At 72.3% G+C, this 113910-nt stretch carries 96 protein-coding genes (1 of these 96 only partly in view); 41 read left to right on the top strand and 55 right to left on the bottom strand.

The window, feature by feature from the left end; genetic code table 11:
• The 3 genes from AB0I22_RS23650 to AB0I22_RS23640 form a co-directional block, all read right to left on the bottom strand.
• A protein-coding gene (locus AB0I22_RS23650; protein ID WP_363132858.1) for an ADP-ribosyltransferase crosses the window boundary here: on the bottom strand, positions 1 to 2887 show its 5' end (the start). 31445 nt of this gene lie to the left of the window's left edge; only the first 2887 of its 34332 coding nucleotides appear in the window; the start codon lies at positions 2885 to 2887; its stop codon lies off the left edge, out of view.
• 89 nt (positions 2888 to 2976) lie between these two features.
• On the bottom strand, positions 2977 to 3480 hold the full coding sequence (locus AB0I22_RS23645) for a hypothetical protein (RefSeq protein ID WP_363132857.1): 504 nt from the start codon (positions 3478 to 3480) through the stop codon (positions 2977 to 2979).
• Positions 3481 to 3558: 78 nt separating this feature from the next.
• Entirely contained in the window at positions 3559 to 3876 is a 318-nt protein-coding gene (locus tag AB0I22_RS23640; RefSeq protein WP_363132856.1) for a WXG100 family type VII secretion target, read from the bottom strand.
• A 151-nt stretch (positions 3877 to 4027) separates the two neighbouring features.
• Between AB0I22_RS23640 and AB0I22_RS23635 the strand changes: the two genes are divergently transcribed.
• Positions 4028 to 4720, top strand: coding sequence for a hypothetical protein (locus AB0I22_RS23635; protein WP_363132855.1), 693 nt, complete (start codon positions 4028 to 4030; stop codon positions 4718 to 4720).
• A 125-nt stretch (positions 4721 to 4845) separates the two neighbouring features.
• Here the strand turns inward: AB0I22_RS23635 and AB0I22_RS23630 are convergent, their stop codons facing one another.
• Together AB0I22_RS23630 and AB0I22_RS23625 are read right to left on the bottom strand one after the other, a co-directional pair.
• On the bottom strand, positions 4846 to 7617 hold the full coding sequence (locus tag AB0I22_RS23630; RefSeq protein WP_363132854.1) for a right-handed parallel beta-helix repeat-containing protein: 2772 nt from the start codon (positions 7615 to 7617) through the stop codon (positions 4846 to 4848).
• Positions 7614 to 8726: a hypothetical protein gene (locus AB0I22_RS23625; protein ID WP_363132853.1), complete on the bottom strand. Its 1113-nt coding sequence runs from the start codon at positions 8724 to 8726 to the stop codon at positions 7614 to 7616. The genes AB0I22_RS23630 and AB0I22_RS23625 overlap by 4 nt, the downstream gene beginning before the upstream one ends.
• Before the next feature lie 418 nt (positions 8727 to 9144).
• On the opposite strand from AB0I22_RS23625, the gene AB0I22_RS23620 reads away from it, so the two are divergent.
• On the top strand, positions 9145 to 9885 hold the full coding sequence (locus tag AB0I22_RS23620) for a response regulator transcription factor (RefSeq protein WP_363132852.1): 741 nt from the start codon (positions 9145 to 9147) through the stop codon (positions 9883 to 9885).
• Between the two features lie 50 nt (positions 9886 to 9935).
• Here AB0I22_RS23620 and eccD read toward each other — a convergent pair whose 3' ends face one another.
• The 4 genes from eccD to AB0I22_RS23600 all read right to left on the bottom strand — a co-directional run bounded on the left by eccD (position 9936) and on the right by AB0I22_RS23600 (position 12848).
• Entirely contained in the window at positions 9936 to 11324 is a 1389-nt protein-coding gene (gene eccD, locus AB0I22_RS23615; RefSeq protein ID WP_363132851.1) for a type VII secretion integral membrane protein EccD, read from the bottom strand.
• A 48-nt stretch (positions 11325 to 11372) separates the two neighbouring features.
• Entirely contained in the window at positions 11373 to 11687 is a 315-nt protein-coding gene (locus AB0I22_RS23610; protein WP_363132850.1) for a WXG100 family type VII secretion target, read from the bottom strand.
• A 27-nt stretch (positions 11688 to 11714) separates the two neighbouring features.
• Entirely contained in the window at positions 11715 to 12041 is a 327-nt protein-coding gene (locus AB0I22_RS23605) for a WXG100 family type VII secretion target (protein ID WP_363132849.1), read from the bottom strand.
• Between the two features lie 288 nt (positions 12042 to 12329).
• The gene (locus tag AB0I22_RS23600; RefSeq protein WP_363132848.1) at positions 12330 to 12848 is read right to left on the bottom strand and encodes a hypothetical protein; all 519 of its coding nucleotides are present in this window, start codon (positions 12846 to 12848) and stop codon (positions 12330 to 12332) included.
• Between the two features lie 428 nt (positions 12849 to 13276).
• On the opposite strand from AB0I22_RS23600, the gene AB0I22_RS23595 reads away from it, so the two are divergent.
• The 3 genes from AB0I22_RS23595 (at position 13277) to AB0I22_RS23585 (ending at position 17203) form a co-directional block, all read left to right on the top strand.
• A complete protein-coding gene (locus tag AB0I22_RS23595) occupies positions 13277 to 14764 on the top strand; it encodes an alkaline phosphatase D family protein (RefSeq protein ID WP_363132847.1) in 1488 nt (495 codons plus the stop codon).
• Positions 14765 to 14858: 94 nt separating this feature from the next.
• Positions 14859 to 16187: a multidrug effflux MFS transporter gene (locus tag AB0I22_RS23590; RefSeq protein WP_363132846.1), complete on the top strand. Its 1329-nt coding sequence runs from the start codon at positions 14859 to 14861 to the stop codon at positions 16185 to 16187.
• On the top strand, positions 16157 to 17203 hold the full coding sequence (locus AB0I22_RS23585; protein ID WP_363132845.1) for a serine hydrolase domain-containing protein: 1047 nt from the start codon (positions 16157 to 16159) through the stop codon (positions 17201 to 17203). Before AB0I22_RS23590 ends, AB0I22_RS23585 begins: the two co-directional genes overlap by 31 nt.
• 130 nt (positions 17204 to 17333) lie before the next feature.
• Here the strand turns inward: AB0I22_RS23585 and AB0I22_RS23580 are convergent, their stop codons facing one another.
• Together AB0I22_RS23580 and htpG are read right to left on the bottom strand one after the other, a co-directional pair.
• A complete protein-coding gene (locus tag AB0I22_RS23580; protein ID WP_363132844.1) occupies positions 17334 to 17786 on the bottom strand; it encodes a DNA-binding protein in 453 nt (150 codons plus the stop codon).
• A 100-nt stretch (positions 17787 to 17886) separates the two neighbouring features.
• On the bottom strand, positions 17887 to 19839 hold the full coding sequence (htpG, locus tag AB0I22_RS23575) for a molecular chaperone HtpG (RefSeq protein WP_363132843.1): 1953 nt from the start codon (positions 19837 to 19839) through the stop codon (positions 17887 to 17889).
• A 301-nt stretch (positions 19840 to 20140) separates the two neighbouring features.
• Between htpG and AB0I22_RS23570 the strand changes: the two genes are divergently transcribed.
• The 3 genes from AB0I22_RS23570 (at position 20141) to AB0I22_RS23560 (ending at position 22186) form a co-directional block, all read left to right on the top strand.
• The gene (locus AB0I22_RS23570) at positions 20141 to 20506 is read left to right on the top strand and encodes a hypothetical protein (RefSeq protein ID WP_363132842.1); all 366 of its coding nucleotides are present in this window, start codon (positions 20141 to 20143) and stop codon (positions 20504 to 20506) included.
• 65 nt (positions 20507 to 20571) lie between these two features.
• On the top strand, positions 20572 to 20937 hold the full coding sequence (locus tag AB0I22_RS23565) for a hypothetical protein (RefSeq protein ID WP_363132841.1): 366 nt from the start codon (positions 20572 to 20574) through the stop codon (positions 20935 to 20937).
• A 211-nt stretch (positions 20938 to 21148) separates the two neighbouring features.
• Entirely contained in the window at positions 21149 to 22186 is a 1038-nt protein-coding gene (locus AB0I22_RS23560; protein WP_363132840.1) for a small ribosomal subunit Rsm22 family protein, read from the top strand.
• Between the two features lie 46 nt (positions 22187 to 22232).
• Here the strand turns inward: AB0I22_RS23560 and ddaH are convergent, their stop codons facing one another.
• Positions 22233 to 23048: a dimethylargininase gene (ddaH, locus tag AB0I22_RS23555; protein WP_363132839.1), complete on the bottom strand. Its 816-nt coding sequence runs from the start codon at positions 23046 to 23048 to the stop codon at positions 22233 to 22235.
• Between the two features lie 298 nt (positions 23049 to 23346).
• On the opposite strand from ddaH, the gene AB0I22_RS23550 reads away from it, so the two are divergent.
• Both AB0I22_RS23550 and AB0I22_RS23545 read left to right on the top strand, forming a co-directional pair.
• A complete protein-coding gene (locus AB0I22_RS23550) occupies positions 23347 to 23943 on the top strand; it encodes a TetR/AcrR family transcriptional regulator (RefSeq protein ID WP_363132838.1) in 597 nt (198 codons plus the stop codon).
• A gap of 221 nt (positions 23944 to 24164) precedes the next feature.
• The gene (locus AB0I22_RS23545) at positions 24165 to 24887 is read left to right on the top strand and encodes a bifunctional DNA primase/polymerase (protein ID WP_363132837.1); all 723 of its coding nucleotides are present in this window, start codon (positions 24165 to 24167) and stop codon (positions 24885 to 24887) included.
• Positions 24888 to 24971: 84 nt separating this feature from the next.
• Here the strand turns inward: AB0I22_RS23545 and AB0I22_RS23540 are convergent, their stop codons facing one another.
• The 4 genes from AB0I22_RS23540 to AB0I22_RS23525 form a co-directional block, all read right to left on the bottom strand.
• On the bottom strand, positions 24972 to 25943 hold the full coding sequence (locus AB0I22_RS23540) for a hypothetical protein (protein ID WP_363132836.1): 972 nt from the start codon (positions 25941 to 25943) through the stop codon (positions 24972 to 24974).
• A 90-nt stretch (positions 25944 to 26033) separates the two neighbouring features.
• On the bottom strand, positions 26034 to 26894 hold the full coding sequence (locus tag AB0I22_RS23535; protein WP_363132876.1) for a heme ABC transporter ATP-binding protein: 861 nt from the start codon (positions 26892 to 26894) through the stop codon (positions 26034 to 26036).
• A gap of 308 nt (positions 26895 to 27202) precedes the next feature.
• Complete coding sequence (locus AB0I22_RS23530) at positions 27203 to 28321, bottom strand: iron ABC transporter permease (RefSeq protein WP_363132835.1); 1119 nt, start codon at positions 28319 to 28321, stop codon at positions 27203 to 27205.
• Position 28322: 1 nt separating this feature from the next.
• Positions 28323 to 29363: an ABC transporter substrate-binding protein gene (locus AB0I22_RS23525; RefSeq protein WP_363132834.1), complete on the bottom strand. Its 1041-nt coding sequence runs from the start codon at positions 29361 to 29363 to the stop codon at positions 28323 to 28325.
• 94 nt (positions 29364 to 29457) lie between these two features.
• Between AB0I22_RS23525 and AB0I22_RS23520 the strand changes: the two genes are divergently transcribed.
• Both AB0I22_RS23520 and AB0I22_RS23515 read left to right on the top strand, forming a co-directional pair.
• Positions 29458 to 30942, top strand: a complete 1485-nt coding sequence (locus tag AB0I22_RS23520) for an HtaA domain-containing protein (protein WP_363132833.1) — start codon at positions 29458 to 29460, stop codon at positions 30940 to 30942.
• 156 nt (positions 30943 to 31098) lie between these two features.
• Positions 31099 to 32730, top strand: coding sequence for an HtaA domain-containing protein (locus AB0I22_RS23515; RefSeq protein WP_363132832.1), 1632 nt, complete (start codon positions 31099 to 31101; stop codon positions 32728 to 32730).
• 129 nt (positions 32731 to 32859) lie between these two features.
• Here the strand turns inward: AB0I22_RS23515 and AB0I22_RS23510 are convergent, their stop codons facing one another.
• Positions 32860 to 33417: a hypothetical protein gene (locus AB0I22_RS23510; RefSeq protein WP_363132831.1), complete on the bottom strand. Its 558-nt coding sequence runs from the start codon at positions 33415 to 33417 to the stop codon at positions 32860 to 32862.
• 85 nt (positions 33418 to 33502) lie between these two features.
• Here AB0I22_RS23510 and AB0I22_RS23505 point away from each other — a divergent pair, with 85 nt between their 5' ends.
• The gene (locus AB0I22_RS23505) at positions 33503 to 34177 is read left to right on the top strand and encodes a PhzF family phenazine biosynthesis protein (RefSeq protein WP_363132830.1); all 675 of its coding nucleotides are present in this window, start codon (positions 33503 to 33505) and stop codon (positions 34175 to 34177) included.
• Here AB0I22_RS23505 and AB0I22_RS23500 read toward each other — a convergent pair.
• Both AB0I22_RS23500 and map read right to left on the bottom strand, forming a co-directional pair.
• Entirely contained in the window at positions 34167 to 34856 is a 690-nt protein-coding gene (locus tag AB0I22_RS23500) for a biliverdin-producing heme oxygenase (protein ID WP_363132829.1), read from the bottom strand. The two genes, AB0I22_RS23505 and AB0I22_RS23500, sit on opposite strands and share 11 nt — an antisense overlap.
• A 125-nt stretch (positions 34857 to 34981) precedes the next feature.
• Positions 34982 to 35839, bottom strand: coding sequence for a type I methionyl aminopeptidase (gene map, locus AB0I22_RS23495; protein WP_363132828.1), 858 nt, complete (start codon positions 35837 to 35839; stop codon positions 34982 to 34984).
• Positions 35840 to 35918: 79 nt separating this feature from the next.
• On the opposite strand from map, the gene AB0I22_RS23490 reads away from it, so the two are divergent.
• Complete coding sequence (locus AB0I22_RS23490) at positions 35919 to 36167, top strand: hypothetical protein (protein ID WP_363132827.1); 249 nt, start codon at positions 35919 to 35921, stop codon at positions 36165 to 36167.
• 73 nt (positions 36168 to 36240) lie between these two features.
• Here the strand turns inward: AB0I22_RS23490 and AB0I22_RS23485 are convergent, their stop codons facing one another.
• Complete coding sequence (locus AB0I22_RS23485; protein WP_363132826.1) at positions 36241 to 37428, bottom strand: MBL fold metallo-hydrolase; 1188 nt, start codon at positions 37426 to 37428, stop codon at positions 36241 to 36243.
• 364 nt (positions 37429 to 37792) lie between these two features.
• Positions 37793 to 38404 carry a hypothetical protein gene (locus AB0I22_RS23480; RefSeq protein ID WP_363132825.1) on the bottom strand — a complete coding sequence of 204 codons (612 nt, stop codon included), beginning with the start codon at positions 38402 to 38404 and terminating at the stop codon, positions 37793 to 37795.
• Positions 38405 to 38678: 274 nt separating this feature from the next.
• Between AB0I22_RS23480 and AB0I22_RS23475 the strand changes: the two genes are divergently transcribed.
• From AB0I22_RS23475 to npdG, 5 genes are read left to right on the top strand one after another with little or no spacing between them, the layout of a single operon-like run.
• A complete protein-coding gene (locus tag AB0I22_RS23475; protein ID WP_363132824.1) occupies positions 38679 to 39767 on the top strand; it encodes a sialidase family protein in 1089 nt (362 codons plus the stop codon).
• A complete protein-coding gene (locus AB0I22_RS23470; protein ID WP_363132823.1) occupies positions 39764 to 41089 on the top strand; it encodes an extracellular solute-binding protein in 1326 nt (441 codons plus the stop codon). The genes AB0I22_RS23475 and AB0I22_RS23470 overlap by 4 nt, the downstream gene beginning before the upstream one ends.
• Positions 41086 to 41997, top strand: coding sequence for a sugar ABC transporter permease (locus AB0I22_RS23465; RefSeq protein ID WP_363132822.1), 912 nt, complete (start codon positions 41086 to 41088; stop codon positions 41995 to 41997). The genes AB0I22_RS23470 and AB0I22_RS23465 overlap by 4 nt, the downstream gene beginning before the upstream one ends.
• On the top strand, positions 41994 to 42839 hold the full coding sequence (locus tag AB0I22_RS23460) for a carbohydrate ABC transporter permease (protein WP_363132821.1): 846 nt from the start codon (positions 41994 to 41996) through the stop codon (positions 42837 to 42839). Before AB0I22_RS23465 ends, AB0I22_RS23460 begins: the two co-directional genes overlap by 4 nt.
• A gap of 13 nt (positions 42840 to 42852) precedes the next feature.
• A complete protein-coding gene (npdG, locus tag AB0I22_RS23455) occupies positions 42853 to 43557 on the top strand; it encodes an NADPH-dependent F420 reductase (protein ID WP_363132820.1) in 705 nt (234 codons plus the stop codon).
• A 96-nt stretch (positions 43558 to 43653) separates the two neighbouring features.
• Here the strand turns inward: npdG and AB0I22_RS23450 are convergent, their stop codons facing one another.
• Positions 43654 to 44073 (bottom strand): nuclear transport factor 2 family protein, encoded by a 420-nt coding sequence (locus AB0I22_RS23450; RefSeq protein WP_363132819.1) that lies wholly within the window; start codon positions 44071 to 44073, stop codon positions 43654 to 43656.
• A gap of 135 nt (positions 44074 to 44208) precedes the next feature.
• Here AB0I22_RS23450 and AB0I22_RS23445 point away from each other — a divergent pair, with 135 nt between their 5' ends.
• Positions 44209 to 44460 (top strand): hypothetical protein, encoded by a 252-nt coding sequence (locus AB0I22_RS23445; RefSeq protein ID WP_363132818.1) that lies wholly within the window; start codon positions 44209 to 44211, stop codon positions 44458 to 44460.
• Positions 44461 to 44500: 40 nt separating this feature from the next.
• Here AB0I22_RS23445 and AB0I22_RS23440 read toward each other — a convergent pair whose 3' ends face one another.
• Positions 44501 to 45319 carry a site-2 protease family protein gene (locus AB0I22_RS23440; RefSeq protein WP_363132817.1) on the bottom strand — a complete coding sequence of 273 codons (819 nt, stop codon included), beginning with the start codon at positions 45317 to 45319 and terminating at the stop codon, positions 44501 to 44503.
• Positions 45320 to 45451: 132 nt separating this feature from the next.
• On the opposite strand from AB0I22_RS23440, the gene AB0I22_RS23435 reads away from it, so the two are divergent.
• Together AB0I22_RS23435 and AB0I22_RS23430 are read left to right on the top strand one after the other, a co-directional pair.
• Positions 45452 to 45985 (top strand): DUF6578 domain-containing protein, encoded by a 534-nt coding sequence (locus AB0I22_RS23435; RefSeq protein ID WP_363132816.1) that lies wholly within the window; start codon positions 45452 to 45454, stop codon positions 45983 to 45985.
• 595 nt (positions 45986 to 46580) lie between these two features.
• A complete protein-coding gene (locus tag AB0I22_RS23430; RefSeq protein WP_363132815.1) occupies positions 46581 to 49898 on the top strand; it encodes a BTAD domain-containing putative transcriptional regulator in 3318 nt (1105 codons plus the stop codon).
• 15 nt (positions 49899 to 49913) lie between these two features.
• On the opposite strand, the gene AB0I22_RS23425 is transcribed toward AB0I22_RS23430, so the two are convergent.
• From AB0I22_RS23425 to panB, 4 genes are all read right to left on the bottom strand, one after another.
• Positions 49914 to 50744 (bottom strand): ABC transporter permease, encoded by an 831-nt coding sequence (locus AB0I22_RS23425; RefSeq protein ID WP_363132814.1) that lies wholly within the window; start codon positions 50742 to 50744, stop codon positions 49914 to 49916.
• 70 nt (positions 50745 to 50814) lie between these two features.
• Positions 50815 to 51870, bottom strand: coding sequence for an ATP-binding cassette domain-containing protein (locus AB0I22_RS23420; RefSeq protein ID WP_363132813.1), 1056 nt, complete (start codon positions 51868 to 51870; stop codon positions 50815 to 50817).
• A 692-nt stretch (positions 51871 to 52562) separates the two neighbouring features.
• Positions 52563 to 53642: an amidohydrolase family protein gene (locus tag AB0I22_RS23415; RefSeq protein ID WP_363132812.1), complete on the bottom strand. Its 1080-nt coding sequence runs from the start codon at positions 53640 to 53642 to the stop codon at positions 52563 to 52565.
• A 197-nt stretch (positions 53643 to 53839) separates the two neighbouring features.
• Complete coding sequence (gene panB / locus AB0I22_RS23410) at positions 53840 to 54766, bottom strand: 3-methyl-2-oxobutanoate hydroxymethyltransferase (RefSeq protein WP_363132811.1); 927 nt, start codon at positions 54764 to 54766, stop codon at positions 53840 to 53842.
• Between the two features lie 152 nt (positions 54767 to 54918).
• Between panB and AB0I22_RS23405 the strand changes: the two genes are divergently transcribed.
• The 4 genes from AB0I22_RS23405 (at position 54919) to AB0I22_RS23390 (ending at position 59800) form a co-directional block, all read left to right on the top strand.
• Positions 54919 to 56547, top strand: a complete 1629-nt coding sequence (locus AB0I22_RS23405; RefSeq protein WP_363132810.1) for an MFS transporter — start codon at positions 54919 to 54921, stop codon at positions 56545 to 56547.
• Positions 56544 to 57140: a TetR/AcrR family transcriptional regulator gene (locus AB0I22_RS23400; protein ID WP_363132809.1), complete on the top strand. Its 597-nt coding sequence runs from the start codon at positions 56544 to 56546 to the stop codon at positions 57138 to 57140. The genes AB0I22_RS23405 and AB0I22_RS23400 overlap by 4 nt, the downstream gene beginning before the upstream one ends.
• A 332-nt stretch (positions 57141 to 57472) precedes the next feature.
• On the top strand, positions 57473 to 58492 hold the full coding sequence (locus tag AB0I22_RS23395; RefSeq protein ID WP_363132808.1) for an endonuclease/exonuclease/phosphatase family protein: 1020 nt from the start codon (positions 57473 to 57475) through the stop codon (positions 58490 to 58492).
• A 96-nt stretch (positions 58493 to 58588) separates the two neighbouring features.
• Entirely contained in the window at positions 58589 to 59800 is a 1212-nt protein-coding gene (locus AB0I22_RS23390; protein ID WP_363132807.1) for an MFS transporter, read from the top strand.
• Between the two features lie 228 nt (positions 59801 to 60028).
• On the opposite strand, the gene AB0I22_RS23385 is transcribed toward AB0I22_RS23390, so the two are convergent.
• Complete coding sequence (locus AB0I22_RS23385; protein ID WP_157854260.1) at positions 60029 to 60229, bottom strand: hypothetical protein; 201 nt, start codon at positions 60227 to 60229, stop codon at positions 60029 to 60031.
• Positions 60230 to 60498: 269 nt separating this feature from the next.
• Here AB0I22_RS23385 and AB0I22_RS23380 point away from each other — a divergent pair, with 269 nt between their 5' ends.
• Positions 60499 to 61098: a DUF5919 domain-containing protein gene (locus AB0I22_RS23380; protein WP_363132806.1), complete on the top strand. Its 600-nt coding sequence runs from the start codon at positions 60499 to 60501 to the stop codon at positions 61096 to 61098.
• A gap of 90 nt (positions 61099 to 61188) precedes the next feature.
• Here AB0I22_RS23380 and AB0I22_RS23375 read toward each other — a convergent pair whose 3' ends face one another.
• Entirely contained in the window at positions 61189 to 61653 is a 465-nt protein-coding gene (locus tag AB0I22_RS23375) for a cupin domain-containing protein (RefSeq protein WP_363132805.1), read from the bottom strand.
• A 313-nt stretch (positions 61654 to 61966) separates the two neighbouring features.
• Between AB0I22_RS23375 and AB0I22_RS23370 the strand changes: the two genes are divergently transcribed.
• On the top strand, positions 61967 to 62632 hold the full coding sequence (locus AB0I22_RS23370; protein WP_363132804.1) for a hypothetical protein: 666 nt from the start codon (positions 61967 to 61969) through the stop codon (positions 62630 to 62632).
• A 178-nt stretch (positions 62633 to 62810) separates the two neighbouring features.
• Here the strand turns inward: AB0I22_RS23370 and AB0I22_RS23365 are convergent, their stop codons facing one another.
• Positions 62811 to 64565: an NAD+ synthase gene (locus tag AB0I22_RS23365; RefSeq protein WP_363132803.1), complete on the bottom strand. Its 1755-nt coding sequence runs from the start codon at positions 64563 to 64565 to the stop codon at positions 62811 to 62813.
• Positions 64566 to 64831: 266 nt separating this feature from the next.
• Between AB0I22_RS23365 and AB0I22_RS23360 the strand changes: the two genes are divergently transcribed.
• On the top strand, positions 64832 to 65344 hold the full coding sequence (locus AB0I22_RS23360) for a DUF4234 domain-containing protein (protein WP_363132802.1): 513 nt from the start codon (positions 64832 to 64834) through the stop codon (positions 65342 to 65344).
• A gap of 87 nt (positions 65345 to 65431) precedes the next feature.
• Here AB0I22_RS23360 and AB0I22_RS23355 read toward each other — a convergent pair whose 3' ends face one another.
• Positions 65432 to 67078 carry a multicopper oxidase family protein gene (locus tag AB0I22_RS23355; RefSeq protein WP_363132801.1) on the bottom strand — a complete coding sequence of 549 codons (1647 nt, stop codon included), beginning with the start codon at positions 67076 to 67078 and terminating at the stop codon, positions 65432 to 65434.
• A 92-nt stretch (positions 67079 to 67170) separates the two neighbouring features.
• Positions 67171 to 67614, bottom strand: a complete 444-nt coding sequence (locus tag AB0I22_RS23350; RefSeq protein WP_363132800.1) for a hypothetical protein — start codon at positions 67612 to 67614, stop codon at positions 67171 to 67173.
• A 323-nt stretch (positions 67615 to 67937) separates the two neighbouring features.
• Here AB0I22_RS23350 and AB0I22_RS23345 point away from each other — a divergent pair, with 323 nt between their 5' ends.
• The gene (locus AB0I22_RS23345) at positions 67938 to 68684 is read left to right on the top strand and encodes a DUF998 domain-containing protein (RefSeq protein ID WP_363132875.1); all 747 of its coding nucleotides are present in this window, start codon (positions 67938 to 67940) and stop codon (positions 68682 to 68684) included.
• 36 nt (positions 68685 to 68720) lie between these two features.
• Positions 68721 to 69611 (top strand): alpha/beta hydrolase, encoded by an 891-nt coding sequence (locus AB0I22_RS23340; protein ID WP_363132799.1) that lies wholly within the window; start codon positions 68721 to 68723, stop codon positions 69609 to 69611.
• A gap of 189 nt (positions 69612 to 69800) precedes the next feature.
• Here AB0I22_RS23340 and AB0I22_RS23335 read toward each other — a convergent pair whose 3' ends face one another.
• Both AB0I22_RS23335 and AB0I22_RS23330 read right to left on the bottom strand, forming a co-directional pair.
• Entirely contained in the window at positions 69801 to 70634 is an 834-nt protein-coding gene (locus AB0I22_RS23335) for a GntR family transcriptional regulator (RefSeq protein WP_363132798.1), read from the bottom strand.
• A 99-nt stretch (positions 70635 to 70733) separates the two neighbouring features.
• The gene (locus AB0I22_RS23330; RefSeq protein ID WP_363132797.1) at positions 70734 to 72722 is read right to left on the bottom strand and encodes a collagenase; all 1989 of its coding nucleotides are present in this window, start codon (positions 72720 to 72722) and stop codon (positions 70734 to 70736) included.
• Between the two features lie 214 nt (positions 72723 to 72936).
• Here AB0I22_RS23330 and AB0I22_RS23325 point away from each other — a divergent pair, with 214 nt between their 5' ends.
• The 4 genes from AB0I22_RS23325 (at position 72937) to AB0I22_RS23310 (ending at position 76565) form a co-directional block, all read left to right on the top strand.
• Entirely contained in the window at positions 72937 to 74298 is a 1362-nt protein-coding gene (locus tag AB0I22_RS23325) for a glutamine synthetase family protein (RefSeq protein ID WP_363132796.1), read from the top strand.
• Positions 74299 to 74312: 14 nt separating this feature from the next.
• On the top strand, positions 74313 to 74708 hold the full coding sequence (locus AB0I22_RS23320; RefSeq protein WP_363132795.1) for a nitroreductase/quinone reductase family protein: 396 nt from the start codon (positions 74313 to 74315) through the stop codon (positions 74706 to 74708).
• A gap of 141 nt (positions 74709 to 74849) precedes the next feature.
• Positions 74850 to 75812 (top strand): GAF and ANTAR domain-containing protein, encoded by a 963-nt coding sequence (locus tag AB0I22_RS23315; protein ID WP_363132794.1) that lies wholly within the window; start codon positions 74850 to 74852, stop codon positions 75810 to 75812.
• Between the two features lie 45 nt (positions 75813 to 75857).
• A complete protein-coding gene (locus tag AB0I22_RS23310) occupies positions 75858 to 76565 on the top strand; it encodes a GAF and ANTAR domain-containing protein (RefSeq protein WP_363132792.1) in 708 nt (235 codons plus the stop codon).
• A gap of 295 nt (positions 76566 to 76860) precedes the next feature.
• Here AB0I22_RS23310 and AB0I22_RS23305 read toward each other — a convergent pair whose 3' ends face one another.
• Positions 76861 to 76983 (bottom strand): hypothetical protein, encoded by a 123-nt coding sequence (locus AB0I22_RS23305; RefSeq protein WP_363132791.1) that lies wholly within the window; start codon positions 76981 to 76983, stop codon positions 76861 to 76863.
• Between the two features lie 334 nt (positions 76984 to 77317).
• The gene (locus AB0I22_RS23300) at positions 77318 to 78718 is read right to left on the bottom strand and encodes an NADP-dependent succinic semialdehyde dehydrogenase (RefSeq protein WP_363132790.1); all 1401 of its coding nucleotides are present in this window, start codon (positions 78716 to 78718) and stop codon (positions 77318 to 77320) included.
• Between the two features lie 295 nt (positions 78719 to 79013).
• On the opposite strand from AB0I22_RS23300, the gene AB0I22_RS23295 reads away from it, so the two are divergent.
• A complete protein-coding gene (locus tag AB0I22_RS23295) occupies positions 79014 to 82049 on the top strand; it encodes a bifunctional [glutamine synthetase] adenylyltransferase/[glutamine synthetase]-adenylyl-L-tyrosine phosphorylase (protein ID WP_363132788.1) in 3036 nt (1011 codons plus the stop codon).
• 37 nt (positions 82050 to 82086) lie between these two features.
• Here AB0I22_RS23295 and AB0I22_RS23290 read toward each other — a convergent pair whose 3' ends face one another.
• The 12 genes from AB0I22_RS23290 to AB0I22_RS23235 all read right to left on the bottom strand — a co-directional run bounded on the left by AB0I22_RS23290 (position 82087) and on the right by AB0I22_RS23235 (position 99266).
• Positions 82087 to 83055, bottom strand: coding sequence for a phosphatase PAP2 family protein (locus AB0I22_RS23290; protein ID WP_363132787.1), 969 nt, complete (start codon positions 83053 to 83055; stop codon positions 82087 to 82089).
• 53 nt (positions 83056 to 83108) lie between these two features.
• Positions 83109 to 84161, bottom strand: coding sequence for a LacI family DNA-binding transcriptional regulator (locus tag AB0I22_RS23285; RefSeq protein ID WP_363132786.1), 1053 nt, complete (start codon positions 84159 to 84161; stop codon positions 83109 to 83111).
• A 25-nt stretch (positions 84162 to 84186) separates the two neighbouring features.
• Complete coding sequence (locus AB0I22_RS23280) at positions 84187 to 85869, bottom strand: glycoside hydrolase family 13 protein (protein WP_363132785.1); 1683 nt, start codon at positions 85867 to 85869, stop codon at positions 84187 to 84189.
• A gap of 135 nt (positions 85870 to 86004) precedes the next feature.
• The gene (locus tag AB0I22_RS23275; RefSeq protein WP_363132784.1) at positions 86005 to 86898 is read right to left on the bottom strand and encodes a carbohydrate ABC transporter permease; all 894 of its coding nucleotides are present in this window, start codon (positions 86896 to 86898) and stop codon (positions 86005 to 86007) included.
• Entirely contained in the window at positions 86895 to 87776 is an 882-nt protein-coding gene (locus AB0I22_RS23270) for a sugar ABC transporter permease (protein WP_363132874.1), read from the bottom strand. Before AB0I22_RS23270 ends, AB0I22_RS23275 begins: the two co-directional genes overlap by 4 nt.
• Before the next feature lie 260 nt (positions 87777 to 88036).
• Positions 88037 to 89344 carry an extracellular solute-binding protein gene (locus AB0I22_RS23265; protein WP_363132783.1) on the bottom strand — a complete coding sequence of 436 codons (1308 nt, stop codon included), beginning with the start codon at positions 89342 to 89344 and terminating at the stop codon, positions 88037 to 88039.
• 150 nt (positions 89345 to 89494) lie between these two features.
• A complete protein-coding gene (locus AB0I22_RS23260; protein ID WP_363132782.1) occupies positions 89495 to 90196 on the bottom strand; it encodes a TetR/AcrR family transcriptional regulator in 702 nt (233 codons plus the stop codon).
• A 187-nt stretch (positions 90197 to 90383) separates the two neighbouring features.
• Positions 90384 to 92330 (bottom strand): hypothetical protein, encoded by a 1947-nt coding sequence (locus AB0I22_RS23255; RefSeq protein WP_363132781.1) that lies wholly within the window; start codon positions 92328 to 92330, stop codon positions 90384 to 90386.
• 631 nt (positions 92331 to 92961) lie between these two features.
• Positions 92962 to 93558, bottom strand: coding sequence for a rhomboid family intramembrane serine protease (locus tag AB0I22_RS23250; RefSeq protein WP_363132780.1), 597 nt, complete (start codon positions 93556 to 93558; stop codon positions 92962 to 92964).
• 66 nt (positions 93559 to 93624) lie between these two features.
• A complete protein-coding gene (locus AB0I22_RS23245) occupies positions 93625 to 96774 on the bottom strand; it encodes an alpha-N-acetylglucosaminidase (protein WP_363132779.1) in 3150 nt (1049 codons plus the stop codon).
• Between the two features lie 86 nt (positions 96775 to 96860).
• Positions 96861 to 97508, bottom strand: a complete 648-nt coding sequence (locus tag AB0I22_RS23240) for a response regulator transcription factor (protein ID WP_363132778.1) — start codon at positions 97506 to 97508, stop codon at positions 96861 to 96863.
• A gap of 468 nt (positions 97509 to 97976) precedes the next feature.
• On the bottom strand, positions 97977 to 99266 hold the full coding sequence (locus tag AB0I22_RS23235; protein ID WP_363132777.1) for a sensor domain-containing protein: 1290 nt from the start codon (positions 99264 to 99266) through the stop codon (positions 97977 to 97979).
• 243 nt (positions 99267 to 99509) lie between these two features.
• Here AB0I22_RS23235 and AB0I22_RS23230 point away from each other — a divergent pair, with 243 nt between their 5' ends.
• Positions 99510 to 101951: an MMPL family transporter gene (locus tag AB0I22_RS23230; protein ID WP_363132776.1), complete on the top strand. Its 2442-nt coding sequence runs from the start codon at positions 99510 to 99512 to the stop codon at positions 101949 to 101951.
• A gap of 134 nt (positions 101952 to 102085) precedes the next feature.
• Here AB0I22_RS23230 and AB0I22_RS23225 read toward each other — a convergent pair whose 3' ends face one another.
• From AB0I22_RS23225 to gcvH, 3 genes are all read right to left on the bottom strand, one after another.
• Positions 102086 to 102643, bottom strand: a complete 558-nt coding sequence (locus tag AB0I22_RS23225; protein WP_363132775.1) for a winged helix-turn-helix domain-containing protein — start codon at positions 102641 to 102643, stop codon at positions 102086 to 102088.
• A gap of 343 nt (positions 102644 to 102986) precedes the next feature.
• Positions 102987 to 103979: a sphingomyelin phosphodiesterase gene (gene sph / locus AB0I22_RS23220; protein ID WP_363132774.1), complete on the bottom strand. Its 993-nt coding sequence runs from the start codon at positions 103977 to 103979 to the stop codon at positions 102987 to 102989.
• Positions 103980 to 104134: 155 nt separating this feature from the next.
• Positions 104135 to 104530 (bottom strand): glycine cleavage system protein GcvH, encoded by a 396-nt coding sequence (gene gcvH, locus AB0I22_RS23215; protein WP_363132773.1) that lies wholly within the window; start codon positions 104528 to 104530, stop codon positions 104135 to 104137.
• Positions 104531 to 104975: 445 nt separating this feature from the next.
• Between gcvH and AB0I22_RS23210 the strand changes: the two genes are divergently transcribed.
• Positions 104976 to 106199, top strand: a complete 1224-nt coding sequence (locus tag AB0I22_RS23210; protein ID WP_363132772.1) for an acyltransferase family protein — start codon at positions 104976 to 104978, stop codon at positions 106197 to 106199.
• 89 nt (positions 106200 to 106288) lie between these two features.
• On the opposite strand, the gene AB0I22_RS23205 is transcribed toward AB0I22_RS23210, so the two are convergent.
• The 3 genes from AB0I22_RS23205 to AB0I22_RS23195 all read right to left on the bottom strand — a co-directional run bounded on the left by AB0I22_RS23205 (position 106289) and on the right by AB0I22_RS23195 (position 107719).
• Positions 106289 to 106570, bottom strand: a complete 282-nt coding sequence (locus AB0I22_RS23205) for a helix-turn-helix domain-containing protein (RefSeq protein ID WP_363132771.1) — start codon at positions 106568 to 106570, stop codon at positions 106289 to 106291.
• Entirely contained in the window at positions 106567 to 107316 is a 750-nt protein-coding gene (locus AB0I22_RS23200) for a hypothetical protein (protein ID WP_363132770.1), read from the bottom strand. The genes AB0I22_RS23205 and AB0I22_RS23200 overlap by 4 nt, the downstream gene beginning before the upstream one ends.
• A gap of 250 nt (positions 107317 to 107566) precedes the next feature.
• Positions 107567 to 107719, bottom strand: coding sequence for a hypothetical protein (locus tag AB0I22_RS23195; protein WP_363132769.1), 153 nt, complete (start codon positions 107717 to 107719; stop codon positions 107567 to 107569).
• 281 nt (positions 107720 to 108000) lie between these two features.
• Between AB0I22_RS23195 and AB0I22_RS23190 the strand changes: the two genes are divergently transcribed.
• The gene (locus tag AB0I22_RS23190) at positions 108001 to 110745 is read left to right on the top strand and encodes a tetratricopeptide repeat protein (RefSeq protein WP_363132768.1); all 2745 of its coding nucleotides are present in this window, start codon (positions 108001 to 108003) and stop codon (positions 110743 to 110745) included.
• A 20-nt stretch (positions 110746 to 110765) separates the two neighbouring features.
• Here AB0I22_RS23190 and AB0I22_RS23185 read toward each other — a convergent pair whose 3' ends face one another.
• The gene (locus AB0I22_RS23185; RefSeq protein WP_363132767.1) at positions 110766 to 111659 is read right to left on the bottom strand and encodes a serine/threonine-protein kinase; all 894 of its coding nucleotides are present in this window, start codon (positions 111657 to 111659) and stop codon (positions 110766 to 110768) included.
• Between the two features lie 69 nt (positions 111660 to 111728).
• On the opposite strand from AB0I22_RS23185, the gene AB0I22_RS23180 reads away from it, so the two are divergent.
• Positions 111729 to 113267 (top strand): PD-(D/E)XK nuclease family protein, encoded by a 1539-nt coding sequence (locus AB0I22_RS23180; RefSeq protein ID WP_363132873.1) that lies wholly within the window; start codon positions 111729 to 111731, stop codon positions 113265 to 113267.
• Positions 113268 to 113302: 35 nt separating this feature from the next.
• Entirely contained in the window at positions 113303 to 113833 is a 531-nt protein-coding gene (locus tag AB0I22_RS23175; protein ID WP_363132766.1) for a hypothetical protein, read from the top strand.
• The last annotated feature ends 77 nt before the right edge of the window (positions 113834 to 113910 follow it).

Here is a 113910-nt window from a genome sequence, read left to right as displayed (position 1 = left end):
GCAGCATGGCGCGGCCCCGGAAGGTGCTGCCGAGCTTGTCGACCTGCCGCTGCCACTGCTTCTCGGCCTTCGCGAGGTCAGCGGCGGACCCGCCCTCCTTGCCCACCGGGCGGAACGTGTCGTCGAACTTGCCGCGCGCGTCGCGCAGGGCGTTGTCGAAGACCAGCTGACGTTCTTCGGCGTTCAGACCGCGCAGCGCCTTGGACGTCTTGGTCGCCTCGGTGAACCGGTCCCGCAGCTTCTCCGCGGACCGGTGGAACTTCTCCTCCAGGCCGAGCTTGTGCGCCGCGTCGTCGCGCAGCGCCTTGCTCTCCGCCGCCCACGCCTCGTCCTTGGCGGACGCCGTGGTGTGGGCACTGCCGGAGCGTTCGGCCGGGGCGTGTACGGCCGGGGCCGAAGTGGCGGGCGGCGCCGGCTCCTCGGGACGCGCGACGGGCTGCTCGGAGTGGTGGCCGGAACTGCCCGCGTCGTGCGTCTGGTTGGTGTGGTCGCCGGACGCGGAGGCGTCGTGCGAGGCGCCCGAGGCGGCCGGCTCGTGTCCGGCGCCCTCGTGCGCGGACGCCTTCGTCGGCTTGGCGTCCGGCTTCTCGCCGGCGCTCTGCGGCGCCTTCCCGGAGTCTTCCGCCGCCTTCCCGGTGTTCCGCGGAGCCGTCGCGGAATTCTCCGCTGTCTTCGAGGACTTCGGGGCCTTCGCGGTGTCCGCGGTGTTCTCCGGCCCCTTCTCGGAGGACCTACCGGCGGGCGGGCCCGCGGTCTTCTCGGCGGTAGGACTCGCCGTCTTCTCGGCGGTGGGGCTCGCGGTCTTCTCAGCGCCGGGGTTCGCCGTCTTCTCGGCCTCCGGCGTCGTCGACCTGGCGTCCGGCCGGTCCGTCGGCCGGCCACCGGGCCGTCCCCCGTCCGCCTTCTCCCGGACGGGGCCGCCGGTCTGCTGCTCGGTCTTCGACGACTGCGGGGCCGACGATTCATGTTGTCCGGGCCGCTGTTCGCCGCCGGCGGGCTTCTCCGGCGCCTGATGGGGCTGCCCGGCCCGGCCGGTCTCGGCGGACTGCGGCTTGGGCGTCTCCATCACCTGCGGGGTCTTGGCGACGGAGCCGACGCGCCCGTCCTCCGCCGCGAGCTTGGCCGCGTCCTGCGCCTTCCCCAGCGGGCCGGCGGGCGCCTGCGTCCCGGAACCGTGCCGGGCGGCGTCGGGCCCCGCGGCTTCCTTCGCGCTGTCGTGACCGGAGTTCGCCGTGCCGTTCTCGTCCTGCGCCCGGCCCTCGTGGCCGCTCCGGCCGTCGTGGTCCGTGGCGCGCTGGTCCGTGGCGTGCTGGTGGTCCTCCGCGCCCTTGCCGTGCTCCGGGGTGCGTGGGCCGGGCGGCTCCTTGCCCAGTACGGCCTGCGGGGTCTTCGTGCCCTGACCGACGGGGGCGCCCTCCTGCCCGGCGTGCTTGCCGGCGCTGCCCGACGCGCCCGGCTCGGCCCCGGGCTCGGCGGCCTGGTGGGCGGAGTGCGGCTCGGCGCCCTCTTGCGCGGCCCCGCTGTTCCGCTCCGGCTGCGCGGGGGAGTTGTGCGAGGAGCCGGTCTCGGGCGCGTGGGTCTGCCCGGTCCGGCCGGCGCCGGCCGGCGGCCGGCCTCCCGCGGGCGGGTGGCCGGCGCCGGGGCCGGTCTCCTCGACCGGGGACGGGGAGCGGGTGCCGGGCGCCGTGTTCTCGGGGTGCGCGACGCTCGTCTTCGGGCTGCCGGGGCCCTCCGTCACCGGGGGCCTGCCGGTCCCCGCCGGGCTGTGGGGGCGGCTGGTCACGGGGTTCACCCCGTCGGGACCGGCCTTCACGGTGCGGGCGTCGGGGCCGTCGAACTTCGATCCCTTGGCCGGCGACGGCTGGAGGTGGGCCGGGTCCTGCACCTTGCCGCCCGCGCCGGTCGCCGTCCCGCCCGGCTTGGACAGCACGTTGTTCGGCCGTATCCCCGAGCCGTCGGCGGCACGGCCGCCGGGGACCGAGGTGTGCGGGTTCGCCGCTATGCCCTCCGGGCTCTTCACGGTTCCGCCGAACTTGCCCGCGCCCGCCCCCACCGACCCCGGTGCGCTGAAGCCGCCGCTGTTGACCACCGGCGGCGTGAACTCGTTGCCGATCGCCCCGCCCCCCGAGTGCGGCGTGTCGCCCGAGAGCCCCGGGTGCGAGATGTCGGGGTTGATGTGAGGAGAACCCGCGGCCGGGCCGTGCGTCATGTCCTTGAGCCAGTCGCGCCCCTTGCCGAGGCCCTTGGCCATCGGCCCGAGGAGGGCCCCGCCGCCGCCCATGCCGATGGAGATCGCCTCGCCCTTCCACCACTCCGAGCTGCCGAAGTCGGGCATCGGGGTGTTGGTGACCGCGGAGGCGAGCGCCGCGGCGGCCATGTCGAGGCCGAGCGTGGCGGCGGCGTTCACCGCGACGTCCACGGCCACGGCGCCGGCGAAGGCCACCGCGGTGATGGCGCCCTCCGTGAGGACGCCCGCCAAGGCCTCCAGGACCCCGGTGAGGGCCCCGAGGATCGCGTCGAACGGCAGCATGACCGGGAGCGCGAAGATGGCCAGCATGGGCAGCACGGTTTCGATCAGAGCCTTGATCGACTCCATGTCGTCCGCGTGCTTCTCCTGCGCCTGGATGTTCTTGACGTAGTCGCCGAACGCGTTGATGTGGTTGCCGATGTTGCGCGCGTCGTCGACGGCCTTCTGCAGGTGCGCGTCGTGCACCTGGTTCCAGGTGGTCTGGACGGCGGTGTTCCCCTCACCGGTCCACTGCATGCCGTGGACGGCCGCGTCCATGGCCGACATCCGCTCCCACAGCATGTCGCTGAAGTCGATCCAGGCGTTCCCGAGCCGGTAGATGCTGTCGGTGACCGAATCGTCGGCGTAGTAATTGGACATGGCGGCGGGTCACCTTTGTGCTGGGCCTGATCGGGAGGGGCGGAGCGAGGGAGCGGCGGGGCGAAGCGGGGGAGCGGCGGGGCGGCCGGTCAGCCGTAGGTCTCGCTGATGGCGGTCTCCTTGGGGTCGGTGATGCTGCTCTGCCCGCCCCCGCCCTGCTCGTTCATCTGCGCGGCGAAGTCGTTGAACTCCTTGACGACCGCGTCCTCCGCGGCCAGGTAGTTCGTCCCCGCGAGCTGCATCGCGGAGGCGACCCGGGCGAGCACGCTGTTGCGGACGCTCTCCTCGTTCCCGGAGTTGCCGAACATGTGGGAGACGCAGGCGTTGAGCCGGTCGAAGAACTCCTCGGCCTCCTGCTGGGTCTTCCCGGCCCACCCCAGCTTGAGCTGCTTCAGCGTCGTGAAGATCATGGAGACGTCGGACGAGAGCATGGCGACGTACCCCTCGGGGCTGGCCTTGGACCCGCCGACCTCCTCGCCGAGCTTCCTGAGCAGTTCGGCGTCGACGTCGATCGTGGCGTTGCCGGCCGATGGCTGACCGGCCCCGTAGGTGCCCATGGACTGCGGGGTGTTCATGGACTGCGGGGTGCTCATCGTCGCTCCTGGTGTCGTGCGAGGAGCCGGCCTGTGCCGGCCCCGGGCGATAAGGACACGCCCTCGCGCCTCTTCCGGCTAGTGCTTCTTGTCGAAGTTCTGGGTGTTGGTGTGCTCGGTCTGCTGGTACTGGGTGTGCGCGGAGTCCATCCGCCGCTTCATCTCGTGGAGCAGGTCGACGAGTTGCTGCGCGTTCTGCGTGAACTCACGCTGCAGCGCGGAGAACGAGGAGGCGGCCGGGCTGTGCCAGATGGTCTCGGCGATGTTGAACGTCATGTTCACCAACATGACCGCGTTCTCGATGCTGGCCGTACGGCCCTGGACGACCTGGATGGCGTCTTCGAGCTGCTCCAGGTCGACTTTGAACTCGGCGGGAGTGATGGTTTTGGGGGCCACCCCTCGATCCTAGGCCGCGAAGATCACCCGGCGGCACTCCCCCGTTCCGTCCCCTGCGGCGTCTCAGAACGGGGACCTGGCCCGTGGCGCCTGGATTCGATGGGATGGAATCGACCGAACCATACCCGACGTGAACGCGCGGAAGGCAGCCGTGGCAGACGCAACCGAACACCCCAGGGACTCGCGGCACGGCCCGCCGAGGAAATACGACGAGGACGCCCCGCACGACAACGGCGACGGCGGGAATTCGAAGCCGCCGCCGGACATGAACAGCGTGCCCAACCTCGCGATGATCTGGGGCGACGCCCCGGCCATCACCGGCCATGTCGAGGGCGCGGGCGCGGGCGGGGACAAGGACAGCCCGCCGGTCCCCGCCCTCCCGGCGTTCCATGTCGACATCAGCAGCATCCACGCGGCCATGCAGTCGATGCTGGACGCCTCACGGGCAGCCGTCGACGGCTACAACCAGCTGGAGCAGACGGTCGCCCAGGCGATATTCGTCGACCATTCCACGTTCGGGCAGGAAGCGACCTACACGGACACCAACCCGAAGTTCGAACCGGGTGGCGCGGAGGCCAAGCAGCGCCAGTACGGCGTGGGCAAGCACTACGCCGACCACTCCGACCACCCCGAGATCAAACCGGACGAAGAGGTGCGCAAGGCGGGCGTGGCATACGCCCAGGCGATGAACCCCGCGATGACCCAGGTCCTCAAGGAGTGCGCCGACGCGATCGAGCTGGCCGGTCGGTTCATCGTACGGCTGGACCGCGCGGGCACCTACTACGCCCACGCCGAGGAGAACGCGGTCTTCCCCGAGCCGACCGGCAAGCCCGTGGTGACCTGACCGGTAATTGACGGCCCGTCAGAGCTGTACGCGCCGTCGAAGCGGGGCCGGGGCGCCGTGCTCACCTCGGTGAACGCACCGCCGCCGGCCCCCCTGCGCGTACCGTCCGCCGGGCCGCCGCCCGCTCAGGCCCCCGCCGTCCCGGACGCCGGGATGTCCTCGGGCAGCAGGGTGACCAGATCGTCGTCGTCCGGCTCGGACCCGGCGCCCCCGGCCGCGGACGGCAGGGCCGCGTGGTCGGCCAGCCGCGCCGCGTGGCGTTCCGTCATCCGCTGGAAGAGCTGGCGCGCGGTACGGCCGTTGCCGAACCGCTCGTCGCGCTCGACCGAGTCGAAGTAGCCGGCGAGCGCCGCCGGGGTCTCCTCGCCGAGTTCGTACTTGTGCTGCTCCGCGTGGTTCGCCACGATCCCGACCAGCTCCTGCGAGCTGTAGTCGTCGAAGAGCAGGGTCCGGGTGAACCGGGAGGCGAGGCCAGGGTTGGCATCGACGAACCGGGACATCTCGTCGGGGTAGCCGGCCACGATGACCACCACGTCCTCCCGGTGGTCCTCCATCAGCTTCACCAGCGTCGAGATGGCCTCCAGGCCGAAGTCCGAGCCCTGGCCGTGCGGCACCAGCGCGTACGCCTCGTCGATGAAGAGCACGCCGCCGACCGCCTGCCGGAAGATCGCGGTGGTCTTGGGCGCGGTGTGCCCGACGTACTCGCCCACCAGCGAACCCCGGTCCGCCTCGACCAGATGGCCGCGGGAGAGCAGCCCCAGTGCGGCCAGCAGCCGCCCGTACAGCCGGGCCACCGTGGTCTTGCCGGTGCCGCTGTTCCCGGCGAACACCAGGTGGCGGCTGAGGGGGGGCGGCGGCAGGCCGGCCTCGGTGCGGCGGCGCACCAACTGCATCAGCTTGACCAGCGTCTCCACGTCCTGCTTGACCCGCTCCAGGCCGATCAGGGCGCGGAGTTCGGCCAGCAGGTCCGCCAGGGACTCGACCGCGGGAGCGGTCTCGGCGGCGCTGCCCGGCGCGCCGCCCGCCGGCGGCGACTGGGGCACGGCCGCGGCGGGGCCCGCGCCGGAACCCGACTCCGGCAGCGTGCTGTCCTTCACCGCCTCGACGCGGCACGCCTCGAAGACCGGCGCGGCGCCGTCCGCGAGCTTGAGATCCTCGTCGGCGTCGCGGATCAGGCAGCGGCGCAGCACGGGCGTGGCGCCCCGGCCGACGTACACCGCCGGGTACTCGGTGGCGGCGATCTCGCAGTCCGCCAGCACCCCCGCCGCGCTCTCGGCTACGTACAGGCCGTTCTTGGCGGTGCGCAGCACCCGGGTGGCGGCGACGCGGGGCCGGGCGCCGTTCCACAGCACCAGTCCGCTGCCCTTGGTGTCCGTGATCTCGCAGCCGTCGAGCCACGCGGTGCTGCGCTCGCCGAGGAACACTCCGGCCGACCGGCTGCCGCGCACCTGGACGTTCACGATCAGCCCGCCGGTTCCGGCGGTCACTTCCAGGCCCGTGCCGCAGTCCTCGATCTCGCAGCCGTCGATGAGCGGGCGGTGCTCGGTGGTCAGGCTGATCCCGGTGCCCGCGCCCGTGACGCGGCAGCCGTGGGCCGTGAGGTCGCCGCCGTCCACGGCGAGGCCGGTGAGGTCCGCGGCGCTGATCCGGCTGTCGGAGAGGGTGAGGAGCGCCCGTTCGGTGACTCGCGCGCCGTGCTGCGCCGTGCCGCGCAGCTCGCAGCCGCGGACCGTGGCCCGGGCCGATCCGGCCAGGTGCACGGCGGTGAACGCGCTGTCGGTGACCGCGCAGTCGGCGAGCGTGAGCCGGGTCTCGTCGGTGGCGAAGACGCCGTTGGCCCGGGAGCGGGCGATGCCGCCGCCGCGCATCTCGACGTCGGCGTCGCCGCCCGCGGCCAGGCCGCTGTCGGCCGAGTCGCCGACCGTGGTGGCGTCCAGCCGCAGCGTCGCTCCCTCGGCGGCCAGCACGCCGACGCCGCCGGACTCGTCGACACGGCAGTCCCGCAGGGTGACCAGCACCGGCCCGGCGGCCTGTACGCCCGCGCCGCCGCTGCGGGAGATCTCGCAATCGTGCAGCAGGACGCCCGCCGCGCTCCCGGCGGCGCCGGCCGCGTCCTCGGAGCCGGCGCTCGTGCCGGAGTCCGGGGACTCGGCCGGGGGTGCGGCCGGGGCGCTGGTGCCGGCCGCGGCGGTGACCAGCACGCCCTGTGCCGCGCTGTCCGTCAGCCGGCAGGAGCGCAGCACCGGCCGTGCGTCGTCCTCGGCCCGGAACGCCGCCGCCGCGGTGCCGGCCAGCTCGCAGTCGGTGAAGCTGCCGCGGGCCGGTCCGCGCATCAGAACGCCGTAGCCGGTCACCGCGCTGACGGACAGTCCGGTGACCATCGCCTCCGCGCCGTGCTCGACGAGCAGTCCGGTGCCCTCGATGTCGGTGACCGTCACGCGCTCCAGCACGGCGCGGCTGTCGCCGCCGAGGCGCAGCCCCAGGGTGCCCGCGCCGTGTACGCGGCAGTCGCGCAGGGTGGGGGCGGCCGTGCCGGTGACCTCGACCCGGCCGCCGGCGATGTCGCAGCCGTCGAGCAGCACCGTGCCGCCGGCCACCGTCACCGCGGGCTGGTCCGGGTCCAGGCCCCGTACGGCCAGTCCGCGGAGTTCGCCCGCGCCGCCGACCACGGTCAGCGGCGTGCCCCGGGCAGCCACCAACTGGACGGTTCCCGGGCCCTGCTCGGCGACCAGGGTGACGTCCCGGTCCAGGGTCAGGTTCTCGGTGTACGTGCCCGGCTGGACGGTGACCACCGAGCCGGGGCTCGCCGCGCGCAGCGCGGAGCCGATGGTGCGGTGCCCTCCCCAGCCGCGGGCCCCGACGCGCAGTGCGGCCGCGCCGCCGGACCGCCCGATCATGCCGAGTTGCAGCTCAGCCGCACCGGAGCGGCCGCGTCGTGCGCGTGCTTGGTGGACGAGGTGTAGTCGACGCCGGTGTTGAACAGCTTGAGGGTGAGCTTGCCGCCGCTGACGCGGAAGGGGCCCTTGGTGACCCAGTTGCCGCGGTTGCCCACCTGGCTGATGTCGAAGGAGCCGGCGGTCTTGCCCCCGCTGTGGTCGGAGTTGTACAGGGCATACTGCGCGGGCGCGCCGCCCACGTGCTGGATGTCGTTGTTGTTCGGGATGTAGACGGCCAGGTTGCAGGAGGCCGTGCCCTTGATCTTGCTGCTGTAGTCGAACTTCCAGAGCACGTACTGGGTCGAGTCGTGCGAGGAGGACGACCCGGACATGGGGATGGAGATGTACTGCCCGTTGCAGCCCGAGCCGGCGTAGCCGCCGCTGGAGGACTTGAGCCAGCCGGACGACCCGTGGTTGAAGTTGGGGTCCTTCGTCCAGACGTTGGCGCTGCCGCTCGACGGGCAGCCGTATCCGGCGAGCGCGGTGTACGCGGGCGCGGCGGCGAACTTGGAGACGGTCGGGGCGTGGGCGCTGCCGGTGGAGTTCGACGAGGACGTGGTCTTGGCAGAACCGGAGCCGGAGCCGGAACCGGATCCGGAGGTGGGAGCGGAGGACGCCGATCCCTTGTGGCCGTCGTCGCTCGGGGCCTCCCGGTGCCCGTCGGCCACGGTGTGGTTGCCGGAGTCCCCGCCGGCGCCGCCGGTACCGTCGGCGCTTCCGCCGCCGTTCGTGCCCGGGTTCCCGCCGTGGGACACGCTGCCCTGGGAGTCCTCCTGGCCCTTGCCGTGCCGGTCGGCCTGGGAGGTGGCCGCCGCGGGGGAGAGCTTGCCGGCGACATCCTTCTTCTTCGTGTCGTCGCCGCCCGTGAGCGCGCCGACGGCTACGGCGCCGAGGCCCACCGCGGCCACCACGGCGATGCCGACGGCCACCACCCGCTTGCCCGACCGGCCCTGGTCGCCGTCGGACCGGACGCCGCCCACGAACGCGGAGACGAAACCGTGCCGGTCCTCCTCGGCGAGGCGGCCGGTCGCGCCGGCGGCGGGCTCCTGCGGCTTCTCCTGATCAGCCACGTGCTTCCTCTCCAAATTCGGGCCGTACGGGACTGCGGTGCAGAATACGGCTGGGGAGTGAACAGGTAAGAGATACCAGGGGAATTCAATTAGTCCCGGCGGGACAGACTATTCGTTCCCCTGCCGAAGTATTGCGAAAGCATTGCGAAGTCGTGATCTTCCGGGCGGAACCGCACCGAGATGCTTATCATCGCTGGTCAGCTGGGTGGGCTGGCCAGGGTCGCGGCGGTATCCACTCAGTGCAGTGCGCTTCTCGGGGGTTATGTTACAGCTCCCCTCCGGCCGATAGGGTATCGGGGCCGTCGAGTACATTGAAGATGCATTGAATCGGTTTCCAGGCAGGGTATCGGTCTGTGTGCCGGGAGTACGGCGCGTTGATCTGAGGACGGGAAAACGCATGTCCAATTATGCGCGAATTGTGATTATTGAGCATCGGAACCTCGTCCGGCACGGACTGGAGCGGGTGCTGTCCCAGAGCCCCCGGCTGGACGTGATCGCCGCACTGGAGCGAGTCCAGGACTTCACGTTCGACGCGTCCGGCCGGGACGGCTCCGGCGCCCCCGACGTCATCCTGTTCGGCCCCCCGTCCTGCGACGGGGGCCCCGACCCGGAACCGCTGGCCAAGACCGTCACCGGCCTGGCCGCCCGCGGCCCCGTGCTGGTCGTCTCGGAGTTCAGCGGGCCGTACCGGCTGCTCGACGCGATCCGGGCCGGGGCGCTGGGCTGCGTCACCGGGGAGGTCGACGACGCCGAGCTGCTGCGCGCCGTGGAGACCGTCGTGGGCGGCGGCTTCCACCTCTCGCCGACGCTCGCGCCCCGCCTCCATGCCGAGCTGCGACAGCCCAGCGCGGCGGAGCCCAGGTCGCTGGCCCGCCGCGAACTGGAGACGCTGCGGCTGCTCGCCGAGGGGCTGACCCACAGTCAAATAGGCCGCCGGATGGGCCTGACCGAGGCCACGGTCAGTACGTACGTCAAACGCATCCGGACCAAGCTGAACGTCGGCAACAAGGCCGACCTGACCCGGACGGCCATCGAACTGGGACTGCTCCGGGAACCCTGGGCGCAGACGGGCACGGCGGTACCGCGGGGAACAACCTGCGGCAAGGGGACCGAGGACCGCTGCCCGTCCCTGCTGCTGCCCCAGGAATGGCAGGACTGAACGGGCCGAGGGAGCCACGATGCCCGCTCCTCCGACCCGTCCGCCGTGGCTCACAGATTCCGGCCGATCCCCATCAGCCGACCGAAGACGCCGAACGCGGCCACCGTCAGCGGAATGGCGAACGCTCCCAGCACCGCGCCCATCCCGCCGAACCAGCCCGGGCGGCGCAGTGGCGGCAGCTCCGGTCGCATCAGCCGCCGGAACCCGTACATCACCAGCACGGCGCCGATCGCCAGCACCGCCAGCGGCCCCGCCCAGCCCGGCAGCCCCAGCTGCGCCGGGCCGCCGATCAGCAGCAGGCTGAACAGGCCGACGGCCCCGGCGATGCCCACCGGCGCCACCTCGATCACGACCTTCGCCGCCCCGGCCCGCAGCAGCAGGCCGAGCCCGACGCACGCGGTGATCGCGGCGGCGAACGGGGACCGCTCGTCGGACCCGAGCACCACCAGGCAGGCGGCGGTCACCAGCGACAGCACCCCGCCCCACAGAGCGAGCAGCAGCATCGCGGTGCGCACGGCGGCATCCAGCTCCGCGCCCTCGGGCTCGGAGCCGCCGGCCGGCGCGGCGCGCCGGAAGCCGAAGGCGGCCACCCGCCCCGCCGTCGCCGGGGCGATGGTGAGCAGCCCGAACGCCACCACCGCGACGACCGCCGCGCACTGCGCGACGTCCGCCTTCAGCAGCGCCAGTACGGCGGTCAGCACCGTGGCGATGAAGGCGCCGAGCAGGACCGCGGCGGTCGTCACGCCCATCGACGCGACGGAGGCCAGCACCGCGCCCACCAGTACGCCGCCCGCCAGGCTCAGCGCGGTCACCCCGGCCGGGGTCAGCGCCGACTGCTCCGACGCGCGCTGCGCCACCAGCGTCCAGGACGCCATGGCCATGCACGGCACCGCGCACAGCGCGAGGGCCAGCCGCACGGACGCCGGCACGGCCCACCGCCGTTCGGCGGCGACCCAGGCCAGCGCGGGCAGCACCAGGCCCAGAGCGCCGGCCACGGTGCCGGTGACCGCGGTGTCGACCGGGCGCAGGACGACGACGAGCAGCAGCGCGGCGATCCACCAGACCAGGCCGCAGGCCATGACCGTGACGGTGCGCGCCCGCGCGTCCCAGCGGCGGTCCAGCAGTCGCTCGGAGGCTTCCGACACCTGCTCGGCCACGTCCTGGACGACCGCTTCGTCGAATTCCCCGGCCACCAGGTCGCGCAGGTAGAGCAGCTGACCGTCCACCACGCCGACCTCGGCCAGGCTGCGCTCGGGCTCGAACGGACCCGTCGTACTGGTCGCCAGCGACCAGGCGGCGGGCATCAGCTCGCTCTCCTCCAGCTCGCACATACGGGCCAGGTCATCGATGTAGTCGGCGATGGGGGCACGGGCCGGGACCGCGAGGTCCACCTGCCTGCGTTCGCCTACGACCGTGATCCGGCAGTGCTCATCGGCCATCGGGTGCTGTCAGGTCCTCTCGTACTCGGTGCGGTCCGCGCGGCCGGCTCAGTGGTGCTGCCAGGTACGGACGTTGGCCCACTCGGCCTCGGAGTAGTTGGCGAAGTTGACGTTCATCGCCATGGAGATCTGGCCGAGCACGCCTTCCGGCCCGAACAGGCCCTCGGCGGCGGTGTTCCACTCGGCCTGCAGACCCTCGTAGTAGGTCTGGGCCTGGCCGTTCCAGGTCTCCGCGATCGGCTGCAGCAGGACGATCAGCTGGTGCAGCTCGTCCGCGATCTGATCGGCGAGACCGTTGATATAGGTGCCCGCGCCCTCCAGCTCCGCGCGGACCAGAATGGATGTGTTGTCGATGCCTGCCACGGCGCTACTCCTCGTACGATCGGTCGGTCAGCCGAGCCTGGCGGCCGGGAGCTCGCTCTGCAGGGTGTGAATCCGCTGCAGGGCCGCCTGCTCGGACTCCTTGTAGTTGACCTCGTTGCCGCGCAGGCCGGAGGCGATGGCAGTCAGCGCCTGGTGCAGCATCTGCGCGTACGTGTCGTACTCGGCCATGTAGATCTGGAAGGTGTTGTGGGCGATGCCCTGCCAGGACTGCTCCAGCTGAATGACGTACGACTTGAGGTTCGCCAGCTTCGCCTCGACGTCCGTCGCGGTGTTGTCGCAGGAGACGGCAGCCGCGGCGACCATTTCCGGAGTTACCTTGAAATCCGTCGACATCTAGCCCGCCCTCTCAAACCAGTCTCAACCGGCACTTGGCTGTTCCGCCGCAACTCTCGCAGTGCGCCGGGCATGCGAACAGTCCCCTGTTCTGATGTCCCCCCTGGCGTCCCGCCGCGCCCGCGCCGAAGCGGAACACCGCGGGCACAGAGGTCGTATGGGGGCAAAGCGCCGAAGGCCGCCGGGCCCGGACGCCGATGAGGGGCGAGCCGCCGGACTCGCCCCTCATCGCCTTGTGTTCGCTTGTTCCCCGTGTCGCGCGCGTTCCGCGGGTACGTGCGGAACGGTTCAGCGCACGGTGACCGTCAGCACGGGGGAGACGACACCGCCGCCGGCGATGCGCAGCTCGTTCTTGCCCTTGATGCCGAGCTTGACGCGCATGGAGTACGTGCTGGACTTGTTGACGGCGACGGACGCGGGCAGCGAGACCCACTTGGCGCCCTGCTTCTGCTGCAGGGTGACCGTGGTGCCCGCCTTGATGCCGGTCGCCGTGCCGGAGATCCGGAACTGCTCCCACGCCTTGACCGAGGTCGCGCTGGCCTTGGCGGTGAGCGCGGCCTTGGCGGGGGCGGGCTTCGCCGGAGCGGGAGCCGGGGCCCGCTTGGCCGGGGCGGGCTTCGCGGCGGCCGGAGCCGGCTTGGCGGGGGTCGCCTTGCCGGGGGCGGGCTTCGCGGCCGGCTGGGCCGGGACGGCGTGGCCGGCGGGGGCGGGGGCCGGGTTCGAGGCCGCCATGGCTGCGGTCGCGCCGCCGGTGAGCACGGCGGCGCTGAGGGCACCTACAACGGCGAGACGGTATGCACGGTTCATGGGGGGTTCCTCCCTGGTGTGCGTGTTGTGAGCCTTCACGGAGGAACACGGTGAAAATGGGGCTGCGGTTGCCTCTGCGCCGAGGTTCTTCACAAATCCGCGCGCCGTGCCAAGTCGGGCGGCCCTCAAAGCCCTTGAGCGATGCCCGAGCTGCCCGAACCGCCCGGCTGTTCGTACTGCCCGAACCGCCCGGTTGTTCGGACTGGCTGGCTGCCCGGTTGCCTGGCTGCCCGGCTGCTCGGGCCGCCCGGACTGCCTGGACCTCCCGTGCCGCTGCCTGGACCGCCCGGCCCGCCCGTACCGCCCCACTGCCTGCACCTCCCGTGCCGCCGCCCGGCCCGCCCGGACCGCGGCTCCATCCGCCCCCGGCCGAGAAGCGGCGCGTACCGGCCTTCCCAACCGGACGTCACCCGCGCGACGCTGACCCCATGGCCCCGCAGACGCTCACCGAGAACCCCTTCACCCTTGGCGTGGCTTCCGGCGACCCGCTGCCGGGCTCCGTCGTGCTGTGGACGCGGCTCGCGCCCCGGCCCTACGAGGTGGGCGGCGGCCTGCCGCCGACCGGCAGCGTGAGCGTGGCCTGGGAGCTGGCCGCCGACGACGCGTTCGGCGCCCCCTTGCAGAGCGGCACCGTGGCCGCGCCCGCCTCCGACAACTACACCGTGCACCTCGACGTGCGCGGCCTCGAAGCGGCCCACGAGTACTACTACCGCTTCCACGTGGACCAGTGGACCAGCCAGGTCGGCCGCACCCGCACCGCTCCCGCGGCCGGCGCGGCCGTCGGCGCCCTGCGGCTGGGGCTCGTCTCCTGCCAGCAGTACGACGAGGGCTACTACACGGCGCTGGCGCACCTCGCGGAGGAGGAGCTCGACGCCGTCCTGTTCGTCGGCGACTACATCTACGAGAACGCCATCAACGCCCAGGCGGGCGCCCGCCATTACACCGACCACCCACTGCCCGCGATCTTCAACCACTGGACGGTCACCCTCGACGACTACCGGCTGCGGTACGCGCTCGGGAAGTCGGACCCGGACCTCCAGGCCGCGCACGCCGCCCACCCCTGGATCGTCACCTGGGACGACCACGAGGTCGAGAACAACTACGCGGGCGACATCTCCCAGCACAACGACCCGATCGACCAGTTCCGCCGCCGCCGGGCCGCCGCCTACCGCGCCTACTGGGAGAACATGCCGCTGCGCGAGGCCCAGCGGCCCAAGGGCCCGGACATGATCCTCTACCGCCGCTTCCAGTACGGGCGGCTGGCGCAGTTCGACGTGCTCGACACCCGGCAGTACCGCTCCGACCAGGCGTACGGCAACGGCTGGAACTACCCCGGCCCCGAGTCGGAGAACCGCGCCCGCACGCTCACCGGCGCCGCCCAGGAGCGCTGGCTCCTCGACGGATTCCGCGCCTCCACCGCCACCTGGAACGTCATCCCGCAGCAGGTCGCCTTCTGCCGCCGCAAGAACACCACCGCCAAGCGCTCCCGGCTCTCCATGGACGCCTGGGACGGCTATCCCGCCTCCCGCGCGCGGGTCCTGGCCGGCGTCGAGCGGGCCGGTATCGGCAATCTCGTCGTGCTCTCCGGAGACGTGCACGTCAACTACGCCATGGACATCAAGAAGGACTTCAACAGCCCCGCCTCCCCGACGCTGGGCGTCGAGTTCGTCGGCACCTCGGTTTCCAGCGGCTTCGACGGGGCGGACAGACCCGCCGACTGGTCCACCATGACGGCCGCCAACCCGCACATGAAGTTCTACAACGGCCGCCGCGGCTACGTACTGCTCTCGCTGGACGACGAGCGCGTACGGGCCGACTTCCGCACCGTCACCGGGGTCCGCGACCCCGGCGCACCCGTCTCCACGGCCGCCTCCTTCGTCTCCGAAGCGGGCGATCCGGGACTGAAGCCCGCTTGACCGCGATGCGACCCGGTTCATACCTCGGTAAGGGCCGCAGCCGCCCGCGGTCATGACACCATGGTGTATCAACCAAGTACCCATGGAGCGACGCATGTCGGACCCCGGCCCTACCACGGCCGAGAGCCAGAAGGCCCCCGAGAGCCCCGAGAACACCGAGCCCCCCGAGAACCCTGACGGAACCCGCATACCCACCCCGCCCAAGGCCGCGGCACGCCGCGCCGGCCTGCTCGTCACCCTGGTGCTCGGCGGCCTCACCGCCCTCCCGCCGCTCTCCATGGACATGTACCTCCCCGCGCTCCCGGAGGTCACCGACGCCCTGCACAGCCCGGCCGCGACCGTACAGCTGACCCTGACCGCCTGCCTCGTGGGCATGGCGCTCGGCCAGCTCGTCGTCGGCCCCATGAGCGACAAGTGGGGGCGCCGCCGGCCGCTCCTCATCGGCATGGTGATCTACATCCTCGCCACCGCCGTCTGCGCCGTCGCGCCCACCGCGCCGCTGCTCATCGGCTTCCGTCTGATCCAGGGCCTCGCCGGGGCCGCCGGCATCGTCATCGCCCGCGCCGTCGTCCGCGACCTCTACGACGGCATCGCCATGGCCCGCTTCTTCTCCACCCTGATGCTCATATCGGGCGTCGCGCCCGTCGTCGCCCCCCTCATCGGCGGGCAGATCCTGCGGCTCACCGACTGGCGCGGCGTCTTCGTCCTCCTCACCGTCATCGGCATCCTGCTCACCCTCGTCGTCTGGCGCTGGCTGCACGAGACCCTGCCGCCGGACCGCCGCCACGCGGGCGGCCTCGGCGACGCCCTGCGCACCATGCGCTCGCTCCTCGCCGACCGCGTCTTCGCCGGCTACACCCTCGCGGGCGGCCTCGCCTTCGGCGCGCTCTTCGCCTACATCTCCGCGTCGCCCTTCGTCGTCCAGGACATCTACGGGGCCTCCCCGCAGACCTTCTCCCTGCTGTTCGGGATCAACTCCATCGGCCTCGTCGCCGTCGGCCAGCTCAACGGCAAGGTCCTCGTCGGCCGCGTCAGCCTCGACAAGGCCCTCGCCGTGGGCCTCACCGTGATCACCCTCGCCTCCGTCGCGCTGCTCCTGATGACCGCCGGCGTCTTCGGCGAACCGGGGCTGGCCCCCATCGCCGTCGGACTGTTCGTGCTGATGTCCGCGATGGGCCTCGCCATGCCCAACACCAACGCCCAGGCCCTCATGCGCTCCCGCGACGCCGCCGGCTCCGCGTCCGCGCTGCTGGGCACCTCCACCTTCCTGCTGGGCGCGATCGCCTCGCCGCTCGTCGGCATCGCGGGCGAGCACACGGCCGTGCCGATGGCCGTCGTCCAGCTGGCGTGCGCGCTCGCGGCCGTCGCCGCGTTCGTGGGACTGTGCCGTCCATGGCAGCGCAGGAACGAGACCATGAGCTGAGCGCACTCCGCCGAGAAGCGGCCGCGCTCCCGACGGGGGCGCGGCCCTGGTGCGCCGGCGTGGTGGTGCTCGCCGGGCAGGGCCCGGCCACCCTCGTCGAGGCCGCCGCCGGCTGGGCGCTGCGGTACGCGGCCCACGACGCCGAGCTGCCGCGCGACCGGTGGCTTCCCGCGCGCACCGACACCGTCTTCGACCTCGCGTCCCTGACGAAGCTGTGCACCGCGATCGTCGCGGTCCGGTGCGCCGAGCGCGGCCTGCTGAGCCTCGACGGCCCCCTCGGCCCGTACGGGCTCACCCCGCGACAGCTCCTCACCCACACCTCCGGCCTCCGCCCCGAGCTCCCGCTGTACGAGCACGCCGACCGGGACGCGATGCGCCGCGCCGTCCGCGACGAGCCCCCGCTCACCGCGCCCGGCGGCCCGTACCGCTACTCCGACCTCAACATGCTGCTGCTCCAGGACGTACTGGAGGACGTCACCGGGCTGCCGCTCGACCGGCTTGTGCACGACGGGATCACCGGGCCGCTCGGTATGGCCGACACCCGCTTCAACCCGCCCGCCGCGTGGCTGCCGCGCATCGCCGCCACCGAGGACCAGCGCCGCCCCTGGGCCAAGCTCGACCGCGGCATGGTGCACGGCGCCGTCCACGACGAGAACGCGTACGCGCTCGGCGGCGTCGCCGGTCACGCGGGGCTCTTCGGCACGGCCCACGACCTGGCGACGCTGTGCCGCGCCCTGCTGGCGGGCGGCGGGCCCGTCCTCTCCGCCGCCTCCGTCGACCTGCTGCTCACCGAGCCGGGCCTGGGCTTCGCCGTCGACCAGCCGTGGTTCATGGGCGGCCTGGCGGGGCGCGGCGCGGCGGGCCACACCGGGTTCACGGGCACGAGCCTGGTCCTGGACCGCGCCACGTCCTCGTACCTGATCCTGCTCGCGAACACCGTGCACCCGCGGCGTCGGGAGAGCGGCAGCGCCCCGCGCGCGGCGGCGGGCAGCAGGCTGGCGCGGGCGCTGGGCTGACCCCGGGCCGACGGGCCGACGGGCCGGCCGGCTGAGTGGCCGGCTGACCGGCCGACTGGCTGGCCGGCCGACTGGCTGGCCGACCGGCCGATCGACTGACCGACTGCCCCCACCGGCCCGCCGACCGGCCTTATCCCTGGTCGGCTTCGGTACGGTCCAGCAGCCGTTCGTAGCGCTGGCGGGCGGCCTGCGGGGTGCCGAGGCCCAGCCCGAAGGCGACCTCGGGCCAGGTCATGCCGCGCCCGCGCGCCATCTGGAGGAGCCCGGCCTCCAGCTCGTCCAGCTCGCCGCGGACGAGGGGGAGGAGGGACAGGGCGGCGGTGATGTCGGCGTGGTCCACCTCGGGTTCGCCGTCCTCGCGGAGCGCGGCCCCGCTGAGCAGGAACGCCACGAGCCGGACGGCCTCGTGCGCGCCGAGGAGCATGGGGTTGGCCTGGCGGCGGCGCTGCTCGTCGCTGGCCGCGTGCCGCTCGGCGATGCGGAAGAGGGAGGCGGGGACGCGCTGCGCGCGGGCCTGGTCGGGGTGCGGGGGAGTGAAGAGGTCGGGGGTCTGCTCGGGGCTCTCGCCGGGTGTGGACGTCATGAGCCGAGCATGAACGGGCGCACAAACCACTGTCAACAGATTGAGATGAACAACCTGTTTGCATAGTGGCTTGTGCGCCCGTTCGGCCGGCCGTGGAGCGTTACAGCGAACGCTCCATCCGCTCCGCCATCAGCTTGATGAACCGCGACGGGTCGCTCAGCTCGCCGCCCTCGGCGAGCAGCGCCATCCCGTAGAGGAGCTCCGCGGTCTCCCCGAGCCCGGCGTCGTCCTCCCCGGACCGCTCCCCGTAAGCCTTATTGACCGCGCCGACCAGCGGGTGCCCGGGGTTCAGCTCCAGGATGCGCTTGGCGCGCGGCACTTCCTGGCCCATCGCCCGGTACATGTTCTCCAGGGCCGGGGTCGCGTCATGCGCGTCCGAGACGACGCACGCGGGCGAGACGGTCAGGCGCGAGGAGAGCCGCACCTCCTTCACGTCCTCGCCCAGCCGCTCCGTCATCCACGTCAGCAGCGCCCCGAACTCCTCCTGCCGCTTCTCGCGCTCGGTCTCGGCCTCCTTCTTCTCCTCCTCGCTGCCGAGGTCGACCTCGCCCTTGGCGATGGACCGCAGCTGCTTGCCGTCGAACTCGGGGACCGCCTCGACCCACACCTCGTCGACCGGGTCGGTGAGCAGCAGCACCTCGATGCCCTTGGCCCGGAACGCCTCCATGTGCGGGGAGTTCTCCAGGGCCTGCCGGCTCTCGCCGGTCAGGTAGAAGATGTGCTCCTGGCCGTCCTTCATGCGTTCCACATACTGCGCCAGGGTCGTCGGCGACTCGGCGTCGTGGGTCGAGGCGAACGAGGAGACGCCGAGGATCGCGTCGCGGTTCTCGAAGTCGCCCAACAGCCCCTCCTTGAGGACGCGGCCGAACTCCCGCCACAGCGTGGCGTAGCGCTCCGGGTTCCCGGACATCATGTCCTTGATCGTGGACAGCACCTTCTTCGCCAGCCGGCGGTGCATCAGCTGGATCTGCCGGTCCTGCTGGAGGATCTCCCGCGACACGTTGAGCGACAGGTCCTGCGCGTCGACGACGCCCTTGACGAACCGCAGGTAGGGCGGCATGAGCGCTTCGCAGTCGTCCATGATGAAGACGCGCTTCACATAGAGCTGCACACCGCGCTTGTGGTCCCGCATGAACAGGTCCTGCGGCGCGTGCGAGGGGATGAACAGCAGCGCCTGGTACTCGAAGGTGCCCTCCGCCTGCATGCGGATCGTTTCGAGCGGGTCGCTCCAGTCGTGGCTGATGTGCTTGTAGAGCTCGTGGTACTCCTCGTCGCTCACCTCGTCCCGCGACCGCGCCCACAGCGCCTTCATCGAGTTGAGCGTCTCGGGCTCGGGGTCGGTCTTGGTCTCGGTCTCGGTTTCCGGGGTCTCCCCGTCCGCGCTCTCGGCAGGCGCGGGCGGCTCGGCGGCCATCCGGATGGGCCAGGTGATGAAGTCGGAGTAGCGCTTGACGATCTCCCTGATCTTCCACGGGGAGGTGTAGTCGTAGAGCTTGTCCTCCGCGTCCGCGGGCTTGAGCCGCAGCGTGACGGAGGTGCCCTGCGGCGCGTCCTCGACGGTCTCGATCGTGTACGTGCCCGCGCCGTCGGACGTCCAGCGGGTGCCCTGGCTCTCGCCCGCGCGCCGGGTCAGCAGCGTGACCTCGTCGGCCACCATGAAACTCGCGTAGAACCCGACCCCGAACTGGCCGATGAGCCCTTCGGCCGCGGTCGCGTCCTTCGCCTCCTTCAGCTCCTGGAGGAACTTCGCCGTACCGGAGTTGGCGATCGTTCCGATGAGCTCGCGCACCTCGTCGTACGACATGCCGATGCCGTTGTCCCGCACGATCAGCGTGCGGGCGTCGCTGTCGGCCTCGACGGCGATGTGGAGATCGGACGTGTCGGCGCCGAGCGCGTCGTCGCGCAGGGACTCCAGCCGCAACTTGTCCAGTGCGTCGGAGGAGTTGGAGATGAGCTCGCGCAGAAAGACATCCTTGTTCGAGTAGATCGAGTGGATCATCATCTGCAGGAGCTGGCGTGCTTCTACCTGGAACTCGAACGTTTCGGTCGGCATGATTCGCTAATCCTTCTCAGGTGCCAAGGGCTGACCTGGGAACTCTAAAACAGCGAGCCGACCCGGGTCCCGGCCCGGCCGAATCCCGTCGATCCGGAATCCGCGCCACCGCACGCCGGACCCGCCCCCTCCGCGCCGGCGGGTGACTGGCTCAACTCCGTTCACAGTCTTGACACTTGACGTTCACAATCAGACCCTTTTCCGACCGGGCCGTGCACCTTGTCGGCCCGGCGCTCGGTGTGCCATGAATCTGCCCGCAGCTCCCGCCCCCGGCCAAGGGGGCGGCGGAGAGGAGACGACTGTGCTCAGACGCACGGTGACAGCCATGGCCGTGGCGACCCTCGCTTTGAGCGGCGCCCTCGTCAGCACCACCGCGAGCGCCGCACCCACCGCGAAGGCCGCGGTCGACTGCAAGCACTCGATCTCCCATGAAACCCCCGGCAGCGCGTCCGGGACCTTCAAGAAGAACGTCACCCTCAAGACCGGCCCGTACGCCGACTGCGGGAAGGTGAAGGAACTCCCCGCGGGCACCAAATTCTGGATCTGGTGCGGGGCGTACAACAACTACAAGAACCTCTGGTATTACGGCCGCGTCGACGGCACGCAGACCAAGGGGTGGGTGTACGGGGACAACCTGGTGTGGTCCGGGACCTGGAAGAGCTGCTGAGCCCCGCACGACGCACGACCGACCCCATCGCCCGCCCCAGCAGGGGCCGAGAAGAGGAGACGACTGTGCTCAGACGGACCATGACAGCCCTCGCCGTGTCGGTGCTCGCCCTGAGCGGCGCCCTCGTCGGCACCACCGCGAGCGCCGCGCCCGCGGCGAAGGCCGCGGTCGACTGCAAGCACTCCATCACCCATGACCACCCCGGCAGCGCGTCCGGCAGGTTCAACGGCGGCTTCAACCTCAAGACCGGTCCCTACGCGGACTGCGGCAAGGTGAAGAAGTTCCCCGAGGGCACCAAGTTCTGGATCTGGTGCTCCACCTACAACAGCTACAACAACCTCTGGGCGTACGGCCGCGTCGACGGCACCGAGACCAAGGGCTGGATTCCCGTCAAGGATCTGGTGTGGAGCGGCTATATGTACGCGTGCTGAGCGCGTAATCCCGTAATCCCGTAGTTCTGCGATTCCGTGATTCCGTGAATCTGTGTCGCCGTAATTCCGTAATGCCGCGGTTCCGTGATGCCGCGGTTCCGTGATGTCGCAATGCTGTAAGGCGCGGTCCCGGCCCGGCGCTCCGCCGCCCGGCCGGGGCCGCCGTACCGGCGGGGGAAGCGGGCGGGCGGCGGCCCGTAGAATTCGGCGGATGTACGACGCCCCCGAATCCCCCCGGACCGGCGAGACGCTGCGCGCGGCGCTCGCCGAGCTGCTCGACGGGCTCCCGCCCAAGCAGGCCGCGCAGGCCGTCGACCGGCTGATCGCCAACTACCGGGGGCGCACGCCGACGGACGCGCCCGTCCTGCGCGACCGCTCGGACGTGGTCGCCTACGCCGCGTACCGGATGCCCGCGACCTTCGAGGCCGTACGCGCCGCGCTCGACGCCTTCCGGGAGCAGGACCCCGACTGGTCGCCGGCCACCCATGTGGACGTCGGCGGCGGCACTGGCGCGGCGAGCTGGGCGGTGGACGCCGCCTGGCCCGGCGCCGAGCGCGCCACGACCGTCCTGGACTGGGCCGAACCGGCGCTCGCGCTGGGCGGCGAACTCGCCCGCACCGCCACGTCCCCGGCTCTGCGGGCGGCGCGGTGGCAGCGGGCGGAGATCGGCGCCGGGCTGAAGCTGCCGGACGCGGACCTCGTCACCGTCTCGTACGTGCTCGGCGAGCTGACCGACGCCGCCCGCGGCGCCGTGGTCGAGGAGGCGGGCCGCGCCGCGCGGGCCGTCGTGATCATCGAACCCGGCACCCCCGACGGCTACCTCCGCGTCCTCGCCGCCCGCGACCGGCTGATCGCCGCGGGCCTGCGGGTACTCGCGCCCTGCCCGCACAGCGCGGCGTGCCCGATCGTGCCGGGCACGGACTGGTGCCACTTCTCGGCCAGGGTCAGCCGCTCCTCCCTGCACCGCCGGGTCAAGGGCGGCTCGCTCCCGTACGAGGACGAGAAGTTCAGCTACGTCGCCGCAGTACGTACGCCCGTAGAACCGGAGCCGGACCCCTCCCTGCGGACGCCCGTAGAACCGGCCCCCGCCCGCGTCGTCCGCAGGCCGCAGATCCGCAAGGGGCAGGTGCTGCTGGACCTCTGCACGGCCGAGGAGCAGATCCGCCGCGAGACGGTCACCAAGCGCCACGGCCCCCTCTACCGCGCGGCGCGGGACGCCGACTGGGGCGACGCCTGGCCGCCCGCCTGACGGGGCCGGGTTCCGCGGGAGCGGACCGGCCCCCGTCCGGCTCCGTTCAGCGCAGCTCCTGCGTGCAGCACTTCACGCTGCCGCCGCTCTTGAGCAGCTCGCTCAGGTCCAGCCCGACCGGTTCGAACCCCCGCTCGCGCAGCGGCTCGAACAGCCCCACCGCCGCCTGCGGCAGCACCACATGGAGGCCGTCGCTCACCGCGTTGAGGCCCAGCGCCTCGGCGTCCGGCGCGGCGGCGGTCAGGGCGTCGGGGAACAGCCGCTCCAGCACGGCCCGGCTGCCGGGCGAGAAGGCGCCCGGGTAGTACATGATCTCGTCGCCTTCGGCATCGAGCACGCACAGCGCGGTGTCGAGGTGGTAGTAGCGCGGATCGACCAGGTCGAGTCCGATCACGGGGCGGCCGAAGTACTCCTGGACCTCGGCGTGCGACAGCGGGCTGCTGCGGAAGCCGCGGCCGGCCAGCAGCCAGGAGGAGGTGACGGCGAAGTCGCCTTCGCCCTCGTTGATGTGCTCGGGCTCGCGGACGTCCCGGTAGCCGTGGGAGCGGAACCACTCGGCGTGCAGGGCGGCCTCGGCGGTGCGTTCGGCGTGGGCGAAGCGGGCGCCGAGCACCCGGCCGTCCACCACCGTGGCGCCGTTGGCGGTGAAGACCATGTCGGGCAGGCCGGGGCGGGGTTCGAGCTCCTCGACGGTGTGGCCGAACGAGCGGTAGCGGTCGCGCAGGTCCTCCCACTGCGCGACGGCGAGCCGCAGGTCCACGGGCTTGGCCGGGTCCATCCAGGGGTTGATGGAGTACGTGACGCGGAAGTGGTCCGGGGGGCACATCAGATAGCGCCTGGCGGTGGCGGAACGCGGTGGCATACGCAAGGAGAGCTCCTCACGACGGAGTCGGGTACGCGCGGGATGTCGCACGTGCCCAAATAGTCCACCCCGGCGTCCCGTACCGCATGATCCGTACGGGTGGTTTACGGCCCGTATCCGCGGCGGGCGGCGCGCGACGTGCCACGGGGCGTGCCGCCCGGACCGTACGGAAAGCGGACCCGCCGCCCGCCCCGTCGCCCGCTCCGCCCCCCGTCCTGCCACCCGCTCTGCCACTCGCCTTGCCACCCGCTCTGCCAAGACGAAACGTCTCGACTAGGGCGCTCGTTATCCTCGGGGCATGCCGAACAAGACAGCGCCCGACTCCACCCGCCGCAGCGAACGGTCCCGCCGCGCCATCCTCGACGCCGCCCTCGAACTCGTCGCCGAGAACGGATTCGCCAAGCTGACCATCGAGGCCATCGCCGCCCGGGCCGGCGTCGGCAAGCAGACGATCTACCGCTGGTGGCCCTCGAAGGCCGCCGTGCTCTTCGAGGCGTGCCTCCCCGAGGGCAACGACCCCACGACCGTGGAACTCCCCGACACCGGCGACATCGAAGCCGACCTCAAGACCGTGCTGCGGGCCACCGTCGACGAACTCCACGACCCCCGCCTCACCGGCCCGACCCGCGCGCTCGCCGCCGAGTCGCAGAGCGACGAGGACCTCGCGGCCCTGCTCACCGAGCGGGTGCTCGAACCGCAGCTCCAGGCGTACGTACGCCGGTTCAAGACCGCCCAGGAAGCCGGCCAGATCGCCGAGGGCATCGATCTGCGCATCGCGCTCGAACTGTTCGTGGGCCCCCTCTTCCACCGCTTCATGACCCGCACCCTCCCGATCACCCACGAGTACGCCGACACCGTCGCCGACCTCGCGCTGCGCGGCATGCGACCCCGCTGACCGCCCCGCGCGGGCCCGCTTCGGCCGGCCACGGTCCGTACGCCCTACGCACACAGTCCGTACGCGCCCCAGCGCGCCACCCGTGCGCGCCCCCGCCTGCCGACGTACGCCCCTGACGCCCGTACGACCCGTCCCGGCCACCCCGGATACGGACACTGGTCACACCAGGAGCAGGATGGTGGCAGCATTGATCCCAGCCCGCGGTCGAAGTGAGGGGATAGATGGAACGCAAAAGCAGGTTCTCCCAATGGCTGCGCCGACCGAGGAGCACGGCCGCCGATACGGGCGCGGACGCCGAAGCCGTCCGCGAGGATCTGCTCCTGGCCGCCGCCGTCGCGGGCTTCCCGCTGTCCCTCGCCGCGCACCCCTCGGGCTACGGCTGTTCCTGTGAACGCATCGGCTGTCCGACCCCGGGCCGCCACCCCGTCTCCTTCGCCTGGCAGACGCTGGCCACCACCGACCCAGAGAAGGTCGGCGGCTGGCTGCGGGCCAATCCCCAGGCCAACTTCATCACCGCCACCGGCATCAACCAGGACGTCCTCGACGTGCCCCTCGAAGCGGGGCGGCAGGCACTGGAGCGGCTCGATGCGGCGGGCGTCGAGGTCGGCCCCGTCGCCACCTGCGCGCCCGACCGGATGCTGTTCTTCACCAAGACCCGCGGCACCCCGGACGACGAGGACGAGTGGTGGCCGTGCGAGCTGGACTGCCACCCCGAGACGATGGACGAGCACCCCGGACTGCGCTGGCACTGCCGCGGCAGCTATGTGCTCGTACCGCCCTCGCGGGTGCCCGGCGACGGGCTGGTGGCCTGGCTGCTCGGCCCCGAGCGGCCGCTGCCCGAGCCGCTGACGCTGCTGGAGTCGCTCACCGACGCCTGCGCGCAGTTCGCGGGGGAGCGGCCGGACCACGACCACGAAGCCGCCGCCTGGCCGATCGGCCGCTGACGCCGGGCGCTGCCTGATCCTCGGAGGCCGGTCGTCGGTCCGGGCCCGTACGGGCGCCGGCCGTCCGTACGGACCGTACGGACCTCAGCCGCCCTTGACCGCGGTGAGCCCCTCGATCCGGTTGAGGAAGGCCACCTGGCCGCCCGCGTCCTTCGACGGCACCTTCACCGCCGACTCCGAGACCTTGGTGAACGTCACCGAGCGCTTGAAATCGCCGGTCAGCAGCGCCTTGGTACGCGGATCGCCGATCGCGGGCTGCACGCCCTTGGCCAGCGTCCGCTTCTCCCGGTGGTGCGCCGTGAAGAAGACCACCGCGCCGCCGTCCTCGGTGCGCAGCGCCAGCGGCGCGTACTCGGGCGGCCCGGCCGGGGTGTCGATGTACGCCGTCCAGAACGACGGGGTGCGCCGCAGCTTCTCGCGGGCCTCGCGCGTCCGCGACGTCGACTGGCCCGGCGCGAACTTCCCCTTGCCGCTCTGGAGATAGGTCGTGTACGCGCCGCTCAGCGCGCCCGGGTCGACGACCAGCCCCGAGTCCTCGCCCGCCGGCACCGGCTCGGCCCAGCCGTCCTCGCCGGTCGCGAACTCCGGCCGCTCGCCGGAGTTGAGGATCGACAGATAGGCCGCGCGCCACGGCTTCTTCGCCCCGTCGCGGGTGAAGACCAGGTACCAGCGGTTGCCGTCGCGGTTGCTGGCCGAGTCCGCGACGAAGAACTTCGGCCACCCGGCCTGCGCGGGGATGGTGAAGCGGGAGTCCTTGAACTCCAGCGCCGGATACGAGGCGTTCCCGCCGGGGGAGAGGGCATGCTGCGCGGTGAGGTCGGCCCGGTTGTTCGCCGCCAGCGGCCCGGCCTCGAACCCGTCGACGGCCGCCGGGTCGAGCTTCCGGTACGCCTTGTTGTACGCGTCCGTGAACCCCTGGAGGACCTTGGGGGCCTCCTCGCGGCTCACCGCGGGCAGGATCTCCCGCTCGCCGTGCACCGTCACGCACCCGGTCAGCGTCAGGAGCGTCGAGGCCGCGAGTGCGGTGAACAGGCGACGGGGCAACCGGCGTCTCATCGGGCTTCGGCTCCTTCAGGGCTGCTTGGGACGGCGCAACCCTACCGGGGGCGGCGCGGGCGAGGGGGCCGGGTACCCGAACAGCCGCCCTCAGCCCTCGCCCCGCCCGCCCCGCGCCGCCCGCCGGGGGATCACCAGCGGCTCCCCGGTCCGCGGATGCGCGAGGACCTCCACCGGCTGCCGGTAGACGCGCGTCAGCAACTCCGCGTCGAAGACGCGCTCCGGCGGCCCGTCCGCCGCGATCCGCCCTTCGTGCAGTACGGCCACCCGGTCCGCGTACGCGCCGGCCAGCCCGAGATCGTGCAGGACGACCACCACCGCGTCCCCCGCCGCCGCCCGCTCCCGGCACACCCGGAGCACCAGCTCCTGATGGCGCAGGTCGAGCGCGGCCGTCGGCTCGTCGAGCAGCAGCAGAGGGGCGCGCTGCGCGAGCACCCGGGCCAGCGCGACGCGGGCGCGCTCGCCGCCGGACAGCGCGGAGAACGGCCGCTCGGCGAACTCCGTCACCTCGGCGGCGGACATCGCCTCGCGCACCGCCTCGTCGTCCGCGTCCTCGGCGGGCGTACCGGCCCAGGGCGCGCGCCCCATCCGCACCACCTCCTCGACCGCGAACGGGAAGGACACCGCGGCCGACTGCGGCAGTACGGCCCGGCGCAGCGCCAGCTCGGGGGCCGACCAGTCGGCGGCGGGCCGCCCGCCGACGCGGACCTCGCCGGACTCGGGGGCCAGATCGGCGGCGAGCGCGGCCAACAGCGTCGACTTCCCCGCCCCGTTGGGCCCCACCAGCGCCAGCACCTCGCCCGGCTCGACGCCGAGATCGACCTCGGCCAGGACGGTACGTCCCCCCAACCGCACCCGCAGGGCGACGGCTTCGACCAGCGGGACACCGGGGGCGACGGGCCGCGGCAGCGCCCGCACCCGTGAAGAGAACAACCCCTTGATCATGCCCAGCCCCTTTGCGCGGTGGCGGCAGCGGCGGCGGTGGTCTGAGGGGGGCGGGCCGTCATGCCCAGCCCCCTTGCTTGCGCCGGGTCCTTCGCAGCAGCCAGCGGTGTCTTCCCGGGGGCAACCCCCGGACCCCTGGCCGGGATCCCGTGCGGGGCTCGGTGGCGGTCTGCGGTGAGCGGGTCGTCATGCCCAGCCCCCTTGCTTACGCCTGGTACGCCGCAACAACCAGCGGTGTCTTCCCGGGGGCAACCCCCGGACCCCCGGCCGGAATCCCGTGCGGGGCTCGGTGGTGGTCTGCGGGTGGCGGGCCGTCATGCCCACCCTCCCTGCTTGCGCCGAGTCCTTCGCAGCAACCAGAAGAAGAACGGGCTCCCGAAGAGGGCCGTCAGTACGCCCAGCGGCAGCTCGGCCGGCTGGGCGATGGTGCGGGCCGCGAGGTCGGCGGCGACCAGGACGAGGGCGCCGCCCAGCGCGCTGCCCAGTACGAGGAGCCGGTGGCCGGGGCCCGCGGCCATGCGTAGCAGGTGGGGGACGAGCAGGCCGACGAAGGTGATGATGCCCGCCACCGCCACGGCGGCGGCCGTCAGCAGCGCGACGACCAGGACCAGCGTCATCCGCAGCCGCTCCACGTCGACGCCCAGGTGGCGCGCGGAGCGTTCGCCGAGCGAGAGGAGGTCCAGTTTCCGCGCGTAGAAGGGGGCCACGGCCAGCCCGGCCAGGGCGCACGGCAGGACCGCCAGCACCTTGGGCCAGGTGGCCTGTGCGAGCGAGCCGAGCTGCCAGAAGGTGATCTGGGTGACCTGGGCGTTGTCCGCGAAGAAGACGAACAGGCCGATCAGCGCCATCGCGAAGGCGTTCACGGCGATGCCGGTGAGGATCAGTGTCACGACCTCCGTACGGCCGCCCGATCGCGACATCACGTACACGAGCGCCACCGTGACCAGTCCGGCGAGGAACGCGCAGCCCGTCACCGTCCAGTTGCCGAAGAAGCTCAGCCCCAGCGCGATCGAGCCGGCCGCGCCGACGGCCGCGCCCGCGGAGATGCCGATGACGCCGGGTTCGGCCAGCGGGTTGCCGAACACGCCCTGCATCAGGGCGCCCGCGCAGCCGAGCGACGCCCCGACGAGCAGGGAGAGGACGACCCGGGGCAGCCGCACGTTCCACAGCACGCTCTCGCCGACTCGGTCCAGCCGCGCCCCGCCGAGCCCGACGCGGTGCAGCAGCGAGCCGAGGACGTCGCCGACGGGGATCTCGTACGCGCCGATGCCCGCGGAGAGCAGGCAGAGCACGAGCAGGGCGGCGGCCATGGCCGCGATGAGCAGGGTCCGCCGCCCGCGGCGGCCGGCGGCGCGCGGCCGGGGCGGCGGGCCCCCGGCGTCCACGGGGCCCACGGGTCCCTCGGAGGCCGCGGCCTTCGTCGTAACGGCCATGTCAGGAGCCGCCCTTGTGGATCTGCTCGACGAGGGTCTTGAGCACGGTGTCGGTGCGGGGGCCGAAGTTGAGCAGGACGCCGTCGTCGACCGTGACGATCCGGCGGTCCATCCCGGCCGGGGTCTCGGCGACGCCCGGCACCTTCAGCAGGCCGTCCACGCCGCCCACCGAGTCGAGCCCCTTGGTCATCAGGAGCAGCACGTCGGGCGCGGCCTTGGCGAGGGCCTCGCTGGTGATCGGTGTGAAGTCCTTCTTCAGCCCGGACTCCGCGCCCGCGTCGACGCCGCCGGCCGCCTCGATGAGGGAGTCCGCGCCGGAGCCCTTGCCGCCGAGGAGGTAGACGGCGGCCGAGCCGCGCAGGTAGAGGAAGGCGACGCGGGGCTTCTCGCCGCTGTGCGGGATGTCCTTCCGCACGGCCGCGACGCGCTGTTCGGTCCGCTTCCGCAGTTCGTCGCCGGACGCGCGTACGCCGAGCGCCGCCGCGACCTGGTCGATGCGGGCGCCGACGTCGGAGAGCTTCTTGGGCGGGTCGAGCACGACGAGGGGGATGCCCGCGGCCCGGATCTGCCCGATGGCCTCGGCCGGGCCGGTCGTGGTGTCGGCGAGGACGACGGTGGGCTTGAGGGAGAGCACGCTCTCCGCCGAGACGTCGTGGGCGCGGGTCACCACCGGCAGCTTCTTCGCCTGTTCGAACGTGGCGGTGATGTCGCGGGCGACGACGTGGTCGCCGAGGCCGAGCGTGAACACGGTCTCGGAGAGGGAGCCGGTGAGCGGGACGATCCGGTCGGTGCTGCGCACGGTCACGTCGTGGCCGTCGGCGGACCGCACAGTGGCGGGCAGCTTGGGCTCGGGGCGCGTCGCGATCGGCTGCACGCGGTCGGCGGCGGCCCGCTGCTTCTCCGCGCCCGCCGAGCTCTTGCCGCCGCCCTCGCCGGAGGTCCCGCAGCCGACGAGCGCGATGGACAGGGCGAGGACCGCCACGAGTGCGCGGAGGGGGCGCGGGGCCCGTATTGGCGCGCCCGCCGACTGCCGTTGCTGCACGATTCAGCCTTTCCGCTTCCTGGAGGTATCCGACCCGAACGGTCGTAGCTTAGGTTAGCCTTACCTCATTAACCACACCCTGGAGGGGTTCCTGATGCTGCCGTTCAGACCTGTGCGCGCCGTCAGCGCGGGCAGGGCGTTCGCCCTCGCGCTCTCCGCGGCGCTGACGGCCGCGCTGCTGCTCCCGGCGGGTACGGCCCACGCGGCGGACAGCCGCACGGTCTCCGGCGGCAGGCTCGACTGGGGCATCAAATCCTCCTTCCAGAGCTACGTCACCGGGCCCATCGCACACGGCAGTTGGACCTTGCAGGGCGGAGCGGCCACGGTCGGCGGCAGCGCGTTCCGCTTCCACTCCGCCAAGGGCTCGTACGTACCGGACAGCGGCGACTTCGAGGCGGGCTTCTCCGGCGGGGTCCGCTTCACCGGCCACAAGAAGCCCGATGGCAGCAACGAACTGGACCTCACCATCAGCCGCCCCACCGTCCGGATATCCGGCGGCAAGGGCACGCTCTACGCCGACATGGTCAGCAAGGCCAAGGGCAGCGGGCGCGTCACCACCGCCTCGCAGGTGCCGCTGGCCGCACTCAACCTCTCCGGCGTGAACATGCGCGGCGGCGGCACCGCAGTCGCCCTCGCCAACATCCCCGCCACCCTCACCGCGCAGGGCGCGCAGGCGTTCGCCGGCTACTACACGGCGGGCACCGCGCTCGACCCGGTGAACCTGTCGGCCGACGTCCGGCCGGGCGCGGCGGACCCGTCCCCGAGCGCGACGCCTTCCGGCGACGCGGCCGAGGACAAGGACAAGGAGCACGAGAAGGACGCGCCCAAGGGCGAGTTCACGGACGCGGCCGTCGACTGGGGCGTGCGCCGCACGTTCCGCGAGTACGTCACCGGGCCCATCGCCCAGGGCAAGTGGCAGCTCGGCGACGGCGCCCAGGACGGCGGCGCGCTCTTCCGCTTCCCCAAGGGCAAGGGCTCCTACGACGAGGACAAGGGCGCCCTGGACGCCTCCTTCGCCGGCACCCTGCGCTTCACCGGCGCCCACCTCGACCTCTCCTTCCGCGACGTCGAGGTCGCGGTGCGGGACGGCAAGGGCACGCTGTCCGCGGGCGTCTCCGACGGGAAGAGCGAGCACGAGTCCGTACCGCTCGCCACGTTCGAGGCGAAGAGCCTCAAGCCGAAGGACGGCCTGATCGCCATCGCCGAAGCACCGGCCAAGCTGACCGCCGAGGGCGCGAAGGCGTTCGGCTCCATGTACCAGGAGGGCGCCGACATGGACCCGGTCTCCCTCTCCGTCGCCCTCGACGCCAAGGCGAAGCTGCCGCCGCTGCCGGATCTCGGGCACGCGCCGAGCGCGACGCCGAAGGCGGCCGACGCCAGTTCGACGCCCGCCGCAGCCGCTTCTTCGTCGGACTCGTCGGACTCGTCGAGTTCATCGGCCGTGCCGATCGCGGCGGGCGCGGGCGCGCTGGTCGTACTGATCGCCGCCGGCACCGCCTTCACCGTCGTCCGCAAGCGCCGGGCGGCTGCCGCTGCCGGAGCGGGCGCGGAGGACGGAACACCGCCCGCGAAGGACTGACGGGCGTGCGCCACGCGCTCCGCGGCGGCGGGCTGCCCCCTGTCGCCCCCGCGCCGCCCCTGCCGTACGACGGCCCCGGCTTACGGCCCCGGCTTACGGCCCCTCCTCGGCCGTGAACCGCATCCCCCCAACACCCCCTCAAGGAGAACCCCGATCATGACCGTCACCCCGCCCACGCCTCCCGCCCGCCCCGCGCGGCGCTTCGCCCTCGCCGCCGCCACGGCCCTCGCGCTGGGGGCGGGCGCGCTGAGCATCCCCGCGTTCGCGGCCGACGGCGGCGCGGCCGGCCCGCCGAAGGTGGAGCTCAAGGACGGCACCCTGGACTGGGGCGTGAAGGAGTCGTTCCGGAAGTACGTGACCGGGATGGCGAAGGGCACGATCGAGACCGCGGCCGGCGCGAAGCAGGCCGCCGACAACGGCCCGTTCACCTTCACCGGCGGCTCGGGCACGTACGACATGGGCACGCACGCCGTCGCGACCACCTTCAAGGGCAGCGTCCGCTTCGTCTCGAAGGCGCACCGCTTCGACATCGAGCTCGCCGATCTGAAGCTGTCCACCAAGGGCACGGCCGGCAGCATCACCGCCGACATCACCGCGGAGGGCAAGACCGAGGACGACGTCGAACTGGCCTCGCTCGACCTGTCCAAGGCGGAGCGGAGCAGCGGCGACTCCACGATGACCTTCGCGAAGATACCGGCGAAGCTCACGGCCGAGGGCGCGAAGGCGTTCAACGACATGTACCAGGAGGGGCAGGAGCTGGATCCGGCCACGCTCACCGTGAAGACGGGCGGCGGCGGGCAGCCCACCCAGAACCCGACGACGGGGCCGACCCAGAATCCGACCACCGGCCCGACGACCGACCCGACGACCGGTCCCACCGGCAACCCCACGGACGGGCCGTCGCGCCGGCCCACCACCGGACCGACCGGCCAGCCGACCACGCAGCCCACCCCCTCCGGCAAGGCGCCCGGCGACGCCGACGGGTCCGGTGGCGACGCGGCCGCCGAGTCCGGCCCGATCGCCGACGGCAACCTCGACTGGGGCGTGAAGAAGTCGTTCCGCACGTACATCACCGTCGGCGCGAAGGGGAAGATCCAGCTGTCCGGCGGCGCGGCGAAGAACGGCGACGGGTACCGCTTCCCCAAGGGCCACGGCTCGTACGACGCCGACAAGTCGGCCCTGGACGCGGCCTTCGACGGCGCGGTCCGCTTCACCGGCCACGAGGGCCAGCTGGACCTGAAGTTCAGCGACCTCAAGGTGCGGGTCAAGGGCGGCAAGGGCGCGCTGGTCGCGGACGTCTCCGCCAAGGCCCGCGACAGCGGCAAGGTCGAGAACAGCAAGGATCTGCGCCTCGCCGACCTGGACCTGAGCGGCAAGCCGATGAAGGCCAAGGGGAAGATCGTCACGCTCTCGGGGGTGCCGGCCCGGCTCACGGACGCGGGTGCCAAGGCGTTCGGCGGGTACTACGACGAGCCCGCGAAGCGCGACCTCGACCCGGTCACGCTGAACGTCTCCCTCGACAAGAACGCCCAGCTCCCCGACGGCTCCGGCTCGTCCGGCTCGTCCGGAGGCTCCGGCGGGTCGTCGGCAGACGGCGGCCTCGGCGGCGGCGCGGGCACGACCGGCGGTTCCGGCGGCATCACGGGCGGCTCCGGCGGCGGCAGCTCCCTCGCCAGCACCGGCTCCAGCGCCCCCACCACCGCACTCGTGGGCGGCGCCGCGGCCCTCGTCCTCGCGGGCGGCGCCGCCGCGTACGCCACCCGTCGCCGCACCGGCGCACGAGGCTGACGGGCCCGCAGACCGCGCGGGCCCGACTCCCAGCGGGCCCGCGCACCGGCCGGAGCCTCCGATCGCTCACGTCGGAGGCTCCGGCCGCAGGTGTTTCCCCGTGCTTACCCGACGGTCAGGTCCCCGTGCTCACGAGGCGGTCAGGTCCCCGTCCGGCACGTCCTCGACCGTCACCTTCCCCGCCGGCTGCCCGGTCCCCTTCGCCACCGCGCCGGCGATCCCGTCGAAGTCGGGGCTCGTCGGGTACGGCACGTCCTCCCCGTCCCCGTAACTCTCCAGAGCCTTCGTGAAGTAGCTCGGGTCCCAGGCGCCGACGGCGCCCTTCACCTCGACGGCCCGTACGGACCGGTCGCCGACCTGCTTGCTCAAGGCCGCGAGGATCTGGTCGGAGCGGTACTCGCCGGGCACCTGGAACAGGCTGGCGTGCGCGCCGACCAGGCCGCCGTCGGCGAGCCGTACGGTCACGGTCAGACAGCTGGTCACGCTCGGGTAGAGGATCGTTCCGCCCGGGCCGACCTCCTTGACCTGCCCCTCGGTGATCTCGGCCGTGGCGGCGGCCGGAGCGTCGGCGGCGGCCGCGGTCGCCGCCGGGGGCCGGGGCACGGACTCCGGCGCGGCGGCGGCATGTCCGGTACCGGCGGTGAGCGGCAGGGCCAGCAGGGCGGCCATGGGGAGCAGAGCAGGCAAGGCGGTTCCTTCTCATCAGAGTGTCGACAACCCGACAATCCTAGAGAAGCCGGGCGCGTGTCGGCCGATGAGGTTCAATGCCGCGATGACCGACCTTCATGTGCTCAAGGTGTTCTGCGGCCCGGACGGGCGGGGCGGCAACCAACTCGGCGTCGTACGCGACGGCGCGTCGATACCCGGCCGGGAGGCGCGGCAGGCGCTCGCCGCCGGCCTCGGGTTCAGCGAGACGGTCTTCATCGACGACGCCGAGCGCGGGGACGTCGACATCTACACGCCCGGCGTCCGGCTGCTCTTCGCGGGCCACCCCCTGGTCGGGGTCGCCCGGCTGCTGGGCAGCACCGTGCTGCGGCCCCCGGCCGGGGAGGTGCCGGCCCGCCGGGACGGCGACGCCGTGTGGATCCGGGGCCGCGCGGAGTGGGCGGCCGGCCGGCGGACCGAGCGGTACGCGTCCGCGGCCGAGGTGGACGCGCTGCCCGCGCCGCCCGCGGGGGAGGGCTGGCTCTACGCCTGGGCGTGGCAGGACGAGGCGGCGGGCACGGTACGGGCGAGGGCCTTCCCGCGCCGCGGCGACGGGGTCGCCGAGGACGAGGCCACGGGCGCGGCGGCGATGGTCCTCACCCACGAGCTGGGGCGGCCCCTGCGCGTACGGCAGGGCGCGGCGTCGGAGATCCTGACCCGGCCGCACCCCGACGGAACGATCGAGGTCGGCGGCCGGGTCCTGCCGTCGTCGGTACGGTCGCTCGGGACCGTCAGGCGCTGAGCGTGCCGCCGGCGCCGTCGCCGAACTCCTGGCCCAGCTCCCGGAAGACGGCCGTGTTCAGCGCGAAGGCGCGCTTGCACTCGTCCACCACGCGCTGCTTCTCCAGGTCGTCGAGGGGCAGCGCGTCCAGCAGCTCGCGGTAGCCGCGCTTGAAGGCGGCCGGGTTGCCGATGGCGTCGAAGACGTAGAAGCGCACGCCGTCGCCCTTGCGCTCGAAGCCCCAGGTCTTCTCGGCGGTGCCGCGGATGATCTGGCCGCCGGAGAGGTCGCCCAGGTAGCGGGTGTAGTGGTGGGCGACGTACCCGCCGGGCCAGGTGCGCGCGCAGTGCGCCACGCGCTCGGCGTAGGCGGCGGTCGCGGGCAGCGGGGTGACGCCCGTACGCCAGTCCGGGCCCGCCAGGTGCTCCAGGTCGCGCTCCAGGGCGGCGGTGCGCGCCAGCTCGGGCTGGACGAACGGGCCCGCGACCGGGTCGTCGGCCAGCCCGGACGCGCTGTCCTCCAGGGCGCGGTAGACGAACCACAGCTGCTCCGTGTAGCGCCGGTAGGCGTCCACGCCGAGGCGGCCGCCGAGCATGTCGCTCATGAAGGACGAGTTCTCGGCCTCCGTGTGCTGCTCGTGCGAGGCGTTGCGGATCAGCGTGGAGAACGGAACGGACGACGTCGTACTGGGGGCGTCCAAGGCGGACCTCCGGGGACCGAGGGGGAGCGGACGGGAACCGATTCTCTCTACTTAGGCTTACCTAAGTCAACCTGTTCCCGACGTCCTGTCGGTAAAAACGTACCCCGACGCCCGCCACGGAAGCGTCACGGAAGGGTGAGAATCTCCGCCCCCGTCTCGGTGACGACGAGGGTGTGCTCGAACTGGGCCGTCCGCTTGCGGTCCTTCGTGACGACCGTCCAGCCGTCCTCCCACATGTCGTACTCGTACGTGCCCAGCGTCAGCATCGGCTCGATGGTGAAGGTCATCCCCGGCTTGATGTCGGTCGTGTGGTGCGGGCTGTCGTAGTGCGGCACGATCAGGCCGGAGTGGAAGGACGTGTTGATGCCGTGACCCGTGAAGTCGCGGACCACGCCGTAGCCGAACCGCTTCGCGTACGACTCGATGACCCGGCCGATGATGTTGATCTGCCGGCCCGGCTTGACCGCCTTGACGGCCCGGTTCAGGGACTCGCGGGTGCGCTCCACCAGCAGCCGCGACTCCTCGTCGACGTCGCCGCACAGGTACGTGGCGTTGTTGTCGCCGTGCACGCCGCCGATGAAGGCGGTGACGTCCAGGTTGACGATGTCGCCGTCGCGCAGCACCGTCGAGTCGGGGATGCCGTGACAGATGACCTCGTTCACCGAGGAGCACAGCGACTTCGGGTAGCCGCGGTAGCCGAGCGTGGACGGGTAGGCGCCGTGGTCGCACATGTACTCGTGGGCGACCCGGTCCAGCTCGTCCGTGGTCACGCCGGGCGCGATGTGCTTCGCGGCCTCCTCCATCGCGCGGGCGGCGATGCGGCCCGCGATCCGCATCCGCTCGATCGTTTCGGCGTCCTGTACCTCCGGGCCGGTGTACGGGGTGGGGGCCTTCTTCCCGACGTACTCGGGGCGCGGGATCGACGCGGGGACGGGGCGGGCGGGGGAGAGCGTCCCCGGGGCAAGAGTTGACTGGCCAGACATGCCAGCGAGTGTATCCAGGGCGCATCGGGCAGCATGGGGGCAAGAGTGTCCAGCGGGGGCCTTACGGGAGGAGCGGTCGATGGCGCTGTTCAAGAGACGCGCGGCCGGCAAGCCGGGGGAGTGGTACTACTGCCTCCAGCACGGCAAGGTCGAGGAGGGCCCGGAGTGCCGCGCGGCCGACCGCATGGGCCCGTACGCCACGCGCGAGGAGGCCGCCCACGCCATGGAGACGGCCGCCGACCGCAACCGCGAATGGCAGAGCGACCCGCGCTGGAACGACGACGTCTCCGGTGGCCCCGACCAGGGGACGGGCGGCCGGGAAGCGTAAGGGGCGCCGGGCCCCCGCGCCGCTCGGGCCCCCGCCCCGCTCGGTCCTCCGCGCGGGGCCCGTGCCGCGTCGGTCAGCTCTTCGCCGAGACGGTGAACCGCATCAGGTCCTGGCCGGTGGTCACCGGCCCGTCGTAGGTGCGTTTGACGGTGCGGGTCCACCGCGCGGCGTCGATCGGGCGGTCGTGCTTCTCCCCGATGTGGGACAGGACGAGCCGACGGGCCCCGATCCGTTGGGCGACCCCGCCGACCTGGGAGAGCGCCGTGTGCGAGCGCCGCATGTGCCGGGCCAGGATGCCCGGCCCCTCCATCGACGAGTCGCCCATCGCCTCATGCACCAACAGGTCGGTATCACGGGCAAGTTCGACCAGGTTGGGGGTGGGGCGGGTGTCGCCGGAGAAGGTGACCGAGCCGTGTTCGGTATCGAAGCGGAACGCGAGGGACGGGAAGAGCGGGCCGTGCGGGACGAGGGTCGCGGTGACCTTGACGCGGTCGTCCTCCATGACCGGGAACGGGCGGGTGCGCGGTGCCGGGTCGTGCGCGGACGCGCCGACGTCGGGAAGGCCGATCTCGTGCACGTCCGCCAGGTCCCGCGGGTCCGCGAGGGCTATGTCGCGCATGAAGACGTTGGTGCTGTAGGCGAAAGCGGCGTGGCAGTCCTCGGTGTGCTGCTTCAGGCCGGGCGTCGGATTCCGCGGATCGACGGTGCCCGGCGTGGAGCCCCTCTCCTCGAACGGAAGCGCGCCCGCCGACCCGGGGCCGTGCACGGTGACCGGATCACGCGCGTCCGCCGCGGTCAGGAAGAAGTCGTAGTACGACATCAGGTGGTCGGAGTGGAGGTGGGTGATGAACATGTGCCGCAGCGCGGAGCGGTCCAGCCCGGCCAGACCGAACTGCCGGGCGGCGCCGAGCCCCGCGTCCACGAGATAGACGCGGCCGTCCACGATCAGCGCCGACGACGTGCCGGCCCGTTGCGGATCGATCAGCGGACCGGCCCCGGTGCCCAGCAGGACCAGCTCCAGGCCGCGTCGCCGGGCCGGATCGCTGTGCGCGGCGCGGGCGTCGTTCACGCCGCCGACGGCAGGCGACGCCAGGGCCGGCGGCGAGGCCAGCGCCGCGCCGAGTACCCCGCCGCCGAGGGCCGAGGTTCGCAGCACCTCACGCCGACCCCAGCGGCGCCGCTCGGCATGGCCCGGCCGGCCTTCTCCCGTCGCCTGTACCTGCCCGGAGTTCTCCTCGCCGGGAGACCCGCAGTCACACATCGGTGGCACCTTTCGTCCGCAAACTGTCGGAAACCCCCTGACCTCGGAGATCTCCGCCCCAGTCCCCGGCCTGCGGAAGACGGAATCACGCCGGAGGCGGCCGGGGAAGATCGCGGCGAGCAAGGAATGGGCAAATAAGGAAAGGATTCTGATTCGGATTCAGAATCGGAATCGGAATCGTGAAGTCGCCTGTGGTCCGGATTTGCTGTCCATGTGGCACGGGCAGTCCGCTCTTCGGAGGCGGGCGCGGTTCATGGGAAGCGGAACGACTCCGAAGGCCGTCCAGCGGCCAATTTCGGACGCCGACACCCGGCACGCACGCCCCCGGGCTACCGCCGGGCGCCGCGCCCCGCCCGGCGCCGCGTCACCAGCGTGTCGGCGGCGGCGCGGTGAGCTGGTCGGCGAGGCGTGAGAGGCGGTCGCGGAAGCGGCGCCGGCCGCGCGGGGCGGGCAGGCTGTTCTCCCCGGCCGCCGCGCTCACCAGGTGCTGGACCGTGTCGAGGTCCAGGGATGTGCCGTCGTCGGTGGCCGGGACGGCCAGCGCGTCGTGCGCCAGCGCCGCCAGTTCGTCGTCGCCGCCGTCCAGCGCGAGCACCGTCGTACCGCTCCGGCGCGCGTCGTGCACCCGCTCCAGGAGCGCCGCGCCCGGCCGCTCCGGCGTCACGACCAGTACGGTCTCGCCCCGCCGGGCCGCCGCCAACCGGCCGAGACCCACCGAGAGATGGGACGGCACCCCGGTCGGCACCCGGTGCCGTACGAGCGTGGGGGACAGCTCCGGCAGCCCCGACCAGGCGGCCTCGTCGTCGAGGTGCGCCGCGAGGTGCCACGGTTCGTACGCGTCGCTGCCCACGAGCAGCAGCCCGCCGCCGTGCGCGCCGACCGAGGAGCGCAGCGCTCCGGCGAAGCGGCGGGTGGACTGCAACCACTCGGTCCCGGCGAGCACTTCGCGCAGCAGCGCGACCCGTACGGCATCCATGGGCCCGCATCCTGCCGCAGACTCGGGCTCCCCGCCCTTTGGTTGAACTTTCTCACTCGTACGGGTGGCCGAGCGCCCCCGGAGAGCGGGCACGGCCCGGACCGGCGGACGTCGCTCCGGTGACCGGCCCCGTTCATCCCGTGTTCGCACGTCGCGGGTACGACCGGGTGACGGGCCCGCGGGGCGCGCCGGTTGCCTTGACGGGGTATCGGGCCCTCCCTATGGTCGCCGCAGGACAAGGGACGTCCTACGTCCGGCTGTTGGGGGATTGCGCATGGCTTACGAGACCTCCGTGCCGTTCCGGGCCGGAAACGAGGGATACGCGAGCTACCGGATCCCGGCCGTGGTGGTCTCCGGGGAGGGGACCGTGCTCGCCTTCGCCGAGGGGCGGCGCGCCTCGGCCGCCGACTCCGGGGACATCGACATCGTGCTGCGGCGCTCCGCGGACGGCGGCCGCACCTGGGGCCCGCTGACGGTCGTCAGCGACAACGGCAGGGACACCGCCGGGAACCCCGCCCCCGTGGTGCTCTCCGGCGGCCGCGTCCTGCTGCCGCAGGTGCACAACGCCGCCGACGCCACCGAGCAGCGCATCCTGCGCGGTCAGGTGTCGGCGGCCGACGGGCGGCGCGTCTGGCTCCAGCACAGCGACGACGACGGGCTGACCTGGTCCGCGCCGCGCGAGATCACGGCGCAGACGAAGCGGCCCGGCTGGCGCTGGTACGCCACCACCCCCGGCCACGCCCTGCGGCTCACGCACGGCGAGCACGCGGGCCGGGTGCTGGTCCCCGCCAACCACACCACCCCGCCGCTCGGAGCCGACAACGGAGCCGAGCCCCGCTACAACAGCGGGCACTGCGTCCACAGCGACGACGACGGCGAGACCTGGCGCATCGGCTACATCGACGAGAACCCCGACGGCTACGTCAACGTGAACGAGACGACCGCCGCCGAACTCCCCGACGGGCGCGTCTACTTCAACACCCGCAACGACGCCGCCTCGCCCGGCCACCGCGCCGACGCCGTCTCCGGCGACGGCGGCGCCACCCTCGACAAGCCCTTCCGGCCCCAGGCCGGACTCGTCACGCCCATCGTCCAGGGGAGCGTCCTGCACCTCGGCCACCCCGACGTGCTGCTCTTCTCCGGCCCCGCCGACCCGTCGTACCGCGCGCTGATGACCGTACGGGCCAGCCGCGACTCGGGCCTGACCTGGCGCCCCGTACACACCGCGAGCGGACTGCCCGCCGCCTACTCCGACCTGGTCCGCGTCGACGCCGGCACCGTCGGCCTGCTCTACGAGACGGGCGACTTCAGCGCGTACTCGACCATCACCTTCCGGCGGATTCCCGTGGAGGAGCTGACATGACCCCGGACGGAATGGGCCGGCGCGCCGTACTGGGCTCGGCGGCCTCGGCCGCCGCCCTCGCGCTCGCCGGCTGCGGTTCCGGCGACGGGAAGCGCGCCCGGCCGCAGGACCGCAAGAAGGGCGAGCGCATCACCCTGACCTTCTGGTCCTGGGTGCCCGGCATCGACGGCCCCGTCGACCTGTGGAACCGCACCCACCCGGAGGTGCGGGTCGACGTCGAGAAGGTCTCCGCCGTCGGCGGCGCGCAGTACGCGAAGATGCACGCCGCGATCAAGGCCGGCAACCCGCCCGACCTCGGCCAGATCGAGTACGCGACCGTGCCCAGCTTCCTCCTCGACAACGGCCTCCTGGACCTCTCCGCGTACGGGGCGCAGCGGCACAAGGAGAAGTTCGTCGGCTGGGAGTGGGCGCAGTCCGTCTTCGGGAAGTCCGTCTACGCCATCCCGCAGGACTCCGGGCCCATGGGCCTCTTCCTCCGCCACGACCTGCTCGACAAGTGGGGCATCGAACCGCCCGCCACCTGGGACGCGTATGAGGCGGCGGCCAAGGCGGTCCGCAAGAAGGGCGCGTATCTGGAGACGTTCTCCGCGACCAACGGCAACCGCTTCGCCGGGCTCGCCTGGCAGGCCGGGGCCCGCTGGTTCCGCGTGGACGGCGAGAAGTGGACGGTGAGCATCGACGACGACGCCACCCGCCGCGTCGCCGACTTCTGGGGCGGCCTCGTCGGACGGAAGCTGATCCGGACCGTCCCCGACCGGCAGAACGCCTGGTACAAGGACATCCAGACCGGGCAGATCGTCTCCTGGCTCGGCGCGAGCTGGGGCGATGTGCTGCTGGCCGGCAACGCGCCGGACACCGCCGGGAAGTGGCGCGTCGCACCGATGCCGCAGTGGAAGAAGGGCGACGCCGCGTACGCCAACTGGGGCGGCTCCACCACCGCCGTCTTCGCCGACACCGACCACCCCAAGGACGCGCTGGACTTCGCCGTCTGGCTCAACTCCGACCCCGCGTCCATAAAGCTCCTCATCAAGGGCGGCTACGGCTTCCCCAGCGCCAAGAGCGGCTACAGCACCGCCGACCTGGAGGCCCGCCGGGACTTCTTCGGCGGCCAGCACTACACCGACGTCTTCCAGCGCGCCGCCAAGGGCGTCGACACCAGCTGGCAGTGGGGCCCGGCCACCGACACCCTCTACCAGCGGCTCGGCGACGCCTTCACCGAGGCGCTCGGCGAGGGCGGCTCCTTCCGGTCCGTCCTCAAGAAGGTGCGGGACCAGACCGTGGGCGACCTCAGGGACAAGGGCCTCAAGGCGGAAGCGGGTTGAGGCGCGCCACCCGCACCGAGGCCCGCAGCCGCCGCGCCGCGGCCGGCTTCCTGCTGCCCTTCCTCGCCCTCTTCCTGCTCTGCTTCCTCGCGCCCATCGGCTACGCCCTCTACCAGAGCCTGCTGAAGCCCGAGCGGTCCGGGCCGCTCGGCCTCGGCGGCACCACCCATGAGGTATGGGCCGGGCTCGCCAACTACACGCACGCCCTCGGCGACCCCCGCTTCCTGGAGGGCTTCGGGCGCGTCCTGCTCTTCGGCGCCGTCCAGATCCCCGTGATGATCGTCCTCGCGGCCGGCCTGGCGCTGCTGCTGGACGCCGCCTCCGCCCGCTGGGTCGGCTTCTTCCGCACCGCGTTCTTCCTGCCGTACGGCGTCCCCGGCGTCATCGCCTCGATCCTGTGGGGCTTCCTGTACGTACCGGGCATCAGCCCGCTGGTCGAGGTGGCCCACTCAGCGGGCTGGCAGGTCGACTTCCTCGCCCGCGACAGCGTCCTGTGGTCGATCGCCAACATCGTCACCTGGCAGTTCACCGGCTACAACATGCTCGTGCTCATCGCCCAGCTGAAGGCGGTGCCGGGCGAGCTGTACGAGGCGGCGCGCATCGACGGCGCGCACGCCGGGCAGATCGCCTGGCACATCAAGCTGCCGCTGATCAGGCCCGCGCTCGTACTGGCCACCGTCTTCTCCATCATCGGCACCCTCCAGCTCTTCGCCGAACCCATGGTGCTGCGCCCCCTCGCGGCCACCATCGACTCCGGCTACACCCCCAACCTGCACGCCTACAACGAGGCGTTCACCAGCAACAACCAGCACGTGGCCGCGGCCGAGGCGGTGCTCCTCGCGCTGGTGGCGTGTGTGCTGTCCTTCGGCTTCCTGCGGCTCGTGGGGCGGGGGAGGGACGGGAAGTGACCGGACCACCGCTGCGCCACCGCATCGCCACCACCTCCCTGCTGGCGGTGGCCGCCGTCTACTTCCTGGTCCCCGTCTACTGGCTGGTCGTCTCCGCGACCAAGTCCACCGGCGACCTCTTCGGCAGCTTCGGCTTCTGGTTCTCCGATCCGCACCCGATCGCCTATCTGCACCGGGTGCTCACCTACGACGGCGGCGTGTACGTCACCTGGTTCGCCAACTCCCTGCTGTACGCGGGGGTGGGGGCCGTCGTGGCGACGCTCCTGTCCGCCGCCGCGGGGTACGCGCTCGCCAAGTTCGTCTTCCCCGGCCGGGAGCCGGTCTTCAACCTGATCCTGGCCGGGGTGCTCATCCCGGGCACCGCGCTCGCCCTGCCGCTGTACCTGCTGTTCAGCGAGATGGGCCTGGCCAACACCCACTGGGCGGTGCTGCTGCCGTCCATGGTCAGCCCCTTCGGCGTCTACCTCTGCCGGATCTACGCCGCCGCCGCGGTGCCCGACTCGCTCCTGGAGGCGGCCCGGATCGACGGCGCGGGCGAGGCACGGATCTTCACGGTCCTCGGGCTGCGGCTGATGACCCCGGCGCTGATCACCGTCTTCCTCTTCCAGTTCGTGCACATCTGGAACAACTTCTTCCTGCCGCTGGTCATGCTCGCCGACGCGGACCTCTACCCGATCCAGCTCGGCCTGACCTCCTGGCAGGGGTACGCGGACCGGCAGCCGGAGCTCTACCAGTACACGGTGGGCGGCGCGTTCCTGTCCGTACTGCCGCTGATGGTGCTGATGGGCGTGGGCCAGCGGTACTGGCGAACGGGGCTCACCGAGGGCAGTGTGAAGGCGTGACAGTATCGCTGTCATGACTACTCCTGATGACACGAAGAAGGCGCCCGCCAAGGACCCGTGGGACCTGCCCGACGTCTCCGGCCTCGTCGTCGGCGTGCTCGGCGGCACCGGCGACCAGGGGCGCGGCCTCGCCTACCGGCTCGCCAAGTCCGGACAGCGGGTGATCATCGGTTCGCGCGCGGCCGAGCGGGCCCGGACGGCCGCCGCCGAGTTGGGGCTGGGCGTCGAGGGCGCGGACAACTCCGAGTGCGCGCGGCGCAGCGACATCGTGATCGTGGCGGTGCCGTGGGACGGCCACGCCAAGACCCTTGAGTCGCTGCGCGAGGAACTGGCGGGCAAGCTCGTCATCGACTGCGTCAACCCGCTGGGCTTCGACAAGAAGGGCGCCTACGCCCTGACCCCCGAGGAGGGCAGCGCCGCCGAGCAGGCCGCCGCCCTGCTCCCCGACTCCCGGGTCACCGCCGCCTTCCACCACCTCTCGGCGGTCCTGCTCTCGGACCCGGAGATCGCGGAGATCGACACCGATGTGATGGTGCTGGGCGAGGTACGGGCCGACACGGACCTCGTGCAGGCGCTGGCCGCCCGCATCCCCGGCATGCGCGGCGTGTTCGCGGGCCGGCTGCGCAACGCCCACCAGGTCGAGTCGCTCGTCGCCAACCTGATCTCCGTGAACCGCCGCTACAAGGCGCACGCCGGGCTGCGCGTGACGGACGTATAGCCCGTACGGGACGTGCGGCGCGGGTGCGGACCGTACGCGCGCCGCACGCGGTCCCTCGTGCCCCAGAGCGCGACGCGGTCCCTCGTGCCTCAGTGCTCAGAGCGCGACGCGGCGCTCGTCCTCGGCGATGGGGAGGTCGTTGATCGAGGCGTAGCGGCGGCGCATCAGGCCCCGCTCGTCGAACTCCCAGTTCTCGTTGCCGTAGCTGCGGTACCACTGGCCCTGGCCGTCGTGCCACTCGTACTCGAAGCGGACGGCGATGCGGTCGTCGGTGTAGGCCCACAGCTCCTTGCGGAGGCGGTAGTCCAGCTCGCGCTCCCACTTGGCGCGCAGGAAGCCGACGATCTCCGCGCGCCCGGTCAGGAACACGTCGCGGTTGCGCCACTCGGAGTCCTCGGTGTAGGCGAGGGCGACCCGCTCGGGGTCCCGGCTGTTCCAGGCGTCCTCGGCGGCCCGCACCTTCCGCTCGGCGCTCTCCGCGGTGAACGGCGGCAGCGGCGGCCTGGTCTCGCTCATGGTCGACTCCCTTCGCTGGGGCCGGGAGAACGTTCGTTCTCTCGGTGTGGCCCAGCGTAGGAGAATGGGCGTTCTCTCGCAAGGGTGGGCCGGTCGCGAGCGAGTCGCGGGTGCCCCGGCGGGCGCGTACCGGGCATGGGGGACACTGGCAGGGAAACATCGCACCCCGGACAGGAGCCGACCGCCATGCCCCGCCTCGCCCTCTACGCCATCGCCGTGTGCGTCCTCGCGGTCGCCGCGGCCGTCGTCTCCTTCGCGAGCGGGAGCTGGGTCGGCGTCGTCTGGATCCTGCTGGCGGGCGTCTCCTCCAACATGGCCTGGTACTACGTGCGCAAGCAGAAGAACGACCGGGCCGCGGAGGAACGGCGGCAGGCCGCGGCCGGCTGACGCCCGCCGCCCGTCTGCCCGTCGCCCGTCTGCCCGGGCGTCAGCTGAAGGTGGTGAACGCCGCCTCGGACAGCGGCGGGATGTCCGGCGTGCCCTGCCAGAACCGGAACAGTTCCTGGCCCCAGTAGGTGTCCCACTCGGTCACGCCCAGCGACCGCAGGAGCGCGTCGATCGCCTCGAAGAACACGTGGTTGACCTCGGGGATCCACAGGACGATGAAGACGGCGAGCAGCCCGAACGGCGCGATCGGCTCCACCTGGCGCCGCACCTTGTACGACAGCCACGGCTCGATCACGCCGTAGCCGTCGAGCCCCGGCACCGGCAGGAAGTTCAGGATCGCCGCCGTCACCTGGAGCAGCGCCAGGAACCCGAGCGCGTACCGGAAGTGGTCCGGCACGCCGTCCAGCGCGTGCAGCCAGAACGGCGCCGTGCACACCACGGCGAACAGCACGTTCGTCAGCGGCCCCGCCGCCGAGATCAGACTGTGCCGCCAGCGGCCCCGGATGCGGTGCCGCTCGATGAAGACCGCGCCGCCGGGCAGGCCGATGCCGCCGAGGATCACGAAGATCACCGGCAGCACGATGGAGAGCATCGCGTGCGTGTACTTCAGCGGGTCCAGGGTCAGATAGCCCTTCGCGCCGACCGAGAGGTCCCCGCCGTGCAGGGCGGTCCGCGCGTGCGCGTACTCGTGCAGACAGAGCGAGACGATCCAGCCCGACACGACGAACAGGAACACCGCGAGGCCGGGCAGTTTCGAGAAGCCCGTCCATACCGCCCACGCGGAGACCGCCATGATCGCGACGAGCGCGAGAAAGACGGGACTCACCCGCCGGTCGCCGCGGGCCGCTGTGCTTGACATAGGTGGTGCTCCTGGGGTTGCTGGGCCCGCCGTGGGCCTGGGAGGTATCGGCGTACGACCGTATCGGGTGCCATACGGGAAACGGCCCGCAGACCCCGCCGGGTTCCGCCGGAGCCCGGCGAGACTGGGGCCATGGCGCTCTGGAAGGTGTTCTACGCGGACTGGGAGATGGAGTGCTGCGGCACGCCCTTCCCGGTCGGGGCCGAGGTGCGGTGGACCCTGCTGCTGACGGAGGACGCCGACGAGACGTGGCAGGACTGCCGCTGCGAGGTCGAGGGCCCGGCCGAGCCCCGCGGCGGCGGCACGGCGGTCGTCCGGGCCGGGGCGCTCACCGCCCTGTGGAGCCGACCGCCGAGGCCCGTCCCGAAGCGCGCCCGCGTCACCGGTCGGCTCTCCGTCGAGGGCCACGGGCCGCTCCCCGGGGAAGTGGCGCCCACCGTCGGTGTGGTCCGCCGCATCCGGGTCGTCACCGAGGGCCTCGCCGAGTTCCGTACGGGGGGCCGCGCGTACGGGCCGGTGGCCGGGGAGCGGTGGCTCCGGGAGGTCGACACGTGCCCGAAGCGGTTCCGGCACGAGGTCGACGGGCCGGAGCGGCTGCGCCGCGGCGTGGGATACCGGCGGGACGAGACCGGCGTTCTGGTCGATCTGGAGACGGGCGAGGGGTGACGGCTGACGGGTGACCACTCACCGCTGGCCGCTGGCCGCTGGCCGGTGGCCCGGGAGCTGTGGCGGATGCGTCGAGTCCGTCGACCGGTGCGTCGTGGTGGGTGCGTGGGGGGCGTCGGTCGGTGGCCCGTGGCGGGTGTGGGGAGGCCGCTTAGCGGTGCGTCGTGGCCGCCGACCGGTGGCCCGTGGCGGGTGCGTCGAGGCCGTCGGCCGGTGCGTCGTGGCGGGTGCGTCGCGGCCGCCGGCCGGTGAGCTGTGGTGGGTGCGTGGAGGCCGTCGATCGGTGAGCTGTGGTGGGTGCGTGGAGGCCGTCGATCGGTGAGCTGTGGTGGGTGCGTCGAGGCCGTCGATCAGTGAGCTGCGTCGGGTGCGTCGAGGCCGCCGACCGGTGAGCTGTGGTGGGCGCATCGAGGCCCTCGGCCGGTGCGTCGTGGCGGGAGCGTGAAGGCCCTCGGCCGGTGAGCTGTGGCGGATGCGTCGAGGCCGCCGACCGCTGACGCGTGGCGGGAGCGTGGCGGCCCTCGACCGATGACCCGCGGTGGGCGCGGGGAGGCCGCCGATTGGTGAGGTGCGGGCCGTAAAGGACAATGGGCCGGTGCGCTACGGCATCCTCGGCACCACCCAGGCCCACCGCGACGACGGCACGACCGTCGCCCTCGGCGGCGCGCGGCTGCGCTCGCTGCTCGCCGCGCTCGCCCTGCGCCCCGGCCGGACCCGTGCCGCCGAAGCGCTCATCGACGAGATCTGGGAGGCCGAACCGCCCGCCGACGCGCACGGCGCGCTGCAAGCGCTCGTCGGACGGTTGCGCCGCGCCCTCGGCCACGACGCCGTCGAGTCCCCCGAGGGCGGCGGGTACCGGCTCCGCGCCGACGCCGACGACGTCGACCTGCACCGCTTCGAGCGGCTCGCGGACGAAGGGGCCCGCGCGCTCGCCGACGGCGACCCCCACAAGGCCGCGGCCCTCCTCGACGACGCGCTCCGCCTCTGGCGCGGCCCCGCCCTCGCCGACCTGCCCGACCCGGGAGCCGCCGCCGCCCGTTGCGACGCGCAGCGCCTCGACGCCCGCCGCGCCCGGCTCGCCGCCGACCTCGCCCTCGGCCGGGCGGAGGCGGCCCTGCCCGAGCTCGTGGAGTTGTGCGCCGAGCGCCCCCTCGACGAGCCGCTGCACGCGCTGCGGCTGCGGTCCCTGCACGCCGCCGGCCGCACCGCCGAGGCGCTCACCGCCTTCGAGGAGTTGCGCGCCGGGCTCGCCGACCGCCTCGGCGCCGACCCCGGAGCCGAACTCCGGGCCGTACACGCCGAACTGCTGGAGCCGGCCGGTGCCCCCGAGCCGCCGCCCCGCCGCCCGGTGGCCCCGACGGCCGGCAATCTGCGCGCCCGCCGCACGTCCTTCGTCGGCCGCGAAACCGACCTCGACACGATCCGTACGGACTTGGGCGCGCACCGCCTCGTCACGCTGCTCGGACCCGGCGGCGCGGGCAAGACCCGGCTCTCCCAGGAGGCCGCCGACTCCCTCAAGGCGGCCTGGCCCGACGGCGTATGGCTCGCCGAACTCGCCCCCCTCGATGACGCCGCCACCGTCCCCGAGGCCGTGCTCACCGCGCTCGGCGGGCGCGAGACCATGGTGCGCACCACCGCCGCCGAGGGGCTGCGGGCCGCCTCCGATCCCAGCGCGCTCGACCCCCTGGCCCGGCTCGCCGAGCACTGCGCGCCGCGCCGGATGCTGCTCCTGCTCGACAACTGCGAGCACGTCATCGACGCCGCCGCCGGTGTCGCGGAGACCCTCCTCGCCTGCTGCCCGGACGTCTCCATCCTCGCCACCAGCCGCGAACCGCTCGCCGTGCCGGGCGAGTTGGTACGGCCCGTGGAGCCGCTGCCCGACCCCGTCGCGCTGCGGCTGCTCGGCGACCGGGGCGCGGCGGCCCGCCCCGGCTTCTCCACCGGCGACGACCCCGAGGCGTGCGCCGAGATCTGCCGCCGCCTCGACGGCCTGCCGCTCGCCATCGAACTGGCCGCCGCCCGGCTGCGGATGCTGACCCCGCGCGGGCTCGCGGACCGCCTCGACGACCGGTTCCGGCTCCTGACGAACGGCAGCCGGACCGTACTGCCGCGCCAGCAGACGCTGCGCGCCGTCGTCGACTGGTCCTGGGACCTCCTGGACGGGCCCGAGCGCGCCGTGCTGCGCAGGCTGTCGGTCTTCGCGGGCGGCTGCGGTCTGGAGGAGGCCGAGGCCGTGTGCGCCGACGACGCGGACGGTACGGGAGTCGCCACGCGCGACGTCACGGCCCTCCTCGGCTCCCTCGTCGACAAATCCCTGGTCGCCGCCGCCCCCTCGGCCGACGCCGGCGGCGCGATGCGCTACCGGCTGCTGGAGACCGTCGGCGAGTACGCCGCGGAACGGCTCGACGAGGCGGCGGAGCGCGCCGCCGTCGAACGCCGCCACCTGGTCGCGTACCGCGAACTGGCCCGCACCTCCGACCCGTTGCTGCGCGGCCCCGCCCAGCGCGGCTGGCTGGAGCGGCTGGAGCTGGAGCACGACAACCTGCGGACCGCGCTGCGCCGGGCGACGGCCGCGGGCGACGAGCAGGAGGCGCTCTGCCTGGTGCTCTCCCTGAGCTGGTTCTGGCAGCTCCGCGACCACCGGGCGGACGCCTACACCTGGGCGCAGGCCGCCGCGGAGCTGGGCCCGGACCCCTTCGCGGCGCCCGTCACGCCGGCCCCGCCGCTCTCCGCGCGCTGCATCGACGCGCCGCCGCCCATGGACGAGGAGCAACTGCTGGAGGCCCGGCGCGAGGTCCGGCTGGTCGCGCTCTCCAGCATGGAGAGCAATATCAACTCGGCCACGTCGCCGGAGGCGCAGACGCAACTGCGCGGGATCATCGCCGCCTACCGCCCCGGCCTGCCGCAGACCTGCCGGGTGCCGGGCTTCTCCTGGATCTTCGCGGTGCTGCTCACCTGCGACGGCGACATGCCGCGGCTGAAGGACGTCATTCACGCCTGCGTGGAGAGCTGCCGCGAGTTCGGCTACGAATGGGAGCTGGCCCACGCCCTGCAGATGCGCTCGAAATTCCTCAACGACCAGGGCGGCGGGGTCGAGCAGGCCGCCCGGGACGCCGACGAGAGCCTGGAGATCTTCCTGCGGCTCGGCGACGACTGGGGGGTGTCGGAGGCGCTGTCCGGCCGGGCCGAGGCGCGCGAGCAGCGCGGCGAGTTCGAGCGCGCCGCCGAGGACTACCACGCGGCCGTCGAGCGGTACGAGGAGCTGGGCGCGTACGGCCAGGTGCCGCTGCTCCGGGCCCGGCTCGCCGAGGTGCTCGTGGAGTCCGGGGCCATCAGCGAGGAGGAGGGGGAGCGGCGGCTCCGCGAGACGCTCGCGGACGGACAGCGGGTGGACCGCGACGCGGGCGCCTTCGCGCGGCTCCAGCTCGCGGTGCGGATTGCCCGCTCGGGGCGTACGGGCGAGGCGCGGGCCGAGTTCGACGAGCTGTACCGGGATTTCGAGGACCACTCGATCGACCTGTTCCAGGGCATGGTCGTGGGGCTGTACGGCTGGCTGGAGGTCCTGGAGGGCCGGCCGGAGGCCGCGCTGGCGAAGCTGCGCGAGGCGCTGTCCAAGGCGCAGACCCCGCTGGGGCAGCTCATCGCGCCGCACCTGCCATCCACGCACATCCTGACCGGCGCCCACGCGCACGCCCTGCTGGGCCGCGAGCGGGCGGCGGAGGCGCTGCGCGGGGCCCGGTTGCTGGGGGCGTACGACGCGCTGCGCCCGTCCGGCCACGCCCGTTCGGAGGAGCGGGAGGCACGGGCGGCCGCCGAGGCGGCGGCCCGTGCCGCGCTGAGCGACGAGGCGTACGAGCGCGCGTACGCCGAGGGCGGCGCCCTCTCCGAGGAGGAGGCCGCCGCCCTGGTGTGAGGTTCGCAGCCGGCCTCAGGTCTTGCTGCGGAACTTGCGTACGGCCAGCGGCGCGGTCACGAGCGTGATCGCGACCGCCCAGGCGAGGGTGATCAGGACCGGCTGGGCGACCGCCCCGTGCCCGCTGAACAGGTGGCGCGAGGCGTCCGCGAGGTTGGACAGCGGGTTGACCTTGGTGAACCCCTCCAGCCAGCCCGGCATCGACGAGGTCGGCGTGAAGATCGAGCTGCCGAACTGGAGCGGCATGATCACGATCATCGCGAGGCCCTGGACGGCCTGCGGCGTCTTCATCGCCAGGCCCAGCAGGATGAAGATCCACATCAGCGAGGCGCCGAAGACGAGGGACAGCACCACCGCGCCGAGCACGTGGAACACGGACCCGTCGACCGACATGCCCAGGATGAACCCCATGACCAGCAGGATGGCCGTGGCGACCATCATCCGCCCGATCTCCACGACCATCTTCGCGATGAGGACGGAGGACCGGGCTATCGGCATGGTGCGGAACCGGTCCATCACCCCCTTGCGGAAGTCCTCGTTGACGCCGGTGCCCACCGCCATGGCGATGTTCATGCCGTTCATCGCCATGAGGCCGGGGATCAGGTAGCTGACGTACTCCTGCTGGTTTCCCTTGCCGGAGATCGCGCCGCCGAAGACGTAGGTGAACAGCAGGGTGAAGACGATCGGCATCAGCAGGACGTCGAACATCGACTCCGGGTCCTGCTTGATCTGGAGCATGTTGCGGCGGGCCAGCGCCCCGATGTGCCGCAGGTTGGCGCGCAGGCCGATGCGGCCCTCGGCGTCGTTCGCGGGCCGCGCGGGCGCGGTCAGGGTGGCGGCGCTCATGCGCGTACCTCGCTTCGGTCGGTGCTGCGGTGGTGCGGCGTGCGCCGGGAATTCGTGCTGTGGCGGGTGCTCATACGGCGGCCCCGGCGCGCTCCCGCGCACGCTCGCCGGCGTCCGCGCCGGCGTCCGTGTCCGCGTCCGTGTCGGACAGGGACGTCTTCTGGCCGGTGATGGCCAGGAACACCTCGTCCAGGCTGGGCAGATGGGTGTCTATGCCGGCGATGGCGAAGCCGCGCTCGCCCAGCAGGCCGACGACGGCCGTCAGCTGCTCGTCGCTGATGATCGCGACGTTGACCACGCCCTCGGCCTCGTCGATGGTCGCCCCGCCGACCCCGTCCAGCCCGGCCTGCGCCAGCGCGCCGACCATCCGGGGCAGTTCGCCGCGGTCCGTCGGCCGGATCCGCAGGGTGCGGCCGCCGACCTTGGCCTTCAGCTCGTGCACCTCGCCGCCGGCGACGACCCGGCCGCGGTCGAAGACGGTCAGCTCGTTCGCGAGCGCCTCGGCCTCCTCCATGTACTGCGTGGTGAGGAGCACGGTGCTGCCCTCGCCGACCATCCGCCGCACCTCCTCCCACACCTCGTTGCGGGTGCGCGGGTCGAGGCCGGTGGTCGGCTCGTCCAGATAGAGCACGGACGGCTGCCCGGTCAGCGACGCGGCCAGGTCGAGGCGGCGCCGCATGCCGCCGGAGTACTGCATCGCGGGCTTCTTGGCGGCGTCCGTCAGCGAGAACCGCTCCAGCAGATCGCCCGCCCGGCGCCGGGCCTCGGTGCGGGACAGGTCGAGCAGCCGCCCGATCATGTAGAGGTTCTCGTAACCGGACAGCTTCTCGTCCACCGAGGCGTACTGCCCCGTCAGCCCGATCACCCGGCGCAACTGCCGGGACTGCGTCAGCACGTCGTACCCGGCCACCCGCGCCGTCCCCGCGTCGGGCCGCAGCAGCGTCGCCAGAACCCGTACGAGCGTGGTCTTGCCCGCCCCGTTCGGCCCCAGCACACCGAGGATCGTCCCCTCGCGTACGTCCAGGTCCACTCCGTCCAGGGCCTTGGTCGCGCCGTAATGCTTGACCAGCCCCCGGACCTCCACGGCGTTGCCGCCGCCTGTCTTGAGGTCGTTGTATCGCGTCATGCCGATGACGGTCCCAGGGCCCGTCGACAGCCCACCGACAGCGCACCGACATCCGCGCGGCGCCGCCGACAGGACGGCTGTACGCGCAGGTCGGCGCCGGTACGGGCGACGGGCGCGGCATGCCGCTCGGGCCGGTGCCCGGCGCCGCTGTCGGCCGCGCCGACAGGGTACGCGTACGGGCGCTGCGGCAGCCCGGACGTTTTGGCGCCGAGCGGGTGACGGGGGGCTTCCGCTCCCTGGCCGCCTGCGGGCGGGGAGCCGTGCGCGACTGCTGCCGGCCGTGGGCCGAGGCGGGGCGAACGTAGGGATGCCCAGGCCCAGTGGGTACAGCCGGGGTGCCGCGTTCCGGTTCTGGGCACGCGCGGTCGGGACAAGGCCGGGCCGGGGCCGGGCGTAGGGACGCTCAGGTGTCGAGGGCGTCCGCCTCGCCCCGCAGGGCCTCGTCCGGGCGGGACAGTGCACGAGCTGCAGCCAGGGCATGTGGTGCCTGCCCGGCGGGGTCGGCGCGCGTCAGCGCACGATGCGGCGCAGCGCGTCGGGAGCGGGGCGGGGGTCGGTGTCGTACGTCCGGGCTCGGTGCGGACGGGCGCGTGATGCCTGCCTGGGCGGGGTTCGTGCCGGGTGGTGTACGCCCCGGCTGCCGGGGTGGTCGTTCCTGCGGGCGCGTGTCACCCGCCCGGCAAGGGCGCGTGTCAGCGTACGACCCGCCCGCGCAGGATGATGCGGTTCGGGCGGCGCAGCGCGGCGGCATCGTGGCGGGGGTCGGCGTCGTACACGGTGACGTCCGCGAGGCCGCCCTCCTCCAGGCCCGGGAGGCCGAGCCATTGGCGGGCTCGCCAGCTCGCCGCGCCGATCGCGGCGTCGGCGGGCAGGCCCGCCTCGATCAGCCACTCGACCTCGCGGACGACGTCGCCGTGCGGCAGCGAGTCGGTGCCCGCCAGGACGGTGACGCCCGCCTCGTGCGCCTCGCGGGCGCGCGTGATCATCGTGCGGTGGCCTTCCTGCCAGAGCACGTCCCGGTCCAGGCCGCGCTGTGCGCGCCAGGGGGCGCTCTTGCCGAAGGTGGTGAGCGTCGGGACGTACGCCGTGCCGTGCGCGGCCATCAGGGGGATCGCCTCGGCGGGCATGGCCATGCCGTGCTCGATGGAGTCGACGCCCGCGCGGGCCGCGTTCAGGGAGCCCTGGGCGGACTGGCAGTGCGCGGCGATCCGGCCGCCCGCCGCGTGCACGGCCTCGGTCGTGGCGCGCAGCAGTTCCAGCGGTACGGGCGCGGCCTCGAAGTCCCAGTCGGCCATGACCTTGCACCAGCCGTCGCCCGCGCCGGCCTCGCGCACGGCCGCGCCGACGAGGTCGTCCACGACCGTGTGGAAGTCCGCGTGCGCGGAGAGCCCGGACCACGCCAGCCACGCCCCGGCCGTGACGAGCCGGGGCAGTTCGGGCGACGCGCGCAGCTCGGGTGGGACCGGGCCGTCCAGGCCCGGGCAGCGCAGCACGGCCACCCCCGCGTCGCGGTGCGCGGCCAGGGCGTCGACGTCGAAGCCGCCGTCCGCGCGCAGGCCGGGATGGGTGTGCAGGTCGACCAGGCCGGGCAGCAGGAAGCCGCCGTCCGCGACGGTCTCCGCCGTCTCGGCCGGAGGGCGGAAGGTCACGCGGTCGCCGACGAGCCACAGGTCTCTCGTGGTGCCGTCGGGCAGGAGGGTGCCGTGCAGGTGGAGGGCCATGCGCGGAGCATGCCGTACCCCGCCGACCGTGGAGGCGGCGGGGTACGGCATGGCCGTACTGATACGGGCCGGCGGCCGGCGGCCAGGTGATACGCGCTGGTCAGCGCCGGTACGGACAGCGGGCGCCGGACACTTCGACCGATGCCCTGGTATCGCGGATCTCGCGCGGCGTACGGGCACCCCGGCCCGTACACCGTACGTCCGTACACCCGGCGTACGGGCCGAGGCCCCGCGCAGCGGCCCGGCGGCTAGTGGAAGCTGTGCTCCGGCGCCGGGTACGCGCCGCCGACGACGTCGTCGGCGAACGCCTTGGCCGCGTCGCCCAGGACCTCGCGGAGCTGGGCGTACTGCTTGACGAAGCGCGGGACGCGGCCCGGCGTCAGGCCGGCCATGTCGGTCCAGACCAGGACCTGCGCGTCGCACTCCTGACCCGCGCCGATGCCCACCGTGGGGATGTGCAGGACGCGCGTGACCTCGGCGGCCAGTTCGGCCGGGACGACTTCGAGGACGACCGCGAAGGCCCCCGCGTCCTGCACCGCCTTCGCGTCGCGCAGGAGTTGCTGGGCGGCCTCCTCGCCGCGGCCCTGGACCGGGTAGCCGCCGAAGGCGTTGACGGACTGCGGGGTGAGGCCGATGTGGGCCATGACCGGGATGCCGGCCGAGACCAGCAGCTCGATCTGGTGGGCGGAGCGCTCGCCGCCCTCCAGCTTCACGGCCTGCACTCCTGCCTCCTTGACCAGGCGCGTCGCGTTGCGCAGGGCCTGGACCGGGCTCTCCTGGTACGCGCCGAAGGGCAGGTCGGCGACGATGAGGGCGCGCTTGGCGCCGCGTACGACGGCGGCGGCCAGGAAGGTGATCTCGTCCATCGTGACGGGCACGGTGGAGTCGTAGCCGAGGTGGCAGTTGCCCATCGAGTCGCCCACCAGCATCACGGGGATGCCGGCCTGGTCGAAGACGGAGGCGGTCATCGCGTCGTAGGCGGTGAGCATCGGCCACTTCTCGCCGCGCCCCTTGGCGGCGGCGATGTCGCGGACGGTGATCCGTCGCGAGCTCTTTCCCCCGTACAGCGCCTTGTCGCTGCTGTCGGGCCTGCTCGCGGCGGTGGGCGCCGGAGCGCCGGGCGCGGTCTGCGCGGATGTCGGGTCAGTGGGTGTCGAGGCATGCGTCATAGCCATGGCTCCTGTGTCGGTCGTCTCGAGGCGCCCGTACGGCGTCCCCGGATCACCTCCATGCTGGCACGGCGCGCGTCGCCCCGGAAGGGCGGCCCGTTCGTAAAGTATTTCCAATACGGAACGGGGTCGTATCGGAATTGGTCTAGGGTGACCCCATGGCAACCCCCTCCGGCCCTCACGGCCCCAGTCAGCCGGCCCTCGCGCGCCGGGTCCCCGAAGCGGTGCACCGCAAGCGCTGGGCGATCCTCACCGTCCTGCTGTTCAGCCTGCTCGTCGTCGTGCTGGACAACTCGATACTCAACGTCGCGATGAAGACCATCGCCTCGCCCGCACCCACCGGACTGGGCGCCACCCAGAGCCAGTTGGAGTGGGCGATCAACTCCTACACCCTCGTCTTCGCGGGCCTGCTCTTCACCGCCGGCCTGCTCGGCGACCGGCTCGGCCGCAAGAAGACGCTGCTCCTGGGCATGGCGGTGTTCGGCATCGGATCGGTGCTCTCCGCGATGTCCGGCTCCTCCGGCGAACTCATCGCGTTCCGCGCGGTGATGGGCTTCGGCGGCGCCTTCGTGATGCCCGCCACGCTCGCCATCATCATGAACGTCTTCGAGCGCGACGAGCAGCCCAAGGCGATCGGCATCTGGGCCGGCGCCGTCGGCCTCGCCATCGCCATCGGCCCGATCACCGGCGGCGTGCTCCTCGACCACTTCTGGTGGGGCTCGGTCTTCCTCGTCAACGTCCCGATCGTGGTCATAGCGATCATCGCGATGGTGATCCTGGTCCCCGACTCCAAGGACCCCGACCCCGGCCGGCTGGACCCCGTCGGCGTGCTGCTGTCCGTCGTCGGCCTGGTCCTCCTCGTCTACGGGATCATCAAGGGCGGCCAGCTGGCCGACTTCACCACGCCCGAGGTCTACGGCACGGTCGGCGGCGGCGTGCTCGTACTCGTGGCGTTCGTGCTGTACGAGCGGCGCGCCAGCCATCCCGCCATCGACGTCCGGTACTTCCGCAACCCGGCCTTCTCGGCGGCCGTGTCCTCCATCGCCCTGGTCTTCTTCGCCCTGATGGGCGTCACGTTCTTCATCGTCTTCTACACCCAGAGCGTGCGCGGCTACACGCCCCTGGAGTCCGGACTGCTGATCCTGCCGCTCGCCGCCGCTCAGATGCTCTTCGCGCCCCGCGCCCGGCTGGTCGTCGACAGATTCGGCGCGCGCGCCGTGTGCACCACGGGAATGCTGCTGGTCGCCGTCACCATGGCAGGGTTCCTGCTGCTCGGCACGGACACCCCGATCTGGGTGCTGGAGGTCCTCTTCTTCCTCCAGGGCACCGGAATGGCGCACATCATGCCGCCCGCCACCGTCTCCATCATGCAGTCGCTGCCGCGCGAGAAGGCCGGCTCCGGCTCCGCCGTCAACAACACCTTCCGCCAGGTCGGCGGCGCGCTCGGGGTCGCCGTGCTCGGCTCGGTGCTCTCCACCACCTACCGCGCCGGCATCGAGGACAAGCTCGGCGCGGTGCCCCCGCAGGTACGGCACGCTGCGGGCGAGTCCATCGAGGCGACCCTCGGCGTGGCCGAGCGGATGGGCCCCGCGGGCAAGGCGCTCGTGGGCCCCGCCAACGACGCGTTCATCCACGCCATGCACGTCACCGTCGTCGGCTCCGCGGCCGTCGCCGTGCTCGGCGCGATCGTCGTCGCGGTCTTCCTGCCCGGCCGCGCCAAGGCCGCCGCGGCCCCGGGCCCGGAGCCCGCGGGGGCGGCCCCGGACCGGACGGGGGCCGACGCGTGAGCCAGCCGCCGCCGACCCGCGGCCGCCCCCGCAGCGCCGCCGTCGACACCGCCGTCATCGAGACCGTGCTGCGGCTCCTGGAGGACGGCGAGTCGGTCGGCGGGCTGTCCATCGAGCGCATCGCCCGCGAGGCGGGCGTCGGCAAGGCCGCCGTCTACCGGCGCTGGACGGGCAAGGAGGCGCTGATGATCGACGTCCTGCGGACCCTGGACGAGGCGCAGCCCGAACTGCTGGGGGAGTCGGTCCGCGCCGACCTCGTCGCCCTGCTGGAGGCCATGCGCCGGCGCGGCCTGGCCAAGCGGCACTCGGCGCTGCTGCGCACGGTGGTCAACCATATGAAGGCGCAGCCGCGGCTGTGGGAGGAGTACCACGACACGGTCGTACGGGGCCGGCGCGAGGCGCTGCGCGCCGTGCTGCTGCGCGGCGTCGGCACCGGGGAGGTGCGGGGGGATCTCGATCCGGAGCTGGCCGTCGACCTCTTCAGCGGCCCGATGCTCGTACGCGCGGTGCTGCACGAGCGGGCGGACCTGCCCGAGGGGCTCTCCGAACAGATCGTCGACGCGGTGCTCGCGGGGGTGCGGCCCCGGCCGTGACCGCGGCGGCGCTCCGCTGTCGTCGCGTACGGGCAGTGGGGCGCCGCCGACCCGCCGAGCACCGGATTCCGACTGTCCATGCCGGGAAAATGACCGTTCCGGAACCGTTCCGACCGTCCGCGCGCCGGATTATGCCCGTTGTGTCACAGCAGGCCCGTACGGTCCTGTCCTCAGGAACCCTCACGGGTTGCCCGATCGTCCTCACCTACGACCGACGCTCCTGCCCGGAGCGCGCAATCAACCCCCTGCCGTCGCCTATCGTCGAGTGACCCGGCGACCGGCGCGCCGAGCACGAGGCCGGGGATCACCACGCGGAGCAGTGAGGACAGCGGATGCCGCAGGCACACATGGAGGAAACGGACCGCGAAGGGGTCGCGGCGGAGCGCACCGGCACCCGTGCCAGCCGCCTCCTCGACCGGTGGCGTGACGGCGGCATCTGGCGGCGCGGCCTGGTCCTCGCGGCGCTCGCCATACTGCTCGGCCTGCTCATGGCGCTCCACGCGTCCCTCCCCAACGACATCGGCAACCTCGGGAGCCTCTTCGAGACCTTCCTGCCCTGGTTCGGCCTCGCCGTCCCGGTGCTGCTCGTCCTCGCGCTCGCACGCCGCTCGGCGACCGCCCTGATCGCGCTCCTGCTCCCGGCCATCGTCTGGTTCAACCTCTTCGGCGGGCAGCTCGGCGACCAGACCGGCAAGGGCGGCAACCTCACCGTCCTCACCCACAACGTCGACGCGGACAACCCCGACCCGGCGAGCACGGCGAAGGACGTGGCCGCCTCCGGCGCGGACGTGGTGGCGCTGGAGGAGCTCAAGACCAGCGCCGTGCCCACGTACGAGAAGGCGCTGGCCGGCACGTACAAGTACCACAGTGTCAAGGGCACGGTCGGGCTGTGGAGCAAGTACCCGATCTCCGGCGCCCAGCCCGTCTACATCAAGATGGCCTGGACGCGCGCGATGCGCGCCACGGTCGACACGCCCCACGGCAAGATCGGCGTCTACGTCGCCCACCTGGCGTCGGTGCGGGTGAAGTTCAAGGCCGGGTTCACCGCCAACCAGCGCGACGCGAGCGCGGCGGCGCTGGGCAGCGCCATACGCTCCGAGACCGAGCAGAAGGTCCTCCTCCTCGGCGACCTCAACGGCACGATGAACGACCGCTCGCTCTCCCCCGTCACCTCCCAGCTGCGCTCGGCACAGGGCGCCGCGGGCAACGGCCTCGGCTTCAGCTGGCCCGCGTCCTTCCCGATGGCCCGCATCGACCAGATCATGGTCAAGGGAATGGACCCGGTCTCGGCCTGGACCCTGCCCGAGACGGGCAGCGACCACCTGCCGGTGGCGGCTTCCATCAAGATTTAACGCCGCGCACATCTGAAGGAACAATCGGCCTGCCACGCTTTGTTTCGCCATTCGCAACAGGAATTCGCGCGAAACCCAGCTTTTGGAAGGTCTTACATGCCCCTGGCGCTGCTCGCCCTGGCGATATCCGCCTTCGGGATCGGCACCACCGAGTTCGTGATGATGGGCCTGCTGCCCAACGTCGCCGACGACCTGGGCACCTCGGTGCCCACCGCCGGTTATCTCGTCTCCGCCTACGCCATCGGCGTCGTCATCGGCGCGCCCCTGCTCACCGCCCTCGGCTCCCGCGTACCCCGCAAACGGATGCTCGTCCTGCTGATGGCGGTGTTCACGGTCGGGAACCTCGCCTCGGCGCTCGCCCCCAACTTCGGGCTGCTGATCGCCGGGCGGGTGCTGGCCGGACTGCCGCACGGCGCGTTCTTCGGCGTCGGCGCGGTCGTGGCCGCCCGGCTGGTCAGCGACGGGCGGCAGGCCCGCGCGGTCGCCACGATGTTCCTCGGCCTCACGGTCGCCAACATCGTCGGCGTCCCCGCCGCCACCCTGCTCGGCCAGCACCTCGGCTGGCGCGCCACCTTCCTGGTCGTCGCCGCGATCGGGCTCGCCGCCATGGCCGCGCTCGCCGCGCTCGTACCGCGGCTCTCCCGCGAGCACCAGGGGGGCCTGCGCCACGAACTGCGCGCGATGGGCAACCGGCAGGTGCTGCTCGGCCTGCTCACCGCCGTCTTCGGGTTCGGCGGGGTCTTCGCCGTCTACAGCTACCTCTCCTCGATGATGACCAAGGTCACCGGCTTCTCCGAGACCTCGGTGACGCTGGTCCTCGCCCTCTTCGGCATCGGCATGACACTCGGGGCGCTCGCCGCGGGCCCGCTCACCGACCGGGCGCTCCGCCCGACGCTGTACGGATCGCTGGGCGCCCTCGCCGTGGTGCTGGTGGCCTTCGACTTCACGGTGCACGTGAAGTGGGCGGCGCTGGTCACGGTCGTGGTGCTCGGCGCGGTCGGCTTCATGACCACCACGCCGCTCCAGATGCTGGTGATGTCCAAGGCCCAGCACGCGCCGACGCTCGCCTCGGCGTCCAACCACTCCGCCTTCAACCTGGCCAACGCGGGCGGCGCCTGGCTCGGCGGCCTCGCCATCGGCGCGGGCTGGGGCTGGACGTCCCCGGCGCTGGTCGGCGCGGTACTGGCGGCGGCGGGGCTGGGCATCGCGCTGACGGCCGGGCTGCTGGACCGGGGGACGCCGCGGGGCGCCACCCGGGTCGTCGCCCAGGGCGCGAGCGAGGCGCCCAGCAGGGAGCCGGCCGCATAGGCGGTCCGCCGTGACCGTACGTCCTCTGCCCCGGTCCGGCTGCGGGCCGGGGCTGCCCGTTCCCCCGGGGTGTGGGGCGGGCCGGTGCGGCGGCGGTGGCCGTCGTCTTCGGGGAGTTCGGGCAGGGCGGTGAACTGATCGTCTTCTTCCGCGCGCCGGGCGTGCGGCAGCTCGGCGCCCGGCAGCGGCCTCCGGGCGGCCGGGGTGGCCGGGGTGGCCGGGGCGGTCCTATCGGGCCGCCTCCGCCTCCTCGGCGGTGGCCGACCGCACCCGGTCCGCCGGCAGGGTCCACTCCGGGCCGCCGTGCACCGGGCGCAGATACACCTCGCCCAGATACGAGGCCATGACATGGCCGACCGTGCCCGTACGGATGTCCACGACAAGTGGCCGCTGCGTCGGGGAGCCGCGCTCCCCCAGTGAACTTTCCATGGTCTGAATATCGGTCACCCGGCGGCGCCCTTTAACTCCCGTGCCCCGGACGTATGGCACTCGTTGGGACTACCGTCCTTAGTGGCCCGAACGTCCCAGGGGAAGCCTTGAACACAGCTCTGCGCGATGCTATGGCGGCGTCACGTATGACCGCCGGATGCCTCGCCCGTACAGTCGGGGTGTCGACCAAGACCGCGGAACGATGGCTGTCGAACCCCGCTCGCGTCCCGCATCCACGGACCCGGGACGGGGTGGAGGCGGCGCTGGGAGTGAGTGCCGACGTGCTGTGGCCCAAGAGCGTCCGATCCGCCATGAAGATGGGCGCGGACCGGGAGATCGTGTCAGCCTACCCGTACCGCAACGCGTGCCCCCGGGCGGTGTGGGCCGCGCTCATCAACTCCGCCACGCGGAACATCACCTTCGCGGGGTACACCAACTACTTCGTCTGGCAGGAGCATCCGCGGCTCGCCGCCCGGCTCACGGCCAAGGCGGCGGCGGGCTGCGACGTGCGCTTCCTGGTGGGCGACCCCGCCTCCGAGGTGACGCGCCGCCGCGAGGAGATCGAAGGGGTGCCGCTGACCGTCTCCACGCGGATCAGGATCACCCTGGCCGCGCTGGGGGAGGCGGGCGAACGGTCCGGCATCGAGGCCCGGTTCAGCGATGAGCACATCGCGCTGTCGGTCTTCGCGTTCGACGACCAGATGCTGGTGACGCCGCATCTGTCCAGCCTCCTCGGCCACGAGTCGCCGATGCTGCACCTGCGGCGGCTGGGGGACGACGGGCTGTACGACCGGTTCGCGGGCCATGTCGCGGCGCTGTGGGACAGCGGCCGCCCGGTGTGGGGCGCGCCGGCGGACGCGCTGAGCTGACCGGGTGTTCTTCCCGGGCCGGCCCCGACGCGGGGCCGGCCCGGTGCGCTTGGCGGCCGGGGCCGCTGCCGGCGCGTTCCGGCGAGCGCTCTACGCGGCGGGCGGGTTGTCGTAGGTCACCACTCCGTACTGCCCGAGGACGTCGGCGTGTTCGGCGTCGTGGCGCGCGTCGGCCGGGCCGATCGCGTGGAAGTAGCCCTCGACGGCTCCGGGGCTGTTGATGATGAGGAGCTCCGCCGTCGGGGTGATGGCCTGGAAGGTGTGGGGGACCAGCCGGGGCCCGTACACGTACGCGCCGGGTTCGGCGTCGTGCACGTCGCACTCGGCGAGCGAGGTGGAGCCGGCCCAGAACCGGACGCGGCCGGACAGGACCACCCAGCTCTCGTCCTCGCGGCTGTGGCTGTGCAGGGGCGGCGCGTCCCCGTGGTTCACGGTGAGCCGCATGACGGTGACCGCTCCGCTGGTCTCGGCGGTGGTCACGACCTGCTCGATCACGCTCTTGTAGTAGGGGAAATCCCGGCCGTCGCCGGGGTTCCGTACGAGGGCGATGCTCATGTGAGGTCCTCCCGCCGGCGCGCGGCCCCGGACCGGCGGCCCGCTCGCCGGAGTTGAAGTCGTTGACTTTTCAATCGTCGCGCGCGTCGGCGGCCCTCCGCCAGACGCCGGACCGACTTGGCTTGTTCCGGCCGCGATACGGCGGCGGGGCCGGTGACGTGGGCCGGTGACGTGGGCCGGGACATGGGCCGGGACGGCGGTTTCCCAGGCGCATGCGGGCCCTTAGCGGTCCGTTAGCGGAACATCAACGCGGTCCTCGAAGCTGGTTGTCGTCCGGGAGAGAAAACGAGAGACCAGAGCAACGGGAGACACGATGCACACCGCCGCCACCGCCACCAACCACCTCCGCGGCCGCGCCGGCCGCCGCGTCGCGGCCGCCATCCTCGCCGCCGCGGCGCTGGGGATGGGGGCCACGGCCTGCGGGCAGGACGACGGGTCGGCGAACGCCGCGGGCTCCTCGGACTCCTCCGGCGCCTCGAACTCCTCGCAGGCGTCCGGCTCCCAGTCCCAGCACGACTCGGCTTCGGCCAAGTCCGGGAACGCGTCCTCGGGCAGCGCCGACGCACAGGGACAGAACGGCGGCGAGTCCGCCGCGAAGCCCGCCGGAGGCAGCAAGCCCGCCGGAGGCAGCAAGTCGGCCCCCGAAGGGGGCGGCGTCGCCAACGCGGGCAACCACCGGCTGATCGAGGGCCGGATGAGCTACCTCGCGCCCGGCAAGCTGATGGTCGAGCCCGACGACGGCGGCAAGGCCCAGAAGTTCGATGTCGCCAACGCCGTGGAGGTCCGCGGCGCGGCCGCCATCTGCGGCGGCGCCGACGGCACCGTGACCATCGGCAAGGACGGCTACGGCACCAAGCGGTGCGACGTGGACCAGCTGGAGAAGGCCGCGAAGACCAACAGCGTGGTCGTCCGCGTCACCATGGACACCAAGTCCGACATCCCCGTTCCCGAGCGGATCGAGGAGAAGTACCACCCGTAAGCCCCCCGCCCCAGCCCCAGAACTCCGCACGCCCGGTGACTCCCCCCTCCGGGCGTGCGGGCACGTCCAGGCGCGCGGACCCGGCCGGTTCACCCGGTGCGGGTCCGCCGCGGGTTCCGGAGCCTGTGCCCGTAAGCCCGTACGCCCATAGGCACCGCCGGTGAACGATGCGGGGCGGTCAGCCGGTCTCGCGCCAGCGGTTGGTGATGGGCAGCCGGCGGTCCTTGCCGAACCCCTTGGCGGAGATCTTCGTGCCCGGCGGGTACTGCCGCCGCTTGTACTCCGCGGTGTCGACCATCCGCAGGACGCGCGTGACCAGCTCCGCCTCGAACCCCGCCGCGATGATCTCCGCGCGGCCCTGGTCGCGGTCCACGTACAGCTCCAGGATGCGGTCCAGGACGTCGTAGTCGGGCAGCGAGTCCGTGTCCACCTGGCCCGGCCGCAGCTCCGCGCTCGGCGGCTTGCTGATCGAGTTCTCCGGGATGGGAGGGGTCTGGCCGCGCTCGGCGGCCGACCGGTTGCGCCACTTGGCGAGCCGGAAGATCGAGGTCTTGTAGACGTCCTTGATCGGTCCGTACGCGCCGACGGAGTCGCCGTAGAGGGTCGAATAGCCGCAGGCCAGCTCGGACTTGTTGCCCGGCGCGAGGACGATGTGGCCCTCTTGGTTGGACAGGGCCATCAGCATGGTGCCGCGCAGCCGCGACTGGAGGTTCTCCTCGGCGAGGCCGGTCAGGCCCAGCGAACCCATGTAGGCGTCGAACATCGGGCCGATGGGGACCGTGCGGAAGTTCAGCCCCGTGCGGCGGGCCAGCTCGGCGGCGTCGCCGATCGAGTGCTCGGAGGAGTACCGGGAGGGCATCGCGACCCCGTACACGTTCTCCGCGCCGACCGCGTCGCACGCGATGGCGGCGACCAGTGCCGAGTCGATGCCGCCCGACAGCCCGATGAGCACACTGCGGAAACCGTTCTTCGCGGCGTACGCGCGGAGCCCGACCACCAGCGCGGTGTAGACCTCCGCGTCGTCGTCGAGCCGCTCGGCCTGCCCGCCCGGCGTCTCGGGCTCGTACGCGGGGAGCGGGTCGGCGGAGAGCGTCACATGCTCGATGCGCAGGCCGTCGTCCACGGTCCCGGCCGGCGGCTCGGCCGCGGCGGCGGGCAGGTCGAGGTCGACGAGCACGCACCCCTCGTCGAACTGCGGGGCGCGCGCGATCACTTCGCCGTCGCGGTCGACGACGATCGAGTCGCCGTCGAAGACCAGCTCGTCCTGGCCGCCGGTCATCGCCAGGTAGGCCGTGGTGCACCCGGCCTCCTGCGCGCGCTTGCGCACCAGGTCGAGGCGGGTGTCGTCCTTCTCCCGCTCGTACGGGGAGGCGTTGACGGAGACCAGCAGCCCGGCCCCGGCGCTGCGGGCGGCGGGCACCCGGCCGCCGTCCTGCCACAGGTCCTCGCAGATGGCGAGCGCGACGTCGACGCCGCGCACGCGCACCACGGGCAGCGTCTCGCCGGGCACGAAGTAGCGGAACTCGTCGAAGACGCCGTAGTTGGGCAGGTGGTGCTTGGCGAAGCGCAGGGCGACCCGGCCGCCGTGCAGCACGGCCGCGGCGTTCTTCGGGGCCCCGGCGGGCCGGCCGTAGCGGGGCCGCTCCGCCTCGTCGCGGTCGAGGTAGCCGACGATCACCGGCAGTTCCCCGAACCCCTCGGCGGCGAGGCGGGCCGCCAGCGCTTCCAGCGCGGCGCGGCTGGCCTCGACGAACGAGGACCGCAGCGCGAGGTCCTCGACGGGGTACCCGGTCAGCGCCATCTCGGGGAAGGCCACCAGATGGGCGCCCTGCTCGGCGGCGTGCCGGGTCCAGCGGAGGATCGTCTCGGCGTTCCCGGCGAGGTCGCCGACGCAGGAGTCGATCTGGTTCAGAGCGAGGCGAAGTTGAGGCACGCCGCCCAGTGTAATCGTCTGTCTGACGCGATGGGGTGTGAGCGAGGCCACCTGGCGCGGTCGCGCGCCATGCGGGGTGACGGCCCGCCGACTCCCGCACCCTTGGGTCGGGCGTGTCGGGGGCTGGGCCGGGCGCGGGACCGGCGCAATTTTGTGGCGGGAGGGGCGGAATCTGTGACAAGCTTCGCGATCTGTCTGTGGCGTGTCCGCCACAAGGCATTCCACTTCCCCTGATTCTCCGTCAGGGGTTTGCGCAAGGAGACCTGTTGAGCACGCAGCAGCCGTGGAGCCCGGGCCCGCAGGAGCCCAACCCGCCCCACGCCTCAGCCGCGCCCGCGCAGAGCGGCTACCCCGGCTACCCGCAGCAGGGGCCTGTCGGTTTCGGGCTGGCGATGAAGCGCCGCGTCCCGCTCGGCGTGTGGCTGGGGCTGCCGCTGATCACCCTCGGGATCTACAGCCTGGTCTGGTACTACAAGATCCACAAGGAGATGGCGGAGTTCGACAGCCGCCGCCAGATCAGCCCCGTCGGGTCCCTGCTCGCCGTCACCATCGGCGGATTCGTGATCATCCCGCCGTTCGTCTCGGTCTTCAACACCGGCCGGCGCATAGCCGACGCCCAGCGTGCCGCCGGCCTCCGCCCCACGTGCAGCGGCGGCCTCGGCCTGCTGCTGATGTTCGTCCTCGGCCTCTACACGCTCTACTACCAGGTCGAGCTGAACAAGGTCGTCGACCACTACAATCAGGCGGCGCCCGGCACCCAGGTGCCGCTGGCCTGCTGAACCCGATGCCTGAAACCCGCTGAACCCGATGGCTGAGAGGGGCCCGCGCCGCATCGGCGCGGGCCCCTTTCCGGTCCGCCGCCTCCGTTACTTTCGGTAGCCGAGGACCGTCATCATCCCGGACTCCCCGTGGTAGACGTTGTGGCAGTGGAGCATCCACAGCCCCGGATTGCGGGCGTCGAAATCGACGTCCAGGCTCTTGCCCGGCAGCACGATCGCGGTGTCCTTGCGCGGCCCGCCGCCCGGCAGGGCGAACGTGTGGCCGTGCAGGTGCATCGGGTGCCACATCGTGGTGGCGTTGACGAAGGAGAGCCGCACCCGCTCGCCCGCCCGTACCGGGTAGCGCTGAGCCGGGTCGTACCGCTTGCCGTTGATCGCCCAGTCGTACTTCGCCATCGACCCGGTGAGCCGCATCGTGATCGTACGGTCGGGCTCGCCGGACTTCAGGCGCACGCTCGCGTCGGCCCTCAGCCTCCCCGCCGTGAGGAGCTTCCCGTCCAGCTCCTTGGGGCGTACGGACTTCTTCGGCGCCGCGCCGCCGCCCGTACGCAGCAGTGCCAGCCCCGACGCCTTCTTGCCCTCGGCGAGCGCCGTCAGCGGGAAGACGCCGTCCCCGGCCGTGACCAGCACGTCGTACCGCTCGCCCATGCCGAGCAGCAGCGCGTCGGTCTCGGCGTGCTCGACGGGGTAGCCGTCCGTGTGGGTGACCGTCATCCGGTGCCCGCCGAGGCAGACGCGGAAGGCCGTGTCGCCGCCGGCGTTGATGAAGCGGATACGGACGCGGTCGCCCGGCTCGGCGCGGAAGGTCCGCGGATCGTCGGGCGTACGGCCGTTGACCAGGTAGAGGGGGTAGGCCACGTCCCCGGCGTCGCCGCCGAGGAGGTCGCTGGTCGCGCCCATCATCATGCGGGAGGGGCCGGGGGAGTCCACGGGGGCCTGTCCGTACGACATGCCTGACATGCCTGGCATGTCGTGGCCGCCGTGGTCCATGCCGCCCTTCTTTTCGCCCCCGCCGTGGTCCATGCCCCCGCCGTGGTCCATTCCGCCCATGTCCATGCCCTTGCGCAGCTCGGCGAGGACCGCGTCCGGCGTGCTGCCGTCCACGCCGTCCACCCAGTCGTCCAGGACGACGACCCACTCCTTGTCGTACTTCAGCGGCTCCTTCGGGTCCTCCACGATCAGCGGCGCGTACAGCCCCCGGTCCTGCTGCACGCCGGAGTGCGGGTGGAACCAGTACGTGCCGGGGTGCTCCACCGCGAAGCGGTAGTCGAAGGTCGCGCCCGCCTTGATCGGCCGCTGGGTGAGGTCGGGGACACCGTCCATGTCGTTGCGGAGCGCGAGCCCGTGCCAGTGCATGGAGGTGGACTGCGGGAGGTGGTTGGCGACGGTCACGGCGAGCGTGTCGCCCGCGGTGACGCGCACCTCCCGGCCGGGCAGCTGATCCCCGTAGGCCCAGGTCGCGACCGTACGGCCGCCGAGGTCGAGCCGGGCCGGGGTCGCGGTGAGCTTCACCTTCCGTACAGGCCCGGAGCCGCGGGCGGCCTCCGCCGCCGCGACCTCCTTGCCGTCGGGTGAGACGTACCCCTTGGGCGGGGTCGAGGGGCCCGTGGCGTCGGCGCCTCCGGCGTTTTTGGCGTCGGGGGAGCCGCCGGAGTCCGAGCAGGCGGCGAGCAGGCCGCTCCCGGCGGCGGCGATTCCCGCGCCGAGGACGGCGCGGCGAGAGGGTGTGCGCATGGCTGAGTGCACCTCGTGTGGTGTCGGGTGTCGGTGGTGTGTGCGGTGGCGCGTGGGCCGCTCCGGGCATGCGGAAGCGGCCGGGCGCGCTCCTACACGCGCAGCACCGACAGCCGGGCGAGGGCTTTGTGCCGCGGTGGCGGCGGGATCGGCCACAGCGCTCCCGCCAGCCGCGAGCGCGGCGCGGCGGCCGTGCCGTGGGCCCGGCGGTCGCGCGCGGCCAGGCCGATGAGGAGGCCGACGATCCAGACGCCGAGCACCGCGAGGCATACGGACATCGGGTCCATGCCGGCGTGTGCGGGGGCGGCGGCGGTGGGGGAGTCCGCCATGGACCCGCCGTGCATCGCCGCGCTCAGGGGGCCGGGCTCGTGGGCGGCGTGGCCGCCCGCGTCGAGCACGGGGCCGTGCGACGGAGTCGCCGTGGCGGTGTGCTCGGCGGGGTGGCCCAGGGTGTGCATCGTGACGATGCCCAGCAGCAGGGCGGCGAACAGCAGCAGCCGACCGCACCAGGCGGCGGCCCCTCGCTGTCCGTGCATCTCGATCCCTCCGACGCCCGGCACCCTACCCCCAAGGGGTATGGGCGAACGCGGGCGGTTGCCCGGCGCGGGCACGGGCGGGCAGGCGCGTGGGCGAAGCCGGATCATCAGAAGGGACGTTCCGGCTCACCGAAAGGGACCGCATGACCAGCACGGGAGAGCCCCGTACCCGGCCCCGTACGCCCGTACGCCCCGCCGCGACCGCCCGCTAGGACAGCGCCATGGACCAGCCCCGACGGACCCCCGCCCGGCGCGCCGGCCCGGCGGCGGACCGTACGCGACGCCGTACGAGACTCAGCCCGCGCGCCCGCGCCGTCGCCGTACTGCTCCTGCTCGGCGCGGTCGCGTACACCGCCTGGGTGCTCGAAGTCCTGATCGCCACCGGCCTCGACCCGGTCCGTACGTACGTCAGCGAGCTGGCCGCCGTCGACCAGCCGCTCGGCGGGCTCTTCCGCGCCACCGACCTGGTCGCCGGGGCCGCGGTGCTCCTCGCCGCCGGCACCGCCCTGACCGTCTGCGAACGGCGGCCCTGGCCGGTGGCGGGCTGGGCCGGGCTGCTGCTGTTCGGCGCGGCCACCGCCGCCGACTCGCGGCTGCCGCTCAGCTGCGCGCCCACCGTCGACCCGGAGTGCGCGGCCCGCGAGACCGCCGGCCTGGTGCCGGCCACCCACACCGCGCACGCCATCAGCAGCAGCCTGGCGATGACCGGCGCGCTGGTGGGGGTCGTGGCGCTGACCGTGGCCGCCCGCCGGTACGGTCGGGGCACGCCGCTCGCGCGCCTCGGCCCACCGCTGGCGGCCGCCGAACTGGCCGCCACGGCCTGGACCCTGGTCGCGGTGGCCGCTTTCGAAGCGGGCAAGGGAACATGGCTGCTGGGAGCCGGACAGCGGGCGCAAGTGCTGCTGGTCGCGCTCTGGCTGGCGGTGCTGTGCGTACACGTCGCCCGTGGGAACGGCGATGCTCATGGCGATGACGACGCCTGCGGGAACGGCGATGCTCACGATGATGACGACACCCGTGGGAACGATGATGCCCGCGGGATCGTCGATGTCCGTGGGAACGATGACTGACAGCGGGCAATGAGACGGGCGACGAAGGGGGAGACCATGGAGCGGCCGCCCGGGCGAATGGTGCGGGTCGAAGGGGTGACCTTGCACGTGCTGAGCGAGGGCGCCGGGCCGGTCTGCGTGCTCAGCGGCGGGCTCGGCATGGGCTGGTTCGACTGGGACCCCGTGGTGCCGCTGCTCGCCGAGCACCGCACCGTGGTCCGCTTCGACCGGCCGGGCCTCGGGTTCAGCGCGCCGTCCCCCGAGCCGCCCACCGCCGCGGGCGAGGCGGACCGCATCGCGGGCGTGCTCGACGCGCTCGGGCTGCCGGGCCCGGCCACCGTCGTCGGGCACTCCCTCGCCGCGTTCCACGCCGAGGCGTTCGCCCGGCTGCACCCGGACCGCACCGACGGGGTCGTCCTGGTCGACGGCAGCGTCGAGGAGGACCCGAGCCCCGGCCCCGCCCGTGAGCTGCGCACCGCCGCGGCCCGCGCCCGCGGTCGCGCCATCACCGCCGCCGGGCTGCCCCGCGCGCTGGGCCCCATGCTGCGCCGGCTGACCGTACGGGCCACGTCCGTACGCCGCACCGACCCGGCCCCCGACGAACTGCTGCGCCGCTGCTACGGGAGCGGCCGGGTGGCCCGCGCCATCCTGCTGGAGAACGCCCGCTACTTCGACGTCGCCGCCGAACTGGCCGTACTGCGCGAGGACTACCCACTGCCGCCCGTACCCGTGGCGGTCCTCGCGGCGTCGCACGGCAACGGCTCGTGGTTCGAACGGCGCTGGCTGGAGCGGCAGCGGCGGCTCGCGGAGCGGCTCGACGCCCGCTTCGAGGCCGTGGCCCCCGCCGGCCACCTCCTGATGCTCGACCGGCCGCAGGCGGTGGCGGACGCGGTACTGGCCGTCTCCCCGGCACGCGAGACCGACACCTCACAGGCGCCGGGGGCCTGAGCACAACGGAACCGGGCCCAGGACGCGCACCGTCCGCCGGGCCCGGCCGGCGGGCCCTGGGCCCGAGCCCGAAGCCGAGCCTGCTGGGCGTACGGGCCACTCGGATGCCGCGGGCGACTGAGGACCGGGCCCCGGCCGGACCGACCCTTCCGGCAAGCCGCCCCCCCCGCCAGATCCGGCGGCGACGCCTCAGCGCCCGTCCGACGCGGACACGGGCGCGGACACGGGCGCGGACACGGACTCCGGGCCGGGGCCAGGTCCGGGCCCCGAGGTGCTCTCCGAGCCGGGCCCTGAAGCAGCCCCCGAGGCGAGCCTGGCAGCCAAGGCCGGTGGGGTCGGCGGCGGCACCTCCGTTCCCTCGCGGCTCGCGGACCACAGGGAGCGCACATGCCCCAGATGGCGGCGCATGCAGGCCTCCGCCCCCGGGGCGTCGCCGCCGATCAGCAGGTCGAGGAGTTCGAGGTGCTCCTCGGCGGAGGCGACCAGTTCGCCGCTGCGGTCGAGCCCGGTGAGCCCGTAGAGGCGGGCGCGTTTGCGCAGGTCGCCGACGACCTCGACGAGCCGGTCGTTGCCCGCGAGGGCGAGCAGTCGCAGGTGGAAGCGGCGGTCGGCGTCGAGGTAGCCGATCAGGTCGTGCCGGGACGCCGCCGTCACGATCTCCCGCGCGACGGGGCGCAGCGCTTCGAGCTCCTCGGCGGGCACGGTGCGGGCGATCTGCCCGACGGTGGGCACCTCTATCAGGGCGCGGATCTCCGTGTACTCGTCGAGGTCCCGCTCGGACATCTCGGTGACCCGGAAGCCCTTGTTCCGTACGGGCTCGACCAGCCCCTCGCGGGCGAGCGCGAGCATCGCCTCGCGTACGGGCGTGGGGGAGACGCCGAGTTCGGCGGCGAGGACGGGGGCGGAGTAGACGGCGCCGACGCGGAGTTCGCCGGCGATCAGCGCGGCGCGCAGGGCGTTCGCCACCTGATCGCGCAGCCGCTCCTGGACGAGGATCGGACTTCGCTGGCGCAGATCGCCCACAGCGGCCCTCCGTCCTAGGCTCGGCCCGGTGATTATAACTTTCGCCTATCACGCGCGCACCGATGCCCAGGACGGCCGGGGCGGCGGGTCCGCTGGTGGTCAGGCGGCCGGCCGGCCGCCCGTACCCCCGCCCGCTCCCGTGCCCGTACCGCAGCCGCCCGCCGCGCAGGCGGTGAGCCACCGGTCCCAGTCGGCGTCGTAGCGGGTGCCGATGGTCTCGGTCAGGTGGCGCCGGGCGGCCTGCCAGTCGCCGGCCCGGTAGGCGGCGAGGACCGCGTCGACGTCGGCGCGGTGGTTCTCCAGCAGATAGCGGACGGCGAGATAGCCCCACCGGTAGACGCGGGTGGTGTCGTCGCCGTACGCGGTGTCGAACACCGTGCTCAGCTTGTAGGTGTGCTTCCCGGCCTCCGCGACGGCCTCTTGGTAGGTCTCCTTCCGGTAGGAGTACGAGACGTACTCGGCGAAGCCCTCGATCCACCAGATGGTGGGCGTGGAGACCCCGGCGTTGAAGTCGCCGTACATGTCGAAGCGGCCGTCGAGGTAGTGGGTGTACTCGTGGTTGAGGTTCCAGATCGCGAAGTCCGGCTTCAGCCAGTCGGCCTCGTAGGCGATGAACCGCGGCTGGTTGCCGGCCGCGGCCGGGTCGCCCTCCAGGTACATGCCGCCGTTGTTGGTGTCGATGCCGTAGATGGCCCCGGCGTACGTCTGGTAGTCGGCGGCGGAGTCGAAGACGGTCACCTCGATGGAGGTGTTGCGGTCGTCGGCGACCGGGCCGCTGTCCTTGGCGACGCCGTGGAAGAACGCGTCCTGCCCGCTCAGACTCGCGCACGTCGCGGCGAGCTCGGCGGCGGTCATCTGCTGGGCGCGGATGGCGATGCTGGGGCCGCAGGTGTGCCGGACGGCGAGGACCGCGTCGGTCAGTCGCTTCTGGAGGCCGCAGACGCCGTACTGGGCGCAGTTCGCCCGGTCGTAGTAGTCGGCCATCTCGGCGACGCCGACCCACAGCGGCGCGGTGCGGCCGGTGATGGCGCTGCGCCGCAGCAGGTCCACGGCGTACGGGCGGGTCTTCTCGCGCAGCGAGGCGTGCTGGAGGAAGCGGCCGAGTTCGCGCCCGGCGTTGGCGGTGAGGTAGCTCTGCTTGCCGCCCAGCAGGTCGAGGTGGGCGGCGGCGAAGTCGTAGAGGGCGCGCAGGACGCCGGGGTCGCGCTCGACGGCGGTCACGAACGCGGGCACCTGGTGGCCGCGGAAGAGCACGGTGTAGACGTTGTTGACCGCATTAAGCATCCACCACGAGGCGTCGTACGAGCTGTCGTAGCCCTTCAGCAGCCGCTGGACGACGTGCAGGTAGCGGGCGTTCTCCTGGGCGCTGTCGATCAGCGTGACGGCCTCGGCGAGCGTCTCGCCGTTGGCGTCGGTGACGTCGCGGGAGCGCGGCGCGGCGAAGAACGCGTCGAGGCCGGAGCGGATCGCCGTGCGCAGGGCGGCGCCGTACGGGCCGACGTCGCCGGAGTGGTACCACTGCACGTAGTACCCGGCGCGCAGGAAGAGCACGAGCTGCGGCAGGCCGGTGGAGCCGTTGCCGGGGTAGGCGGCGGAGCCGTCCCGCAGGGCGTACGCGACGGTGGCCATCTGCGCCTCGCGGAGGGCGTCGCGCGCGTCGGCGCCGGTGAGGGCGAAGAGGGTGTTGACGCAGTCGGTCGTGGTGCCCTTGATCTTGGCGATGAGGGCGCTACCGGTGTTGCGCGTGAAGTCCGTGATGTCGCAGGCGGAGGCGCGCTGCGCGGGGGACAGGCCCTTCATGGAGGGGCGGGAGTGGTGGACGGGGGCGGAGCGGGGGGTGTGCTCGCGCTGACGGACGTCGGCGGGGTCGGCGAGGGGCGGGCGGTCGGCGGGGGTGCGGGGGCGTCCGTCCGAGGGGCGGGGTTCGTGGCTCCGGAGGGCGCCGCTCGCGGGACCGGTGGCCGGGCCGCCGGCGGGACCGGTAGCTGCCGCTCCGACCGGGCCGGCGAGCAGGCCGCCGCCGAGGCAGAGGGTGATGGTGAGGGCCGCGAGGCGGCCGAGGCGTCTGTGCACGGTACGGGGTCGCATGTGCTGCCTCCCAGTTACTTGTCATGCACACGTGGGGTGTGTGCCATGTAAAATTTCACACTGCACAGGGAGTTGGGAAGGCGTCGGCGACAACCGGGACGGAACCGGAACGGGCCGTGAAACGCGCCGGACACCCAAGGGAGTGATACTGGTGTGCCACCGCGGGGCCGCGGCACTGGTGAACGGGCAGATTGACCGGCGAGGATAGGGAACTATGGATAAGCAGCAGGAGTTCGTGCTTCGTACGCTGGAGGAGCGCGACATCCGGTTCGTGCGCCTGTGGTTCACCGACGTGCTCGGCTTCCTGAAATCCGTCGCCGTCGCCCCCGCCGAGCTGGAGCAGGCGTTCGACGAGGGCATCGGCTTCGACGGCTCCGCCATCGAGGGCTTCGCCCGGGTCTACGAATCCGACATGATCGCCAAGCCGGACCCCGGCACGTTCCAGATCCTGCCGTGGCGCGCCGAGGCCCCGGGCACCGCCCGGATGTTCTGCGACATCCTGATGCCGGACGGCTCCCCCTCGTACGCGGACCCGCGCTACGTCCTCAAGCGCATCCTCGCCAAGACCTCCGACCTCGGGTTCACCTTCTACACCCACCCGGAGATCGAGTTCTTCCTGCTCAAGAACAAGCCGGTGGACGGCACCCGCCCGGTGCCCGCCGACTCCTCCGGCTACTTCGACCACACCCCGCAGAACGTCGGCATGGACTTCCGCCGCCAGGCCATCACCATGCTCGAATCCATGGGCATCTCGGTCGAGTTCAGCCACCACGAGGGCGCGCCCGGCCAGCAGGAGATTGACCTCCGGTACGCGGACGCGCTCTCCACCGCCGACAACGTCATGACGTTCCGCCTCGTCATGAAGCAGGTCGCGCTGGAACAGGGCGTGCAGGCCACCTTCATGCCCAAGCCGTTCTCCGAATACCCCGGCTCCGGGATGCACACCCATCTCTCCCTCTTCGAGGGTGACCGCAACGCGTTCTACGAGTCCGGCGCGGAGTTCCAGCTCTCCAAGGTCGGCCGGTCCTTCATCGCGGGCCTCCTCACGCACGCCGCCGAGATCTCCGCCGTCACCAACCAGTGGGTCAACTCCTACAAGCGCATCTGGGGCGGCGCCAACCGCACCGCGGGCGCCGGCGGCGAAGCCCCCTCGTACATCTGCTGGGGCCACAACAACCGCTCCGCCCTCATCCGCGTGCCGATGTACAAGCCCGGCAAGACCGGCTCCACCCGCGTCGAGGTCCGCTCCATCGACTCCGGCGCCAACCCCTACCTGACCTACGCGGTCCTGCTGGCCGCGGGCCTCAAGGGCATCGAAGAGGGCTACGAACTCCCGGCCGGCGCCGACGACGACGTCTGGGCCCTCTCCGACTCCGAGCGCCGCGCCATGGGCATCGAACCGCTGCCCCAGAACCTGGGCGAGGCCATCGACCTGATGGAGCGCAGCGAACTGGTCGCCGAGACCCTCGGGGAGCACGTCTTCGACTTCTTCCTCCGCAACAAGAAGCAGGAGTGGGAGGAGTACCGCTCGGAGGTCACCGCCTTCGAGCTGCGCAAGATGCTGCCGGTGCTATGACGGAGGGCCGTCCCGTGACGCGGTATCGCGAGGTCAAGTTCCGCACCATCACGTCGCTGCAACGGCGGTTCAATCCGCTGATCGCCCGGCTGCCGGGCCAGGTCGTCCTGGAGACCACGGGGCGCAAGTCGGGCCTGCCCCGGCGTACTCCGGTCGGCGGCCGCCGCGTCGGGCGGGAGTTCTGGCTCGTGTCCGAGTACGGCGAGAAGTCGAACTACGTCCGTAACATCCAGGCGGATCCGCGGGTCAGGGTCCGGCTCAAGGGCCGCTGGCACGCGGGGACCGCCTGCCTCCTTCCGCGGGACGACGCGCGGGCGCGGCTCAAGTCCCTTCCGCGGTTCAACAGCGCGGCGGTCCGGGCGTTCGGCACGAATCTGCTGACGGTGCGGATAGACCTGGACGGCCGCTGACGTCGCGGGCGTGGCCGCCGCGCGGTTGCCGTGCCCTCACGTTCCGTCGTCCCAGGGTGACGGGCCGCTCATCGGGGGCCGTTCGGCGGTAGGGTGGTGGAGACTCCGTGGATGCCTCCACCAATATGCACCATCGACTTGATGCCGGTGTTCGGCGACGATGCGCGTGAGGAGAGCACGAACCTTCGCCAGCGGACGTTCCCGGCCTCTGTGGCTGACGTTTCGCATCCCTGGGCGGACCATTTCCTGACCGGCATGACCGGCATGACCGGCATGACCGGCATGACCGGCATGACCGGCATGACCGGCATGACTCTGGGAATCTCGCGGGTGTTCGATCGGAGAAAGGGCGGTGCGACCGCCATGCCCGAGAGTCCACGTGAGGAGCGGCTGGCGTCCGCGTTCGTCGAACTCGCCAATACCCTGGTGCGCGATTTCGACGTGATCGGCTTCCTTCACACCCTCACCGACCACTGTGTCGACCTATTGGATGTCGCGGCGGCCGGCGTGCTGCTCGGCACCCCGCAGGGCCAGGCCGTGGAGGCCGCCGCCTCCGACGAACACACCTGCGCGCTGGAGCTGGCGGGCGTCGAATGGGACGAAGGCCCGTGCCGCGACTGCTTCCACGTCCGCGCCCCCATCGCCGAGGTCCGGCTGGACACGAAGGCCGCCCGCCTCCGCTGGCCCCACTTCGCGCCGCGCGCCTTGCGGCTGGGCTACACCTCGGTGGTGGCGGCCCCGCTGCGCTGGCAGGAGCAGGTGATAGGTGCGCTCAACCTGTTCCGCAGCGGGCCCGGTTCGCTCGACGCCGGTCAACTGCGCCTGGCCCAGGCGCTGGCGGACACCGCCACCATCGGCATCCTCCAGCAGCGGATGGCCCACGAGCAGAACGCCGTGATCACACAGCTTCAGCACGCGCTGGGCTCCCGGATCATCATCGAACAGGCCAAGGGATACCTGGCCCACCGCCGGCAGACCAGCGTGGACGAGGCGTTCGTCCGCATGCGCGGCCATGCCCGCGACCACGGGGCCAAACTCACCGACGTGGCCCGCCAGGTCCTGAACGGCACCGCCGCATCCAGCCTGCTCAACACCGACGCGTGAAACCGCTGCCGAGTCCCCCGGTGGAAGGCGGGGACGGGAGGCACCATGCCGTATCCGATCACCGACTCGTTACTGCGCGCCCTGGACACCCACCAGGGCCCGGGGCTGCCCCTGCTGCCGCTCCAGCAGGCCGGCCGGGAACTCGGGCTGGACGGGCTGGCCTTCCTGCTGGCCCCCGGCGGCAGGCCCGGTGAACTCGTACAGGCATTCGGCGAGCACACCGTGCCCCTGGAGGACATGCAGCTGACCCAGGGCCAGGGCCCCAGTCCGGACGCGGCCCTGAGCGGCACCATCATCCTCGTCCCCGACATGGCCGCCCTCGATCCCACCCGGTGGCCCGGCCTGCCCGGGCCGGTCCTGGAGCTGGGCGTGCACGCCGTGTTCGCCTTCCCGCTGCGCATCGGGATCATCGCGATCGGCGCCCTCACCGGCCACCGCACCACCCCCGGATCGATGACCGACGACCAGCTCACCCCCGCGCTGATCCTGGCCGACCTGCTCGCCCAGTACCTCGTCAACCGCGCTGCGGGACCCGGCGGCGCGAGCCGGCTCCTGAGCGGCACCGGCCTGCACTTCGCCGAGGTCCACCAGGCCACCGGCATGCTCGCCGCCCAACTCGGCGTCGACTGCGCCCAGGCGCTGGCCCGGCTGCGCGGCTACGCCTTCCGCCACGACCAGCGCCTGCTCACCAGCGCCCGTCAAGTGCTCGCCTACCGGTTACACCTGGACTCCGACGGCGCCCAGGACGGCTGACGCCACACCGCCGCCCTGCTGAGCCTCACCGCGACGTCATGCCACGGCTCTACACGGCCTCGCCGGGCTCTTCCGCGGTTCGACCGCGCGGCGGATCGGGCGTTCGGCACGAATCCGCTGACGGTGCGGATCGGCCTGGACGGCCGCTGGTTCACGGATGCGGCGGGTCTTGGAGCACGGCCGCCAGGGCGAGGAGGAACCAGACGGCGACCGCGCCGACGACGAGGGCCAGCACGGTGATGATGATCCGTGCCTTTCGAGGGGTGGGCATGCGGTGCGGTCAGCTCCTGGCCGCTCAGTCGTCCGCGAAGGTTCCGAGCGCTTCGATGTCGAGCTGGGCGAGCTGAGAAACGGTGATCATACGGTCCCCCCCCGTCTGCGTATCCGCGTTCAGGGGCCGCGCCCCGGTCTGCTTCACCGGCGCCTCCCCGGCCCCACCCATCCGGGATCAGCCTGGTCGGGCGGGCTCCCCCAGGGCGGCATGAGATGCGGCGAGGGGCCGGGGGAAGGGGACGGGGTCGGCCGCGGGTCACGCGGAACGCTGCCGGGCGGCGCCGGAGTCGGCGTGGCGCCGGGCGTCGGCGTCGGCCCCGGCGAAGGCGTGGACATCGTGCGCCTCCTTACGGAAGTGAACTCACGTCACGTCACGACCGTATCAGTGGACACACATGCCTGACAGGTACTCACATGGCATGCACACAAAGGGAGTTGATCACTCCGATACACAGTGAGCACGGCGCGCGGGCGGGCGGTCAGCTCGGCCCCGCCCCGTGCCACACCGTCGTCGCGTTGCAGAACTCGCGGATGCCGTGGCCCGCCAGCTCGCGCCCGTAGCCGGAGCGTTTGACGCCGCCGAAGGGGAAGGCGGGGTGGGAGGCGGTCATGCCGTTGAAGAAGACGCCGCCCGCTTCGATGTCGCGGACGAAGCGGTCGACTTCCGCCGCGTCGCGGGTCCAGACGTTCGAACTCAGGCCGAAAGGCGTGTCGTTGGCGATGGCGAGCGCCTCGTCGAGGTCGGCGGCGCGGTACAGGGTGGCGACGGGGCCGAAGGTTTCCTCATGGTGGATGCGCATGTCGGTGGTGATCTCGGAGAGGACCGTCGGCTCGTAGAACCAGCCGTCCGGGAGGCCCTCGGGCCGACGCCCGCCGCACAGCGCCCGCGCCCCGCGGCGTACGGCGTCGTCCACCAGCTCCTCCAGGTCGGCGCGGCCCTGTTCGGAGGAGAGGGGGCCGACGTCGGTGGTGTCCTCCAGCGGGTCGCCGACCGTCAGGTCGCGCATGCCCGCCGTGAAGCGCTCGGCGAACCGGTCGTAGACGTCGGCGTGCACGATGAAGCGCTTGGCGGCGATGCAGGACTGGCCGTTGTTCTGGACGCGGGCCGTCACCGCCGTGGCCGAGGCCCGGTCGACGTCGGCGGACGGCATGACCACGTACGGGTCGCTGCCGCCCAGTTCCAGGACCGTCTTCTTGATCTCGTCGCCCGCGATCGAGGCGACGGAGCGGCCGGCCGGTTCGCTGCCGGTGAGCGTCGCGGCGGCGACCCGGTCGTCGCGCAGGATGGCCTCGATGGCGCCGGACCCCACCAGCAGCGTCTGGAAGCAGCCGGCCGGGAACCCGGCGCGGTGGAAGAGGTCCTCCAGATACAGCGCGGTCTGCGGGACGTTCGAGGCGTGCTTGAGCAGGCCGACGTTGCCCGCCATGAGCGCGGGCGCGGCGAACCGCACGACCTGCCAGAGCGGGAAGTTCCACGGCATGACGGCGAGCACCGCGCCCAGCGGCCGGTAGTGGACGCGCGCGTGCGTGGCGCCGGAGTCGCGTACGTCCGCGTCCGCCGGGTGCTCGTCCGCCAGCAGCCCCTCGGCGTGCGCCGCGTACCAGCGCATCGTCTTGACGCACTTCGCCGCCTCGGTGCGGGCCGCGCCGATCGGCTTGCCCATCTCCGTGGTCATGGTGCGGGCGATGTCGTGCTCGTCCTCTTCCAGCAGGTCGGCGGCGCGGCCCAGCAGCCGGGCGCGCTCGGCGAAGCCGGTGGTGCGGTACTGGCGGAACGCGGACTCGGCGGCGGCCAGCCGCCGCTCGATCTCCTCCGGGCCCAGTGCGTCGAACGTCTTGAGCGTCTCGCCGTTCGTGGGGTTCACCGTCGCGATGGGCATGGCTGTCCTTCCGTGCGTTGCGTTCTCCGCTGTGCCGGTGCGCTGGTCGTCCCGGCCTCCTGCCTGGCCCCTTCGACCTTGCAGCGCCCCTTGCCGCGACGCAATACGACGCGCCTCGCCACTCGGACTTCACCGGGGTTCTACGGTGTATGGGTACGGTGCCCCCGCACGCCCCGGCCGCCCGCCGCCATTAGGCTCGTACCGGCCCTTGATCGCAAGCGGCCGAGTGATGCGAGCGGCCCGGCGATCGCGAGTGGCCGGCGAGCGCGGCGTTCGACGGACAGGAGGCGGCGGCATGTCCGTACCGCAGGGTCGCAGGAGCAGCACCTTCACCCGGCTGGTGCGGTACGGGTTCACCGACCCCGCCGGCGCCGAGCGGCTGCTCGACGTCCCCGAACTGTCCACCGTGCGCGCCGACCCCGTACTGCTCGACGCGCTCGGCGCCGCCGCCGACCCCGACCTGGCGCTGCACGGCCTCGTGCGCATGGTGGAGGCGCAGGAGGACGACGACCGGCGCACGTTCCTCGACACGCTCATCACCGCCAAGCCGCTGCGCGACCGGCTCATCGGGGTGCTCGGCGCGTCCGAGGCGCTCGGCGACCACCTGGCCCGCCACCCCGCCGACTGGCACTCCCTCGTCACCTACGAATCCGCCGATCTGCACCCCACCACGCCCGAGTTCGAGCGCGAACTGGCCGAGGGCATCTGGGGCGAGCGCGGCGCGGGCCGGCCCCGCCCCGACGCGCTGCGCGCCGCCTACCGCCGGTCCCTGCTGGGCATCGCCGCCCGCGACGTGTGCGGCACCACCGAGGTCGCCGAGACCGCCGCCGAACTCGCCGACCTGGCCACCGCCACCCTGCTCGCCGCGCTGGAGATCGCCGCCGAGGAGCAGCCCACCGACGCCGCCGCGGCCCGGCTCGCCGTCATCGGCATGGGCAAGTGCGGCGGCCACGAGCTGAATTACGTCTCCGACGTGGACGTCATCTTCGTCGCCGAGCCCAAGGGCGGCGTCGACGAGTCCAAGGCCGTGCAGGCGGCGACCCGGCTCGCCGCCCGGCTGATGCGGCTGTGCTCGGACGTGACGGCCGAGGGCACCATCTGGCCCGTCGACGCCAACCTCCGCCCCGAGGGCCGCAACGGGCCGCTCGTACGGACCCTCTCCAGCCACCTCGCGTACTACCAGCGGTGGGCCAAGACCTGGGAGTTCCAGGCGCTGCTCAAGGCCCGGCCGATGGCCGGCGACGCCGAACTGGGCCGGGAGTACATCGACGCGGTGACCCCCATGGTCTGGCAGGTCTCGGAGCGCGAGAACTTCGTCCCCGACGTGCAGCACATGCGCCGCCGCGTCATCGAGAACATCCCCGCCGCCCAGATCGACCGCGAGCTCAAGCTCGGCCCCGGCGGGCTGCGCGACGTCGAATTCGCCGTACAGCTCCTGCAACTGGTGCACGGCCGCACCGACGCCACCCTCCGCCGGTCCAACACCCTCGCCGCCCTCGCCTCCCTCGCCGCGGGCGGCTACGTGGGGCGTGCCGACGCCGCCTCCCTCGACGCCGCGTACCGCTTCCTGCGCTCCATGGAACACCGCATCCAGCTGCACAAGATGCGCCGCACCCACCTCGTCCCGGACAACGAGGCCGATCTGCGGCGGCTGGGCCGCTCCCTGGCCCGGCCCTTCGGCTGGCCCAGCGGCGTGGAACCCGTCGAGCACCTGCGCAAGGAGTGGAAGCGGCACGCCCGCGAGGTGCGGCGGCTGCACGAGAAGCTCTTCTACCGGCCGCTGCTCGACGCCGTCGCCCAGCTCGAACCCGGCGAGACCCGGCTCAGCGCCAGGGCCGCCGGCCAGCGGCTGGAGGCCCTGGGCTACGCCGACCCGGCCGCGGCCCTGCGCCACCTGGAGGCGCTGTCCTCCGGCGTGACCCGCAAGGCCGCCATCCAGCGCACGCTGCTGCCCGTACTGCTGGGCTGGTTCGCGGGCTCCGCCGACCCGGACGCCGGACTGCTCAACTTCCGCAAGGTCTCGGACGCGTTGGGCAAGACGCCCTGGTACCTGCGGCTGCTGCGGGACGAGGGCGCCGCCGCCGAGAACCTGGCGCGCGTGCTGTCCGCCGGGCGGCTCGCCCCCGACCTGCTGCTGCGCGCCCCCGAGGCGGTCGCCCTGCTCGGCGCCCCGGACGGGCTGCGGCCGCGCGGCCGGGCCGGGCTGGAGCAGGAGGTGCTGGCCGCGGTGGGCCGCGCGGACGGGGCCGAGCAGGCGGTGGCGGCGGCGCGCGGCGTCCGGCGCCGCGAGATGTTCCGCACCGCCGCCGCGGACCTCGTCGGCGCGTACGGCACCGAGGGCGTCCCGGCCCGCACCGACCCCGGCGAGGCCCTCGACGCGACCGGCTCGGCCCTCTCGGACCTCACCGCGGCGACGCTCGCGGGCGCCCTGCGCGCCGCCGTACGGGCCGAGTGGGGCGACACGCTGCCGGCCCGGTTCACGGTCATCGGCATGGGCCGGTTCGGCGGCCGGGAGATGAACTACGGATCGGACGCGGACGTGCTGTTCGTGTACGAGCCGCGCGAGGGCGTCGAGGAGCAGGTGGCGGCGAAGGCCGCCTTCGCCGTCGCCACCGAGATGCGGCGGCTCCTCCAGCTCCCCAGCTCCGACCCGCCGCTGCTCATCGACGCCGACCTGCGCCCGGAGGGCAAGACCGGGCCGATGGTGCGGTCCCTGGCGTCGTACGCGGCCTACTACCGGCGCTGGTCGCTGGTGTGGGAGAGCCAGGCGCTGCTGCGCGCCGAACCGGTGGCGGGCGACCCGGACCTCGGCGAACGGTTCATCGAGCTGGTGGACCCGCTGCGCTACCCCGCCGAGGGGCTCGGCGAGGACGCGGTGCGCGAGATCCGGCGGCTCAAGGCCCGGATGGAGACCGAGCGGCTGCCGCGCGGCGCGGACCCCACGACCCACACCAAACTGGGCCGCGGCGGCCTCTCCGACGTGGAGTGGACGGTGCAGCTGATGCAGATGCGGCGCGGCTGGGAGGCGCCGGGGCTGCGCACCACCCGGACCCGCGAGGCGCTGGCCGCCGCGCACGCCGCCGGTCTCGTACCGGCGGAGGAGGCGCAGACGCTGGACGAGGCGTGGATGCTGGCGTCCCGGGTGCGCAACGCGGTGATGCTGGTACGCGGCCGGCCCGGCGACACCTTCCCCGGCGACAGCCGCGAGCTGGCCGCGGTGGGGCGCTACCTCGGCTACGAGCCGGGGCACGTGGGGGACATGCTGGAGGACTACCGGCGGACCACCCGCAGGGCGCGCGCAGTGGTGGAGGAGCTGTTCTACGGGGCCTGACGAGGCCGGTTTCCCGAGGGGCCGGGGCCCCGAGGGCTCAGCCGCCGGTCTCGGCCCTCGCCGCCGCGGCCTGCTCGGCGGCCTTCCCGCGGGCGCTCACCGCGGCGGCCTCGGGCTCGGGCCTGGACGCCGCCTTGGGAGCCGGAGCGGGGGCGGCCTTGGCCACCGGCCGGCTCGCCACCTGCCGGGCCAGCTGGTACGGGAACGCCCCGTACCAGGCGTAGGCGAGTGCGAACCCCACGGCCAGGCAGATCAGCCCGCCGATCGCGTCCAGCCAGAAGTGGTTGGCGGTGGAGACGATGACCGCCAGCGTCGCCACCGGGTACAGGGCGCCGAGGATCTTCGCCCACAGCGGCCGCGCCAGCATCGCGATGGTGATGCCGCACCACGTGGACCAGCCGATGTGCATCGACGGCATCGCCGCGTACTGGTTGGACATGTCGGCGAGGTTGCCCGACGCCATCGAGCCCCAGGTGTGGTGGACCACGACCGTGTCGATGAAGGACACGCCGTTCATCAGGCGGGGCGGGGCGAGCGGGTAGAAGTAGTAGCCGACGAGCGCGAAGGCGGTGGTGGCGAAGAGCACCAGCCGGGTCGCCGCGTACCGGCCGGGATGGCGGCGGTAGAGCCACACCAGCACGCCGATCGTCATGATGAAGTGCAGCGTCGCGTAGTAGTAGTTCATGCCCACGATCAGCCACGTCACCGAGTCCACGGCGCGGTTGATCGTGTCCTCGACCGCTATGTGCAGGGTCTGCTCGGCCTGCCAGATCCAGTCGGCGTTGTCGAGCGCCTTGGCCTTCTGCTCCGGGACCGCGTTGCGGATCAGGGAGTACGTCCAGTAGCTGACCGCGATCAGCAGGATCTCGAACCAGAGGCGGGGCCTGCGAGGGGAGCGAAGGCGCTGAAAAAGCGTGCGGTTCTCCGCCGGTCGGCCCGCGCGCTCCTCGATGGGTGGCGGGGTGGCCGATCGGCCTTCCGGAGTCCTCACGTGCGCTTCACCCATAGGAATCAGTCTGCCAGACGGAGCCGGAGCGCAGATCATCCCCAGGTCGGTTCCTACCCCGTTTCAACGTCGTCCTGAAGGGGGTCCCGACCCCTGGGGGCAGCCGCCGTCGAGCCCCTGACCACCAGTTCCGGCAGGAAGACGAACTCGCTGTGCGGCGCGGGGGAGCCCCCTATCTCCTCCAGCAGGGCCCGTACGGCGGCCTGGCCCATCGGCCGCACCGGCTGCCGGATGGTGGTGAGCGGCGGATCGGTGAAAGCTATGAGGGGAGAGTCGTCGAAACCGACGACCGACAGGTCCCGGGGTACCCGCAGACCGCGCTCGCGGGCGGCCCGGACGGCGCCGAGCGCCATCATGTCGCTGGCGCACGCCACGGCCGTGCAGCCGCGGCCGATGAGGGAGGCGGCCGCGGCCTGCCCGCCCTCCAGGGAGAACAGCGAGTGCTGGATCAGCCGCTCCGCCTCGACGGCCGGCACCCCCAGTTCGTCCGCCATGGAGCGCAGAAAACCCTCGGTCTTCCGCTGTACGGGCACAAACCGCCGGGGCCCCAGCGCCAGCCCGATCCGCCGGTGGCCCAATGCCGCCAAATGGGTGACGGCGAGCCGGGCCGCGGCCCGGTCGTCGGGGGAGACGAAGGGGGCCCGCACCTCCGCGGAGAAGCCGCCCACGAGCACGAAGGGGACGCCCTGGGCGCGCAGCCGCTCGTAGCGCCGCGGGTCCGCGGTGGTGTCCGCGTGCAGCCCGGAGACGAAGATGATCCCGGCCACCCCCCGCTCCACCAGCAGCTCCGTCAGCTCGTCCTCCGTGGACCCGCCGGGCGTCTGGGTGGCCAGCACCGGCGTATACCCCTGGCGGGTCAGGGCCTGCCCGATGACCTGGGCGAAGGCGGGGAATATCGGGTTCTCCAGCTCGGGGGTGATCAGCCCGACGAGCCCGGCGCTGCGCTGCCGCAGCCGCACCGGACGCTCGTACCCGATCACGTCGAGGGCGGCCAGCACGGACTGGCGGGTCGCCGCCGCGACACCGGGCTTCCCGTTGAGCACCCGGCTCACGGTGGCCTCGCTGACCCCCGCCTGGGCCGCGATGTCGGCGAGCCGGGCGGTCACGGGAGCGGACTGAGCCGGCCGCATCTCACACCGCCCACCACACGCACGCGTCGGCCGGGATGCGGACCGCGCCGCCGCCGAACTCCAGCGGGGCGGTGGCCAGCACCGGGCGGCCCGGCACCGGGAGTTCGGCCTCGGCGGACAGGGTGTTCAGCGTGCAGACGAGGCCGGGGCGGGACAGGGCCAGCACCCCCTCGGGCGCGGGCAGCCAGCCCATCGGGCCGTCGCCGAGCCCCGGCAGGGACCGGCGCAGGGCGAGCGCCGAGCGGTACAGCTCCAGCGTCGAGCGCGGGTCGCCCGACTGCGCCTCGACCGACAGCCCCCGCCACTGAGCGGGCTGCGGCAGCCAGCTGGCCCCGGGCCCGAAGCCGTACGGGGCCGCGTCGCCCGACCACGGGATCGGCACCCGGCAGCCGTCCCGGGTGCCGTCCTGCCCGCTGCGCTCCGCCGCCTCTCCCCCTCCCTCTCCCTCTTCCTCGGCAGGGGCCCCGCTCGCGCGGCGGAGGAACGCCGGGTCCTGGCGCGCCTCGTCCGGCAGGTCCACCACCTCCGGCAGCCCCAGCTCCTCGCCCTGGTACACATAGGCCGAGCCGGGCAGCGCCAGCATCAGCAGCGACGCGGCGCGCGCCCGGCGCAGCCCCCGCTCCCCGCCGCCGTACCGGGTGGTGTGGCGCACGACGTCGTGGTTGGAGAGCACCCAGGTGGTGGGCGCGCCCACGGAACCGGCGGCGGCCAGCGACTCGTCGACGACCTCGCGCATCGCGGCCGCGTCCCACGGGCACCGCAGGAACTGGAAGTTGAACGCCTGGTGCAGTTCGTCCGGGCGTACGTACAGCGCGAGCCGCTCGGACGTCGGGGCCCACGCCTCCGCGACCCCGATCCGCTCGCCGCCGTAGCCGTCCAGCAGCCGCCGCCAGGAGCGGTGGATCTCGTGCACGCCGTCCTGGTCGAAGAACGGCAGCACCTGCGTGCCGATCATCTCGGCCTGCTCCCCGCGGCCGATGTCGGGCAGCCCGGCCGCCTTGACCATGCCGTGCGCCACGTCGACGCGGAACCCGTCCACGCCGAGGTCCAGCCAGAACCGCAGGACGGACTCGAACTCCCGCGCCACCTCCGGGTTGTCCCAGTTGAGATCGGGCTGCTCGGGCGCGAAGAGATGGAGGTACCACTCGCCGGGGGTCCCGTCGGCCCCGGCCGTACGGGTCCAGGCGGGGCCGCCGAACACGGATTCCCAGTCGTTGGGCGGGAACTGGCCGCTCTCGCCTCTCCCCGGGCGAAAGTGGTAACGCTCGCGGGCCGGACCCCCGTGCCGGTCCGCGAGCGCGGCTCGAAACCACGCGTGCTGGTCGGAGGTGTGGTTGGGCACGATGTCGACGATGACCCGAAGGCCCAGCCGGTGCGCCTCCCGTACGAGCCGGTCGGCGTCGGACAGGTCGCCGAACAGCGGGTCCACCGCCCGGTAGTCGGCGACGTCGTAGCCGCCGTCCGCCTGCGGCGAGGCGTAGAACGGGGTCAGCCAGACCGCGTCCACGCCCAGTCCGGCGAGGTACGGCAGCCGGTCGTGGACCCCGCGCAGATCGCCGACGCCGTCGCCGTCGCTGTCGGCGAACGAGCGCACGTACACCTGGTAGATGACGGCGCTGCGCCACCAGCCGGCGGCCCGGCGGGCGCTCGGGTCGTGGACGAGGGGCGCGAGGTCCTGGGTCATGCGGTTCCCTATCGGGCGGGCCCAACCAACGGGGCGTCACGTACATGCGGATGGAGCGGGCGGGTTCGGTGCGCTGTCGCGCTGTCCGGCTGTTCCGGCAATGAGGTCAACGCGGGGCGCGCGCGTCGGTGACGGTCAGCCCTTGGTGCCTCCCGCGGTGAGCCCGGCGACCAGGTGGCGTTGGGCGAGGAAGAAGACGAACCCGGCCGGGACGGTGATCAGGACGGCCGCCGCGGTCATCAGCCCCCATTCGGCCTTCTGCTGGCCGACGAAGGTCTGGAGGCCCACGGCGAGGGTGTAGTGCCGCTCGCTGCTCATGAACTGGGTGGCGAAGGCGACCTCGCCCCACGCGGTGATGAAGGAGTAGAAGGCGGTGACCGCCAGGCCGGGCCGGGCGAGCGGGACGATCAGCCGCCAGAAGGCGCCGAACGGGGTCAGGCCGTCGACCCGCCCCGCCTCGTCGATCTCGACGGGGATGGTGTCGAAGTAGCCCTTGAGCATCCAGGCGCAGAACGGCACCGAGATCGAGCAGTAGGTGACGATGAGACCGGGGTAGGAGTCGAGGAGCTTGAGCGTCCCCAGAATGTTGTACAGCGGCACGATCAGCACCGCCATGGGGAACATCTGGACGACCAGGAAAGTCCACATCAGCGGCCGGTGGCCGGGGAACCGCAGCCGCGAGACCGCGTACCCCGCGCTCGCCGCGACGAACACGCCGAGCACCGTCGCGCCCAGCGCCACGAGCACCGAGTTGCGGAACCAGGTGAGGAACTCGGTGTGCGCCAGCACATGGCCGTAGTTGGCGAGGGTGAAGCCGACGAACCGCATCGGCTCCTGCCAGCCGTCCCGGCCGCGCAGCGACACGAAGACCACGAAGAGGACGGGGAAGGCGGCGATCAGAGCGGCGGCGATCAGCGTCGCGTGCAGCGCCACGGAGGCTTTACGGGACCGCGCGCCCCGCGCCCGTACGACCGGCCCGGACCCGCCTCGCGCCCGTACGCTCCGGCCGCCTCCCGCGTGCGCGCTCACCGCGCGCCCTCCTGGCGGGTGAGCAGCCGGCGGTAGAACACGGCGAAGACCAGCAGCAGCGACAGGATCAGGACGCCGTACGTGGCCGAGCCCGCGTAGTCGCGCACGCCCTGGAAGGCCAGCCGGTAGGAGTACGTCACCAGGATCTCGCTCTCGGAGCTCGCGCCCTGCCCGATCAGCAGGTAGATGACCTGGAACATGTTGAACGTCCAGATGACGCCCAGCAGGATCACCGTCCCGCTGACCGGCTTCAGACCGGGCAGCGTCACATGCCGGAACCGCTGCCAGGGCGTCGCGCCGTCCACCTCGGCGGCCTCGTGCAGCTCGGACGGGATCGACTGGAGGCCGCCGAGGATCGCCACCATCATGAACGGCACGCCCAGCCACACATTGACCGCGACCGCCGACACCTTCTGGAGCAGGCCGTCGCCGAGCCAGTCGACGGCGCCCACGCCGAGCTTCTCCAGGACGGCGTTGAGGACCCCGTACTTCTCGTTGAACATCAGCCGCCAGGAGAACGTCGCGACGAACGCGGGCACCGCCCACGGCAGGATCAGCAGCACCCGGTACAGGCCGCGCCACCGCATCCGGCGGTTGAGCAGCAGCGCGAGCCCGAGGCCGATGGTGTAGTGGAAGAAGACGCAGGACCCCGTCCAGACGACGGTCCACGCCAGCCGCCCGTAGAAGTGGCCCTCCTGCCCGGAGAGGACCTTCCAGTAGTTGTCGAGGCCGACGAACTCGTACGTGGCCGGGATGTGGTTCACGCCGATGGTCCGGGCGACGTTCGCCTCGTCGGCGTTGGTGAAGGAGAGGAAGATTCCGCGCCCCAGCGGATAGCCGACGAGCACCGTGAGCACCACGACCACCGGCAGCACCATCGCCCACGCGTACCAGTGGGCGTCGAAGGAGCGCCGCAGCCGCGGGAACGGGCCGGGGCGCGCCGGGCGTGGGGGCCCGGTACCGGATGCGGCAGTGGACATGGCTCCGCGGCTTTCGTCGGTCGGGGGCGGGCTGCGCGGTTCGGGTCGGCGAGTGCGGTGGAACCGGCTCGGCGGGGCGGGCGCGTGGGAGCGTACGGGCCTGTCGGCCGTACTCCCCCCGACCGGCCGAGCCGGAGTCAACTGGGCGTGCTCGTCGGCTACCTCTGTATCTCGTAGTCTTTGAGCAGCGTGGTCCGCCACGCCTTCGCGGTGGCGTCGAGGCCCGCCTTCGGGCCCTCCTTGAGCGTCAGGATCTTCGTGTAGTGCTGTAGCCAGTCGGTGAACAGGTCGCCGCCCTGCGGGATCGCCGGGCGCGGGCGCGCCGTGGCCAGCGCGCGGTGGAAGGCGTCGCGCACCGGATCGGCCAGCACGCCCTCGGTGTACGCGGACTTGCGGGTCGGCAGCACGCCGACGGACGTGGCGGCGGTCTCCTGCTGGGCCGCGTCGGTCATGAACTTCACGAAGAGGTACGCGGCGTCGAAGTTCTTCGAACCGGCGTAGACGGCGAGGTTGTGGCCGCCCACGGGGGCGCCCGCGACGCCGGTCGACCCGGCCGGTACGGGCGCGATGCCGAGGTTCGCACGGTCCCGGTAGGCGGCGCCGCCGAAGATCTCCTTCGTCGCCCACGGGCCGTCGATCAGCATCGCCAGCTCGCCGTTCTTGAAGTCCGTCTTGAGGCTGTTGTAGCCGTCGGTGCCGGCGGGCTTCGGCGCGGCCCCGGACCTGACCAGGTCGACGGCGGTCTCGATGCCCTTGAGCGACGCCGCGTCGGCGATGGTGATCTTCTTGTCGGCGACGTCGACCAGATCGCTCTTCTCGCCGTAGAGGAACGGCAGCGCGTAGTAGCCGTCCGGGTTGAGCCCGATGCCGCCCGCACCCGTCCGCTCCTTGACCTTCGCGGCGGCGGCCTTGACCTCCGGCCAGTTCGCCGGCGGCTTCGCGACGCCCGCCCGCTTGAGGAGGCCCTTGTTGTACATGAGGCCGAGCGTGTCGGTGACCTGCGGGGCGCCGTAGGTCTTGCCCTGGTACGCCGCGTTCTTCAGCGGCCCTTCGAGGAAGTCGCCGCGGTTGCCCAGCGCCGGGGTGCCGGTCAGGTCCTTCAGATAGCCGAGCTGCGCGAACCCCGCCGTCCAGCCGACGTCGGAGCGCAGCACATCGGGCGCGCCCCGGCCGCTCTGCGCCGCCGTCTTGAACTTCTGCTGCGCCTGGTCGAACGGCACATTGACGTAGTCGACCTCGATCTTCGGGTACTTCTTCTCGAACGCCGAGACCAGCTTCCGGTACGTCGGCGCCTCATTGGTCGCGTCCGAGGTGTCCCACCAGGTGACGGTCCCCGAGACGCTGCCCGGCTCCTTCGCCGCCTTGGAGCCGCTCCCCTCGTCCGCCCCGCCGCCGTCCCCTCCGCACGCCGCCGCACCCAGCGCCAGCGCCCCCACGGCGATGACGGCGGAAATCCCTCTGCGCATGGGATCGATCCCCTCTCCCGAGGGCCGGCCCGTCCCTGGACGGTCCGGGCTGGGGAGGAAGCTAACAGGTCGCAATCCCTTGCGAAAGAGCTTGCAGCGTGGAGAACGGGCCAACTCCCGGTCCGTGACCGGGCCGTGTCCGCGACGGGGTCAGTTCGCGAGCGGCAGCGGCGCGAGCGCCGCGAGGCGGCCCAGGAGGTCCCCGAACGGGCCGTCGGCGGGCTCGTCCGCGAGCATGCGGCGCAGGACGCCCGCCATCTCCTCGTCGTACGCCGCGCTCACCGCCGCCAACGCGGCCAGATCGTGCACCAGTTGGAGCTCCACCTCGCGCCGTGCGAGCTGCCGGCCGTCGAGCCACAGCAGCGCCGTCGTCTCGGCGAGGGAGATCCAGGAGCGGACGACCAGCTCCATGCGCGGCCCCGGGTGCGTCAGGCCGAGATGGGCGACGATCTGCTCGTACGCGGCCTGCCGGACCCCGTCGATCATCGCTCCCGCCGCGGCCGCGCCGGCCGCCGGACCGCCGCGCAGCAGCGCGGTGAAACCGGGGTGGTCCTCGACGAAGTCGAAGAAGCGGTGCGTGACGCGCAGCAGCCGCGCGCCGAGCGGACCTTCGCGGGGCTCGGCGAAGAGCGCGGCGAGCTGGTCGCCCGCCCGGCGCAGCGCGGCCTCGTACAGGCTCTGCTTGCCGGGGAAGTAGTGGTAGACCAGCGGCCGCGATATCCCGGCGGTCTCGGCTATCTCGTCGATCGAGACGTCTTCGGGGGAGCGGCGGCTGAAGAGCCCGAGCGCCACCGAGATCAGCTGATCCCGGCGCTGCTCGACGCCCATCCTGCGGCGTACCCCGGTCGTCATGCGGACCACTCTAACGACCGGGTCGGGCGGAGGTCTTGGGCGGTGCCCAACCTGTGATCTTGTCGTGCCCCTCCGTGCGGGCGCCGTCTCTCTCCGCGCAGGCGTCGCACGCCGCCCGTGCGTTAGGGGTTGACCCTGACTCGGCCTTGTGGAAAGGGAGTTGAGTCGCTCCTTGTGGTCGGTCTCGTCAGTGCAGCGGGGCGAGCTTCTTGCCGTCCGTCAGCCGCGCGCTCAGCTTCGCCCGCGCGCCGTCCTTCGCCGGTACGGTCAGCAGGTTGCCCGGGGCGCTGCCGCGCACCCCGCCCGTGGCGGTGATGGAGGCGACCTGGCGGCTGCCCGCCGCGAGCAGGTACCACTGGCCGGCCGGCGACTTCCACAGCGCGCCCGCCAGTGCCTTCGGGTCGTGCGGGCCGCACGCCCGCGAACCCGCGGAGCGGGCGACGAGCGCGCCCGGCGCGCCCGGCTTCGCGCCCGGCGGCTGGAACTGGGCCAGCGCCTGACCGCCGCCGCCCCGCCAGGTCTCGGTCCGCGTGCAGACCCACTCGGCGCTCCCGGCGCCGGCGGGCAGCGGCTGCGTCGCGAACCGCCAGGAGTTCACGGTCCGCACCCCCTGTCCGCGCACGCTCGCCAGATGGCAGGCCGAATGCGCCCAACTGGCCCGCCCCTCCGTGGTGTTCACATCGCGGGCGCCGCCGCCCGCCGGGCTCCCGTAGGTGAGCCGGGCCGGGAACAGTTCGCCGAGGTCGGTCACCAGGCGACCGCCGAGCTGGAGCGCGGGCCAGCTTTCGCACCCCTGCGCCCCGCCGACCGGGCTCGGCACCGGGTCGGTCACGCCGTCGGCGGCGCGGTGCAGCGGGCGCGCGGCGGCGGCCGGCTTGAGCAGGTCGCGTACGGCCGTGTCCTTCACCCAGGGGGCCGTCAGGTAGCGGACGTTGCCGTCCACGCGCGCCACGACGAGGGCGGTCGCCGAGGCGGTGTCCGCGGCGTCGGCGCGCGCGAAGTCCAGGGCCACCAGCGACGCCTTGCCGCCCTTGGGCTCGGCGTAGCGCACCACGCGCAGCCCGTCGTGGAGGATCACCACGGCCACCGAGCCGACCTCGCCCGCGTACAGCAACTGGGGCGGGCCGGGCGGCGGGCCGGGGAGAGTGCCGGGCGTCGCCGACGCCCGCGTGTCGCGGCCGGGCCGCGCCCAGACGGCCAGCGCCCGGTGCAGCAGCTCCCGGTCGCCGAGCCGGTTGCCGCGCGCGGGCCAGGACGAGAAGTCGCCGCGGTCGGCGGTCTTCCACGCTGCGGGCGCGGCCCGCGTCAGGCTCGCCGGGTCCAGGGCCCGCTCGGCCGCCGAGTTGCGCGCGTACGGCGGGGCCGCCGCGCCGTCCGGGCCCCAGCCGGAGCCGGGCAGGCTCAGCAGCGTGCCGCACACGGCCGCGGCGGCCAGCGCCGCGAGCGCCGCGCGGGAGTGCTGGCGGCGGCGCAGCAGATCGGTCGGCCGCGCCTGGAGCGAACAGGGGTCGAACTCCGGGGCGGTCAGCAGCGACTCGGCCTCGATGCCGACGGGCAGCTCGACCGCGTCCGCCTCGTCGAGCGCCGCGTCCGGGTCGTCGGCCCCGGCGGCGTCCAGCGCCCGCAGCACGTCCAGCTCGCCCATCCGCTCCAGCGCGCGCAGCACGTACGCCGCCCGGCCCGGTACGGACAGCGCGGACAGCGCCTGCTCCACGGCGAGTTCCTCGGCCCCGCCCGAGCGCGGGAACAGCCGCAGCCCCCACACCCGCGGCAGCGGCGGCGGCAGCTGGCCGGGGCGCGGCAGCTCCCAGCGGCCGCGCGGCCGTCCCGCCACCAGCGCCGCGCGCAGCACCCGGGTCCGTACGTACGCGTAGCCGGGGTCGGTCCGCGAGCCGTCGGGCGTACGCGGCGCGGGCACTCCGTGGCCGGTGGCGGACGCGCGGTTGCGCGGCAGCGCCCGCTGGGCGACGGCGTGCGCGGTCAGCACCCGGCGCCTGCGGCCGAGGTCCGGCGGGAGGACGAGATATCCGAGCCGTACCAGGCGCGGATAGTGCTCCATGAGCGCGGCCTCGGCCTGCTCGACGTCGATGGGGGTGATGACCTCGGGACGGGGGGTTGTCGCCTGCTGTTCCACATTCGGAAGAACGAGTGAACGGTGCGGTGGTCACCGCACCCGTTCGTGGGTGCCGGCATCCCGGAGGCGCTCGTTCCGCGGCCTGTCCGCCGGTCGCCGCCTTGGTCAGTTGTCATCCGCCGTGGGTCGCCTCTGCCGACTGCCGTCCGGTACCGGACGTTTCAACCGTGGGTCGTTTCAGCCGCTGGTCACCCGACGCCGGCCGGTGCCCGGTGGGAGGGCGAGTCCAAGGGCGAGCGCGGCGAGGTGCCCGGCGTCGGTCGTTCGTGGGGGCCGGTATCCCGGAGGCGCTTGTTCCGTCGCCTGTCCGCCGGTCGCAGCCTTGGTCAGTTGTCACCCGCTGCGGGGCGCTTTCGCCGACTGCCATCCGGTACCGGTCGTTTCAACCGTCGGCCGCTTCAGCCGCCGGTCACCCGACGCCGGCCGGCGCCCGGTGGGAGGGCGAGTCCGAGGGTGAGCCCGAGGACGAGCGCGGCGAGGTGCCCGGCGTCGGTCGTTCGTGGGTGCCGGCATCCCGGAGGCGCTCGTTCCGTCGCCTGTCCGCCGGTCGCCGCCTTGGTCAGTTGTCATCTGCCGCGGGGCGCCTTCGCCGGCTGCCGTCCGGTACCGGTCGTTTCATCCGCCGGTCGCTTCAGCCGCTGGTCACCCGTCGCCGGCCGGCGCCCGGCGGGAGGGCGAGTCCGAGGACGAGCGCGGCGAGGTGCCCGGCGTCGGTGAACGTCCGCTCCCCGCGCAGCAGCGGGCGCATGCCGAGCGCGAGGAGGGCCCCGGTCGCGGCCGTACGTGCCGGGCCGCGCGGCAGCGTCCTCGCGAGCGCGCCGGCGACGGCGTTGAGCCCGTAGCTGGGGCCGACGTCGATCGCCGAGCGCGTGCGCGGGCTGGTGCCGGGGGCGGCGCGCAGCCCGGCGTACACCAGCAGGCTCGCGCCCGCGTGCCCGTACGCGAAGACGGCCGCCGCGCGCCACGCGCCGTGCGCGTGCTCGGCGTAACCGAGTACGGCCAGGAGCAGCAGCGCGTACGGGAGTTCCATCGGCTCCTCGACGAGCACGGCGCTGGTGGCGAGGGTGGCCCAGCGGCCACGGCGCAAGTTGTCGACGTTGGTCGAGCAGTCGCGCAGCAGCCGCTGACGGGCGGCGGGCGCGGCCCGGCGCAGGGCGTACGCGCCGAGCTGCACGCCGCCGACGTACGCGGGGGCGAGCCGGGGCAGCCGGGAGAGGGCGGTGATCATCCGCCCATGATCGGCGGCGGGCGGGGCGCGCGCCAGCCCCGGCGCCGGGGCGCCCCGGCCGCGCCCTCAGGCCAGCGCCCACCCGCTGAACTCCACCAGCCCCCGCTTCCCGCTCCCGTCATTGCCCGCCGTCATGAACAGCCCCACGTCCTGGACCGCCGCCGCGCCCGGCACCGTCACCGTCGCGATCGTCCGCCAGGTCGCGCCGCCGTCCGTCGAGCACTCGGCGGTGTACGCGCCGGCCGCGGTGCGCGTCAGGCGCAGCAGCACCGGGGCCTTGACCCCCGTGACGCGCTTGTAGGTGTCGACCGTGCCGTCGCCGTTGGTGTCGTAGGAGAGGACGATGCCCTGCTCCGGCGTGGCCGCCAGGTTCACGAAGCCCGCTGAGGTGGGGGCGGCCAGGGAGTTGCGGACGATGATGCCGGTACGCGCCCAGCCGCCGGTGTTCGTCTGGCTGTCCACCCGGACCGTGGCCGAGTGGCCCGCGCCGAGCGCGCCCTCGCGGTAGACCGCGCCGAACTCCGCCGTGCCCTTCCACAGGTCCATGCCGCCGCCCTCGATGGCGAACCGGTCGCCCAGCTGCCCGAAGACCGCCGCGTTGTTGGTGACGGTCTTCCAGCCCGGCTCCAGCGGGCCCGCCGCGTAGAGCGTGCCGGGCTGGACGGCCGTCACCCGCTCCTCGCCGCGCGGCCCGTACCGCGCCGTCAGCTCGTACGGCAGGGGTTTCAGCGGCCGGTCGAGCGGGCCGGCCGGGGCCGTGACCCGCCAGCGGACCGTGCCCGTGCCGCCCGGCGCGATGTGCGGCAGCGAGACCGGGCCCTGCGCGGCGGCGTCGAGGCCGGTCAGCTCGAAGTCGACGCGGCCGGTGGCGCGCAGGCCGTTGACGTTGCGCAGCGCGCCGGTGAGCGTGGCGCGGCCGCCGGGCGGTACGGCGGCGGGCTGGGCGGTCGCGGAGAGCGTGCCCTGGTACGGGGCGGCGGCCAGGGTGTCCCGGACGCGGCGCCCCGTGCGGTAGGCGTCGGAGACCGGGCGCACCGGGTACCGCTTGCGCTCGCGCGTCCACGGCTCCTCGAAGGCGAACCAGTCCACCGGCCGCGGTGCGCGCCCCTCGCGCAGCGCGTCCTCCAGCTCTCCGAGCCACTTCGCCCAGCGCGGCAGGTAGAAGTCGGCCATCAGGCCGTTCCAGTCGCGGTTGCCGTACTCGTGCAGCTTGCCGGGGTCGGAGGTGGCGCGGTCGCCCCAGACGGTGATCAGTACGCGGGCCGTGCGCTCCAGCTCCGCCGACTCGGCCGCGCTCGACCCCATGGCCCGCGCCGCCTCGTTCCACGGCCCGAGCAGGAACGCGCGGTGCGCGCCCGCGATGTCGTCGGCCAGCCGCATCAGCTTCAGCCACAGCGCGGACAGCGCACGGAAGGTCGACAGGTCCTTGCGGACGTAAGCGGTCTTCAGCTGCGGCAGCAACTGGCGGCTGCGGTGGGCGACGGCCTGCCGGGCGACGTCGACGAGGTCGGCCTTGTACGCGTCGCTGCGGCGCAGCTCGTCGTCGACCGCCAGCAGCCCGGCGAGCGCGGCGTCGAAGCGCGCCGGGTCGTAGGACAGGTCGCGGGGCGCGTACTCGGCGGCGCGGTTGGCGTCGAGGTCGGGGCGGGCGGCGAAGAGGGAGTCGTGCGGGTCGCTGCGCTCGGGCGCGTGCTGCTGGTAGGCGGTGTCGCGCAGCGCGGCCCAGGCGGTGCGCGCGCCCCGGTCCCGCTCCCCGTACCGGAACTCGCCGTAGTCGGCGAACCATTCGGCGCGGTCCACGGGCTGTTCGCGCCAGGCCAGTTCGGAGAAGAGCTCGAAGGCCGCCGGGTCGCGCTCGGTGGCCTCCGGCATGTACGCGGTGCCCGCCAACGAACTGTTCGACTTGTCGCGCCACCTGAAGAACCGGTCGTTCCAGGCGTGGGTCTTCGCGCCGAGCGTGGTGCGGCCGCCGTAGTTGGGGATGGTGCCGAAGCAGTACGGGGTGCCGGCCCAGTCCTTCTCGCGGTCCGGTTCGGCCGTGGTGCGGTCGGAGATGCCGTCGAAGATCACCATCTTCGACTTGTCGATGGCGGCGATCAGTTCGGGCAGCGGGTTGTTCTCCCAGCCCAGGATCGTCCAGACGCCGTCCGGGTGCGCGGCGCGCAGCGCCCGCTCGACGCCCTGCGCGGCCGCGCCGACCGGCACGTCGCCCGCCGTGCCGCCCTCGTGCAGCAGGTCCATCTTGAAGTGCGAGGCCGCACCGAGGAGATCGCGCTGGTGCCGGTAGAAGGAGGCGGCGACATCGCCGAAGACGGCCGTGCGGGGGTCGAGCCAGTCGGGGCGCTTGAAGCCGTGCCAGACGCCCTGCGGCACGACGCGCGCGCCGGGGTTGCGGGCGACGAAGCCGTCCGGCACGGTCCCGTAATAGCCGGGGAGGACGGGGTGCATGCCCAGCTCCCGGAGCCGGTCCGCGATCCGGCGGCCCAGTTCGGAACGTTTCGCCAGCAGTTCATGGGTGAGCGGGCCGCCGTACGAGCTGAGGTTCTGCAGCAGCCACCACGGCTGGTGGGAGGGGGCCGGCAGCCAGGCGCGGGCCTCGGCGTCGCTGTACCCGAAGTCCATCAGCACGCGGTGGTACACCTCGTCGTGCCCGGCGATCACCAGCACCTCGTTGCAGCCGTGCAGCGCGAGGAGGTCGATCCGCCGCTCCCAGAACGCCCAGTCGGCGTACGGGGCGGTGTAGCCGTCGTTGGTGTCGTTGAGCGCGAAGCGGTGCGCCAACGACGTGGATCTTTCCAACGGGCGCCCCGGCGCGGGCAGCCGGCGGGGGAGGTCGAGCTGGCTGCCGTTCCAGGTGAGGTGGGCCCCGCAGACGTACTTCAGATACCAGTGCACGCCGGTCAGCTGCACCGCCGGGCTGGTCCCGGCCACCTCCACGTCCCCCGTCCGGCCGGTGACCTCGAAGTGCTCCTCGCCGCCGTGCAGCACGGTGAGCCGGATCTGGTCCGCGTGCCGGGGAAGCAGCCGCCCCAGCGCTGCTCGCGCCGGGGCGGTGTCGAACGGGGCGGCGGCCGCGGTTCCGCCCGAGGCGGTATCCGCGGCCGCGGCGGGGGTGACGCCGCCGAGGGCGGCTCCGGCGCCGAGCGCGCCGGCGGTCCCCAGCAGCGTGCGTCTGGAAAGGCCGGACAGTCCGGGCAGGCTGGACAGGTCGGTCATGGCAACGCTCCCTGTGTGCAGCGGCAACAATGGACGCTTGCGCAGCGCACGTTAACCGTCGCCGCACACGGGGGCAATGAGGCGCTTCAGCCGCGGTCGAGGTAGGCGAGGACTGCCAGGACGCGGCGGTTGTCGTCGTCGGAGGGGGGCAGATCCAGCTTCCCGAAGATGTTCGAGGTGTGCTTTGCGACCGCACGCTCGGTAACGACCAGGTGGGCGGCGATCGCCGCGTTGGAGCGCCCCTGCGCCATCAGCTCCATCACGTCGCGCTCACGGGGCGTCAGCTTGGTCATCGGCTTGTCCTGGGACCGCCGGGACAGCAGCTGAGAGATCACTTGCGGGTCCATCGCCGTACCACCGCCGGCAACCCGCCGTACGGCGTCGATGAACTGCTCCGCGTCGAAGACCCGGTCCTTGAGCAGATAGCCGACGCCGCCGCTGCCGTCGGCCAGCAGCTCGCGCGCGTACAACTGCTCCACGTGCTGCGACAGCACCAGCACGGGCAGCCCGGGGGTGGCCCGCCGGGCCGCCAGCGCGCACTGGAGCCCCTCGTCGGAGAACGACGGCGGCAGCCGTACGTCCACGACCGCGACGTCCGGCTTCAGCTCGGCCAGCGCGCGGGTGAGCTCGGGGCCGCTCTCGACGGCGGCGGCGATCTCGAAGTCGTACGCCTCCAACATCCGGACCAGGCCGTCCCGGAGGAGGAAGAGGTCTTCGGCTAGGACAACGCGCACGGAATCTCCATGGTCGGAAAGGCGACGGGACCGGCCGGCGGCCGGTTCGGCGGCCGATCAGCGGACCGCGCCGATGCTGGACGGGCCATGCGGGGGAGGGCCCCGCGAGCATATGGTCTCACCGGCGCGGTGGACGGGTGGCGGGAAGTCCGTACGTCCCTGTGCCGCCGTGCACGTTTCCGCGACCGGCTCCGTGCGTGTCCTCGCACACGGCTCCGTACCTGGCTCCGCACCTGTCTCCGTGCGTGTCCCCGCACCCGTCCGCGTACGTGTGCCCGTACGCCGAAGAGCGCCCCCGGCCGGGCCGGGGGCGCTCTCGTGGCGGTGCTTTCATCAGCGGCGGACGGTCATCCGCCGTGGGGCGATCACCTGCCGCGGACGGTCATCCGCGGTGGACGGCCACCTGCTGTGGGCGGTCATCCGCCGTGGGGCGGTCACCCGCCTCGGACAGTCATCCGCGGCGGGCGGTCACCTGCCGTGGGCGGGGACGGCGCTCAGCGAGCACGGGATCTCCATCGTGACCATCGTGGGCCCGCCCACCGGGCTGCTCACGGCCAGCACACCGTCGAACGTCCCGAGCCGGCGCTCGACGCCGACGAGGCCCGAGCCGCCCGCGGTGCTCGCGCCGCCGCGGCCGTTGTCGGTCACGCTGATGCGGAGCATGCCCTGCGAGTGGTGGATGTCCAGCCAGACCCGCTCGGCGCCCGAGTGCTTGGCGGCGTTGGTGAGCACTTCGCTGACCGCGAAGTACGCGGCCGACTCGACCGGCTCCTCGGCCCGGCCGGACAGCTCGACGTCGACCTCCACCGGCATCGGCATGCGCAGCGCCAGGGCCCGTACGGCGTCGCCGAGACCGCGCTCGGCCAGCACCGGCGGGTGGATGCCGCGGACCAGGTCGCGCAGCTCGGTCAGGGCGTCGGCGGAGTCGGCGCGGGCCGCCGCCAGCAACTTCTTGGCCTGCTCCGGGTCCTTCTCGATGAGCGCCTCGATGGTGCCCAGGCTCATGCCCATGGCGACGATCCGGGCCTGCGCCCCGTCGTGCAGATCGCGCTCGATGCGGCGCAGCTCGGCGGCGGAGGTGTCGAGCGCGTCGTGGCGGGTCTCCGTCAGCCGGTCGACGCGCTGGGCGAGGGCCTTCTCCCGGGTGGCCGTGTCGGTCGGCGCGAGCAGCGACATGGCCAGCGTGAAGTGGGCGCGCAGCAGGGCCGGGTTGGCGAACAGGCTCAGCACGCCGAGGCAGATGCCGAGCCCGGCGGCCAGGTTGGCGCTGGTCTGGCCGGTGATGTGGATGAACGCGAACCACTCGTTGCCGCCGGCGTTCACGATCGGCCGCCAGACGCCGAAGGCCAGCACCGGGCCCCACAGCGCGTACCCGACGAGGACGAGCGGCAGGATCGCGAGGAAGAATCCCGCCGTCGCGTCGACGAGCAGCCAGGACAGGTCACGCCAGGTGGCCGGGTCCTTGAGCAGCGCCTTGCACTGCTCCATCTGCCCGATCACGCCGCCGGAGCCCGCGGGCAGCGGCCGGTACGGCTGGGGGATGTGCACGCCCGACCAGTTGTAGGCGTGGACCCGCCGCATATTGGCGAACCCGCGCATTCCCTTGATCACGGCGGGCGTGGTGAAAACGCCCAGGCCCAGCGGGATGAAGACGATCGAGACGATCGCGAGCGTGAAGATAATGATCGATCCGGCCATGCCGACGACGGACAGGTACAGCCCCCGTGCAGCGGCCAGCAGTGCGCTGCGGACCCTCATCTGTATTCTCCCTGCGCTTTCCCTGTCGCCCGGCGATCGGGCATGACTCCAGTCTGCTTATCGGCCCATTATCGGTCACTGGGTCCGGCACCCGGCTCGTGGTGTACCTAGCAACACCCCTCTGACCTCGCTATTCACCCCCCATGATCGGGGTGCTCGGCGGCTGGGTCGGCGGCGCGCGGATTTCTAGGTTCGAGCCATGACTTATTCGGGGCTCAGCCGTACGGATGCCGGGGGCGGATCGTGACGAACGCGATGAAGCGGAACAGCGGGAGATGGGGCGCGGGGGGCGGGGACACCGCGGGCCGGGACGCCATGGACCGGGACGGAACGGGCCCTGGCGGAACGGGCCAGGGCGCCGGGGGCCGGAATGGAGCGGGCCGGGGCGGAGCGGGCCAGGGCACCGGAGCGGGCCAGGGCGCCGGAGCGGGTCGGGGCGGAGCGAAGCGGAACCTCGCGGCCCGGCTCGGCGTCTGGAGCACCCGCCACCGCAGGACCGCCATCTTCGGCTGGCTGCTCTTCGTCGTACTGGCCTCCGCGGTCGGAGGCATGGTCGGCACCTCCGAGATGTCCGCGTCCGAACAGGGCGCGGGCGACTCGGCCCGCGCCGCCAAGATCCTCGACGACGCCGGCATCACCCACCCGGCCGCCGAATCGGTGATGGTCACCAGCGCCGCCCCCGACGGCTGGCGCGCCGCGGCCCGCGACCTGGCCCACGTGATCGAGGGCACCGGCGAGGTCACCGGCGTGGCGGCCCCGCTGCCCTCCGCCGACGGCAAGTCCGGGCTCGTCCGCTTCGAGATGAAGGGCGACGCCAAGACCGCCCCCGACCGGGTCCAGCCGGTGCTGGACGCCGTCGACAAGGCCAAGGCCGCCCACAGCGACGTCAAGGTCTACCAATACGGCGAGGCCAGCGGCGGCAAGTGGCTGAGCGACATGCTCGGCGACGACTTCGCCAAGGCCGAGTGGACGGCCGTACCGCTCGCGCTGGGCATCCTGCTCGTCGCCTTCGGCGCGCTGGTCGCCGCCCTGCTGCCGGTCGGCCTCGCCCTGACCGCCTTCATCGCCGCCAACGGCCTGCTGGCGCTGGCCAGCCACAAACTGCACATCTTCCAGACCACCAACTCCGTGATGCTGCTGATGGGACTCGCCGTCGGCGTCGACTACTGCCTCTTCTACCTGCGGCGCGAGCGCGACGAACGGGCCGCCGGCCGGGACGCCGAGACCGCGCTGCGCATCGCCGCCGCCACCAGCGGCCGGGCCGTGCTGGTCTCCGGGCTGACCGTGATGGTCGCGATGGCGGGCATGTTCCTGTCCGGGCTGATGCTCTTCGAGGGGTTCGCGCTCGCCACCATCCTCGTCGTCCTCATAGCGATGCTCGGCTCCGTGACCGTGCTGCCCGCGCTGCTCTCCTGGCTCGGCGACCGCGTCGACAAGGGCAAGGTGCCCTTCCTCAACCGCGGCCGGCGCTCCGCACGGCGCGGCGGCCGGGTCTCGGGCGCCGTCCTGGGACCCGTGCTCAAGCGGCCGAAGCTGATGGCGATCGGCGCCGCCGCCGTACTGCTCGTACTGGCCGCGCCCGCGCTCGGCATGAAGACCGAACAGCTCGGCCTGGACAAGCAGATGCCCGCCGGCGCCCCGCTGCGCACCTCGTACGAGCAGATCACCACCACCTTCCTGGGCGGCCCCGACCCGGCGCGCGTCGTCGTGACGGCCGACGACATCACCTCCGCGCGCTTCACGGACGCGGTCCAGGAGTTCAAGCGGCAGGCCGCCGCCACGGGCGAGTACGGCAAGGACATCACCGTCACCCCGCACCGGAGCGCGAACCTCGTCGACATCGAGGTGCCGCTGGCCGGGGACGGCACGGACAAGCGCTCCAAGCACGCGTTGTCCACACTGCGCGACGAGCTGATCCCGCACAATCTCGCCCCCGTCTCGCAGCACGCTTACGTCACCGGCGAGCTGGCCTCTTCCGTGGACTTCAACGACCAGCTGGCCGACGGCATCGTGCCGGTCTTCCTCTTCATCGTCGGCGTGACCTTCCTGCTGATGCTCGTCTCCTTCCGCTCGCTGCCGATCGCGGTGGTGTCCATCGTGCTCAACCTGCTCTCCGTGGCCGCCGCCTACGGCGTGATGGTCGCCGTCTTCCAGCACGGCTGGGGCGCGGGACTGATCGGCACGGAGGCGGTCGGCGCGATCGAGGGCTGGATGCCGCTGTTCGTCCTCGTCGTCCTGTTCGGCCTGTCGATGGACTACCACGTCTTCGTCGTCTCGCGGATCCGCGAGGCCCACGCGAGCGGCCGTACCACGCGGAACGCCATCAGCGAAGGAGTACGGGCCACAGCGGGCGCGGTGACGGGGGCCGCCGCCATCATGGTCGCCGTGTTCGCGGTCTTCGGGACGCTGTCCATGCAGGACATGAAGCAGATGGGCATCGGCCTCGCGGTCGCCGTGCTGCTGGACGCCACAGTCGTCCGGATGGTGCTGCTGCCCTCGGTCATGGCGCTGCTCGGCGAGCGCAACTGGTACCTGCCGCGCTGGCTCCGCCGCCTTCCGGACTTCGAGCACGGAGGGGAGCCGGAGGCCGCGCCGCTGCCCGCGCCCTTGACTATGACCACGCCCTCGACCTCGACCACGACCTCGGGCGAGGCCGTACCGCCGGTGGCGGCCGGTCCTCGCTGAGAGGGGCTCGTTGAGAGAGGGCGGGGGAGCGCGGGGCGGGCGGCCGACACGGGGGTGCGGCCGCCCGCCCCGCGGACTGTCCTGGCCGGACGGCCAGCAGGTTGACTGGACCAGCCAGCCAGCCAGCCAGCCGGTCAGATCAGCGGCGGCACGTACTTGTAGCCGACCCGCCGCACGGTCACGATCGACCCCCGGTGCTCCGCGCCCATCTTGCGGCGCAGCCGGGCGACGTGGACATCGACGGTCCGGCCGTCGCCCACGTGCCCGTACCCCCAGACCGTGGTCACCAGCTGGTCGCGGGTGTGCACCCGGTGCGGGTGCGCGACGAGGTGGGCGAGCAGCTCGAACTCCAGATACGTGAGGTCTAGGGGGAGCCCGCCGACGTGGACGGTGCGCTGTTCGGGGTCGATGCGCACCAGCTCGTCGCCCGCGGCCGGGACCGATGCGGCCTCGCCGGCCGCCGCGGACTGCTGCTCCGCCGGTACGAGCACCAGATAGCCGACCATCGGCGGCTGGCCCGGCAGGGTGGGCAGCGTGTGCGGGGGCGCGGGCAGCCACGTCGCGCCGGAGTGCAGCAGCTCGGCGACCGGCGGCACCTCGTCGGGGGCGACGGCTCGCAGCCGGTGGCGGTGCGGAGGCCCACCAGCGGCGGGGCCGGCGGGGGAGGGGGACAGGGTACGGAGATTCGTCATGGGGACTCAGCTCTTTCGCGCGAGATGCCGTCGAGGGGCGTTACGTGCGCGCTGGCCATTGGCCGGTACTGGCGACCGGCGGGCTGACTTCGACTGCGGGCGTCAGCGGGAGGAGCGGGCCTGCGCGGGGATCGCGCGGCAACACACTCGGTCGTAATCGTGATGCTGGCGTGACGGCCAGAACGGCTCAAGGTCGCTGCGACCTGTCGCGGTGTTCTTCTGAAGGCTGGCCATGCCCCCCATTGAAGCACGCGGGCCGCTTGAGCAGCAGACTCGGCGGCCGGGTTGCCGGGGCCGCCCGCGAGCGGCGGGTCCCCGGCCGCCCGGTGCGGCCCCGCGCCGGCTATCCGCCGTGGGCGGTCAGCGGATAGTGATCGGAGAGGTTGGTGTACGTGTAGTCCTTGCCCCAACTGCTCACCGTCCAGGGCGCGGATGTCTCCTTGACGACCGTGTTCCGCCAGCCGCCGGGCGGCCGGGCGTGCCCCTTGCGGTGCAGCACGTAGTCGAGGTCCTCGCGGGGGTCGGTGGGGTAGCGGTAGGCCGCGATCGAGTTCTCCTCGGTGTCGAAGGAGTACGGGTGGCCGGTACGGGCGTCGGCGGGCGCGAGGCCGGCGTTCGCGAGCATCGACTGGTACTCCGGGCCGTGGGAGTCGACGTTCATATCGCCCGCGACCAGTACCTCTTCGCCGGCCGGAATGCGCTTGGCGTCGAGGAAGGCGGCTATCTGCCGGAACTGCGCGGCGCGGTCGGCGACCGCCTCGCCCGCCGCGCACCCGGAGTCGGTGGACTGGGTGTGCGTACCGACGATGTGCACCCTGGCGCCGTTCACGTTCAACTCCGCATAGGCGAAGCCCTTGTTGGACCACGAGTCGGAGCCGCAGGCGTCCTTGTACACGACCTGCTCCTTGCGGACGATCGGCCACTTGCTGAGCACGGTGACGCCGCCGTCCTCCGGCGTGGTGGCGGAGTAGCTGCCGCCGGTGGCGTCCCAGCCGCTCCTGCTCCGGCCGACGACGGGCGTCTGGTACGGGTACTGGCCCGAGGCGGCACGCTTGAGCGCGTCCGAGGCGGAGTTGTCGAATGCTTCCTGGAGCACGACGACGTCGTTGCCCTGGAAGAAGCCGGCGGCGGGGATGGCTTTGGCGCGGTGCTCCTGACCCCAATTGGGGTAAAGGTTTTGACTCATGAGAAACGTGTTGAAAGTGAGCACTTTGAGCGCGGGCGCGGTGGTGGGGCCGGTGGTGGGGCCCGCCACCGCCTGCGGGGCGGTGGTGAGGGCGGCAGCGGCGAGGGCGGGCGCGAGGACCGCGAGCCGGGTGAGCTTTCTGGGCGGCACTGGGACTCCCTGGGTGGGTGGGGGATGAGCCGCGGTACATCAAAGCAGTGGCAGTTACCACCAGGTAACCCCTAGATGGACAACACCAGACGGAAGCGAAGCGTGCTCCCCTGCCTATTCCGCTCGCCTACTCGCGCCCCCGCCTACTCCGTTCCCTACTCCGCTCCCTGCTCAGAGAGATGACCGGCGTACTCCTCGGCGCTGAGCAGCCCGCTGTACGCGCCGGGCGACGGCACCTGGATGAAGATCACCCAGCCCTCGCCGTACGGATCGTCGTTGATCTGCTCCGGGCTGTCGTTGGTGGTCTCGTTGACCGCGATGACGGTGCCGGTCACCGGCATATAGATCTCGGTCACGGCCTTGACCGACTCCACCGACCCGAACGGCTCGGACGCCTCGAACCGCTCGCCCGGCTTGGGAAGTTCGACGTAGACGATGCTGCCCAGTTGCCGCTGCGCGAAGTCGGTGATGCCGACGGTCGCCTGGTCGCCCTTGATCCGCAGCCACTCGTGGTCCCTGGTGTACGAGAGGCCCTCGGGGATGTTCGCCATGACGTACGTGCCTCCTAGGCGGCGTCTGCGACGGACCGCGCGTGTGGGGCGTGCGGGATGTACACGGCGTGCGTAAGACCTGCTCTGCTCGACGGTGCCACCGCGCGCCGTGCCCGCCAAGAGCGCGCGCGGCCCGGAGGCGCGTCAAGGAGCCGTGCCTGGCCACGCGGCGGCAGCGGCGGGAGGCCCTGGCGGGTCCTGGCGGACCCTGGCGGGCCTTGGTGGGGTTATCCCCCGGCTCCGCCGGCGACGGCCCCCCGATCCACAAGGGCGGGCGACCCCACCCGCGTTGGGGCCCTGCCCTCACTGACCGGCACGGCGATCCGGCGGAGCATTGAGGCACTCCACCATCACGCTGTTGGCCGAACAAAGGACCCGTCATGCCGTTTCCCAGGAGAAAACCGGATCTTGACGGAGCGCGGGACGCGGGCAGGGGCGCGCACGCATGAGCATCGCCGAGCGCCCCCGTACGTACACACCGCGCGTGGAGAGCGTCGAGGCGCCGCCGCAGCGCGACCGGGCCATCGACGCGCTGCGGGCGCTGGCGCTGCTCGCCGTGCCGACCGGCCACTGGCTCATCGGCGGCCTGAGCCTCGACGGGAACGGCGCGCTGCACAACGCCAGCCCGCTGTCCTCCTTCGCCCCGCTGGCCCCCATCACCTGGGTGCTCCAGATGCTGGGCATCTTCTTCCTGGTCGGCGGCTACGCCTCCGTACTCTCCTACCGGCGCTCCGCCGCGCGCGGCGAGACGCGCGGCACCTGGATACGCGGCCGCCTCGCCCGCCTGCTGCGGCCCGCCGTGGGCGTGACGGCGGTCTGGGCGCTGCTCGCCCCGCTGCTGTACGTGCTCGGGGTCCCCGAAACGACCCTGCGCACCGCCGCCACCCTGGTCGTGCAGCCGCTGTGGTTCGTCCTGGTATACGCGGTGGTCACCGCGCTGACGCCGTACTGCGTGACGGCGACCCGACGGCTCGGCGGCTGGGCGGCGGCCCCGCTGGTGCTGACCGTGGCCGTGGTGGACTTCCTGCGCTACGGCCCGTACGCCGCGTCCATACCCGAGTGGGTGGGGCTGATCAGCCTCTTCCCCGGTTGGCTCTTCGGCTACCAACTCGGCGTCTCCTGGGGCGAGAAGCGCCTCGGCAGGCCCGGCGCCCGGCTGCTGTGCGTGGGCGGCGTGACGCTGTTCGTACTGTTGCTGCTGGTGTTCCACTATCCGATGAGCATGGTGGGCGTCCCCGGCCAGGACCGTACGAACTCCCACCCGCCGTCCCTCCTGGTCATCGCCCTGGCCGCGGCGCAGTGCGGCGCCGCGATCCTGCTCCGCGACCGCATAGCGGCCCTGATGCGCAAGCCGGCGCTGTGGGCCCCGGTATCGGCCGTCAACGCCTCGGCGATGACCAGCCTGTGCTGGCACCAGACCGCCATGCTCGCCGCCGCCGTCCCCGCCGCCTTCCTGGGCGCGGTCGACGGCCTCACCACCGCCCCGGGCTTCCCGACCTGGATGCTGACCCGCCTCCCCTGGCTCCCCCTCTTCGCCATCCTCCTCATCGCCATCGCCCGCACCACCCGCCACCTCGAATCCCCCTGGACCGGCCTCCCCCGGGGCCCCCGCCTCCTGGCGGGCGCCTTGGCCGTCGGCTTCTCGGCTTTCGCGCTGGGGCTGGCCTGAGGACCAGATGCCGCGCCCGCCGCAGTGCTGGGCTCCGTAGCGCCACGGGGGCGACGGAGCCCAGCAGGGGGCTGTCAGCGGCCCCTTGTTCAGATTTCGTTGTCCTCCTGAGGAGAGTCGATACCCGCTTCCAGGTCGACCGAGTACACCGGTCGTTCCTCGATCCCAGCCAGACGCATCAGGGGTGTGGTGGGAATCCGGTAGCGTCCCCCGACGCGCAACACCGGGCACGGAAAGCCATCACGGTGGACCAGGCTGTACGCGGTCCCCGCGCAGATCCCCAGGATCCTGGCGGCGGTGCGCAGGTCCACCATCACGGGCAGCTCGAACACTTCGGCGAAGGTCATCGGGCCGCGAGGAGGATGGCTCATCGACGCTTCCTACGGGGACGCAGGGAGACGGTTCCGATGCGCTGCCTGCGAGCGCCCTGCCCGGACCGGCGGACGACAGCGTGCAGGCCGAGCCGAGCGGCCAGCGAGCCCAGCCGTTCGCCCTCCACCTGCGCTGCCGAGACAGGGAAACGCAACGGGGCGCGGAGACCCTCCGGTCCGTCGGGACGAGCGATATGCATCTCCCAGTCCGGCGATTCGCCGGGCTGCCCGTCGGCTCCCGGGTGGTCGTCGTTCCTGGCGATGGCCTCGATGTGGTCGACGGGAGTCATGGGCTGTAGCGCACGCCGGTAGCGCCCCGCTCGCCTGCGCGCTGCTGTGAGCAGAGCGTCGGGCGCCTGAGGGGAGTCGGGGTCGATGGCCGGCACTGCCTCCAGTAGCCCGAGCACCATTTCCGACTCGATGTCCCGCTGGCTGTCCCGCAGTCCCCTTGAGATCTTGCGGACCGCACTGTACAGCCGGGGCTGGGCGAGCCAGATCAGCAGCAACCTCCGCGGTCCGTAGGGCTCTTCTTCGTCTTTCGCCGCGCGAATGGCCTCGCGCCAGACTTCAGCGCCCAGCGCCGGATCCGCCGTGGGGCCGTACAGCGTGTCGTACGCCTCGACGGCGGTGAGCGACATAGTCCTGTCTTCCGTGTCGAAGTGCAGGAGGATGTGCTGTGAGGCCCTCGGTTCGGCGAAGTACCTCCTGACTGCGACGAACACTCCGCTCGGGTGAAGCAACGTCATGAGATGCCCTCTTTCGTCATGCCTGTGTCGAAGGATCTGCGGAGATGTGTTCTGCGGTGGGGCCCGGCCATCATCAGCAACCGGATAAATCGGTCACCTGCCCCGTGCGCCTCACTTTTGCGGGATTTCGGGGCGCGGTGGCGCGTCCTGAAATTCATCGAGGACGGCGTAATGGGACCGGTGTGGTGAGGTCTGCGGGTGCCGGACGAGCGGCGACGCCCGCAGACCTCAGTGAGTGAGTGGTGCGGAGCTACGCCTGCTCGACCGTCGGGTTCTCGGGGGTGGCGGCAGGCGGGGCTTCGGGGCTCTGCGGGCGGGGCCGCTTGGTCGCCGCCTTGTTGGGGCGGAACGAGGACGACCGCCTGATGCGGGCGTTCCGTCGGTTGCGCTGTCGGCTGTTCACTGACTTCTCCCTGAGGTTGATTCCTGTGTCCCGCGGCATGCTGCTGTCGGGTGTGCGATGCCAACTGCGTTGCAGATGCGGGTACTTGCGTAACCGCTCGGCGTGAGCGGTGAGGGAATCGTGCCCGACGACGCCGGGTTGTGGGGGCCGGAATCTGAGGGGAATCTGAGGATTCCATGAGATGGGGGAGCGGTCGGTGTGAGAGGGGGCGGGGGTGCGTATTGATCTGTCTGCGACGCCCTGGAGGTGGCCGATGTCGCCCGCCACGCGAGGAGGTAGCCATGGAAGTACGTGCGCTCGGCCCGGTCAGCGCCACCATTGCTGGTCAGCGGGTTGTGGGGGGATGTAACCAGTTGACGGCGCTGCTCGGGCTGTTCGCCGTGTCGCCCGACTGTCGCGTAATGGTGGAGGACATCGCGTGCTTCTTGTGGGGCAAGGAGGTGCCCCAGAACCGCATCAGTAAGTGCATCAGTGAACTTCGCAGAGAGCTCAGAGGTGCGATTGGGCGTACCAACTCGCGCGAATGTTCGCTTCTTGTGTCGCGGGAGAACGTGGATTGTTTACGGTTTGAAGACCTCAGGCATCAGGCGGACGGACTACGCGGGTGCGAACGCTTCGACCTGTTGGGCGTCGCGTTGAGCGAGTGGAGGGGAGTCCCGCTCCAGGGGCTGAAGGGGGACCGCTTCAATTTGCGACGGGCCGAGCTGCGTACGGAGTGGGAGGCGGCCATGGTTGATCAACTGGATGCGGCCTTGGAGGCTGAAAAGTTCGAATGGGTTCTTGAGAAGACAGAAACGCTCCTGGAGCTACTCCCTGGAAGGCAGAAATTTTTCCGTGCCCGATTGCTTGCCCTAGCACAGGATCCTCCGTCAGTGGTGCGCCGGAGAGCCATGGTCAATGGGTGGAAAGCAGATTTCGGCCAGCCAACGGATTCAGGGTTGAAGCAGGCGATCGATATGCTGTTGAAATGTCGGGTTCGGCAGTCTCGGCCTCTGTTAGGGGCTGATCTCCAGTGCCCTCGGCAACTTCCCTCGGTGGGAGAGCCTTTGGTTGGACGCGTGGATCAGCTCGATTCGCTTGAAAAGGTCTTCGTCGAAGGGCGCCGCGAGGGGCGCGGAGTACTGGCCGTGATCAGCGGTATGCCCGGCGTGGGGAAGACTGCCCTGGCCGACCATCTCGCAGCACGAATCGCGAATCTCTTTCCTGACGGCGCTCTCTATGCCGACTTACAGGGCTTCTCCGACGGAGCGGCTCCGGTGAAGCCGGAACAGATTCTCGATCGCCTCTTGGCCGACCTTGGCGTCCATACGGAGGCGGCAGGTCTCGAAGGCAAGAGTGTCGCGCTCCGCACGGTGCTCGCCGCACGCTCGGTGCTCATGGTTCTGGACAACGCCGCCCACAGCGACCAGGTGTTGCCGCTTCTGCCTGGCGGCGGTTCCTGCGCCGTGATCGTCACCAGCCGTAACGCCCTCATCGGCTTGCACGTCAAGAAGGAGGTGCACACCACGCAGCTTGAACTGCTAGATCGCGCCTCCGCGGAAGCGGTCCTGGACGACGCGTTGAGCCCGCTTCAGCGACACAAGAGTGTGCACCACGTCGCCCGACTGGCGGAACTCTGTGGGCGTCTTCCACTCGCCCTGATAGTGGTCGCGAAACAGATCAAGCTGCGTCCACCGGAGGCCGTCGATGCGCTCGTCAAACAACTCAGCGGAGAGCGGACGCGGCTGCAGGCGATGCGAGTGCCGGACCATGAACTCTCCGTACGGCCTGCCCTGGATTGCTCTCTCAAGGCCCTCTCGCCCGAGGCCGCGCTGCTGTTGTGGCAGGCGGCTATCCATCCGGGGCCGATCGTCAGCTGGTCAGCCTTAATGGATTTGGGTCGTGCCGGCGGGGCAGAGGACGTGGCCCGAGCAATCGACGAACTCGCGAGTGCACACCTCGTGGAGCTCGTTAACGGTCACTATCGGATTCATGACCTCATTCGCGTCTATGCCCGCTATCACGCCGGGGAGCATATCGACGGAGCGGGGAGCGCCCTTGCGGAGAGGACAGTCAGGCTGGTCCTGGAACACCAGCTCCATCACGTATGGGCCTGCGACCAGGTGCTTGACCCAAGTAGGAAACTCCCCATCGGCGATCCTGTAGATGTCGAGGTGGTCACGCCTTCGGGTGAGGAGGAAGCCATGAAGTTGCTCGACGCGGAATACCTGACGGCGATGAAGGTGTTTGACCTGGCGGTGGCCCACGGGGACAGCCGACACATGTGGCTGCTCCCCATGGCACTGGTGACGTACCAATGGCGGCGCAATCTTCACGCCGACGCACAGGAGAATCTGAAGGTCGCTCTCTTCGCGGCGGAAGGAATCGCTTCTCCGGCCGAGAAAGCCATGATCAACCGCATGCTGGCCGGCAGCCTGCGGGGGCGGAATGCCAACGACTCGGCAGAGGCCTATCTGCTCCGAGCCGTGTCTCTGAGCGAACAGGAGGACGGCGCAGCCGGGCAACTCAGCTTGGCCAACTCCTTGCATGCTCTCGCCATCGTCTGTCGTCTTTTGGGGAAGCCTGGTGAGGCGGCGGAGCGCTGCGAATGGGCCCTGGAGATCTTTCGAGGTCTGGGCGAGAAGACGGGCGAGGCCGCCGTACTGAATGGCATCGGCACCCTTAGCCATGACGACGGTGAGTATGACGAGGCTCTGCAGGCATGCACGGAGGCGCTTCGGATCTTCGAGACCACGACAGATCTGAATGGCACTGCCAATGTCCTGACCACGCTCGGGAAGATTCACATCTCACGGTCGGAGCGGAAGTCGGCCTTGGCGGTGTACCAGAGGGCAATCGAAATCTATCGAGAACTGGATTACTGGCGGAATGAGAGCAAGGCACTTCGTCGCTATGCCGACGTGCTGGTGAGCGCCGGGGATGTACCGAAGGCCGTGGAAGCGCTGGAGCGGACCCTGATCCTGCTGGAGCAACTGGGAGGCGAAGGGGCGCAGGAGGTGGTCGATCTGCTGGACGGTCTCCGATGATCTACGCCGGCGCGGCCTTGTCAGAGCGCCGGGGCGTGGCGGCGGTAGTACTCAGTGGGATCGGGGCATAGAGGCTTTGCCGGTGGCTTCGATCCCACCGTGGGCAAGAGGGGACGCAGGCAGTCGAAGACCTCGCTGACATCGGGCCGCTGCGCAGGCTCGCGGTGCACCATGCGAAGAGCGAGCGGACGAAATGCGCTCGGCACGAGCCGGAACATTGCGGGCGGAATCACCAGGCTGTCCGTATCGAACCGTTCGTCCGTGTCGGCGTAAGGCAGATGCATGATGGTCATCTCCAGCAGCATGCAGCCGAGCGGAAAGACGTCCGCACGGGGTGTCACCCCCTGCTCTCGCGGTACGTGCTGCTCCGGCGGCGCGTAGCCGTTCGTTCCGCACGGTCGATCGGTGGCATCACCCGCCTTGATGGCGAAGCCGAGGTCCAGTAGCCACAGACGCCCGTCCGGGGCCAGCATGATGTTCGCCGGTTTCACGTCCCGGTGGACCAGATCCTGACTGTGCACCTTGTGCAGGATTTCGCACAGCTGGCCGATGATCGCGGCCACGGTCGCGTGGTCCTTCAACGGACGTGCCTCCAGCACGGCGTCTTCGAGGAGTACGCCGTCCACGAACTCCATGACGATGCAGTACTGGTTCCGGTGCCAACCGCGACCGAGGATCGTCGGGATCCTCGAAATGCCTGAAAGAAGCTTCGCGCTGTCCGCCTCTGAGACAAGATCGCGGGCCATCTCGCCGTATGTGCTGGGGGTTTCGAATGTTCGCCGCCGATTGAACTTGATGGTGACCGTATCGCCCGTTCGGATGTCCAGGCCGGCGAAGACCTCCCCCTGTGCGCCGGACCCCAGCGCTTCCAGTACCTCATAGCGCTCCAGAACCCGTTCTCCGATCAATGGCATCGATGGACCTCCAGAAGTTGACATACGGGTCTCCGTGTGACCCGTAATCGAATGAGAAAGCGAGTGGACATGGCAGAAATCTGGGCACCACCCGATGGGCTGCGCCGGAAGACCGACATCATCACCGTGCCTTTGGGCATGTTCAAAGGCAGCACATACCGCTGCCCCGCTGCTGATGCGCTGAAAGCCCGGGGCTATTGCCTGCAGCGGCCCGTCGCCCGAAGCCGGGAGCTACTGGACCACTTCGCCTTCGGCCCCTTCATGAGCGCCCTCGGCGGCAGCCGGGGGGCGTCCCCGGCCCATGACGGCCTGCAACAGTGGACCGAGCACGCCGTGGCGATGTATCACCAGGCATTTCCGTCGGATCCGGCCGAGCCGATGACCGAGGTGCCCGAGCCGTGGATCTACCAGCATTCTCTGCCGGCTCCGGACCACCGGGGAGCTCGTGAATACCGGCTCACTGTGTGGGGCCGCTGCCTCCAGTCAGCGGATGGGGTCTTGCGTGAACTCCGACTGCCAGTAAATCGGTTGAGCAGTGAGTGTTCGGACCAGGCACGCACCGCGGCAGCGGCACTGGTGCTCGCCGAAGGCGGTCCGGGACCACTGCCCGAGCGTGTGCGCGTCGTGGAGTTCGCATTGTTCGACGGCTGTGTCCGTCTGCTGTTCGAGGGCACGCGAACCGAGGCCGTCGAGTCGTATCGAACCCACGGCTCCCAAGCCCTGGCCGCCCTGCTGGACAGTCAGGAGTACCGGCCCGGCACAGCTTGCGGCGGCTGCGCTTATGTTTCCGTCTGCCCGGCGCTGCGCAAGGCGCCGGGTCTGTTGGGCGTCGATACCCCCGGTCGGCCCCGGCGTACCTGGTCAGTCACCAACGGACGCAACTACCGCGTCTGTCCGGCCCGCGACCACCTGCGGCGCCTGCACCTTCCCGCTGCCGACGCGATCGAGCGCGGTCCGTTCGCCGAACGTGGCCGGGCCCTGCACGCCTATCTCGCAGAGCGTCACGGCCATGGTTCCCTCCGTCCGTGCACAGCCGATGTGCCCTCCCAATGGGTACCGGACGCCTTCACTCTGTCCGAGGAGGAGCGGAGGCTCGGTGCGCTGTTGCTGCGCCGACATGCCGCAGTTTGCCCATTGCGGTGCGTACGGGACAGGAGTGACCTACGTGCCGAGCCGCGCGTGGTGCGTCACGACACCACCGCTGACGTGATCGTGGTTGCCGCACCCGACCTTCTCTACCGGGACGACGAATCGTGGGTGTGGCGCGAGACCAAGACCTCGATGCGAGATCGCCGTACGCATCGCGAATTGCTCGATGAATACCCTCAGCTGGCGCTGGCCGTGCTGCTGGTCGGCCGTGGCTACCTGGGCGGATCGCCGTCGCGGGCCCGGATCGAGTTGGAGGTGCTTCGTCCGGCCGGGGCCGATCTGGAAACCGTCGACCCTTTCGCTCCAGCTGTTCGAGCTGCCGCTCAGCGGGTGGTGGGCGAGCTGACGGGCAACTGGCACCGCGACGACCGCTATGCGGCGACACCGGGATCCGTCTGCGCCCGGTGCGAAATGGCGCGATGGTGCTCTGTAGGCGGCGCGGAGAAGGCTGCCGCATGACGCGTCGGAAGAGGACGGCACGGTCCCGTGCGGGTATGGAAGACCATGACGGTACCGCCATCTTCGTCGAACTGGCACGAGTGGTGGCCGGCCTGGCGGCACAGGAGCGAATGAGGACGTTCTCACTTCCCTATCCGCACGATGCCCAACTCGCACTGGACCGCATGGTGTCGTACTGCCTGGGCCAGGGCTGGACGCCACCGAAGAGCCTGCCGGAGCTTATGTCCTGGTGCCGGGAGCACACTGCGGGCGGCTTGCCGTTCCAGGTGCCGCCCAGCTTCGTCGCCCCGGAAACGAGACTGATCGATCGGGTCGGGCTGATGCCCACCAGAAGCTGCCTGGAACTGGCCTCGTACGGTCCGCGGGGGGAGTTGGAGCAGGAGGCGGTGGGCCTGCTGTCAGGGCTGGAGGCGAGATGTGACTCCACCGAGGACTACAACCGCTGCCGTCGGTTCCTGATGGAGCAACCAGTGATCGTTCAGCGGGACCGCATCAACCCGCGATCCCGCTGGAACAGAGAGCTCTGGAACAGAATCAAAGGCCTGTACGGGCGTGCAGATCTTTAACTCACCATCTTGATCTTGCTTTGGTTGGGGCCGGAAGCGAGGAATGCTGCGATGTCGGCTGGTGTGCGAAACCGGGC

This window comes from Streptomyces sp. NPDC050610 (assembly GCF_040654875.1).
In the GTDB taxonomy this organism is placed as follows: Bacteria; Actinomycetota; Actinomycetes; order Streptomycetales; family Streptomycetaceae; genus Streptomyces.
This window is presented reverse-complemented; position numbering and strand designations above follow the sequence as displayed.

What these genes read in the sequence shown, in the direction of transcription:
- AB0I22_RS23580 (WP_363132844.1), bottom strand. Translation starts at nt 17,786, where the DNA reads ATGACGTCCACACCCGGCGAGAGCCCCGAGCAGACCCCCGACCTCTTC.
- AB0I22_RS23480 (WP_363132825.1), bottom strand. Translation starts at nt 38,404, where the DNA reads ATGGATGCCGTACGGGTCGCGCTGCTGCGCGAAGTGCTCGCCGGGACC.
- AB0I22_RS23515 (WP_363132832.1), top strand. Translation starts at nt 31,099, where the DNA reads ATGACCGTCACCCCGCCCACGCCTCCCGCCCGCCCCGCGCGGCGCTTC.
- AB0I22_RS23530 (WP_363132835.1), bottom strand. Translation starts at nt 28,321, where the DNA reads ATGGCCGTTACGACGAAGGCCGCGGCCTCCGAGGGACCCGTGGGCCCC.
- htpG (WP_363132843.1), bottom strand. Translation starts at nt 19,839, where the DNA reads ATGCCGACCGAAACGTTCGAGTTCCAGGTAGAAGCACGCCAGCTCCTG.
- AB0I22_RS23330 (WP_363132797.1), bottom strand. Translation starts at nt 72,722, where the DNA reads ATGCGACCCCGTACCGTGCACAGACGCCTCGGCCGCCTCGCGGCCCTC.
- AB0I22_RS23270 (WP_363132874.1), bottom strand. Translation starts at nt 87,776, where the DNA reads ATGGTGCTGCCGGTGGTCGTGGTGCTCACGGTGCTCGTCGGCTATCCG.
- npdG (WP_363132820.1), top strand. Translation starts at nt 42,853, where the DNA reads ATGACTACTCCTGATGACACGAAGAAGGCGCCCGCCAAGGACCCGTGG.
- AB0I22_RS23540 (WP_363132836.1), bottom strand. Translation starts at nt 25,943, where the DNA reads ATGAGACGCCGGTTGCCCCGTCGCCTGTTCACCGCACTCGCGGCCTCG.
- AB0I22_RS23420 (WP_363132813.1), bottom strand. Translation starts at nt 51,870, where the DNA reads ATGACGCGATACAACGACCTCAAGACAGGCGGCGGCAACGCCGTGGAG.
- AB0I22_RS23355 (WP_363132801.1), bottom strand. Translation starts at nt 67,078, where the DNA reads ATGCGCACACCCTCTCGCCGCGCCGTCCTCGGCGCGGGAATCGCCGCC.
- AB0I22_RS23235 (WP_363132777.1), bottom strand. Translation starts at nt 99,266, where the DNA reads ATGAGGGTCCGCAGCGCACTGCTGGCCGCTGCACGGGGGCTGTACCTG.
- AB0I22_RS23475 (WP_363132824.1), top strand. Translation starts at nt 38,679, where the DNA reads ATGGCTTACGAGACCTCCGTGCCGTTCCGGGCCGGAAACGAGGGATAC.
- AB0I22_RS23425 (WP_363132814.1), bottom strand. Translation starts at nt 50,744, where the DNA reads ATGAGCGCCGCCACCCTGACCGCGCCCGCGCGGCCCGCGAACGACGCC.
- AB0I22_RS23600 (WP_363132848.1), bottom strand. Translation starts at nt 12,848, where the DNA reads ATGAACCGTGCATACCGTCTCGCCGTTGTAGGTGCCCTCAGCGCCGCC.
- AB0I22_RS23550 (WP_363132838.1), top strand. Translation starts at nt 23,347, where the DNA reads ATGCCGAACAAGACAGCGCCCGACTCCACCCGCCGCAGCGAACGGTCC.
- AB0I22_RS23590 (WP_363132846.1), top strand. Translation starts at nt 14,859, where the DNA reads ATGTCGGACCCCGGCCCTACCACGGCCGAGAGCCAGAAGGCCCCCGAG.
- AB0I22_RS23260 (WP_363132782.1), bottom strand. Translation starts at nt 90,196, where the DNA reads ATGACGACCGGGGTACGCCGCAGGATGGGCGTCGAGCAGCGCCGGGAT.
- AB0I22_RS23190 (WP_363132768.1), top strand. Translation starts at nt 108,001, where the DNA reads ATGGAAGTACGTGCGCTCGGCCCGGTCAGCGCCACCATTGCTGGTCAG.
- panB (WP_363132811.1), bottom strand. Translation starts at nt 54,766, where the DNA reads ATGGCTATGACGCATGCCTCGACACCCACTGACCCGACATCCGCGCAG.
- AB0I22_RS23545 (WP_363132837.1), top strand. Translation starts at nt 24,165, where the DNA reads ATGGAACGCAAAAGCAGGTTCTCCCAATGGCTGCGCCGACCGAGGAGC.
- AB0I22_RS23450 (WP_363132819.1), bottom strand. Translation starts at nt 44,073, where the DNA reads ATGAGCGAGACCAGGCCGCCGCTGCCGCCGTTCACCGCGGAGAGCGCC.
- gcvH (WP_363132773.1), bottom strand. Translation starts at nt 104,530, where the DNA reads ATGGCGAACATCCCCGAGGGCCTCTCGTACACCAGGGACCACGAGTGG.
- AB0I22_RS23200 (WP_363132770.1), bottom strand. Translation starts at nt 107,316, where the DNA reads ATGACGTTGCTTCACCCGAGCGGAGTGTTCGTCGCAGTCAGGAGGTAC.
- AB0I22_RS23630 (WP_363132854.1), bottom strand. Translation starts at nt 7,617, where the DNA reads ATGATCGGGCGGTCCGGCGGCGCGGCCGCACTGCGCGTCGGGGCCCGC.
- AB0I22_RS23440 (WP_363132817.1), bottom strand. Translation starts at nt 45,319, where the DNA reads ATGTCAAGCACAGCGGCCCGCGGCGACCGGCGGGTGAGTCCCGTCTTT.
- AB0I22_RS23370 (WP_363132804.1), top strand. Translation starts at nt 61,967, where the DNA reads ATGCACACCGCCGCCACCGCCACCAACCACCTCCGCGGCCGCGCCGGC.
- AB0I22_RS23520 (WP_363132833.1), top strand. Translation starts at nt 29,458, where the DNA reads ATGCTGCCGTTCAGACCTGTGCGCGCCGTCAGCGCGGGCAGGGCGTTC.
- AB0I22_RS23340 (WP_363132799.1), top strand. Translation starts at nt 68,721, where the DNA reads ATGGAGCGGCCGCCCGGGCGAATGGTGCGGGTCGAAGGGGTGACCTTG.
- AB0I22_RS23290 (WP_363132787.1), bottom strand. Translation starts at nt 83,055, where the DNA reads ATGGGTGAAGCGCACGTGAGGACTCCGGAAGGCCGATCGGCCACCCCG.
- AB0I22_RS23310 (WP_363132792.1), top strand. Translation starts at nt 75,858, where the DNA reads ATGCCGTATCCGATCACCGACTCGTTACTGCGCGCCCTGGACACCCAC.
- AB0I22_RS23435 (WP_363132816.1), top strand. Translation starts at nt 45,452, where the DNA reads ATGGCGCTCTGGAAGGTGTTCTACGCGGACTGGGAGATGGAGTGCTGC.
- AB0I22_RS23415 (WP_363132812.1), bottom strand. Translation starts at nt 53,642, where the DNA reads ATGCCGTACCCCGCCGCCTCCACGGTCGGCGGGGTACGGCATGCTCCG.
- AB0I22_RS23250 (WP_363132780.1), bottom strand. Translation starts at nt 93,558, where the DNA reads ATGATCACCGCCCTCTCCCGGCTGCCCCGGCTCGCCCCCGCGTACGTC.
- AB0I22_RS23395 (WP_363132808.1), top strand. Translation starts at nt 57,473, where the DNA reads ATGCCGCAGGCACACATGGAGGAAACGGACCGCGAAGGGGTCGCGGCG.
- AB0I22_RS23175 (WP_363132766.1), top strand. Translation starts at nt 113,303, where the DNA reads ATGGAAGACCATGACGGTACCGCCATCTTCGTCGAACTGGCACGAGTG.
- AB0I22_RS23350 (WP_363132800.1), bottom strand. Translation starts at nt 67,614, where the DNA reads ATGCACGGACAGCGAGGGGCCGCCGCCTGGTGCGGTCGGCTGCTGCTG.
- eccD (WP_363132851.1), bottom strand. Translation starts at nt 11,324, where the DNA reads ATGGCCGATGAGCACTGCCGGATCACGGTCGTAGGCGAACGCAGGCAG.
- AB0I22_RS23210 (WP_363132772.1), top strand. Translation starts at nt 104,976, where the DNA reads ATGAGCATCGCCGAGCGCCCCCGTACGTACACACCGCGCGTGGAGAGC.
- AB0I22_RS23605 (WP_363132849.1), bottom strand. Translation starts at nt 12,041, where the DNA reads ATGTCGACGGATTTCAAGGTAACTCCGGAAATGGTCGCCGCGGCTGCC.
- AB0I22_RS23225 (WP_363132775.1), bottom strand. Translation starts at nt 102,643, where the DNA reads ATGACGAATCTCCGTACCCTGTCCCCCTCCCCCGCCGGCCCCGCCGCT.
- AB0I22_RS23325 (WP_363132796.1), top strand. Translation starts at nt 72,937, where the DNA reads ATGGATAAGCAGCAGGAGTTCGTGCTTCGTACGCTGGAGGAGCGCGAC.
- AB0I22_RS23470 (WP_363132823.1), top strand. Translation starts at nt 39,764, where the DNA reads ATGACCCCGGACGGAATGGGCCGGCGCGCCGTACTGGGCTCGGCGGCC.
- AB0I22_RS23185 (WP_363132767.1), bottom strand. Translation starts at nt 111,659, where the DNA reads ATGCCATTGATCGGAGAACGGGTTCTGGAGCGCTATGAGGTACTGGAA.
- AB0I22_RS23205 (WP_363132771.1), bottom strand. Translation starts at nt 106,570, where the DNA reads ATGAGCCATCCTCCTCGCGGCCCGATGACCTTCGCCGAAGTGTTCGAG.
- AB0I22_RS23645 (WP_363132857.1), bottom strand. Translation starts at nt 3,480, where the DNA reads ATGAGCACCCCGCAGTCCATGAACACCCCGCAGTCCATGGGCACCTAC.
- AB0I22_RS23295 (WP_363132788.1), top strand. Translation starts at nt 79,014, where the DNA reads ATGTCCGTACCGCAGGGTCGCAGGAGCAGCACCTTCACCCGGCTGGTG.
- AB0I22_RS23245 (WP_363132779.1), bottom strand. Translation starts at nt 96,774, where the DNA reads ATGACCGACCTGTCCAGCCTGCCCGGACTGTCCGGCCTTTCCAGACGC.
- map (WP_363132828.1), bottom strand. Translation starts at nt 35,839, where the DNA reads ATGTCTGGCCAGTCAACTCTTGCCCCGGGGACGCTCTCCCCCGCCCGC.
- AB0I22_RS23595 (WP_363132847.1), top strand. Translation starts at nt 13,277, where the DNA reads ATGGCCCCGCAGACGCTCACCGAGAACCCCTTCACCCTTGGCGTGGCT.
- AB0I22_RS23445 (WP_363132818.1), top strand. Translation starts at nt 44,209, where the DNA reads ATGGGGGACACTGGCAGGGAAACATCGCACCCCGGACAGGAGCCGACC.
- AB0I22_RS23180 (WP_363132873.1), top strand. Translation starts at nt 111,729, where the DNA reads ATGGCAGAAATCTGGGCACCACCCGATGGGCTGCGCCGGAAGACCGAC.
- AB0I22_RS23300 (WP_363132790.1), bottom strand. Translation starts at nt 78,718, where the DNA reads ATGCCCATCGCGACGGTGAACCCCACGAACGGCGAGACGCTCAAGACG.
- AB0I22_RS23485 (WP_363132826.1), bottom strand. Translation starts at nt 37,428, where the DNA reads ATGTGTGACTGCGGGTCTCCCGGCGAGGAGAACTCCGGGCAGGTACAG.
- AB0I22_RS23560 (WP_363132840.1), top strand. Translation starts at nt 21,149, where the DNA reads ATGTACGACGCCCCCGAATCCCCCCGGACCGGCGAGACGCTGCGCGCG.
- AB0I22_RS23315 (WP_363132794.1), top strand. Translation starts at nt 74,850, where the DNA reads ATGCCGGTGTTCGGCGACGATGCGCGTGAGGAGAGCACGAACCTTCGC.
- AB0I22_RS23585 (WP_363132845.1), top strand. Translation starts at nt 16,157, where the DNA reads ATGGCAGCGCAGGAACGAGACCATGAGCTGAGCGCACTCCGCCGAGAA.
- AB0I22_RS23375 (WP_363132805.1), bottom strand. Translation starts at nt 61,653, where the DNA reads ATGAGCATCGCCCTCGTACGGAACCCCGGCGACGGCCGGGATTTCCCC.
- AB0I22_RS23280 (WP_363132785.1), bottom strand. Translation starts at nt 85,869, where the DNA reads ATGACCCAGGACCTCGCGCCCCTCGTCCACGACCCGAGCGCCCGCCGG.
- AB0I22_RS23405 (WP_363132810.1), top strand. Translation starts at nt 54,919, where the DNA reads ATGGCAACCCCCTCCGGCCCTCACGGCCCCAGTCAGCCGGCCCTCGCG.
- AB0I22_RS23505 (WP_363132830.1), top strand. Translation starts at nt 33,503, where the DNA reads ATGACCGACCTTCATGTGCTCAAGGTGTTCTGCGGCCCGGACGGGCGG.
- AB0I22_RS23265 (WP_363132783.1), bottom strand. Translation starts at nt 89,344, where the DNA reads ATGCGCAGAGGGATTTCCGCCGTCATCGCCGTGGGGGCGCTGGCGCTG.
- AB0I22_RS23490 (WP_363132827.1), top strand. Translation starts at nt 35,919, where the DNA reads ATGGCGCTGTTCAAGAGACGCGCGGCCGGCAAGCCGGGGGAGTGGTAC.
- AB0I22_RS23390 (WP_363132807.1), top strand. Translation starts at nt 58,589, where the DNA reads ATGCCCCTGGCGCTGCTCGCCCTGGCGATATCCGCCTTCGGGATCGGC.
- AB0I22_RS23385 (WP_157854260.1), bottom strand. Translation starts at nt 60,229, where the DNA reads ATGGAAAGTTCACTGGGGGAGCGCGGCTCCCCGACGCAGCGGCCACTT.
- ddaH (WP_363132839.1), bottom strand. Translation starts at nt 23,048, where the DNA reads ATGCCACCGCGTTCCGCCACCGCCAGGCGCTATCTGATGTGCCCCCCG.